Origin of the sequence: Kitasatospora sp. NPDC087861, assembly GCF_044742585.1 — a bacterium.
In the GTDB taxonomy this organism is placed as follows: Bacteria; Actinomycetota; Actinomycetes; order Streptomycetales; family Streptomycetaceae; genus Kitasatospora.
Genome location: NZ_JBIUUS010000015.1, coordinates 114,902 through 214,011 on the forward strand (window position 1 = coordinate 114,902; position 99,110 = coordinate 214,011).

Here is a 99,110-nt window from a genome sequence, read left to right on the forward strand (position 1 = left end):
CTGGTCGAAGCCGGCCACGACCACGACGGCGACCCGGTCCGCTACCGCTGCGAGCACACCGGCAACGTCGTGGACCTGGGCGCCTTCTCCCGCCGGCGCCCGGCCCGGGCCGGCTCCGCCCGCACGGTCATGGGCTGAACGTGCGCAGCTCCCGCACCAGGTCCGCGACCACCCCCACCACGAACCCGGGCGCCTCGGTCGGGAAGTCATGGCCGGTGCCCGCCGGCGTGTACACCACCCGGGACGCGGTCGACGCCGCGAGGTAGCGGGTCCGGGCCCCGAGGTAGAAGCGGCCGACCCGCTCGGCCTCGGCCGCGTCCCCGGCGGCGGCCAGCACCGCCTCGCCACCCGTGAGGTCGCGGGGTATGACCAGCACCAGCGGCAGGTCACCGAGGTCCCCGTCGTAGACCACGGTCTTCCAGCCCACCCCCGCCAGCCCGCCGGGCGAGAGCTCCGCGAAGATCGACGCGGCCGCGCAGTACTGGCCGGTCCGGCCGCCCCGGCCCCGGTGCACACCGAACAGGTGCCGCACCGCCGTCAGCAGGAACTCCCCGCGCATGCCCGCGACCAGCCGGTTGGGCGGCGCGAACGCGATGACCTCCAGGGGTGTCGGATCCAGCAGCACGAGCCCGGCCACCAGGTCCGGCCGCCGCCTGGCGGCATTCGCGACCAGCAGCCCGCCGAAAGAATGGCCGACGAACACGTACGGAGCCCGCTCCCCCGCCGCCTCCAGCGCAGCCACCAGCTCCTCCGCCTCGGCCGCCGTCGTCCTCGGGAAGGGCCCGACATCACTCCAGCCCGAGCCGAACCGGTCGACCAGCACCGAGCGGGTCCGGGCCGCCATCATCGCGTGCAGCCGCCCGAACTCCGCGCCCGGCGCATGCCCACCCGGCATCCAGACCACCGTCGGCCCGCCCCCGGCACCCCCCTCGGCGAGGACGTGCATCCGGTGACCGCCCACGTCGACCAGCGTCCCCGGCACCGGTCGCGCCCCCGACTCGCGGGCCACCAGCACCATGTGCCGCACGGCCCCCGTCAACAGCACCGCACCGACAGCCACCAGGACACCACCGAGCGCCACAACCCACGACCCCGCGTCCAGACCGACGAGCCAGCCACCCGCGCCGACCACCGTCAACGCAACCGGCACGCCCAGCCAGTCCCGGCTCAGCAGGGCGAGCAGCGAGTTCACGACCCGTCCGTCCCAGCACATCGATCCTCCGGCGTAGCACTCGAAACCTGCCGCCATCCGAACCTTTCCCCCATCCGCGCCTTCGAACGCAGGCTCACGGGTCACAACTCGATGCGAACGCACCGCTCATGACCTGCTGCTCGGAGTCACGGCCGCGCATCTCGTAGTCCGCTCTCGCCCGGGCCTTACCCCTGCCGAAAACCTCATCCAGGGCAGCGTCGGTGGGTGGTGTAGTCCCACTTCGCGGCGATGAACCTGCGGTGCCAGGCGAGTAGGGTGCTGGGGGTGACCGGGAAGACCTCGTGCCAGCACCGCCGGGGTATCAGCGCGGACAGGGCGGCGAACCAGAACCGGTCGGCTGGCTCGTAGCGGACCCCGGGCCGGCCAGCTGCCTGCGCAGCACCGCATTCTCGTGCCTCCGCACGAGCAGCTCCGCGCCCTTCGCCGCCCCCCGCCCCCCCGAAGCAAGACCGACGAGACGGACAGCAGCCTCCGGGCCACCTCGTACAGCAGGCACACGATCACGCGGACATGATCCCAGTGAACCATCGACGCCTCGCCCAGCTGCGACGATGACTTTTCGAGCGGCACAGCCGCATCGATGTCGGCGTCGGCGTTCTCCCCTTATGGCGGAGTTGTGCGGCCCGGGGCCCCGCGTTGTCGCCGGGCCCCGGGCTGCATCGTGGTCAGTTCTTCGGTGAGCTGCTCGGCTGGGCGCTCGTGGGCGTGTTTCCGATCTCGCGGGTGACGATTGGCCACTCGTGGTTGTAGATCGGGAAGGGTAGGTCCTTCTCGAGGAGCGGGGTGCCGAGGATGGCGATGCGGGCCATCACGGCGCCGTTCACGTCCAAGCCTCCGTAGAGGCCGACCTTGCCGTCGACGGTCGGCTTGGCGCCGCTGCTGTCCACGCTGACGGAGCCCTCCACCGCGGCGCGCAGGTACGGCTCGATGGTCGCCTTCACGCCCAGGGTGTCGTAGAGGGCGACCGAGCCGTCGGCGACCAGGCCGGCGCGGACGCTGGCCTGGCCGGAGAACGTGGCCTTGACTGGGGAGACGGTGGTGGTGCCGGGGTCGGTGGCGGGGGTCCAGCCGCCGGCCTTGGTGTAGTCGGCGTGGACGCCCCAATTTCCGTCGTAGGACTGGGTGGTGTCGACGGTGACGGTGCCGTCGGCGGAAACCTCGGCGTAGACGCTGAGGTCGAGGACAATCACGACGGGCACCTGGCCGACCATGATCACGGGCATGGCGGTGAGCTTGGCGATCGGAATCTTCACCGGACCGGTGGAAGCGGTGACGCCGGCGGTGAGGTGCCAGTTGGCGTGCGCGCCGAGGTCGAAGCCGACCCTGGCCTGCTGGGGGCTGAGAATGCCGCCCTGGTAGGTGAAGTCGACGCTCGGGTCGAGTTCGAGCGAGCCGGAGAGCACGGCCGAGGCACCGCCTGGCAGGGTGACGCTGTTCTTCACGTCCAGTTCGAGCGCGGCCGAGGCGCCGCCGCTGCCGCCGTGGGGGTTCGGGACGTAGGAGGCCTTGAGGTCCTTGACCTGTGGCGTGATCTGGATGTTGTGCGGGTCGAGCGCGCTCTTGATCTTGGCCCAGGTCTGGCCGAGCAGTTCGGAGATGGTGGCCGGGCGGGTGCTGACCGCCACCTTCCCGTCCGCGGCGGGCTGGACATCGGTGATCGCCAGCAGCGCGCCACGCGGCGCGACGGCCGACGGCGGGCTGTCGATCACCTGACCGGTGCGGACGGCGGCGGTGGCCGCGGCCGTGGCTGCCGGGCTGGGGGTGCCGGCGGCGGTGTCGGCGGCGGCGAGGACGGCTTTGCCGGTCTGCTGGTCGTAGGCGGCCAGCTTGAGGTCCGGGGCGGCGGCCACGACGGGCTGACCCGACGGGGACGGGCTGGTCGAGGACGGGCTGGCAGGGGCAGCCTTCGGCGCGCCGGAGGCGGTCGGGCCGGTCTTCGGGCTCCCGGGGGGCGGGGTGACCAGCGTCACCTTCGGACTCCCCGTGGGAGCCGGCGCACCCGGCACACCCGCGGTGGCCGGGGCGACCAAGGTCACCGTCGGGCTTCCTGTGGGAGCCGGCGTGCCCGGCAGGCTCGTGGCGGTCGGGGTGGGCGCGGCCAGGGCGGCCGCAGCGGTGGGATTCGCTGGCTGGGTTGCCGGCGTCGTCGGGTCGCAGGCGCTGAGCGTGAGCACGACGGATGCGGCGAGCGCGGGCAGCGCGAGGGTGCGTATGGACAAGTTGTATGGCCACCTTCAGCGTGAGGGTCGGGGAAGGCAGGGCAGGATCGGACCTGCGGCGGCATGCTACTGACAAATGGTCAACAAGGACTAACGGCAGCTCAAGTAATGCTCAAGGCGCAAACACGCCGCAGCATCGTGCGTGCACACGTCACCGCCCGCCGGGCATCCCGGCGCGAGCGCCACCGCAACGCGACGCGCGAGTCGATGGCAGCGGTCGGCACCTCGGCGTTGCGGTCGCCTCCGGGCCGACGGCCAGGAGCACCTGCTGCACGGGTCGTGAATTCGGCCGGCCTTCGCGCGTGCGAGGCAGGGCGGAGGGCCGCGGTGGAGACGGCCAGGATGAAGGTACGCAGGCATGCTGCTGCCTTGACCGCCCTGGAAGCCGACGGGCGCCACGTCGGCCTGACGCTCAGTCATGCGATCTGGGCTCCCCGCCGTTGCCGTGTGCCTTGCTCGCCGGCATGTACTGCGAGCCTGCCCCCGGCCCTGCGCGGTCCGTTGCCGAGCTTGCGCTCTCCGCCTGCACTACCGGGCAGCTGGAGAGACCAACCGGGTGGCGCTTGGAGTCGCTCGGTGGTTCGCGTGCGGATCACGGATGGGCTCGCAAGATTGCTCTGGGGAACGCCGGACACTTCGCCCGCCTTCCGGCGTTGCCCCGGTCCTGTGCCGTCCATCAGCAGCGAAGCCCCCGTGCGCCAGGCGGGGGCGGGCTCCCGGCCGTCCAGTGCACCCGACACGGAAGAAGCGCCATGCCAACCCTGACCACGCGTGACGGCGTCGAGATCTACTACAAGGACTGGGGCAGCGGACGCCCGGTCGTCTTCATCCACGGCTGGCCGCTGAACGCGGACGCCTGGGAGGACCAGATGAAGCTGGTCGCCGACCACGGCTTCCGCGGCATCGCCCACGACCGCCGGGGCCACGGCCGCTCCAGCCAGCCCTGGGACGGCTACGACTTCGACACCTTCGCCGACGACCTGAACGACCTGATCACCAAGCTCGACCTGCGCGACGTCACCCTGGTCGCCCACTCCATGGGCGGCGGCGAGCTCGCCCGCTACATCGGCCGCCACGGCACCAGCCGGATCAGCAAGGCGCTCCTGCTCTCGGCGATCCCGCCCCTGATGCTCAAGACCGCCGGCAACCCCGAGGGCGTGCCGGCCGAGGTGTTCGAGACCATCAAGGGCGGCATGCTCAAGGAACGCTCGCAGTTCTGGAAGGACTTCGCGCCGGCGTTCTTCGGCGCCAACCGCGAGGGCAACCAGGTCACCCAGGGCAACCTCGACGCGTACTGGCTCCTGGCCATGCACCAGAGCCTCAAAGCGGGCGTGGACTGCGTGACGGCATTCGCGGAGACGGAATTCACCGACGACCTGAAGAAGTTCGACATCCCGACCCTGATCGTGCACGGCGACGCCGACCAGATCGTGCCGATCGACGCAACCGGCCGTAAGGCCGCGAAGATCATCCCGAACGCCGTCCTCAAGGTCTACGAGGGCGCCTCCCACGGCATCGCCGTCGTCCCCGGCGAGAAGGAGAAGTTCAACCAGGACCTCCTGGACTTCCTCCAGAGCTGATCCCGCCGCCCCCGGTGATCAAAGGGCCCGCCCACCGAGACACGGTCATCGACCTCCGGTGAAATTCCACCCCAGGCCGGGACCGTGGACCGCCGACGAGATGCTGGGTTCCGAAGGCGGTCCACCTCACCTGTCCGAGACGGACCGTGTGTCCTGCCCGTTCATCAGGCCGAGCTGTGCCGCGGCCCGGATCGCGAGCCAGACCTCGGCGAACGCCCCGGTGGAGGACAGGTCGCGTCCGGTGATCTCGGCGAACCTGCGCAACCTGTAGGCGAGGGTGTTGGGGTGGACGTGGAGGGCGGCTGCCGCGTCGTCGGTGCGCCGGTCCCGTTCCATCCAGGTGCGGACCGAGGGCAGCATCTGTGAGTTGTGGGCGGTGTCGTACCGAAGGGCGGCGCCGAGCACGTGCTCGACGAGCGCTGTCAGCACCACGGGGTCATCGGGGAGCCAGCGGCCCGCAGTGTCGTCGCCGTACCTGACCAGTGGCCGGCCCGACTCGGCGGCGTTGGAGGCCGCCCAGAGGGCTTCGCGCTGGGCGACCCGCAAGGGCTCGCCCGGAGGGAAAGGACGGCTCATGCCGGCCGCGACGCCGGGCATGGCCGCGACCGCCTGGCCGAGCTCCGGCGAGCCGAGCACGTACCGGTCCTCCCCGCGGCCGAGCAGCAGGTGCGGCTGCCCGTCCAGACTGCGCAGCAGGGCGTCCTCGCTGACGCCGCGTACCACCAGCAGGGCCGTCTCCCCTTCGATGGAGTGCCGCAGGAGCCGGCGGCGTGCCGTCGCCGGGTCGAGGACGTCCTGCAGTAGCTCGGCGAGGATCTCCGCGCCTTCACGGCGCAGAGTCTCGCGTTCGGTGCGGACCATGGCGAGTTGGAGCGCGGCCACGGTGGCGATGTGCTGGACGACGGCGAGCCCGGCCGGGCGGGCGCCCTCGCGTGCGAACGCGATCAGGAATCCGGCGGGGCCGCCGGGCGCGAGCACCGGCAGGGCGAACCCGCCCGGGATGGTGGGTGGGGCGTCGGTCGAGGCCGGGATCACGGCGGGGTCGGGCGCGGGAACCCCTGGCAGCAGCGGGCGCCCCTGCGGAGTGCACAGGTACACGTCGTACCCGGACAGTCGTTCCAGTCGCTGGAAGAGGGTGGCTGTGTCGAGGTTCTCGGAGGCCAGCCAGCGCAGGGCGCCGAAGACCTGGAGCTGGGCGCCGAGCCGCTGCCGGGCGTCCTCCTGCACGGCAGCCGCGACCTCCTGGGCGACCGCGATGAACGGCACGGCCAGCGGGACCTGCAGCACGGGCATGCCCCGCTCCTCCGCCGCCGCGAAGAACGCCTTGTGCAGCGGTGGTACGTGCAGCTGCGCGGAGAGCGCCAGCGCCGCGACTCCGGCGTCGTCGAGCCGCTCCAGGTAGGCCCGCTGGCGGGCGGCCGCGCGGGGGATCGCGAGTCCGGTCGTCATGATCATCTCCGCGCCCAGGAGCCAGGGCGTGGGATCGTCCAGCTCGCTCACGTGCGCCCACGACACCGCCCGTCCAAGCCCGCCCTCGCCGGCCAGGAGCCGGAGCTGGAGGGCCGGGAACGACAGCAGGTCCTCCACAGTCAGTTTGTTCCTGTCCACAAGAAGCACGGTACATCTTCGGGAATGAACCAATTGCTGTCGCGGTGGACAGCACCCCAGACTGGGCGAAGTCCGGCTGCCGCATCCCCCCCCGACCGGCAGCCGGCAATCTCACCGCCCCGCAGGCCTGAAACGCTGATGAGCCGCTTGCGAGAGGGCTGTGCCGCTCAGAGAGGAACCACCCCCCATGACCGAACCCCGAGGCCCCGTCGACTCCTCCCGGATCCCGCGGTTCGCAGGCCCGGCCACGTTCGCACGGCTGCCACGTCTGGACGAGGTAGGGCGGTGCGACGTCGCGGTGGTGGGCGTGCCGTTCGACAGTGGGGTGTCCTACCGGCCGGGTGCCAGGTTCGGCCCGGCGGCGGTCCGCGAGGCCAGCCGGCTGCTGCGGCCGTACCACCCGGGCCTGGACGTCTCACCGTTCGCGCAGATGCAGGTGGCCGACGCCGGGGACATCGCCTGCAACCCCTTCGACATCAACGAGGCCGTCGAAACGATCGAGCACGCCGCGGGCGAACTCATCGCCGGCGGCGCGAGGCCGGTCACCATCGGCGGCGACCACACCATCGCACTGCCGCTGCTGCGCGCCCTGTCCAAGCGGCACGGCCCGATCGCGGTCCTGCACTTCGACGCCCACCTGGACACCTGGGACACCTACTTCGGCGCCGAGTACACCCACGGCACGCCGTTCCGCCGCGCGGTGGAGGAGGGGATCCTCGACACCGAGGCGCTCAGCCACGTCGGCACCCGCGGCCCCCTGTACGGAAAGAAGGACCTGGAGGAGGACCGCCGGCTCGGCTTCGGCATCGTCACCGCCGGCGACGTCCTGCGCAGAGGCGTGAGCGAGGTGGCGGACGCGCTGCGGCAACGGATCGGCGACCGCCCGCTCTACGTATCCGTCGACATCGACGTGCTGGACCCGGCGCACGCGCCCGGCACCGGTACCCCCGAGGCCGGCGGTCTGACCAGCCGCGAGCTGCTGGAGATCCTGCGCGGCCTGGCCGGCGCCAACCTGGTCGGCGCCGACGTGGTCGAGGTCGCCCCCGCCTACGACCACGCAGAGATCACCTCGGTGGCCGCCTCGCACGTCGCCTACGACCTGATCAGCCTGCTCGCCCTCACCAAGAGACCCTGACCCCGCCCCCCACACCGCGCCACCCGGAGTCCCCCATGTCTCAAACCTCAGCCCCCGCCAAGACCGGGACCACCGCCGAGACCACTCGGGCCAAGGTCACCGAGGTGGAGCCGCACGGCGTCGCCCCCATCCCGCCCGAGGAGCAGACCTCCCGGCCGCTGGACCTGTTCCGGCTGGTCTTCGGCGGGACCAACACCTTCGCGACGATCATCCTGGGCACCCTGCCCATCGCCTACGGCCTCGGTTTCTGGGCCTCGGCCTCGGCTGTCGTCGTAGGTGTGGTCGCCGGCGCGCTGATCCTGATGCCGATGGCGTTGTTCGGCCCCCGCAACCGGACCAACAACGCCGTGTCCTCCGGGGCGCATTTCGGTGTGGTCGGCCGCTGCGTGGGATCGTTCCTGTCGCTGCTCACCGCGATCGCGTTCTTCTCCATCTCCGTGTGGGTCAGCGGCGATGCGATCGTGGGCGCTGCCGGCAGGCTGTTCGGCATCGACGGCGGGGACGCACTGCGCGCCACGGCGTACGGCGTGATCGCCATCGCCGTCCTGATCGTGTGCATCTACGGCTACCAGTTCATGCTCCTGATCAACAAGATCGCGGTCGTCGCCGGCAGCGCGATCATGCTGCTGGGCGTCGTCGCTTTCGGCGGCTCCTTCCACGCCTCCTTCGCGGGTAGCGGCCATTACGCCCTGGGCAGCTTCTGGCCCACCTGGGTTCTCGCCGCGCTCACCGCGCTGGCCAACCCCGTCTCCTTCGGGGCCTTCCTCGGAGACTGGTCCCGCTACATCCCCGACCGCTACAGCCCCTCCCGGCTGATGGCCGCCCCCTTCCTCGCCCAGGTCGCCAGCCTGCTGCCCTTCCTCTTCGGCGTCGCCACCGCCACCCTGGTCGCCGACCCGAACAACTACGTGGCCGGCCTGGCCGCCGTCTCCCCACTCTGGTACGCCGTACCGCTCATCGCGATCGCCCTGATCGGCGGCCTGTCCACCGGCACCACCGCGCTCTACGGCACGGGGCTGGACTTCTCCTCGATCTTCCCGCGCCTGAGCCGGGTCCAGGCCACCGCGCTGATCGGCACCCTGTCGGTCGCCTTCATCTTCATCGGGAACTTCGTCCTCGACATGGTCGCCAGCATCAACGCCTTCGCGACCCTGATCGTGCTGTGCACCTCACCCTGGATGGCCGTCATGATGATCGGATACTTCGTCCGCCGCGGCTTCTACCTCACCGACGACATCCAGGTTTTCAACCGCGGCCAGAAGGGCGGCGCCTACTGGTTCACCAACGGCGTGAACTGGCGCGGCATGGCCGCCTGGATCCCCGCCACCACCGTGGGCCTCCTGATGGCCAACACCCCACTGATCGCCGGCCCCTGGCGAAACATCGCCGGCGGCATCGACCTGAGCCTGATCGCCACCCTCGCCGTCGCCGCCGTGCTGTACACCGCGCTGCTCATCGTCTTCCCCGAGCCCCGCGCCGTCTTCGGCCCGGCCGGCCCCCGCCTGGTCCCCGCCAAGGACACTCCGCTGGCCCCGGTCACCGCCGAATGACCACCACCGCACGATCCGCTCCCTGGAGTTCACGATGAACAACACCGGACCCGCCGCAGAGGTGCGGGCCGCCGCGGCCGCCCTGGTCGCCGCCTTCGCCGACGGCCGCCTCGACGACTACTTCGCCGCCTTCGCCGCGGACGCGACCTTCCTCTTCCACACCACCCCACAGCGCCTCACGTCCGTCGAGGAGTACCGCCGACTGTGGCAGAGCTGGGAAGCGGAGGACGGCCTACGGATACTCGGCTGCAGCTCCACCCAGCCCCTGGTCCAGGTCCTCGGCGACACCGCCGTCTTCAGCCACCACGTCGAGACACAGGTCGCCACACGGGCGGGCGAGGAGACCCTCCGCGAGCGCGAGACGATCGTCTTCAGCCGCCGGGGCACCGACCACTGGCTCGCCGTGCACGAGCACCTGTCCGCAGCCGCCGATGACTGACCACACGGCCGCACACGGCACAGACACACCGGCATCAGTGAACGACGAGGAATGACAGATGAGCACGTTTCGCAACTACGTCAACGGTGAGTTCGTCGATGCGGCGGACGGCCGCACCCTGCAGATCGTCGACCCCACCACCGGCCAGGCGTACGCGACCTCCCCGCTGTCGGGCGCGGCCGACGTGGACGCGGCGATGGCCTCGGCCGCCGGCGCCTTCGAGACCTGGCGGGACGCCACGCCGTCGACCCGGCAGAAGCTGCTGCTGAAGATCGCTGACGCGGTCGAGGCTCGGGCCGACGAACTGGTGGATGCCGAGTGTCGCAACACCGGCAAGCCGCGCGGCCTGACCAAGTCCGAGGAGATCGGCCCGATGGTCGACCAGATCCGGTTCTTCGCGGGTGCCGCCCGGCCGCTTGAGGGCAAGGCCGCTGGTGAGTACATGGACGGAATGACCTCGATCATCCGCCGCGAGCCGGTCGGCGTCTGCGCCCAGGTCGCGCCGTGGAACTACCCGATGATGATGGCCGTCTGGAAGTTCGCCCCGGCCATCGCCGCCGGCAATGCCGTGGTCCTCAAGCCCTCCGACACCACCCCGGCCTCCACCGTGCTGCTGGCCGAGATCGTCGGCGCCGCGATCGCCGAGCTGGAGCTGCCGGCCGGCATCTTCAACGTCATCTGCGGCGACCGTGAGACCGGTCGGCTGATGGTCGAGCACCACACGCCCGCGATGGCCTCGATCACCGGCTCGGTCCGGGCCGGCATCCAGGTCGCCGAGTCCGCCGCCAAGGACGTCAAGCGCGTCCACCTGGAGCTCGGCGGCAAGGCCCCGGTCGTGGTCTTCGAGGACGCCGACATCGCCGAGGCCGTCGAGGGCATCTCGGTGGCCGGCTTCTTCAACGCCGGCCAGGACTGCACCGCCGCCACCCGCGTGCTGGTGCACGAGTCGATCCACGACGCCTTCGTCGAGGCGCTGGCCAAGGCCGCGGCCGAGACCAAGACCGGCGGCATCGACGACGAGGACGTGCTCTACGGCCCGCTGAACAACGCCAACCAGCTCGCCCAGGTCTCCGGCTTCATCGAGCGGCTGCCCGCCCACGCCAAGGTGGAGGCGGGCGGTCACCGGGTCGGCGAGGTCGGCTACTTCTACGCCCCGACCGTGGTCTCCGGCCTGCAGCAGGACGACGAGATCATCCAGAACGAGGTCTTCGGCCCGGTCATCACCGTGCAGAAGTTCACCGGCGAGGACCAGGTCGTCGCGTACGCCAACGGCGTCGACTACGCGCTGGCCTCCTCCGTCTGGACGAAGGACCACGCCCGCGCCATGCGGATGTCCCGTCACCTGGACTTCGGCTGCGTCTGGATCAACACCCACATGCAGCTGGCCGCCGAGATGCCGCACGGCGGCTTCAAGAAGTCCGGCTACGGCAAAGACCTCTCCTCGTACGGCTTCGAGGACTACACCCGGATCAAGCACGTCATGACCGCCATCTAACGTCTAACTTGGGCATCACAGCGTCGCGGGTTCAAATCCTGTCGCCCGACAGCAAGTCTCTCGCAGGCCAGAGGCCGTTTCCACAGAAGCTGCGGGAACGGCCCTTCTGCGCGTGACCCGGGCCGGTGGTCGCAGGGGTGGTCGCGCCTCCGTAGGCCGGCGGGACCGCCGAACAAGTGGTCATGTCCGTCAACTTTCCATCATAGGCAGACAGTTGTCGCAACCTTCCGCCTTCCGCCGCTTCCTTGCGAGCCGGGCGGAGTTGGCCTTCGAGAGCAGGTGAGCCCGAGTCGGTTCGACCTCGACATCACCGGGCTGATAAGCGTCATCGCCGCGTTCACCCCGCAGTTGGTCAACACTGCCGACGAGCGTGGCGTGGCCGACTCGATCACCCTCCTCGGCGGGCCGCTGCTCCCGTATCGTCGGTCGTATGACGCGTCCGCTGCTGCACCAGCGTTGGCCCGAACTGGCCCAGTCGCTGCCGCACCTCCCGCTGGGCGACGCGCCGACGCCGGTGCGGCCTCTGGCCGAGCTCGGCTGCCGGTCTCCGCTCTGGCTGAAGGACGAGAGCGGCTACGGGCACGGCGGATGGGGCGGAAACAAAGTCCGCAAGCTGGAATGGCTGCTACCCGAAGCCCACCGGCGCGGCGCCCGGACACTCCTCACCGTCGGCGGTCTCGGCACCAACTGGGGCCTGGCAGCGGCACTCTACGCCCCCGAGCAGGGCCTCACCGTCGCCCTCGCCCTGATCGACCACCCGGTCGACGATCACACCCGGGCCCAACTCCGGCGCCTTCGCGCATCCGGCGCCACCTTGCACTTCCTGCACACCAAGACCCGCCTGATCCTCGCCGCCCCCTGGCTCTTCGCACGCCATTCCTCGATGCGACATCCCACCTTCCCGTACTTCCTCCCGGCCGGCGGATCCTCGCCGCTCGGCACGCTCGGGTACGTCGAGACCGCACTGGAGCTGGCCGCGCAGGTGTCGAACGGGCTGTTGCCCGAGCCCGGTTGGGTCGTGACCGCGGTCGGCTCGGGAGGCACCGCCGCCGGCCTGGCCCTGGGGCTGCGGTTGGCCGGCCTGCGCACCCGTGTCCTCGGGATCGTCGTCAACGACACCCTGCGCCTGGACAGCACAGCGCTCAACGCGCTGGCCCGCAAGTCCGAGGCGCTGCTCCGCAGTCGAGGCGCCGCCCTGCCACCAGTCGGCCTCAGCTCGGACGACATCCGCCTCGACCGCGGCTGGCTCGGTCCCGGCTATGCCCACCCCACCGCCGAAGCCAACGCGGCACTCAACCGCGCCGCCTCCGACGCGGGGCTGGCACTCGAACACACCTACACCGCCAAGGCCCTCGCGGCGCTCCTCGACCTCGACGCCTCCGGGCGCTTCGGCGACGAGCCGGTGCTCTTCCTCAACACCTTCGGCCCCAGATAGAGGGCACCGGACCGGCCAAAGCCCGCGAGTACGGGGCCCCGGCCGATCCGGCGCTTCCCGGATGCACGCCAACTGCGAACGGGGGATCGCCGATGGGTGCAGTTCGGGACGTGTGCGACGGGCTGTGGCTGGGGGCGGAGGCGAGGTTCACCGAGGCCATGCGTTCCAAGCTCAAACGCCCGGTGGTGGACGGGGTGCTGGTCGAGGTGGAACCAGGGCTGTTCACCCGCGCCAGGACGGAGACGGCCGCGTGAATGCGGGACGGAGGGCGGACGCGGCCGATAGCCAGGGCGCGTCGGCCTCGGCAGCCGGACCCCTGTGGCCGGCGCAGCCTGCCGGGTCGGTGTGTCTTGCTCAGGCCGTCACAGCCGGTCGGGTGGGTGGCTTCGGACTCAACGGGTGGGGCGGCGGGCTTCGGCGATCACGTAGCCGAGTTTTTCCGTGTAGATGGACAGTCCGGCTGGTAGGAGCTGGTCCATCTGGGCTGCGAAGTCCGGCCCATAGTGGTCGGCCAGGCGCTCCCTGTCCGCGCTGTATCGGGATTGGAGCCAGCTCATGCTCGGCCTGGTCTGCTCGGTGACGTCGTGGGCCTGGATCACTTCGAGTCCGGACTGGGAGAGCGCGTCGCCGTGGTTCCCGGGGTGCAGGAGGGACGAGAACGCGAATCCCTTTGTGAGGAGGTCCCGTTCCTCGCCCGTCAGCTGCTCTCGTTCGACGAATTCTGCGAGGACAACCCGGCCCCCCGGTTTGAGCGTGCGGTGGATCTCCCGCAGGACCTGGAGGCGGTCGGGCACGTGGAACAGCATCTCCACGGCACACGCGGCGTCGAACGTCTCGGATTCGCACGGCAGGTTCATGGCGTCGACATGGATGAACTCCAACTGCGCCGACAGGCCGGCGTCGCGGGACTTCGCGATGGCGCTCTGCACCTGCGAGGAGCTGATGCTCACTCCGAGCACCCGGGCTTGCGCGCGTTCGGCGAGTCTCATTGCGGGACGACCCGTCCCGCAGCCCACATCGAGCAGGTACTGGCCGCTCTGGAGCCGCAGAAGGTCGGTCAGGCGATCGGTCAGGCGGGTCTGGGCTGCGAACATCGACGACCCGTCGCCAGTGTCCCAGATACCGACATGGATGTTCTCTCCGAAGATCGAGGCGAAGAGCACCCCCCATGTGGTCGTAGAAGCTCCCGACCGCTTCACTCGACGCGTGGAACTCTCTCCTGTGGTCGCCTTCCAAAGCAGTTCCCTTCGAGTAGGTGAATGCTCGGTTGGAAGCCCGCCGTCCGGTATGAGATGTCGGCGGGTACCCGTCCAAGCCCTGATGAGAGCCGTTCCACCTCACCACCGCCCCGGCGTGGCCGCGGGGCCCCCGTTGCGCAGGCAGGGCCGTTCTCGGTTGCGGACGAGAGCCGAATCACGGGTGGCACACCGGGGGCTCCCTCACCCCTGATGACTACTCAACTCCCTGGTCCCCTCCGGCTCGGCGGGGGCGACGGTGTCGAAGAGGGCGCGTCCGTAGTGCCCGGCGAGGACAGGCTCGGAGGTGTTGAGAGCAAGGGTGAGCAGGCCGCACAGGTGCATCAGGCGGGTGGCCGGACGGAGTTGGGCGGGGTCGGTGCCGGTGGCGGCGAGGTGATGGAGAACGACCAGGAGGCCGACGACGGACAGGTCGACCATCGGGGCGATCAGCGGGGCGACGCCGCGTTGGCGGTGAGCCAGGTGTCCTCGTCGCAGATGAACGGCACTCCGCTGTCGGCGCGTTGGTGGCGGAGAGCGGTGCGAATCCCCTCGACGGTCAGCTGATCGTGATCGGGCAGCGGGGCCAGGGCGTGCAGGACGCAGAGGTGGATGAGGAGGTTTCCCTCCCACACCTCCCCGGGGTGCTGGGTGGAGCGCAGCAGGTCGAGGTCCTGGTCGTCGATCAGGTTCGGTCGTCCGTGGGCGTGGGCGAGGACGGCCTTGACCGCGGTGACCTGGACCCGCGCCCATGAGTGCAGACCGCGCTGGGAGAACGCTTCGGGCGGGGGGAGTTCGGCAGTAGGGATCGCGCCGAGCAGCAGGAGGATCGCGTGCAGGAGGGCGCGTCTGCGGGGGGCGGTGAAGTCCGGGGCCTGGGCGAGGAACTGGTCGACGTCCGGTAAATCGGCCTCGGCCGGTCGTTCGTGAAGGGCGGCCCTGGCCAGCAGACGGTCCAGCGGTCTCGGGGAGTCGCGGTGCGCGCCGAGGTAGTGGGCCAGGCGAAGACGGGCGGACGACTCCAGACGGGTGCGGTCCAGCAGGGCCAGCAGCAACGCGGACTCCAGGACCCGGCTGCGGCAAGGGTCGCGGACCGTCCCGTCCGGCTCGACCCGGGCCAGGAGATGAGCGCGAAGGCGGGCGGTGGCAGGCGCGAGGGTCGTGGGAAATGCTGTACGGGGCCAGCAGGGCAGGCGCGCGGATATCGGGACGGGCCTCATGGCGTTCCGTTCTCTATCGTCGATCGCGGGTCGCGCGCGGAGCTGGCGGTCAGGGCTGCGGCACTGCCAGGTGGTGCGGGCTCGGGGGTGAAGCGCCCGGTGACGGCCAGCCAGTGCAGGGTGGCGGTCATGAACGTCTCCACCAGGTCCACGTAGCGGCGGAGCCCCACGACCTCGTGCTCGGCCAGGTCGGGTGTCGCGCGCAGGGTCGCCGCCGTGGCCGCGAAGTTCGCACGGCGCTCGTCAAGCATCGCAGCAACGCGCCTGCAGGCCAAGGCTGTTGAGATTCCATCCCGGCGGGCGACGAGCGTCACAAGGTTGTCCTGGCCGGCGGCCGCGTCGTCGGACTGCGAGGCCAGGTCGTTCGCCCAGTCGGCGACATCGGCCACCGCCCAGCGTAGGTCCCACAGCCGGCTGTCCACCCGGGGATCCTCCACCAGGTCGGCATGGCCGGTGCGTTCCAGAATGTCCAGCATGGGGAGCAGGGTGATCGTGCGGCGTCGCAGCCGGTTGTGGTCCGCCAGTGGAAGCCTTACCCCGGCCCGGCGCACGGCCACCCCCTCCTCGCAGGTGCTCAGGAAGTCGGTGCAGTCCGCCGCGAGGCGCTCCCGCCAGCGAGCCGGCATGCCAGCGGCCGTGCGCTCCCACAGCCATGCCAGCACCACCGCGCGCCCGTTCGCTGCGGTGGCCCCCTCTCCGTCGCGTGCGAGCACGTGGCGCAGAGGTGCGGTGAACCGCTCCAACTCACCGGGTACCGATCCCAGGTCCCGCCGGCCGATCTGGTCGTCCAGCCAGCAGATGAACGCCGCCCACTGGGCCGCCAGCGCCACGTCCTGCGCGTCACCCCGCGGCAGGGCGCTGGCAGCCAGGACCTCCAGTCGCATCGCGGCAAGACGCCGCTCCTCGCGGGCATCGGCTACCAGGCCAGCCTGCCGCGCCCACGGCAGTAGCGTCGCGGCCGCGGTGGACAGCCAGCCTGACGAGGCATCATTCACCGCATGATCATGCCAGATTGCCTCCGGCCCGGAGAGTGCATCCGACGATCCACATGAATCAGCCGAGGGCGGCTTCGGCAGGCCATAGCCATCCCCTCGGCTCTATGGGAACTGTGCCGCTGCCGCTGAATCATCCGGCCAGGGCATGAGCTTGATCGTCGGCCAGAGGCGGCCAACGGCGGTCGCTCCGCTCGCTTCGGCGATCTCCGCTCTGACCTGACTGACGCAGGAGCAGCCTGCCCCAGCCGCCGGGCAGGCGCTGTTGGCGCGGTCTGGCTGCGCAAGGGTCGTCAGCGGTAGCCCGGCGACGATGGCCATGGTGGTGTTGAAGAGGCGGGCGAGGTTCGCGGACGGGGTTCGCCTGCGCCGAGCGTCTCGCCGTCGTAGGTGAGGTCGGGGCTGGAGAAGCAGGGGATGCGCTTGCAGCTCACTGCTATGGGTGAACCCCAGGCTGCTCTCGGCCGTTCTGCGCGGCACCAACAGGGCCAGAAGCCCGGGCCGTCCCGGCCTACCCGGGCACTGACGGCCGTATTCCCCGCCAGTACAGGGAGGTTGTGGCGAGGAGGCGGGTGGCCGGTATCCGGTCACCCGACCGCCGTGCCCTACCAACCCGGGCGGGTCCAGGGAATCATAAGAACCTCCCAATGCTCCTGTCGGGCAACGGGGTTCGACAGGAGTTCAGCCGCGTGCGGATCTGTGGATCGCACCAAGTTCCTGAGGAGTCGGCATGCCGACAACCGCCTTGAAGAAGTACGCCAAGCAGACGGATGCTCAGACCGACCTGAAGCTGTACATCGATATCGGGCGCCACACCGCGCTGGGCCAGGCGCTCAATGACGCGTACGACGGAAAGGGCAAGGACAGCGGGAACCACGTGGTCGACGGCGAGAAGGTGAACGTCCGCCACTCCAGCGCCGGGGTGGCCGGGAAGGCGACCGTCACGCTCTTCCACTTCTTCAAGAACAACGAGTTCCACCTGGTAGCCCTTGGCGAGCACGTCTCCAGTACCGCGTACAGGATCGACGACGTACTCGGACAGGAGACCGCCCCCTTCCAGAAGAAGAAGACCGTCGGAGCGACCGGCTGACCGGAGCGAGGCACGTCCACACGCATCCACCGAGTGCCCAGACACGCCTGGTCACCGCACAGGCTGCGAAGGCAGGTGCGGACGACGACTGCCAGTAGCCCTCGTGTGCGAGCGGATTGACGCTGCCTCGACAGCTCGACCTTGCTCTGGAATCCCGTGGCCGGGTCGGTGACGTTCATGCGAGCGTAGGTGGGCACCTGCTGCGCGATCTCGACCGTGTACCCGGCGGCCTCGTACGCCGCGGCAGCCCGCGCGACAGCGGCCGGCATCTCCTTCGCCGCCCGGTCTATCGGCGCGAACAGGTCGACATCGTCGCTCAGCCGGTCCACGATGCGGTGCGCCTGGACGGCGTAACCGCCCGCGAGGGCGTAGCCGTAATCCTCGGCGAGGGCATCCAGCCCGATCCTGATCAGGCGCCGGTGCAGGTCGTCCACTACGCGGCAGCCCGTAGATCTGCGGCCTTCCCCTCACGCTCACGATCTGCCATCCGAGGTAGACCGGGTTCCTGAGGATCTTGCCGACGGTGCTGACTCGCACGGGGCCCCCACGTGCGCCCGTCCATCCGTCAGCTGTCAGTCCCAGCGTGATCTTCCGCTGTGATTTCCCCTGCGCCGCCTCGTCGTAGATTCGCTCGATCATGGGCCAGCGCTTGCTGCCCTTCAGCTTGCCTTCTTCGTGACCTTCAGCCCATCCGGCGGTGTGCCGAGCCACTTTCCCGCGTCCCGATCAACCGCCTTGGCCTGCACCGCCTCGTCGAACTCCGGACGCTTGACCCCGGCCTTGTAGGCGGACAGGTTCTCGCGGAAGACGCGGCGGATCGTGTAACCGTTCCGCTTGCCCCAGGCCCGCCCCTGACTCTCCTGGGACTTCAAGGACAAGATGTCGCGCGCGGCGGTTCCCCGAACCACTTGGGACTTCCGAAGGAGAAGATCCAGGTACTTCACCTCGCTCGCCATGGCTCCACACTCCGATCAGCGGAGCGCATCCGCCTCCAGAGGTGGACACCTGACTACGCGCTCTGGGGCGGCTACTGCGCCACCATCGCCCAGGCCCTACGTGGCCACTACGGCCTCCCCGACCAGGCCTGCGCGTTCTTCGACTTCTTCGCCCAGCCCGCCACCGCGCTCGAACAGCAAGCCGCCGACGCCCTCGGGCCGGACCCGCTGGACGGACCGACCCTGGCCGCGGCCCGCGCGTACGGTCTGCTGCTCCAGGCGCACGAGCACCTGTTCTGGGACACCCTCGACCGACCGAACTGACCGTCGCGGCCCGGACCACCCGTCACCTGGCCGCCCCGGACCACCCGGCTGCCCGGGCCCTCGGCCGCAGCCCGACGGGTGCGGGGGCCGGACCCCCGGCCCCCGCACCCGCCCAGGTCCGCTGCCCGCCCGCTCAGGCCTGCCAGTGCGGCTTGCCGCTCACCATCCGGCAGTAGATCATCCGCCCGTTGGCATCATGGGTGCTCCTGCCGAGGTCGGCGTTGCGGCAGAACTGCCCGGCCGCGTAGCAGTTCCCCGCGTTCGAGCGGATCTCGCACTCCGCACCGCCGCCGGCCGCCGCGGTCTGCTGCGGCTCCGGGTCGGTCGACGGCTGGGCGGTGGTGATCTTCGGCTGCGGCGTCTTGGGGGCGGGCGACTGCGCGTGGCTGCTGGGTGCGGCCGGCGCCGGGGCGGCCGGCGTGCTCGGCGCGGAGCCGGGTGCGGCCGGCGGCGTGCTGACCGGGGGCGCGGCCGGCGAGCTCGCCGGCGCGGCGGGCGGTGCCGCCGGCGGGGTCACCTGGGCGGTGGCCGTGGCGGCCGCCGAGGGCGACGCCTTGGCGCCGCCGTCGGCGGCCGACGGGTCGCAACCGGTCAGCGCCAGACCGACGGTGAGGACGAGTCCGGCGAATCCGGCCAGGCCGGCACGCCGGTGCCCGCGTATCCGTGAAGGCATGGGTGAAGAACGCTCCGTTCCGTTTGGGTGAGGTGCGTGATTCAAGCAGAGCCGACACGCGATCCGCACAAGCATCGCCCGCTCGTTGGCGGATCGAGATCTTCTGACTACCGAGCGTCGCCGTTCGCCGGGCGGTCGTCACGCTGCGCCCAACCACCGGCCGTCCCGACAGGGGGACAACACCGGAGCGCGGCAACCCGCAGCTACGGGGCGTCCGGGCGATCCGCGTGCAAACTGTCACGTGGAAGGAGCCGTCCGGCTACCGTTGGTTACATCGGCAGCGCGCGGTCGACCTCGGCCCACGCCGGCGCACGCCGGGTGCATTCCGGCCGCCGGGCCGGCCGTGGACCGGAGTGCCCGGGCTGTCACCCACTACGGAAGGGCGGTGCCATGGACGCTGACTCCCGGACCAGGACGGCGATCGAGGAGCATTGGCGGGCCTCGGAACGCGGGGACACCGAAGCCGAGCACGCCATCTACGCCCCGGACGCGATCCTGGACTACCCGCAGTCAGGTGAGCGGTTCCGGGGCCGCGCGACGATTGCGGCGCAACGCGGCGGACATCCGGCCGACCGGCACTTCAGCGTGCAACGGATCACCGGACAGGCACATCTATGGGTGAGCGAATGCATCATCACCTACGACGGTGTGCCCTCGTACTCGGTGAGCATCATGGAGTTCGCCGACCAGCACGTGGTCCACGAGACGCAGTACTTCGCCGACTCCTTCGACGCACCCGCCCGGCGGGCCGCGCTCGCGGAGCCCATGCCGGGCCGGAGCATCGCCGGAACCTGATCGCACCCGCCGGGAGCCGCCGTTCCAAGGCACAAGCGGGTCGTTCTGCCGGGAGCCCTACGGCAGTCCCGCCGTCCGGCGCTCGAAGACCTCGGGGCGCGCGGTCTCCAGGGCCGTGGCGACCGCACCGAGGAGCACCGCCTCCTCCCCCAGCAGGCTCGGCGCGAGCGTCGGGCGCATCGGGGTGATCCGGTGCAGGGCCTGCTCCAGCGGTTCCAGGAGCAGGTCCGCACTGCTGCCGATGCCGCCGCCGAGGACCACCAGGTCCGGGTCCAGTACAGCGGACAACACGGCGACGGCGTAGGCGAGTTGTCCGGCCTCGTGGTCGACCGCCCGGACGGCCGCCGGATCACCGGCCCGGGCCCGCTCGAACACCTGCTTCGCCGTGGGCGCGCCGCCCATCCCGAGGTCCTGGGCGGTGCGCACCACGGCGTCCGCGGCGGCCTCGCGTTCGATGGTCGCCACGGGCTCGCCGGGGCGGGCGGGCAGCGGGACCAGGCCGATCTCGCCCAGCGCGCCGTGTGCACCGAGCAGCAGTTCGCCGTCCTTGACCACGCCCACGCCCAAGCCGGTACCGACGAGCAGGTAGGCGAACATCCGGCTGCCCCGGCCGGCGCCGAGGGTGTACTCGCCGAGCGCGGCCAGGTTGGCGTCGTTGGCGACGGTGACGGCCGTCCCCAGGCCCTCCCCGATCCGGTCGAACAGGCCGGGCCGGCCCCAGCCGGGCAGGCTGGTGGCGTAGCGGACGCCGCGCCGCTCCTCGTCCCACACGCCCGGGGTGCCGATCACCGCGTGCCCGATGTCGGCGGCGGCCAGGCCCGCCTCGGCGATGGCCTCATGGGCGGCGGCGACCACGGCGTCGGCGACGGCGTTCGCCGAGCGGCCCCGGTTGGCCACGTCCCGGCGGGCGACGACCGTCCCGGCGAGGTCCGCGACGGCGACCCGCAACCGGGCCCGGCCGATGTCCACCCCGAGCACGTGCCCGGCCGTCGGGTCAACCTCGTACAGCACGGCGGTGCGGCCGCGCTCGGGGGCGAACCGGCCGGCCTCGCGGACCAGCCCGGCCTGCTCCAGCGCGGCCAGGGCGGCGGAGACGGTGGGCTTGGACAGACCGGTGTCCCGGGCGAGTTGGGCCCGCGAGGAGCCGCCACCGGTGCGCAGCAGTTCGAGCAACAGCCACTCGTTGTTGCTGCGCAGCCGCTGCCGGTTCCACGGCACTGCCGGGGCCCCGGCCGCCGGGCGGTGGGTCGACAGGTGGCGGCTCATCGGTTCCTCCGGTGTGGGCGGGACGGCTGGCGAAGCGGGCGGGCAGGGCGTGACGCAGGCAAGGCAGGGCAGGGCGGGCCTGGCACGGCCCGCGGCGTCCGGTGTCGGGCGCCGCCGCCCAAGTATGACCGGTGATCATTCCGTTCCCGCCCCGACTGCCGAACCCGCGCTACCCAAGGCCGTGCCTGGCCGACCCACCGACCCACCGACCCACCGAATCCCGCCACCCGGCCAAGCCCGCCAGCCCGTCACCCAGCCAAGCCCGCCACTCGACCCCATCGCCCGTCAGACCACCCAGGTGCCCGTCATCCCCCGCACCGCCGAGCCGTCCAGGTCGGCCAGCTTGGTACCGGCGAAGGCCCGAGCCGTCTCGGAGGTCTGCACCCGCAGCGGCGGCCGCTCGGCGGTGAGCGCCGCGACGATCGGCTCCGCCGCCGCCTCCGGGGTCTGGGCCTGGCCGAAGGCCTTCAGCGTCCGGTCGATGTAGGCCTCCAGGGCGGGGGCGTACGGTCCGGCCGCAGCGGTCAGCGCGGGCAGGTCGAGGGCCTGGTTGCCGACGAACTCGCTGGCGACGGCGCCCGGTTCGACGACGGTGACGTGCACGCCGACGGTGGCGGCGACCGGGGCCAGCGACTCCATGAAGCCCTCGACGGCGAACTTGGCCGCACAGTACGCCTCGTTGAAGGGCTGTCCGACCACGCCGCCGACGCTGGTCACGGTGATCACCCGGCCGCCGGTGGCCCGCAGGTGCGGCAGCGCGGCCCGGGTGACCTCGACCACGCCGAAGTAGTTCACCTCCATGGCGGCCCGCACCGGCGCCATCCCGTCCTGCTCGATGGTGCCCACGAATCCGGCGCCCGCGTTGTTGACCACGGCGTCGAGCCGGCCGTGCCGGGCGAGGACGGTGTCCAGGCAGGCGGCGACGGACTCCGGGTCGGTGACGTCCAGCCGCTCGACCTCGATCCGCCCGTCGACGCCCGCCTCGGTGGCGGCGCGGTGCAAGGCCCCGGCCCGTCCGGTGTCGCGCATGGTGGCGACGACGCCGTACCCGGCGCGGGCGGCGGCGACGGCGGCGGCCAGACCGATCCCGGAGGAGGTGCCGGTGATGAGGACGATCGGGGTGGCGGCGGTGTCCATGGTGGTCTCTCCTCGGGCTCTCCGGGGCGTCCCCGGGGCTTGATGTGTGCGTGTGCACGCACCATACATTTATGTGCACGCACACGCAAATGGCTCCGGCCACGACTACAACACGGCCTCCGGCCGGTCAAGGTTTCACCCACTTGTGGGCGTGCCGCGCCCGGGCGCGTGATCATGGGCCTATGCAGTTCCGGCACGGCAACCGCGCAGAAGACGCCCCGCCCGCGACACCGGCGCCCCGGCCCCTCGCGGCGGCGGCTGCCCACGCCGCGAGCCTCGGCTCGTTGCCCGAGGACAAGAGCGACACCGACCGCGACGGCAACAGCCCGGACCTGCTCCGCGACCTGCTCGCCACCGCCCCGGTCGGCGTCGCCCTGCTCGACGACCAGTTGCGCTGGCAGTACCTGAACACCGCCTTCGCCGCCGCCACCGGGCTGCGCCGCGCCGACCTGCTCGGCCGCCCCGCCGAGGCCACCCCCTTCGCCGGCGCCGCACCCACCCTGCGCCGCGTCCTCGCCGACGGACACGACCGCGAACACGCCACCGGCGGGCCCGAGGGCCCCGGCTCCCCCGTCCCACCCGGCCTGCGGGTGCGCTACCGACCGCTCGAACACGCCGGGCGGACCACCGGCGTGATCGTCGTCGTCCTCGACGACCTGGCCCCGGCCCGCGGCCGGCTCCACGAGCTCGAACAGGCCCGCGCCCGGCTCGCCCTGCTCGACGCCGCCGCCGAGCGGATCGGTACCACCCTCGACCTCTCCACCACCTGCGCCGAACTCACCGCCTTCACCGTGCCCGGCTTCGCCGACCTCGCCACCATCGACGTCCTGCCACCCGACGCCGACCCGGCCCGGCCCGGACACGGCGCGCCCCTGCGCCTGCAGCGCGCGGCCGTCGACGCCGTCCCCGCCCTGCGCGCCGCCCTCGGCGAGTCGATCCGGCCCGGCGAGTCCGTCCGCCACGGGGAGGGCTCGGCCGCCGCCCGCAGCCTCGCCGGTGGCGGTGCGGTCCTCACCGAACCCGGCCCCGAGGACGCGAGCCCGGTCGGGATCACCTCCCTCCTCGTCCTACCGCTCGCCACCCACGACCGGCTCGTCGGCCTGCTCACCCTCGGCCGCAGCGCCGCCGCCCCCGCGTTCACCCCGGACGAGGCCGCGCTCCTCGGCGCCCTCGCCGCCCGCGCCGCCACCGCCATCGACCACGCCCGCCGCTACACCCGCTCCCAGGGCATCGCCCTGGAACTCCAGCGGGCCCTGCTCACCGAACCCGGCAACCCGCACCAGAACCTCCTCCTCGCCTCCCGCTACCTGCCCTCCGGCACCAGCTCGGTGGTCGGCGGCGACTGGTACGAGACGGTCCGGCTACCGTTCGGCCGCACCCTGCTCGCGATGGGCGACGTCATGGGACACGGCGTCGAGGCCGCCGTCGACATGAGCCACTACCGCTCGACCCTGCGCGACGTCGCCGGCATGGACCTGCCGCCCCACCGGATCCTGCGCCAACTCGACAACGTCATCTCCGCCAACGACACCGCCCGGCCCGCGACGTGTCTGCTGGTCCTCGCCGACCCCGGCCGCGGCCGCTGGACGCTCTCCAGCGCGGGCCACCTGCCGCCCGCCCTCATCACCCCCGACCACGCCACCGAACTCCTGCAGGTGCCCACCGGCCCACCCCTCGGCACCGGCCTCGGCGGCTACGAGCAGACCACCCACCCACTCACCCCCGACCAGACCCTCCTGCTCTACACCGACGGCCTGGTCGAACGCCGCGACGAGGACATCGACGCCTCCCTCGCCCGCCTCGCCGCCCTCCGCCTCCCCGCCACCGGCGACCTCGACGACCTCCTCGACGCCGTCCTCCACGCCCTCGCCCCACCCGGCCCCACCACCCACGGCACCACCACCGACGACGACATCGCCCTCCTCGCCGCCCGCCCCAAACCCCGCTGACCCCGTACCTCGGATCCGGACACCACTGAGGGTGAGGGCGGCGGGTGGACGTGATCGTTGCGATGGATCCGTTCGGTGCCGCAATCGCGAATTCGGTGAAGTCGCGGCCGGCGGGGACGCCGACGGTGCCCTCACCGTGTTGCGCTCGCGGCTCCGGTCACCCGGTCGGCGCCCGTCACCGGCTCGTGGATGACGACGTCCGCGCCGTACTCGACGGGCCGGCAGAGCAGCGGCGTCGCGAAGGTGTTGTCGGCGAGCATGGCGAAGGTACCGCCGTACAGGCTCTGTTGGGCGATCACCTGGTCGCCGGAGCGCAGCAGGGCGAGCAGGACGGTGTTGATCGCGCCCATGCCCGAAGCGGTGGCGATGGCGTCCGCGCCGCCTTCGAGGTCGGCCACCGCGGTCTCCAGCGAGCGTACGGTCGGGTTGCCGTAGCGGTTGTAGCAGGACGTTCCGTCCGGCCCCCCGAAAGCCTGCGAGAGTCCTCAGCCCGTCGAACAGGCTGTCACTACAGTGAGGCCTTAACTGCGAGTCACCAACTTTCCGCAAGCCGGGCAGCTGGCAAGGGAGTTACGAGATTCGATCGCCCGCCTACTTCGTGAACCGCTCCCGATGGACGGCGATCAGGTCTCGGTACCAGGCATACGAGGCCTTCGGCGTGCGGCGCTGCGTCTCGAAGTCAACGTGGACCAGACCGAAGCGCTGACTGAACCCCTCCGCCCACTCCAGGTTGTCCACCAGCGACCACGCGTAGTAGCCACGGACATCGACGCCCTCGGCGACGGCCTGGGCGAGGGCGTCGAGGTGGGCGGCCAGGAAGTCGATGCGGGGCTGGTCGGGGGTGGTGGACTCGGTGACGGAGCAGCCGTTCTCGGTGATGGTGATGGGCGGGAGGGCGGCGCCGTACAACTCCTTCAAGTCGACGAGGAGTTGGCGGAGGGCGTCGGGAACGACGGGCCAGCCGAAGGCGGTGTGGGGGACGTCGGGGATGTCGACCAGGTCGAAGGGCAGGCCCGGCTCGGTGGGCGCGGCGACGCGGGTGGGGTTGTAGAAGTTGAGGCCGAGGCCGTCGAGGCCGGGGGTGTGGATGAGGTCCACGTCACCCGGGTGGACGGCACCGAAGATGTCGTCGGGGACGCCGAGGGCGGAGAGGTCGGGGTAGCGGCCGAGGAGGACGGGGTCGGTGAACAGGCGGTTGTGGAGGGTGTCGTAGGCCTCGGCGGCGGCCACGTCTGCGGGGTCAGGGGAGGCCGGCTCGACGGGGGTGAGGTTGTTGGAGAGCATCACCTCCAGGCCGCGCTCGTGGAGGATCGAGGCTGCCAGGCTGTGGGCAAGGAGCTGGTGGTGAGCGGTCGGGAGCGCCTCGAACATCAGGGTGCGGCCGGGGGCGTGGGTGCCCAGGGCGTAGCCGAAGACGGTGTGGACGAAGGGCTCGTTGAGGGTGATCCAGGCCGGGACGCGGTCGCCGAGGCGGTCCGCCGCCACCGACGCGTACTCGGCGAAGCGGTACGCGGTGTCGCGATTGAGCCAGCCGCCGTCATCCTCCAGCGCCTGCGGGAGATCCCAGTGGAAGAGGGTGGGCAGCGGGGTGATGCCCACCTCCAACAGGGCGTCCACCAGCCGGTCATAGAAGGCGAGACCGGCGGGATTGACCGCGCCCGCGCCGGTGGGCAGCACCCGGGGCCAGGCGATCGAGAACCGGTAGCCGTCCAACCCGAGACCCTTCATCAGGGCGATGTCCTCGGGGTAGCGGTGGTAGTGGTCGCAGGCCACCGCCCCCGTGTGCCCGTCCCGGACAGCGCCGGGCCGGGCACAGAAGACGTCCCAGACGGACGGCCCGCGGCCGTCCTCGTCCACCGCCCCCTCGATCTGGTAGGCGGCGGTGGCGGCACCCCAGCGGAATCCCGCCGGCAGGTCGAAGCGATCCGGCATAACGTCCTCCTGACACAAACATGAGTGGAACTCATGTTAGTCCCGTGCCCCGGAAACACCAGAGGCAACCGGCCGTCATCACAACGGCGTTGTTCCGCGCCTCAGGAGCCACATCCGGCAACGGAGGCGGCGAGAGGTCCTGCTACCGCCGTTGCGTGAAACGGGGCACACGGGGCCTCACAGTCCCGTCGACTGCTCCGTCCGAATGCTGTGCGCGCAGCCACTCCCCAGGTTGCCCGTCTACCGATCAGTACGAGTGTGCAATGACCGTGCCACGTACGTCCGCTGTCGCTGCGTCGTACGTCGCGCACCCCTCCGTCCGCAGCCCCCTGGAGCCCACCCATGCGTTCGCTCAGGCTCATCGTCCTGCCGCTGGCCGCTGCCCTTCCGTTCACCGTGATGGCCTCGGCCGGCACCGCCGTCGCCGCCGCGCCGGACCGGTCAGCGGCCCACCGCACCCCTCTGCCGTCCGACTGTCCGGACCTGCTCCCGCCGGAGGACCCGACCGTCTACTACTGCGGCCGGTCCGAGCTGGGCCCGGCCGAACTGCCGACGACCGGACCGGTGGCGACGCTGCTGAACCACTACAAGCACTTCGGGGGCCTGCAGCCGACCCAGTTCCTCGACTGGTACCGCGACGGCACCCAGTGGAAGTACCCGGGCAACCGAGGCTTCGCCGAAACCAACGGCACCCTCGACATGCACGAGCAGGCGATGGACGTGGGTCAGGCCCTCGACCGCTTCGGGGCCGAGACCGGCGGCTTCCTGGCGACCGGCGGAACTCCCTACGCCAAGCGCGCCCTGCCGCCGGACTCGCTCAACGGCCCCGGGAACGGCTACCACTGCTACGAGGTGAACCGCTCCTTCCGCGTGCAGGCGGGCCGGATCGCGGCCGGCTTCAACCAGCCGGGGTTCGGCTACCAGCAGTGGCTCGACCCTCAGCTCAAGCCGTCCGATTTCGCGGACGCCGAGCGCTACAGCGTCGCCAACCTCCTCAAGCACGAGTACCTGAAGGTCGCCGAGCCCGAGCGCTGCGTCGGCACGGGCCACGGCTCCTGAACCACGGCCGGCTGGACGGGGCATCACCATGCCGTGCGGTGCCGGAGTTCAGCCTCGAGCCAGCCGGCCAGGTCCGGCGAGGGGCTCTTGGTCGGTGGTTCGTGATGGTACGCGGGCACGAGCCGGATCCTCGGAGGACCGCGAGTGGGCGGAAGCCCGTCGAATGACAGTACGTTCGACGGGCTTTCGCCCACTCGTAGTTGTCGAGCAGCGACCAGGTGTAGTAGCCGCGAATGTCGACGCCTTCGGCGACGGCCTGGGCGAGGGCGTCGAGGCGGCCCGGGCGGGCCGCCGCTTCCGCGTCGACGGCGCCTGTCTTGCCACGGCGTCGGCGTGCTGCCTTGTCGGGCTGGTTGACCTCGGTCACGTCGATGCCCTCGGCGCGCAGGTGGCGGGCGAGGTCGCCGGTCTCCCGATCGCCTCGCAACCGGTGGCCGTCGCCGGGCCGGGGAGGTCAGGACTGTGACGGTGCCTGTCGCGAGGGCCCCTGATCGGGGCACGTCCCCTGCCCGGCGGCAGTAGATGCCGCTCCGCGCGGTGGCCGACAGATCAACAGGAAGGCACCAAAGCCGGTCTTTCCGCGGGTCAGGCCACCGCTCGAAGCGGCACCAGGTCATCCGCACGGTCTTTCCGGATGTGATTGCGGCGATTCCGCTGGTCGGGCATGGGCGCGGTGGTTCCGTGGGAGTTGTGGCCTGTCGGGTCGTCGCTCCCCGGGAGGTTGTGAATGCTGTCGGTCGTGGGACTACTGGAGCAGCACGAGCGTGCTGCCCGTGGAAGCGCTGCGCTCGAAGGCGAAGCGCCTGGTGGCCTGCGGCTGGCCGGCCGAGCCCGCGCCGGGACGATTCACGCTCGCGAAGGGACTGGCCGGGCCAGGCGACGGCAGTGCGGGGGTGCGGCCGGCAGGGCCGCTGGGGCCGCCGGGGCATTGGGACGGCCCCAGCGGCGACGGTGCCTCGCAGGCCGTCGGGGCCAGCACGACCGGTGAAGCCGCAAGGCGACGGGGCAGGCGGCCCGTCTGCGGCCCCGAGATGCACCGGGCGGGCAAGCGCCGCACCCTGGAGCAGAGACACGCGAGTCAGGACGGGCCGCCGATCGCGAAGGCCTCGCACGAGTGGTCACGCGGCGGGTTGTACGCCTGCACGAGGGGGCAGCAGGCCCTCCCCAGGAAGGATCACCACAGTGTCAGTGAACTCCGAGTCTCCCAGCCCGTACCGTCGTGTCACAGTCGTCGGATCAGGTGTCATCGGGACATCCTGGGCCGGGCTGTTCCTCGCCCGGGGCCTGGAGGTCACCGTCAACGACCCCGCCCCGGACGCGGAGGAACGGGTCCGCGTCGGTCTGGAGGAGATTCTTCCCGCCTTGGAGGGTCTGGGCCTGCCTACCGCGGGTCTCACCGACAGGCTGCGCTTCGAGACCGAACTGGCCGCGGCCGTCGCCGACGCCGACGTCGTCCAGGAGAACGGTCCCGAGCGGCTGGACCTCAAGCAGCAGATCTGGACGACCATCGAGCAGTCCGCTCCCGACCACTGCCTGCTCGCGACGTCCACCTCCGGTATCCCGGCCACTGACATCGCCCAGGCCATGCGCCACCCCGAGCGCCTGGTGGTCGGCCACCCCTTCAACCCGCCGCACCTTCTGCCTCTGGTGGAGGTCGTGCCGGGCGAGCAGACCTCTGCCGAGACCCTCCAGCGCGCCCGCGACTTCTATACCGCCATGGGCAAGAAGCCGCAGGTGCTCCGCAAGGAGGTGCCCGGGTTCGTCGCCAACCGCCTTCAAGCGGCGCTGTTCCGTGAGTGCGTGCACCTGGTCGTCGAGGGGGTCGTCACCGAGAGTGAGCTGGACGAGATCGTCACCTCCTCCATCGGCCTGCGATGGGCGGTGGGCGGCCCGTTCCGAACCTTCCACCTCGGCGGGGGCCCGGGCGGACTGCCCCAGTTCCTCCAGCATCTGGGCCCCACCCTGGAAGGGCTATGGCAGCAGCTGGGCAGCCCCTCACTCGACGCACCGACCGTCGAACTGCTTGTCCGCCAGGCCCAGGAAGCCTTCGGAGACCGCTCGGTCGACGCCCTCGCCGCCGAGCGCGACCGCGCCCAGATCGCTGTGCTGAAGGCCCTCGGCGAGTCCCCCACGGCAGGCGCCTGACAGGAACGTGCTGCCCAGGAACGTGCTGCCGCTGACCGTGCCGACCCCGCCGAGGAAGGTGAGCAGGCCGGGGCGGCGCGTAGGGCACGGGCGGTGTGCGCTGTGCTCATCGCGTCTTCGGGGAAGCGCCCCCCGACCTTCTACGGTGAGGCCTCCGGCGGAATCACTCGTGCAGGGCGTCGAGCGCGCTGCGGAGGCGGGCCGCCGCCTCGTCCGTGACGGGCGTCAGCGCGCTCTGGTCACTGATCTGCACCATGAGCTCGGGGTCCATGGCCTCCACCACCGTCCCGCCGGCGGCGGATCGCACCACCACGTTGCACGGCAGCAACAGTCCGATCCGACGGTCGACGCCCAGGGCGCGGTGCGCGAGCTGGGGGTTGCAGGCGCCGAGGATCAGATAGTCCTCGATCTCCTCGCCGAGCTTGGCCCTCAGCGTCGCCCGTACGTCGATCTCGGACAGGATGCCGAATCCCTCCTCGGCCAGTGCGGCGCGCACGCGTTGGACCGCGTCGGCGAAGGGGAGATCGAGCCAGACGCTGATTCCGTAGTCCATGGTCGCCTCCGATGCTGGTGGACGCCTCTTCATCGTGAGCCCGCGACGGCCGGCTGTCGTGGTGGGCCGTCCCTCGCCCGGGGACCGAACGGCCCTGGGGCGAGACGTCGATCTTCTTGTCCTCGCGCACCCGCACGCAGACCCGCTCGCCTCGAACACCCGGGCGGAGAAGGTGACGCCGTGGCCGGGGAGCTGTGATGGTGACCGTCGACAGGGCCTGCGCGTCGCCGACGCGGGCTGCTGCTTCGGCCTGCGGGTCGTCATGCTCCTTCACGAAGGGCTCGCACGAAGGAGGGAGGAGCCGAGGTACTGACAGGCGAGCAGCGCGACCTCCAAGTCGGCGCGGCGTTCGTGGACCGGCCGCCCCATGGCTTCCTCGGCTTTCCGGATGCGGTACTGGACGGTGTTCTTGTGCAGAATCTGGCGGCTGGCGGTGGCGGTGTGACTGCAACCGGTGGCAAGGAAGATCTGCAGGGTCTCCCGGAGGCGTGCGCAGTGCTCGTCGTCGATCGCCAAGGAGCCGAGGACGCTCCATACCCAGGCACGTATGTCGTCGATGTCCGTACACATCAATGCGACGGGACCGACGTGAGCGTATGCCGTGACGCGAGCGCCCGGACTCGCGACCATGGCCAGATCCTGCGCACGCAGCGCCTGGCGATGCGTGCGACGGAAGCCTTCGACACCGGGTTCCACGTCCCCCACGGCCGCCCGAGCAGTACGGTCGCCGTCCTCGACCGTACTCGACAGCAGATCCCAGGGGACCTCGCTGCGCGATCCGAAGGGCAGCCAGGACCAGGACAAGGTCTCGTCCCGGGCGACGAACAGCGGCTTCGTACAACACCTGAGTTCTTCGGCGATCCCGCTTGTGAGTCGGTCGAGCCGGGCGAGTCCTTCCCCGCTATGAGTCCGCTCGGGCAGCCAGAGCACCATCCCGACGTGATGCTGGCGCAGCCGGTAGCCGAGGGCTGATTCCGCCCGGTCGGCGTCCACCTGCCTTTCGGCGAGGATCTCTTGTACGCGTCCGGCGCGTACGGCGGTCTGGTTCAGCAGCCAACGGTCCCGTTCGAGCTGGTAGACCTCGATGACTCGTTCGCTGACACGGTCGATGTAGCCGAAGCTCGCCTCCAGCATGCGCCGGGTGGTCGCGGCGAAGACGTCCTCATCGGCGCATTGGCGGTGGAGCTCGTCAAGGCACCACTGCAGGAAACGGCAGTGCCCGATCCGGTAGGCCCTGATGAGCGCGCTGATGGGAACATTGCGCTGTGCCAGTCGTCGTGCATAATCCAGTGCCGACGCCGGTCCCTCAACATTATCCAGCGGCATGTCGTTCTCAAAGAGATGCAGCATTGTGGCGATGTTTTCCTCGACACTCGATTTCAGAATGTTGAGGATTGTCTCGTCGCCTCTTAGCTGTGGGATTTCGGCAATCAGCAGCTCCCACACATCTCGGCTGACTTCCGAGATGTGCGCCGCCACGTGCGTCGCCACGATCGACAGGTACTTCGTGGCAACGAGGCTGCCCCCAGCCATGTCATCACCCTACAGCGGTGGCGCGGACCGCTGCCATCCGGCGCTCCCGGGCCGGATCCTCAACAGTCCTTCCCGGCGCAGGCGTGCGCCGGAGCGGAACTGCGCATGGCAGTGCGGCCTTCCCATCCCGCACGCTTTTCTGTGCCGGGGTGGTCACCGCGAGTGTATTGGGTCGTGGGCACAAGTTCCTTCGGAAACTTCGTGTTCTGCGTCCGATGGCTTCCCTCGGGATCGTCCCTAGCGTCGTGCTCAGGGGGCGGGATCGGATCCAGGTCCAGCAAGAAAGGAGCGTCGAGAAATGAACACGACACGGCCGAATTCCGCCGATACGGCGCAAGGCACCACCACTGCTGGCGCCCGGGGCACGGACGGGAGGCCGGTGGTGGAGCCGCCGGTACTGGGTGGTCCCGAGCAGACGGACTACTACCTGCTGAACGAGCTGCTGACAGACGAGCAGCAGGCACTGCGTCGCCGGGTGCGTGACTTCATGGACCAGGAAGTCATCCCGATCATCAACCCCTACTGGGAGCGCGCGGAGTTCCCCCACGAACTGGTCCCCAAGCTGGCGCAGCTGGGTATTTCGGGGTTCCAGATCCCGGGCTACGGGTGTCCGGGGATGAGCAATGTGACGGCCGGGATCGTGATCCTCGAACTCGCCCGCGGTGACCTGAGCATCTCCACCTTCGCCGGTGTGCACTCGGCGCTGGCCATGACGTCGATCGCGCTGCTGGGGTCGGAGGAGCAGAAGCAACGTTTCCTGCCGCCGATGGCGCGCCTGGAGAAGATCGGCGCCTTCGGCCTGACCGAACCCGCTCACGGAACGGACGTGGTCAAGCTGGAGACGACCGCGCACCGGGACGGCGACTCCTACGTGCTCAACGGCCACAAGCGGTGGATCGGCAACGCCACGTTCGCGGACTACGTGATCATCTGGGCGCGCGGTGATGACGGGCACGTCGGCGGGTACGTGGTTGAGAAGGGCACACCGGGGTTCGACGCCCAGTTCATCGCGGGCAAGACGGCCCTTCGCTGTGTGCAGAACGCGCAGATCTCCCTGAAGGACGTCCGGGTACCCGCCGAGAACCGGCTGGCCGAGGGCCACACCTTCCGCGACACCGAGAAGGTCCTGCTGGCCTCACGGTTCTGTGTGGCCTGGGAGTCCGTCGGCGCCGCGATCGCCGGCTACGAGACCGCCCTGGCCTACGCGAAGCAGCGGCACCAGTTCGGCCTGCCGCTGGCCGCCTTCCAGCTCATCCAGTACCGGCTGGCGCGGATGCTGGCGGACATCACCGACATGGTGTGCATGCAGTACCGGCTCAGCCAGCTGATGGACGAGGGCAAGTTCTCGATGCCGCAGGTCGCGCTGGCCAAGATGCACTACACGGAACGCGCGCGGGCCATCCTCGCCGACGCCCGGGACATGCTCGGCGGCAACGGCATCCTGCTCGACTACCACGTGGCACGGCATCTGTGCGACATCGAGGCCATCGACACCTACGAGGGCACCGACACCGTGCAGGCACTGATCGTCGGCCGCGACATCACCGGACTCAACGCCTTCGTGCCCACGCTCCCCGGCCACTAGGGCAGCGCCGCAGCCGAGGACGCCGACACCCAGCCGGGACACCCGGGACACCCGGCGGAAGAGGAACCAGCCATGGAGAACACGCCCTTGCTGGAGGGACTGCACGTCGTCGATCTCGCCAGCTTCATCGCCGGACCAGCCGCAGCCACGGTGCTCGGTGACTTCGGCGCCGACGTCGTCAAGGTCGAACCACCACACACCGGTGACAGCTACCGTGCCCTCAGCCGAGTCCCCCCCAACCCCCACGTCGAAGGGGTCAACTACCCCTGGCAACTGGACAACCGCAACAAGCGCAGCATCGAGCTCAACCTGAAATCGCCCGGCGCCCGGCCCGTACTCGAGCGGCTGGTGCGGTGGGCCGACGTCCTGATCACCAACTTCCCGCCCCGCACCCGGGCCAAGTTCGGCCTGGAATACGACGATCTGGCCTCCCTCAATCCCCGGCTGATCTACGCCGACGTCACCGGCTTCGGCGAGCAAGGCCCCGACGCACACCTGCCCGGCTTCGACGTCACCGCATTCTGGGCACGCAGCGGCCTGATGGACCTCACCCGCCAACGCGGCGCACCCCCGACCATGAACGCGTTCGGCTCCGGCGACCACCCCACCGCCATCAGTCTGTTCGCCGGAATCATGACCGCCCTGTACCGGCGCGAGAAGACCGGCCAGGGCGCACGGGTCACCGCGTCCCTGATCGCCGAAGGCGCCTGGGCGGCCGGCATGTGGCTGCAGGCCGTCCTGCTCGGCGCGAAAAACCCCCGCCCCGTCGACCGCTGCGACCCACCCAACGCCCTGGCCAACACCTACCGCACCGCGGACGACCGCTGGATCCTGCTCGCCTTCGCCAACGAGGACAAACAAGTCCCCCTCTTCCTCCAGGCCATCGGCCACCCCGAGGCCGCCGAGGATCCTCGCTTCCACGACACCCCCAGCCGCCGTACCCACACCGCCGTGATCGTCGACCTGCTGGACAAGACGTTCGCCACCCGCCCCCTGGCCGAATGGCGCGAGGTACTCGACGCCGCCGGCCTCACCTACGGAGTCGTCCAGACACTCGAGGAGTGCGCCCACGACCCCCAACTCCTGGCCAACCGGGTCCTCGTGCCGATCGACGACGGCAGCAGCGAACCACACCTGACCGTCAACAGCCCCGTGCACCTGGACCAGGAACAGAAGGTCACCCCACGCCCGGCCCCCGACCTGGGGGAACACACCGAAGCGGTCCTCACCGAACTCGGCTTCGACGCCAACGACATCGAAACCCTGCGAACCGCCGAAGCGATCCCGCGCTAGCAGTGAACCGAGACCGACAGCACCCGCCACCACGCGACGAGCACCTCGGCACCGCGGACGAGGCGCCCTTCGCCGTCAGCGGTCAACGTCCCATCCCGCACGAGGAAGACAAGGAACCACCACCATGACACCCACACCCACCTCCGATGCCCCCACGGTGCGTACCGAAGAACACGACGGCGTCCTCGTGATCACCATCGACCGGCCGAAGGTGCGCAATGCCGTCGACGGCGCCACCGCGCGGGCGTTGGCCGACGCGTTCGACCGACTGGACGCCCGCGGCGACCTGGTGGTCGGCGTGCTCACCGGCGCCGGCGGCATCTTCAGCGCGGGGATGGACCTCAAGGCGTACGCAGCCGGAGACACTCCCGTCATACCCGGGCGGGGCTTCGCGGGACTGACCCGCTCCCAGCCCCACACCCCGCTCATCGCGGCTGTCGAGGGCTGGGCCCTGGGCGGCGGCACCGAGATGGCACTCGCCTGCGACCTGATCGTGGCCGCCCAGAACGCCACCTTCGGCCTCACCGAGGTCACCTTCGGCCTCGTCCCCCCTGAAGGGGGCATCGTGCGCCTACCCGAACGCATCCCCCGCAACATCGCCCTGGAAATCCTCCTCACCGGTGACCCCCTGTCCGCCGCACGAGCCGAACAGCTCGGCCTCGTCAACCACCTCACCCTGCCCGGCGAGGCACTGGACAAGGCCCTGGAACTGGCCCACCGCATCGCGCGCAACGCTCCGCTGTCCATCGCCGCCGTCAAACGCGCGGTCAACGAGCGGACCGCGTACGGCGACCAGGACGCCTTCCGTCAACAGGACCAGCTCGTCGCACCGGTCCTCGCCTCCCACGACGCACAGGAAGGAGCGCACGCCTTCGCCGAGAAGCGCCCGCCCCACTGGGAAGGCCGCTGACCGCGGCCCCACGACAGGCCCTCGTGGCGCGCCCACCGCAACTCGCCCAGCCGGTCCGCCCCCACAACCGGTCCGCCCCACGGCCAGGCAGCACCACGGCCAGGCAGCACCACCGATTCGCACACCACGCAGAACCCAGGTCCGACCATGCGTATCCAAGACGTGCGACAACAGCTCACCACCCCGCTGAACGCCCCAGCCTTCCCTCCCGGCCCCTACCGCTTCACCGACCGGGAGTACTTCACCATCACCTACCGCACCGATCCCCAGACACTGGACCGCCTGGTCCCCGAACCCCTTCACGTCGACGAACCGACCGTGCGCTTCGAGGTCATGCGGATGCCCGACACCACCGGGCTGGGCGACTACACCGAGGCCGGACAGGTGCTCTCCGTCGACTACGAAGGCGAGCGCGGCGAGTACAACCTCGCAATGTACGTGGACAACTTCCCCGCCATCGCAAGCGGCCGCGAGATCAGCGCCTTCCCCAAGAAACTCGGCACCCCGAGACTCACCGTCGACTCCGACACCCTGGTCGGCACCCTCGACTACGGCTCACTGCGGGTGGCCACCGCCACCATGGGCTACAAACACGCCACGCAGGACACGAACCAAGCACGCAAGGAGCTCTGCGCCCCGACCTTCATGCTGAAACTCCTGCCTGGATACGACGGCAGACCACGCATCTGCGAACTCGTCCGCACCCAGATCACCGACATCACCGTCAAAGGCGCCTGGACCGGCCCCGCCCGACTCCAACTCTTCCAACACGCCCTGGCCCCCCTGGCCGACCTGCCCGTCCTGGAAATCCTCTCCGCCCACCACGTGCTGACCGACCTCACCCTCGCACCCGCCGAGGTCGTTCACGACTACCTCAGCGACTGAGCCATCCCCGCCACACCGGGGACGACCTCGGCAAGGGAGGGAATCGCGCGGTGAACGACGGCGACGGGGGCGCGGGGCGGACGACCAAGCCCAAGCGGGCGGACGCCCGGCGGGTCAGGGTACGAGGCCCGCCGGGGAGCATGTCCGCAGGCTGCTCGTGCGTCGGTGCGGTGCGCAGCTCAGTTCCCCGTCGGCATGGTCGAGCGGGCGTACTCGGTGGGCGTCCGGCCGTAGTGCTTCTTGAAGGCTCGGATGAAGTGGCTGCTGTCCGCGAACTGCCAGTGGGCGGCGAGTTCCGAGACGCTCAACCGACCAGAAGGTGCGGTGAGAGCGAGTCGGGCTTCCTCCAGCCGCCGCTGGCGGATGTAAGCGGTCACCGACTCTCCCACTGCGGCGAACGCCCGCTGCAGGTTGCGGACGGAGACGTTGAGTTCACGGGCCAGCATCGTCCCGGAGAGCTCGGGGTCGGCAAGGTGGCTGTCCACCAGGTCCTTCGCGGCCTGTGCGAGCGCGGGAGCCAGCTGGGGTTCCGCGTCGTCGACCCGGCGCCTCGCCACCGCCTTCGCCAGTTCGATGAGCGTGCGGTGGGCCGCTTGCACTCCCGCCGGCCCGAGGTCGGCGACCGTTGCGTAGATCATGTTCGAGTGGGCCACCAACAGGCGCACCTCGGCGGAGTCCGCCGGCCCGCTGACGCTCTGCCGTTCCCCGAGCAGTGGTTTGAGCAGGGCGGCGGGCAGGACGACTACTTTCGCCGTCGTGTCCGGCGCCGTCTCGAAGTGCAGCGGTCGTCCGATGTGGCGGATGAGGAACTGCCCGGCCGGTACGGTCTGTTCGCTGCGGGCCAGCGGGGCGCCCAGCGTCCAGGAGCCGCGTTTCACGACGTACAGCCGTACCTGGTCCTCGACGCCGTTGAGGGGGCCCTCGGTCCGGATGGCGGACGCGCCGTGGAGATCGGTGATGGCCACCTCGCCCACCTTGGTGGCGCGGCTCTTGACCCGGAAGTCACGCATCGTCGCCGGGCTGAAGGTCGGCAGCGGGAAGCCGTCGCCGATCTCCTTCTCCCAGCCGCTTCGGAAGGTGTCGAATCCCCGTGGCGCGGGATCCGCGTGTGCGGATTCCCCGGAGGTGGCCCTGCCTGACCCGTCGGCTTCCGCTCCGGCGTTGTTCATCGACGGTCGTCCTCCGCCTTCGTCGCTCCGGCGCTGTCCGCGCCCTCTGGCGCAGATGTTCTGCCGGGATGGCGCTGTGGTTCAAGCCTGCGCTGCGCTGATTTTCCTAGGCTCAAGTGGCAGGGGCAACCCCTCGCTCCGACCCCGGTGCACACGCAAGAGGAGAATCTCATGAGCCAACAGAATTCCACCCCCGTGGCCGTCATCACGGGTGCCGGTACCGGCATCGGAGCCGCGACAGCGGCCCGGTTCGCCGCCGACGGGTACACCGTGGTGCTCGTGGGCCGCACGGAGGCGACCCTGCAGCGGACCGCCCAGGAGAGCCCGACGGGTGTGGAGATGCATCCCTGGGTTGCGGACGTCTCGGACCTGGCTGCCGTCGCTGCGGCCATGGACGGGGTGGCCGAGCGGTTCGGACGCCTGGACGTGCTGGTCAACAACGCGGGGGTCGCGATTCCGGGCACCGTCGACCAGCTGGATGTGGACAGCTACCGGACCATGGTGAGTACCAACATCGATGGCGTCTTCTTCGCCTCGCGCGCCGCTCTGCCCCACCTGCGGGCGGCGCATGGATGCATCGTCAACGTCGGGTCCGTGGCCGCACTCCGCGGTGAATGGAACCAGGCCGCCTACAACATGACCAAGGGCGCACTGGTCAACCTGACCAACTCGATGGCACTGGACCACGGCCACCAGATCCGGGTCAATGCCGTCCACCCCGGCGTAACGCTCAGCAAGCAGGTCCTGCGCGATGCGCTCGCCGAGGGAACCTCGCTGTACAAGCGCTTCGTGGAGCGCGTGCCCATGGGCCGGCCGGCCGAGCCTGCCGAGGTCGCCGCCGTCATCGCGTTCCTCGCCGGTCGCGACGCCGGGTATCTCAACGGAGTGCACATACCCGTGGACGGCGGTCTGACCGCCTCGGACGGGCAGGCCGACCTGTACAGAATCAGTGCCTGACGGCGACGACCGAGAGGGGGTGCGCGCGACCACGGCGGCCCTGCACGAGGCCTTCTCCGAGCTGCGGGTCGAGGTCCTGCACTGCCTCCGGGACGGAGATCTCGTGGCCACCCACAAGCTGTTCCGCGGCAGGCACACCGGCGCATGGTTCGGGATCCCGCCGTCGGGCAATCGGGTCGAGTTCAGGGTGATGGACCTGGCCTACTACCGGGACGGACAGCCGTTCGAGCACTGGGCCGTCGCCGACGGCGTGAGCCTGCTACGCCAGACCGGCGCCCTGCCATAGCCCCTTTGCCGCCGCCCACTCCCCGGGCGAATCGGCTCGTCCCGCTTCCCGCCACCCTCCGGGGCCGTGCAGTTCGGCACGCGGGATTCCGAGGCAACACCCAAATGTGGCACAGGAGTTGAGGCAAGGAAGGATGCAGGCCGCGGTCTCCCGCCTGCGGCTCACGCCCCCACTCCGAAGCGGTCAAGGAAAGTCAGCCCTCTTCGCGAGAGCCCACTTGCATAAAGCGAGAGGGTCGCCTACATTCATGAGAGTCAACCCTCATAAAGATTGCAGTCTCCCTTCCTTGGAGGTTCAGATGGCAGACGTCTCAGTAGTCGGCCCGGACGCCGGTGAGTCGATCCAGCTCGGCCCGACCCGGATGCGGATCCTGGAGGACGGCAGCACGACCGGGCACCGCCTGGGCGTCGGGGAGATCACTCTCGCCCCGCACACCGACGGGCCGCCGCAGCACCGGCACGCCCGGCACGACGAGGGCTTCTACGTGGTGTCCGGCGCGGCCCGGTTCACCGTCGGCGAAACCGTGTACGACGCGCCGGCCGGAACGCTGGTCATGATCCCGCCCGGCGCCCCGCACACCTTCGCCAATCCGACCGACGGCATCACGGTCCTGCTCAACACGTTCACCCCGGACCTGTACGTCAACTACTTCCGGGATCTGCGCGACATGATCGCCGACGGCCGGCCGCTCACCCCCGAGTCGACGATCGAGGTGATGGGCCGGTACGCCACCGAACCGGCCACCGACTTCTCCTGAGGCGCGCGCACCTCCAACCCGCCGCGTCACCTCCAACCCGCCGCGTCACGTCCACGCCTGCCGTCCGGCATCCGGGACCAGCAATGATCACGGAGAAAGCCGTGGGCACCACCACGCAGTACACCGTCACCCTCGACGGAATCGGCCCGGTCGAGGTGCCCGTCGCCGACTACGGGTCCGGGCAGCCGTTCCTGCTCCTACACGGCGGGGCGGGACCGCACAGGGCGAGGGAGGCCGAGCTGGCCCAGGCCCGGACGGGAAGCGTCCAGGACCGCCGCGAACCCGGCTGCCTCACCTTCACCGCCTACGAGGCGCGCGATGTCGCCCGACGCTTCTACCGCTACGAGGTCTACACCGACGCCACCGCGTACGACACCCACCTCCAGGATCCGGCCCGCACAACACGGCCCGCCGACGCGGGATTCACAGCCACGCCACGATCCGCTCCGTACCCGAGTACCCGAGGGAACCCATCACCATGACCATCTCCACTTCCACCAGCACAACCCGCACCATCGACCTTCCGGGCGGCCTCGCCGTCACCATCCAGGAGTTCGGTCAGAACACCGAGGGCACCGGCGTGCTCGTGCTGCACGGCGGCGCCGGACCGCGCTCGATGGCCGGGTTCGCCACCGACATGTCGCAGCACGCCTACGTGGTCGTGCCGACCCACCCCGGTTTCGACGGCACGCCCCGCCCGGAATCCACCGACACCGTCGCTGACCTGGCCACCGCCTACCTCGACCTGCTCGACGCGCTCGACCTGCGCGGCATCATGGTGGCCGGAAGCTCGGTCGGCGGCTGGATCGCCGCCGAGATGGCGCTGCGCGACAACGCCGCCCGGATCTCCTGTCTGACCCTGCTCGCCTCCACCGGTATCGCCCCCGAGCCGCCGCTGCAGCTGGCCAACCCCGCCGAGCTCGGCCCGGTCAGGACCGGCGAACTGGCCTTCCACAACCCGCAGCTGCGCCCGGACCCGGCCATGCTCGGCCCGGAGCAGCTGGCCGTGCTGGCCGCCAACCAGCGCACTCTGGCCGTGTACGCGGGCGACCCGTTCTGCTGCGACCCGAAGCTGCGCGGGCGCCTGCACCGGGTCACCGTCCCGGTGCTGGTGATCGCAGGTGAGCAGGACGGCATCGCCCCGCTGGAGTACGAGCGCGCCCTGGCCGACTCCTTCCCCCACGCCACCTTCCGCGCCGTCCCCGAGGCCGGGCACTTCCCGCACATCGAGCAGCCCGCAGCGGTCTTCGAGGCGATCGGCGACTTCGTCGACACCAAGGTCAATCCCGACGGCCGGTAACGGCCACCAGCACGAAACCGCGCCCGCCGTGCCGCACCCTTCGCGGACCGGCGGGCGCGCCAGGTATCAGGACCGCCCCGCCACTCACCGAGGAGGACGGACATGACAACACCTCATCCCCTGACCGACGGCGGGCGCCGGCGGGGGCAGCTGGTTCTGGCGGTGTGCTGCCTGAGCCTGCTGATCACCGCCTTGGACACCACCGCCGTGAACGTCGCCCTGCCTGCCGTCGGCCACGATCTGCACGCCTCGGTCAGCGGCCTGCAGTGGACCGTCGACGGCTACACCCTGGCGGTCGCCGCCTTCATGATGCTCGCCGGATCCACCGCCGACCGGATCGGCCGGCGCCGGGTGTTCCAGGCCGGACTGGCCCTGTTCACCGCCGGCTCGCTGGCCTGCTCCCTTGCCCCGACCCTGGGGTGGCTGATCGCCTTCCGTGTCGTCCAGGGCCTGGGCGCCAGCATGCTCAACCCGGTTGCCCTGTCGATCATCACCCACGCCTTCCCCGATCCGCGCGAGCGTACCCGCGCGATCGGGCTCTGGGGAACCACGGTCGGTCTGTCCCTGGCCGCCGGCCCGGTGGTCGGCGGCCTGCTGGTCGCCTCGACCGGGTGGCGATCGATCTTCTGGATCAACATCCCGATCGGTGTGGCCGCCCTGGTGCTCGCCGCGGTGTTCGTGCCCGAATCCAAGGCCGCCACCACACGACGGCCGGACCCGGTCGGCCAGCTGCTCGTCGTCACCATCCTGACCTCGCTGATCTTCGCGATCATCGAAGGCTCACGCCGGGGCTACGGCAGCACCCCCATCATCGGCCTGTTCGCCCTGTCCGCGGTCGCGGTCGCAGCGCTGCCCGGCTACGAACGCCGCCGCGAGCAGCCGCTGGTCGACCCGGTGTTCTTCCGCTCGGTCCCGTTCACCGGCTCCTTCGTCATCGCCGTCACCGCGTTCCTCGTCCTGTCCGGCTTCCTCTTCCTCAACACCCTGTACCTCCAGGAGGTGCGCGGCTTCAGCGCGCTGCACGCCGGCCTGCTGACCGTGCCCATGGCCGCCGGCATCGCGCTCGCCTCACCGCTGTCAGGGCGCCTGACCGCCGCGCGCGGCCCGCGCCCCCCGCTGGTCGCCGCCGGCCTGCTGATCGCCGCCGCGGCGCTGATGCTGACCACGCTCGCCCCGACCACGCCCTGGGCGGTCCTGCTCGCCGCCTACGTGCTGCTGGGCACCGGCTTCGGCCTCGTCAACACCCCGATCACCAGCACCGCCGTGGCCGGCATGCCGCGCGCCCAGGCCGGGGTGTCCGCCGCGATCACCACCACCGGCCGCCAGGTCGGCAACAACCTCGGCGTCGCAGTCCTCGGATCGATCGTCGCCGCGCACACCCGTGCTCCGGACCATGCCGGAATCGCCGCCGCCAGCCACCCGGGATGGTGGGTCCTGGCCGCAGGCGGACTGGTGATCGCGGCGATGGGCCTGGCGATCATCACACGCCGCGCCGCCGCCGCCACCGCCACCGCCACCGCCACCGCCACACGGGTCGCCACACGCGTCCCGACCGATCCCTCGACCGCCTTCAGCAGCGCGCCCAGGATGCGCGGAGGCGCGCAGGCATGATCCGTCGTCAGCGCCGTGCGGCGCGGCGGCCGTTCGCAGGTGCGGCGCTGTCCAGCGCGGCCCGGGTGAGGGTGGTCGCGGTGTGCACGACGCTGGCGATCGCCTCCTCCGGGTCCAGCCGCGACAGGTCGGTCAGCGCGAACAGGGCCTCGGCGCTGACGACGACGGCGAGGTCGTTCTTGAGCTGCCTCACCGCGGCCGGGTCCGTGGCCCCGAGAGTGCCGTCAAGCGGGGCGAGCGCGTGGTCGATCAGGCCGAAGCGCATGGCCGGCCGAGCTTCGGCCGCCTCGGGGCGGGTGATCGTGGCCGCGATCATCGCGCGGGTCGCTCCCTGGTAGGTCAGCACCGTCCGCAGCAGGTGCTCGGTCGCGACGGCGACGCGTTCCACCGGGTCACGGGAGTCCGCGACCGACGCGAGCGCCTCGGCCGGGGTGGGCATCTGCCCGGCCAAGGCCTCCTGGAGCAGGCTCGCCAGGTCGGGGAAGTGCCGGTAGGCCGTGGCCTCGGACACCAGAGCCGACTTGGCGATCCCAAGCATCGTCACATCGCGGCCAGTGCGCATCAGTTCGACTGCCGCCTGCACGATCGCCCTGCGCGTGCGCAGCTTCTGGTTCACGCGGCCCGCCGTGGCCTGCGGTGTCGTCGGTTCGCCAGTGTGCATGGATCAAGAATAGCAAGTCGACCCTGATGATGAGAGTTGGCTCGCATCATGGGGCGCCGGGGTCGCGAACGGTCGCGCACGGGACGGGCCACCCTCCAGATTGCCGGTCATCGCAAGCGTCACAGTCTGCTCGAAAGGGAGAACCACGTCGGGGGGCGAATGTCCACCCGCGAGGTGCGAGCCGGAGGCTCTCTCTACCGTGTCGACCGTGGCGCGAGTTGGCTCTCACACAACTACGCCCCGATGATCAAACTCTTGGAGGACGCCGGGCTCACCGGGCGGATGCTGCCCTGCTCGGACGAGCTGGGTGTGTTGCGCGACGGTCGCGTCCACCGCCTGTCCCTGGTCCGGAGCTCGGGCCTGCTGCGGACCGGACTGCTCGGGTGGCGCGCCAAGCTCAGGGCCGTCAACCTGCTGCGCGACCTCGCCGCGGCCCGCCGCCGACTGCGCTGGGAGGACCTGTCCCGAGCTGCGGAGCTGGACCGGGAGAACGCCGGGGAGTACGCGCTCCGCCGACTCGACCGCGAACTCCTGGACTACCTGGTGGAGCCGTTGTGCGGCAGCCAGTTCCTCGCGTCGGCCGAGGAGGTCGCCGCCGTCGGGGCCTTCTGCATCATGTGGGGCACGTTCGGAGCGGCGAGCTTCACCTTCGACGGTGGCACGGGGCGCCTCCCCGAATACCTCCTCGACACCCCCGTCATGGGCTCCCCCGGTACCCGGGTCGAACTGGGCGCGCAGGTCACCGAGATCCGCCGGGTGTTTTTACCGGGGTGAAATGGTTCAGGCACGGATTCCGTGAAGGGATCACGAGTCAGTGACGGTCTGTGTTGACTGGGATCTTGCTCCGAAGAGTCCGCCGGACGACCCGCTGTGAGAGATGATGCTCGGCATGACGACTTGAAGAGCACCGGCCGGACGGCAGCATTGGCGGAAGGTCGGGGGCTGGGAGGCGGTGTCCGACGGCGATCGGCGAAAGTGTGCCGGCTGTGGAACGCCGGTCCGCTCGTACCAGTACCGTTTCCACCCGCCCGAGTCCTCCATGTTCGAGCGCTGCATCGGATTCTCCTGGTGTTCCGGCTGCAGGATCTACTCCGGCAACATGGTGCACATCCCTCGGAAGCGAGTGCTGGTCGACGCGCTCGCTTCTCTTCCCCAGGAGCAACGGGAACGGCTTCTTCGTTCGGAAACGCGACTGGTCGAGTTCCTGGACCGTCTGGTCCGAGACGGCAGCGGTTAGGACTTGTCCGGTCGATCATGTGACTATCGCCCGCCTTGGTCGTTGGATCGGACATGGGGCGGGGAGATCTCACGGATGCCGAGTGGGAACGGCTTCGGCCGTTCCTGCCGGTCAGCAACAGGCGTTGTGGCCGGTGGCGGGACCACCGGCAGGTGATCGACGGGATTCTGCACCGGGTGCGGACCGGAGTGCACTGGCGTTCACGGCCTGCCTGATGGCCTCCCAGGGCGGCGCGGCGCGCGGGCTCTACTCGCTCGCCCGCGACGACGTCTTCCCCTTCTCCCGGCAGGTGCGCAAGGTCAACCGGCACAAAGGCCCCGATCGGCGGCCTGGTCGCGGCGACCGTGGTCAGCTGCGCGGCACTGCCGCTCGGACTGAGCACCTCGGCCATGGGCAGCCTGATCACCTTCGGGAGCGCGGCGACCTTCGTCCCGTTCTTCCTGCTCTGCGCGGTCGCCTTGGTCGCCCGGCTGCGCCGCAGCTGGACGCCCTCCGGCGCGGTCCGCTACGGCCGTCTCGGGACGCCGCTCAACGCGCTGGCGTTGCTGTGGACAGGGCTCGAGGTGGTCAACATCTGCTGGCCCCGCAGCATCCTGTCGCCGGCCGGTGCCCCCTGGTACCAGATCTGGGCAGCGTTGCTGGGCGTCGGCACCGTGACCCTGGCCGGCCTCGGCTACCTCCTGGTCCGCCGACCGCACCTGCGGATGAGGACCGCGGACCAGGACCGTCCGATCGGCGACGAGCTCGCGCCTGCCGTCATCTGACGGAGTGCCGCCACCGGCCCGGCCTGCGCACCCTGACGTCGAGCGCCGCCCCGGCGCCACCCCGACGCCCCTTGCCGGGGCTTCGCTTCACGCTGGCACGCTGACTGGCAATTCAGCCAGCCCCGGCCCGACCGTCCGCCTCGCCACCGAGCTCGCCACCGGTCCTACCGCGTGGTCCGCCGTAGGCGTCCACCCGGGTGCGGTTGAGGCGGAACACGTGGCCGGTGCCGGCGAACGGCATCGGGGCGCGTCGTCATGCCTGGCCGGTCGGCCGCAGTTCGCGTTCGAGAGCGGTCAGGGCGAACGTGTGCGCGGAGGCGTGCTGCCAACGCGGCCGCCCGAACATCACGTCTCCGGAGAGCCCGTTGAGCATGGCCACAGCCCTGATGACGAACGCGGACGGGTCCACATCGGCGAACTGTCCCAGGGCTTGCCCCTCGAGCAGGATGGATTCCAGGCGCTCCTCCCAGGCCTCGGACAGCGCGGTGAGGAGTTGGCGGTCGGCGTCGTCGTGGCGCCGGGCCAGCACCTGCGTCCACAGCGCGTAGCGTTCGTCGCCCGGGTGGCCGGGCAGGTAGAAACGGACGAACAGTGCCAGCTTCTCGGCAGGGGACGCGGCCTCCTCCGCGGCCTGCTGGAACCGGGTCCCGAGGTCCGCTTCGCTCCATGCGAGGACCTCGAGCAGCAGGCGGTCCTTCTTTCCGAAGTGGTACAGGATGTGCCCGGTGCTCATGCCCGCCCGCGCGGCGATGTCCGACATCCGCACGGCTGCGACGCCCTTCTCGGCGATGGCGCTGATGGCGGCCCGCATCGCCCGTCCACGCGCCTCGTCGCCGCTGGGCTGACGCTTCCTTCCGGCCGAGGCAGGAGCGGGCAGGGGGGTGGTCCGCGGCTCGGCGCCCGTCGCGGGCCCGATCGAGCCTTCCGCTGGGAGGAGGCGCTTCAGCCGCGCGGGCCCGGTCTCTGGCGTCGACATGGCCTCATCTCGATTCCTGGGAGCTAGATCCATAGTCTAGACTGAAAATCTAGTCAGTGCGACTGCGGGAGTGACGGCCACGCGTGCGCGATCAGCCCGACGCCCAGCGGTTCGTCTGTCCGACCCAACCACTCAGGAGGCACCCGCATGACGCGCGGATTCGACGTTGTGGAGACCGGTATCGCTGCCCTGCGCGCGGCGCTGGAGAAGGGCGAGACCACCGCGGTCGAGCTACTCGACGCCTACCTCGCGCGGATCGACGCGTACGACCGGCCCAGCACCGCCACGGCCCTCAACGCGATGGTCGTGATGAACCCGGACGCCCGCGCCGACGCTGAGGCCTCCGACGCACGCCGCGCGCGCGGCGAGACACTCGGCCCCCTCGACGGCATCCCCTACACCGCCAAGGACAGCTACCTCGCCAAGGGGCTGACCGCCGCCGCCGGCTCGCCCGCCTTCGAACACCTCGTCGCCCAGCGCGACGCCTTCGCCATCGAGCGGCTGCGCGCCACCGGGGCCGTGCTCATCGGCCTGACCAACATGCCCCCGATGGCGAACGGCGGCATGCAGCGCGGCGTCTACGGCCGCGCCGAAAGCCCGTACAGCGCCGACTGGCTCACCAGCGCCTACGGCTCCGGCTCGTCCAACGGCTCGGGCACCGCCACGGCGGCCTCGTTCGGCGCGTTCGGCCTCGGCGAGGAGACCTGGTCCTCGGGCCGGGCACCCGCCTCCAACAACGCGCTGTGCGCCTACACCCCCAGCCGCGGCGTGATCTCGGTGCGCGGCAACTGGCCGCTCGTCCCGACCATGGACGTCGTCGTCCCTCACACCCGCACCATGGCCGACCTCCTCGAACTGCTCGACGTCATCGTGGCCGACGACCCGGACGCCCGCGGCGACCTGTGGCGCTCCCAGCCCTGGATCGCACTCCCCGCACCGTCGCAGGTGCGCCCCACCTCGTACCCGTCGCTGGCCCCCACGAACGCGGCAGCGGCGCGCGCCACGCTCGCCGGCAAGCGCGTCGGCGTCCCCAGGATGTACATCAACGCCGACCCCGGCTCCGGGACCAACCCCGACGGCGGCATCGGCGGCCAGACCGGCCAGCGGATCGAGACCCGCCCCTCGGTGATCGCCCGGTGGGAAGCGGCCCGCCGCGACCTGGAGGCCGCCGGCGCCGAGGTGGTCGAGGTCGACTTCCCCGTCGTGTCGAACTACGAGTCCGACCGCCCCGGCACTCCCTCGCTGACCACCCGCGGCCTGGTCGGCGCCGACTTCCTCAAGGTCGAGATCGAGGACCTGTCCGCCTGGGCGTGGGACGACTTCCTGCGGGCCAACGGCGACCCCGCGCTCGCCACCCTCGCCGAGGTCGACGGCGCCCGTATCTGGCCCAAGCAGGAGGGTGAACTCCCGGACCGGTACGCCGGTTTCGACGACACGATCACCGACTACCCGCGTTTCGTGCGCGAGCGCCCGTACGCCTCGTTCACCGACATGCCGCACCTCGAACAGGGGCTGCGCGGGCTCGAGGAGACCCGCCGGGTCGACCTGGAGCTGTGGATGGACGAACTGCGCCTGGACGCGGTGGTGTTCCCCACGGTCGCCGACGTGGGCCCCGCGGACATGGACGTGTCCGAGGCCTCCGCCGACCTCGGCTGGCGCAACGGCGTCTGGGTCGCGAACGGCAACCTGGTGCCCCGTCACCTCGGCATCCCGACCGTGACCGTGCCCATGGGCACCATGACGGACACCGGCATGCCCGTCGGGCTGACCTTCGCGGGGCGCGCCTACGACGACAACGCCCTGCTGGCCCTCGCCGCGGCCTTCGAGGCCACCGGCAACCGGCGCACGGAGCCGCCCCGCACACCGCGACTGTCAGCGCAGTGATGCGACGATGCCGCGCCACGTCGGGCGCGTGAGCCGTTTCACCGGTTGGACCGCCCGGCAGAGCCTCGGCGGCCAACTACTCCTCGGAGGTGCCACAGCGGCTCGAACTCACCGACACTGGGCGCGAGTTGTGCGTACGATCGCACCACTGCCGAGACCGCTGCCATCGCCGCCCGCCCGTGCGCCGGCATCCCGGCCGAGGACCTCGCCGCCGCCGACCGCGTGCGGGCCCTGATCATCCAGCGCCCCAGCGCTGAACTGTCCGGGGCCGGGCCCGGCGGGTCCCGGCCCCGGGCCGCCTTCCGGGCCGCCTCCGGAAGGCGGCCCGGGCATCGTCCGTGCGCCACCGGGGCGATCGGATCCGCAGTTGCGCGGTCGGCGGTTGTGTTGGATCCGCTTCGGAAGGGATTTCCCCTAGGGTCGCGCTATGTCGACTCCGGTTTCCTCCCCACGTGGCCTGGTGCTGACGGTGTCGGCACTCGTGGTGTGTGCAGGAACGGATCTGCTGAGCAGATCATCGCTTTCTGCGACCACGCCGATCATCGCGTCCGTTGTGGCGTCTTCGGCACTGTGGGCCGTACCGTGGGCGGGGATTGCGCTGCGGATGGCGTCGATCGCCGCGCAGCCGGCGATCGAGCCGCGCCGGGACTTCACCGCCGGCCACGCGTGCTTGATCGCGAGTATCGCGGTCAGCTCCATGGCGATCGCCGCGTTCCTCAGCTACGTCGCGCGGTTGCGGATGACGCGGGACCGGGCGCTGGAGCGTCGGGGGGTGCTTGAGCCGCCTGGCCGGATGGGGGACCTGGCGATCGCGGTGCGGTACGCATCGGCGGCCGGAGCCGGGCGGGACCGGGGGGTTCTGTACGAGGTGATGGAGACCCCGTTCGGGGCCCGGGTGGTGATGGGGGATGTGCACGCTGGAGGACGGCCCACGGTGATGCAGGTGACTGCCCGAGTGCTCGGGGAGATCCGGGAGGCCTCGCAGTACGAGCCGTCCTTGGAAGGGATGGCGGCGAGGGCGGAGGCGTGCGTCTCCCGCTCCGTGGCGGCCGGTGTGTTCATGACGGCGGTGTTCGCCGAGTTCTCCGGGGCGGCGGAGGTGGTGCTGTTGTCGTGCGGACATGCGCTGGTGCCGCTGGTCGCGTCCGACGACGGCGTGCGGACGGCGGCGTACGGGGCGCGTCCGCCGGTGGGTCTGGCCGAACTCGCCGCGGACGCACCGCTCTTGCGCCAGGAGCTGTTCGCCGCGGGGCAGACCCTGGTGCTGTGCTCCGACGGTGTCGCCGAGGCCCGGGGGCCCGGGGGTGCGTGCTACCCGCTGGAGGAGCGCTTGGCGTGGCTCGCCGTGACCGCTGGATGGCGGATGGGTGGTGTGCAGGAGCGTGCCGAATTGCTGCGTTCGGACCTGCTCGCCTTCGCGGGGGACGGTCTGGGCGATGACACGGTGTTTCTCCTGGTGGAGCGGGTACCGTCGGCCCGCTCCGCACCCGTGGTGCTCACGTGACGCGCATCGCCCCCGGATCCGTCCAGCCCCCCACGGCCTCCGGTCCGGGCCGGTCGGGGGTGGGGGGCGGAACTCCTGGCGAGGAGACGGCCTGATGCCGGCGGAACTGCGGCTCACGCCCCCTGAAGACGGACCGCCGTGCTGCGGATGGCGGGGAGCTCGGAGTAGAGGGCGTCACCGGGGCATTCGGTGGCGAAGCCGTCGCGGTGGCCGGAGACGGCGTTGAAATCGACGACCGTGCCCTTCGGGTAGAGGCTGCCGTCGGAGCCGGAGGTGAGCTGGGCCTTGCCGCCGGCCGACCGGCCGGTGAGGCCGAGCTTCCACGCGGAGATCTTCGCAAGGCCGTCCTGCAGCTCCTGAGGCGGGGCGTCCGAGCTGTAAGTGCCAATGGCTGCGATGCCGGAGGAGTTGGTGTTGAAGCCGAGTGTGTGGGCGCCAAGGACGGGCTGGTCAACGCCGCCGGCGCGACCCTCGTAGATGGTGCCGCAGCGGTCGACCAGGAAGTTGTAGCCGATGTCCCGCCAGCCGTTGCTCTGAACGTGGTACTGGTAGACCGACCTGATCACCCGGGGGGCGTCGCTGCAGGCGTAGTCGGTGGCGGTCGCCGTGTGGTGGACGAAGGCCACCCGGACCGCGCCGGTGTAGACGAAGCCCGGTTCACGGATCGACTCGTCCGCACCCCAGCCTGCCCGGGTGACGACGCCGGGGCGCGGAGCCGCCGCGGCGTCGGGTCCGGCCGGGCGTTCGGGCAGTGTCTGGGCCTCGGTGGAGACGGCTCCCTGGCCGGGGTCGACCAGTTCGACCCGCAGTCCGCGCGGCAGGCCGGCCGGACCGGGGTGCACCTCGACCGCGACGCCGTCGCTGCGGCCGGTCCACAGCGGAGCGGTGGCACCGTGCGGCGCGGCGTCGGGGCTGTCCGCGGCATCGGTTTCCAGCTGGTGCCAGTCGCCCCAGCGGCCGGTGGCCGCGTCCCGGGTGCGGACCCGGACGGTACCGCCGGCCATCGCCGCCGGCGGTCCGTCCCAGCCGACGCCGAGCAGTTCGAACGGTCGGGTGGCCCGGGGCGCGACGGCACCGCCGGCGGTGAGGGCGACCGAGGTGACCGAGCCACCTCCGGCGGAGGTACGCGGTGCCGGGGCAGGGGCAGGGGCAGGGGCACCCGAGCCGTCCACAGCGGTGGCCGTGGGCTGGAGGAGCAGGGCGGTGGTGCAGCCGGCAAGGACGGCTGCCGGAATTGAGATCCTCATGAAACGGATGCTCGCCACGATTCGTCACCCCTGCATGTCGCCGACGGTCGGCGGATCGTCACGGAAGGCCGTCGGGACGCGGGGACGGGGGTTCAGGAAACCCTTGGCCGGGTTCGACCGGTCAGGCGATCGGCACCGGCATCCGCGTGACTTTCGGGGGATCCGTCGTGCGGAGAAGTTCATCCGGCGCCGACGGCACGGTCCCGGTTCCGTCGCGGGCGCGACGGCGCAGGGGCAGCGCGGAGCGTGCGGGCGGCGTTCCCCCGGGCACCGTAATTCACTGGGCCGAAGTGGTTAATCCGCGGCGACGCGCGCCACGGCCGGGTGGTAGAGGGGCGTATTCAGAAGATCCGTTTTGCGGATCATCCAGGAGCGTCATGCGAACTCGAATCACCACTCTGGTCCTGTCTGGACTGACATCGGCGGCCCTCGTGTGGGGCGCCGGCGGCACGGCCTTCGCCTCGTCCGTCACCGACTACAGCGCGGCCTCCGACTCGACGGAGGCCCAGGGCGAATGGGTCGACAGCCTTCTGCACCTGGCCGAAGGGAGCAGCACCCCGGCGGAGAACGCCTGGACCTTCACCAGCCTCAGCGATCTCCGGTCGGCACAGACCATCCGCCCCGCCCACCGGGCCGACGGTGACACGGAGCCCGAGGCGGCCCCGGACGACGGCCAGGAACCGGGCTCCGCGCAGCCGGGTGACGCGGTGCAGCCCGGCGAGCAGGGTGCCGAGCGGCAGCGGCCGGCGGAGCAGGCGCCGTCGACGCTTCCCGGGCCCCTGGGGAACCGTGGCAGCGAGAACTTCGGCGGGGCCGGGCACGAGAACCACGGCCACATCGGCGGCTACGGCCCCGGCGAGTGCATCTGCCTGCCCGGCCTGCCCGGCCTCCCCGGCGGACACGGGGAGCACGGCGAGCACGGGCAGCACGGGCAGCACGGCGAACACGGGCAGCACGGCGAACACTGCGAGCACGGCGAGCACGGCGAACACGGCGAACACGGCGAACACGGCGAGCACGGGCAGCACGGCGAGCACGGGCAGCACGGCGAACACGGCGAGCACGGCGAGCACGGGCAGCACGGCGAACACGGCGAGCACGGCGAGCACGGGCAGCACGGCGAGCACGGCGAGCACGGGCAGCACGGGGGCCAGGAGAAGGGCCAAGGCCAGCACGGCGCGCAGAACCAGGGCCAGGACCAGCACGTCGACGTGGCTGTCATCGTGCAGAACACCGTGGCCAACAACCTCAACAACAGCGCCAACAACAGCGCCACCAGCAACTCGACCAACTCCGCGCAAAACCTGAACAAGATCAAGCTCGTCGCGGAGGAGGCGGCAGCACGGCCGCCACACAAGCCGACCCACCACGGCGGGCACGAGGTGACGCCCGGCCACCACGGTGCGGACGAGGAGCACCACGGCGGGCACGAGGTGACGCCCGGCCACCACGGTGCGGACGAGGAGCACCACGGCGGGCATGAGGTGACGCCCGGCCACCACGGTGCGGACGAGGAGCACCACGGCGGACACCACCACGGCGAGCTGGCCCAGACAGGCGCTCCGAAGACACCCGTCCTGGTCGGCCTCTCGGCCGCGTTCCTCGCCGCGGGCGCCGCGGCCATGCGGCTCAGCCGACGCCGCGCCTGACCGGTCCCGACGGCAGGTGAGCGGGTAGCGCTCGAAAGCACTCTCGACAGTGGCCTCCACCAGGCAGTCGTCCTGGTGGAGGCCACTGTCGTGACAAGTCCAGGCCGGGCGGGGCGCTCAACCACAGTGGTTCGCCCAGCAGTTCGCACCGGGCGGCACGGCGTCCTCACCGACGGCAGCCCGCTCGGCATCACCGCCGCCGACGTCTTCACCGTCCGAGACGGCCAGATCGTGCGCATGCGTGCCTACACCGACCCCGCCGAGGTTCAGTCGGGGTCGCCCTACCCCCTTTCACCTGCAGCGGTTCGCGTGGTGTCGACAGCCGAGACCTCAAGGACTCGGCCTCGCCGTTCCTCAACTATCCTGAAGTGAAAGTTAGTTGGATCTAGCCGACGGGAGCGACGCCGCAGTGTGCTGACGGTTCGCCAGTGTTCGCTTCGCACACAAGCGCCCGTTCTAGCCCATCGGCGCTCATGGGCGCTCATCGGGCCTGGTCCACTTGATCACCGACGCCGCGGGTGTTCCTCTCGCCGCCACCTCGACCGGCGGCAACCGCGATGACGTCACCCAGCCGATCCCACTGCTGGAGGCGACCGCCCGTGCGGGGCAGGCGCGGGCGACCTCGGCGTCGCCCGGACGTCGTCCTCGGCGACCGCGGCTACGGCGGCTACGGCGGCTACGGCGGCTACGGCGGCTACGGCCACGACAAGTACCGCTGATCGCCGTCGGTGTCAGGCACATGCGCCATGGTGGGGCGGTGTCCGAAGTCTGGCCGGGCCGGGGGTGAGGGCGTTGACGCGGATGCCGCGGCCGGTGAGTTCGGCGGCTCAGGTGCGGGCGAGGCTGCGGATCGCGGCCTTGGTGGCGGCGTAGACGCCCAGGCCCGGGACGCCGCGCAGGGCCGCGCTGGAGGAGAGCAGGATCACCCAGGCGCCGGCCGACAGCAGCGGGAGCGCCTTGGGGATGGGTGGCAGTCAGTCTCCTGGCGGAGCCCAGGCGCAGGCCAGCGAGCCGCCGATGAGGCCGGGCAGCAGGCCCAGGAAGAAGCCGCCGAAGTTGGCGAGCGGCACGGAGACCAGTGAGAGCAGGATCGCCGCGACCCCGGCGAAGATCCGCACCTGCGGCTGGAGCCAGAGCGTGACACCCACCGTGATCAGCAGGCTCCCGATGAGGAGTGAGCCCGCGCCCGCGGCGGTGGAGAGCGCCAGGCCGACACCGCCCAAGCTGAGGTGGGTGTAGGGGAAGGGGAAATAGAGGATCGGCAGGCCGGCGCCGAGCGTCAGCAAGCCGGCCCAGAACGGGCGGGTGCCGCGCCAGACCCGGAACTCCCACCGGGCCGCGGCGATCGCCTCGCGCGGCCCGGACCGCGGGGCCGTGGTTCCGTTCCACACGTGGCAACTCCCTGCGTTGTCTTTCCTTGGGACTGAGGCGGGCCATCGGGCCATCGGGCCATCGGGATATCGGGTCAGCGGGTCAGAAGCACTCGGCCCGGCCTCGCACCAGCGACACGTCCAGTCCCGGAACGTCGAAGCTGCCGGCCGCCACCGCGACCGCGGTAATCCGCACGTCCGTCAGGTTGATTGAACTTGCCTGCTGTGCTGGGCTGTTGGGGTTGAAGAAGCGCGAGTCCCGGTCGCCCCGGCTGACTTCGCCAGTAGTGAGCGATCCGGCGGCGACCCCGATGTCGAGGCGTTGGCTGCTCGCCTCGCCGGCCGCCAGGTGCTTCGCGTCGATGAAGAATCCCTTCACGGTGGCCGGTCGCCGGCCACCGGTGAGCCGCAGCGTGAAGGGGCCGAGCACCGGAATCGGGAAGACGGCGGACTGGCAGAGCCCGTGGATCGTGGCGGACTCGAACCCCGTCACCGCGACCGGCACCTGGACGTGCTCGCGGGTGACGTCCACCGTGCCGTACAGGCTGAAGCCGTCACCATGGACCTCGTCGGCGGAGAGCTTGAACTCCTCCCCGGAGATGAGGAACGACGCGGCGAGCGCGTTCTCGGCCACGCCGGCGGCGAGGACCGCGGTGGCCGCGAGACACGGCAGCAGGATGACGGCGAAGCGCTTCCAGCGGGTCCTGCCGAAGCGTTGCGACATGCCGTCTCTCCCTGGCGTGGACCGTGGCTCCCGGGCGCCCGTGCGACCGGCCGGGAGTGGACGCAAGGGACACCGCACCGGCTGCTCGGGATCGAAAGACTGAACATGGCCGATCATGCGGTGTAGGACATGGCTCCGCAAACCATTCGCGACCACATTGCCGCCCATGTTGCCGCACATCACTCCGGCGGCCCATCGGCCACGGCATGGGGGCTCGGTGAACAGCGCGTCGGTGCGGTCAATGGGATCATCCGAAGGGCAGCGCAGTGACCGACTGTCCCGGGACCCCGGCGGCCGGGGATGCTGCTGCCGGCCGACCACGGCTTTCCCGGCGTGGCGCTGCGAAAGAAGGCCCAGGCCACCGGCGCCGACCTGCCGTGGCGGGTCCAGGCCGGCTGGAAACCACCACCCGAACAGGTCCTGGCGTGCGGCTCCCGAGAAAGCCGCACACGCCCGCCCCGGCATCATCCACGCCACTGCCTCGCTCAACGGCCGACAGGGCCCCTGGGCCGGGCGCGTGGGCTTCGACCAGAGCGCCGGAAGCCTGACCGGCGCACCACCAGCGGCGACACCCTCACACAGACTCCGCGCAGCTGGGTCGACGAGGACTTCCGGATCGACGCCACAAGGCCGTCACGCTTTCGGGACCGCCCGACCTCATCGGTGCGCCGCTCCGCGCCCCGGACGGTGCCGGGTCAGCTGTAGGGGCGGGTGATGAGCTCCATGACGTGGCCGACCGGATCCAGGAAGTACACGCCGCGGCCGCCGTCGTTGTGGTTGATCTCGCCGGGGCGCTCGCGGTGGGGGTCGGCCCAGAAGCTGAGCCCGCGCTGTTGGATTCGCCCGAACGCGGCGTCGAACTCCTCCTCGGAGATCAGGAAGGCGTAGTGCTGCGCGCTGATCGAATCGGGGTCGCTGGTCGCGAAGTCCAGCGTGACCCCGTTGCCGGTGGAGACGGGGACGAATGGTCCCCAGTCGGGGCCGGCCTCAAGGCCAAGGATGGCGGCCAGGAATTCGGCGGACTCCCGCTTGTCCCGGGCGTGGACGATGGTGTGGTTCAGTTCGACTGCCATGGCGGAGCGCCTCCCGTAGGGCCTCTCTCACGGACACCTCCATGTCTCACCCCGTCGGTGACCGACACGCGATGCCGCCTGTTCGTCGTCAACGGATCTCCGCACGGTTTTCATCCGCCCGACGGGGATCCGTTCAGGGTGCGGCCGGGCCGCGCAGCCCCGCCGGCCCGGCCGTGAGGAGGCCCGCCCTTGCCGAGGGTCTCGTCCGCTCTGGTGGGAGGAACCGTGTGAGGGTGCACAAGTGCCGACCTCGTCGCTCGGGTCGGCGCTCCGGCAGAGCCGACAAGCTCCCCGGCATGATGACCGGCCGCACTGCCGCGAGGTCCGCCGACCCAGGTGCTGCGTCGGACGCGGTTGCCGGTACGACCCGACACCGTGCCGCGTCGGCACCGCGACCTGGTCGCCCGCCGTCACGCCGCCCGGTCTCGGCCGAAGCACGGAGAGCGACCGCGCGCCGTACGCTCCGTCCGCGCCCTCGTCCTGCGCCCGGCCACCACCGAGTCGGCTTGCCCTCGCCATGGGAATCATTGCCGATTCCCGACGGCGAGCGCCGCCACGAGCCCCTCTTCATCGGCGCGGACCTGGACCGGGACCGCCTCCGGGCGCCGCTGGACGCGGCCCTGCTCGACGACGGCGAACTCGCGCTCGGCCCCGAGGCCTGGCGGCGCCTCCCCCGCCCCCCTGCCCCCTGCCAGGCAGCCCCGGCCGAAGGCCGAACGCCCCGGGTCTCCACCGGCCGGCGGGTGCGCGCGGTCGACAGGCGGCGGTGAACTCGCCTCATCCACTGGACAATTGATGGGCAACGCCAGGTAAAGGCTGCGAACGACGCCTTGAGGGCGCCGACGACCCGTCAGTAACGTCGAAGGCCACACCCCGACGGCAGTCGCCGTCCGCGGTGCGGCCTTTGACGCGCGGTCTCATGTCATGGCCCTGCCACTCCAGGTGTGATGGGGGGATGCTCCCGCTTCCCCGCCTTCCGTACAGCGCAAGCACCAAGCCGGCCCACGGCCACCAGCCGGGGCCGGCCAGCACATGCCGCGATCCGTCAGCACGGGCCCGAGCCCGTCCCGGCGAGCACCCCAGTTGCCGGCACCGGCCGCGCCCTCACCCCCACGGAGGGTCGACTCTTGCGCTTCCACTCCCCCAGCAGCCCGCGCCCGCCCCGGGCGCGCAGGCTGCTCGCCACCCTGCCCGCCCTGGCCATGGCCGCCACCGGGCTGCTCGCGACCACCGCCCCGACGGCCACCGCGGCCACCGCCGCCGCGCCGCACTCCACCGTCAGCACCAAGCGCCTGTGCGCGGCCCCGAGCCACCCCGGCCAGATGGCCTGCCTGGCTCTCGCCCGCACCGACCTCCCCCAACAACCCACCCTGGCACCGGACATCACCCCCTCCGGCTACGGGCCGAGCGACCTGGCCTCCGCCTACAACCTCCCCGCCTCGGCCGGCGCCGGCGCCACCGTCGCCATCGTCGACGCCCAGGACGACCCCAACGCCGAGTCCGACCTGGCCGCCTACCGCTCCCAGTACGGGCTGCCCGCCTGCACCACGGCCAACGGCTGCTTCAAGAAGGTCGACCAGCGCGGCGGCACCAGCTACCCGACCGCCGACAGCGGCTGGGCCGGCGAGATCTCGCTGGACGTCGACATGGTCAGCGCGGTCTGCCCCAACTGCCACATCCTGCTCGTCGAGTCCGACGACGCCAACATGTCCAACCTGGGCGCCGCCGTCAACACCGCCGTCTCGCTCGGCGCCAAGTACGTGTCCAACAGCTACGGCGGCGGTGAGGACTCCACCGACCCGAGCTCCGACGCCAGCTACTTCAACCACCCCGGCGTCGCCATCACCGTCTCCTCCGGCGACTCCGGCTACGGCGTCGAGTACCCGGCCGCCTCCCAGTACGTCACCGCGGTCGGCGGCACCAGCCTCAACCACGCCTCCAACACCCGTGGTTGGAACGAGTCGGTGTGGGGCAGCAGCGCGGGCGGCAACGGCGCCGGCTCCGGCTGCTCCGCCTACGACCCCAAGCCGAGCTGGCAGCAGGACACCGGCTGCGCCAAGCGCACCGTCGCCGACGTCTCCGCCGTCGCCGACCCGGCCACCGGCGTCGCCGTCTACCAGACCTACGGCGGCTCCGGCTGGAACGTCTACGGCGGCACCAGCGCCTCCTCCCCCATCATCGCCGCCGTGTACGCGCTCGCCGGCACCCCCGCCGCCGGCACCACCCCGGCCTCCTACCCGTACGCGCACACCGGCTCGCTGTACGACGTGACCAGCGGCGCCAACGGCAGCTGCTCACCCTCCTACCTGTGCACCGCCGCCACCGGCTACGACGGCCCGACCGGCCTCGGCACCCCCAACGGCACCGCCGCCTTCACCTCCGGCAGCACCGGCGGCAACACCGTCACCGTCACCAACCCGGGCAGCCAGTCCACGGCGCAGGGCTCCTCGGTCAGCCTGCAGATCCACGCCACCGACTCGGCCCCCGGCCAGACCCTCACCTACGGCGCCAGCGGCCTGCCCACCGGACTGTCCATCAACACCACCACCGGCCTGATCACCGGCACCGCGACCACCGCCGGCAACTCCACCACCACCGTGACCGCCACCGACGGCACCGGCGCCGGCGGCACCACCACCTTCGGCTGGACCGTCACCGGCACCGGCGGCGGCTGCACCGCCGCCCAGCTGCTCGGCAACCCCGGCTTCGAGACCGGCAGCGCCACCCCCTGGACGGCGAGCTCCGGCGTCATCGACAACTCCACCGGCGAGCCCGCCCACGGCGGCAGCTGGAAGGCCTGGCTCGACGGCTACGGCTCCAGCCACACCGACACCCTCGCCCAGACGGTGACCGTCCCCACCGGCTGCAAGGCCACCCTCAGCTTCTACCTGCACATCGACACCGCCGAATCCGGGTCGACCGCCTACGACACGCTCACCGTCCAGGCCGGCACCACCACCCTGGCCACCTTCAGCAACGTCAACGCCGCCGCCGGCTACACCCTGCACAGCTACGACCTCAGCGCCTTCGCCGGCCAGAGCGTGACCGTCAAGTTCACCGGCACCGAGGACTCCTCCCTCCAGACCAGCTTCGTCATCGACGACACCGCCCTCACCACCTCCTGACACCCTGCCGGGGGGGGGGGGGGGGCCCCCCCCCCCCCCCCCCCCCCCCCGCGCGGAGCTCACCGCGACCACCGAGCAGCACACCGGGGCCGGCGGTCGGCATGATGTCGCACGGAGTGCGACAGCGGCCCGCGCATCTGTGCCGGGTCGGTCCGGGACGCCGCGTCAACTCGGCGGCCAATGCTGCTTTTTGGCATAGACACCGCAAAATCTTCACCTCCGCGCTGTCCGACGCATGGACGTCCACCGCTCCCGGATGCTGGGGTGATTCCCGCCCCCCACACCCTCGTTCGGGAGGAACCAGATGCGCGTGTCCCCCATCAGGGCGATCGCCCACGCCACCGCCACCCTGGCCCTGGCGGCCCTCGCCACCACCTCGCTCACCACCGGCGCCGAGGCGCACGGAACCACCCACCGCGGCGTCAAGCCGCTGACGCACGCGGGTCAGCTGCAGCCCGCCGCCCGGAGCACCAACACCCTCTCGGTCGGCTCCAGCGCCAGCCAGGGCGTCGTCTCGCCCACCCCGAAGGTCTACCTGGTCTTCTGGGGCTCCCAGTGGTCCTCCGACCCCGCCGGGGTGGCCCCCGACATGCAGAACATGTTCAAGGGCCTCTACGGCAGCAAGGACACCTGGGGCACCATCCTCAACCAGTACTGCGAGGGCGTCCCGAAGGGCACCACCGCCTGCGGCACCAACGGCATCCACGTCAGCCACCCGGCCACCTCCCCGCTGGCCGGCGCATGGTTCGACAACGCCGCCGCCGCTCCGGGCAGCGCCACCGCCGCCCAGCTCGCGGCCGAGGCCGCCAAGGCCGCCGCGCACTTCGGCAACACCACCCAGGCGCCCAACCTCAACGCCCAGTACGTGATCGTCTCCCCCGCCGGCACCCACCCGGACGGGTTCCCCAACAGCGGATTCTGCGCCTGGCACGACAAGACCAGCTCCTCGTACGGCACCCTCGCCTACACCAACCTGCCGTACATCCCGGACAGCGGCGCGGGTGCCTGCACCACCCTCACCGACGGGCGACTGCTCTCCGGCATCGAGTCCACCGAGACCCACGAGTACGCAGAGACCGTCACCGACTTCTGGCCCAGCATCGGCTGGAACGGCGGCGGCGGCGAGATCGGCGACGCCTGCGTCCAGCTCGACGCCTACCTCACCCTGAGCACCGGCACCTTCGACGTCCAGGGCCTCTGGTCGAACAGCACCAACAAGTGCGTCACGCACGGTTGATGACGTAAGCGCGGGCCCGGCCGGTGAGCCGGCCGGGCCCGCGTCCCCGGTTCAGCGCTCCGCCCTGAGCCTTCCGGGTCCATGGCGAGGTTGCGACCGAGTTGGACCACCCAGTCCGCCGCGGGGTGTGCGGTGACGCCGAGGATCAGGAAGTTGGCTGCGCAGAAAGCGAGTTGGGACATCTTCCTGCTTCCCTGCCGCATGAACCGATCCCGGTGTGCGGCTATGTCGAGGTCCGGCGCCCGCCGGCCGCTCAGCTCTGCAGCAGGCGGTTGAAGAAGGTGCGGTACTGCTGCAGCGCGACCCGCAGTTCCTCCGTCTCGACCGTGTCGCCCCGGTTCCACTGGCTCTCGAGGTTGCGCCTGCGGTCCGCGAAGGACTCGGCCAGCCGCTGCATGAGGTCGGCAACGAGGGCGTCCGCAGTGTGGACGGCCGCCCGGGGGTCGTCGACGAAGTCCGTCTGCACCTGCTGCCAGCGCACCCGCAGCTCCTGGGCCTCCGCCGCGGGCAGCAGTGGTTCACGATCATCCCGGCCGTCGTCCTCCCGGTCCGGGTTCCCGTCCTCGTCAGCCCGGCCGTCGTGGCCGCTCTTGTCGCTCGTCCCGGTGCCAGTGCCCGCGTTCGTCGAGCCGGCGCCCTCGTCCGTCCGCCCAGTGCCCTGCTGCGGCTGCGGGCCGCCCGAGGCGGGAACGTCCTCCGGGCCCTCGCCGGACGGACGGCCGGTGGCCTCGCCCGGGAAGACGGCCCGCTGCTCCCCGCGCTCCTGTTCGTCCGTGCCGAACGTCGCGCCGGCCTGCTCCGCCGACCCGGTCTTCTCCTGTCCCTTCTCCTTGGCGGCGGCGATGTCCTCTGTGGTCATCCGTCCTTTGTCGTCGTAGTGCATCTGCGACATCCCTGTCATCCTCCTTCGGTCGCCGCGCCCCGCCCCCGCGGCTCGTTGCCGTCGAGGAGCTCCGAGAACAGCGCGCGGTAGTGCACCATCGCGCCCCGGAGTTCCTCGGTGGTGGCGTTGTCCCGTCGAGCCTCGGCGTTGATCGCGTGGGCGACGCGATAGTGCTCCAGGGTCTGCCCGTGTTCGACGGAAAGATCGCGGAGCCGTTGTTCGTAGTCCTCGGTGGGGTAGCCGCGGTCGTGCATCAGCAGGGTGACCAGCCGATCGGCGTGCTGCACCGCCTCGCCGGGCCGGTCGACGAACTCCTGCTGGACACGCGTCCAGTCCTCGGCGTACTGCTGTCTGGTGTCCGGCGGCAGCGGCTTGATCCTCAGCTGTTCGTGGCGCTGCTCACGCTCCCGCAGCTCCCGCTCGGCGGACAGCCGGTTGCCGGAACGGCGGACGGCCCTGTCGTACTCCGGGCCGAACTGTTGCCGCAGCCGGCGACGGCGGCTCAGGTACCACAGCACCGCGGCGGCCAGGATCAGCACGACTGCGACGGGGACAATGACCGCGATGAGGGTCCCAGTTGACATCAGGTCCTCCCTCGTTCTTCGATGCCGAGCCGCTGCCCGGAATCGGCGGGTCGAAACGTGCTCCCGCCGCCGAACGTCCGTCGGAGACAGGGGAGGTCCGGTGCCCGAAGCCGAACGGCAACGCGAGGGCCACCTCGGGCCTGCCACTGCTGGTAGCCGCAGCGGTCGGGCAGTTTGGTGCGGTAACCGGCGGCGTCGCGGGCCACCGCCTCCACCTCGGCAAGCACCGCCTCGGGCAGCACGACGTTCTTCGCACCCGTCCCGCTCGGCGCACCGCCCCGCCGACCCGGATCGCCCCGCCGCGACCCGCTCGACCCACGTGGGCGGTCAGCCGCAAGCACGCGGTGGGGCACCTCTGCCCGCTCCGGTTCGGTGCTCGCGGACCAGGTGGGCCGCGAGGCTGCCGCGTTCAGCCCGAATCGGCCAGTTGGCGCAGTCGGTGGGCCAGGGTCCGCCGGTAGTGCGACCAGGACGGTCGGTACTGCGGGTGAGGTGAGTCAGCGGGCGGGACGGATCGATCCCGTTCGTGGCTGTCCGTCCCGGTCGCCCTCGCCGGTGAGGCCGGCCCTCAGCTCATCGAGGCAGTGGGCCAGCAGGCGGGACACGTGCATCTGCGAGACCCCGAGTCGGTGCCCGATCTGAGCCTGGGTGAGGCCCTCGCAGAACCGCAGGGAAAGCAGCCGCCGCTCGCGCTCCGGCAGTGCGGCGATCAGCGGCTTGAGTGACTGCATGTCCTCCACCATGGCGAGCGCCGGGTCGTAGCAACCCAGCCGGCCCTCCAGAGCGGTGTCCGCGCCGCCGTCCTCGATCGGCGCGTCCAGCGACATCGTGGTCCGTGCCCGGGAAGCGACCTTGGCCTCGAGCACCTCGCACTGTGTCAGTACGACGTGGTCGGCCAGTTCCGCCAGGCTGGGTACCCGGCCCAGTTGCTGCTCCAGTTCGTCGGATCCCTTGACGACCGCGATCCGTGCCTCCTGAAGTCGGCGTGGCACGTGGACGCTCCAGGTGGTGTCGCGGAAGAACCGCCGGATCTCACCGACGATGGTCGGCAGGGCGAAGCTGGAAAACTCCACACCCCGCTCGGGGTCGAAGCGGTCGATGGCCTTGATCAGGCCCACCACCCCGGCCTGCACGATGTCGTCCATCGACTCGTGGCTGCCCCGGAACCGACGAGCCGCGAACTTGACCAGTGACACGTTCAGTTCGATGAGCGTGCCACGCACGTAGGAGTAACGCGCGCTGCCCTGCTCCGACTCCCGCAGACGCAGCAGCAGCACCCTGGACAACTCACGTGCCTCGCAGGCGCCGACGGCCAGCGGATCGTCGATCACCGGCAGGTCGTCCAGGTCGGTGGCCGGGGCCGGATCCGCAGTCGTGTCAGCCCTCGCAGTCATCTCACACTCCCTGCTCTCCAGGCTCCTGTCGACGGCGGCCGCGCCCGGCCCGCAGCGGCTCACCGCTGCAGTGCGAACCGGCCGCCCTCGTCCTCGCCGGCCGCTCCGGCCGACGAATCAAGTTGCTCCGGGTCGGCCTCCTCGCTGAGCAGCGCGAGGAGGGCGCCGATGGTGTGTCGTGCCTCGACGGGGTGGCGCAGCCTGGCCTCGGGGGCGATCCGGTAGCGGTTGCGCCGCCCTTCGCGGGAGCGGGTCAGATAGCCCTCGGCCTCAAGGTCCGCGACGATGCCCTGGACCGCACGCTCGGTCAGCCCGCAGGCCGCTGCGACGTCGCGCAGCCGGACGCCCGGGTCCCGAGCGAGGAGGGACAGCACGCGCGCGTGGTTGGTGAGGAACGTCCACCTCGTGCGGCCCTCGTTCGTGCTGGTGTCAGACGTCGTTTCCATGCCCCCATCATACGAATGGCAGTTCGCGCTTCGCAACTAGCGCAATACATTTCACGTATCTATTGACATGTCTCGCGCCCGGGGCGGAGGATCTGGTTGACAGCACCCGTGCCAGCGGGAGGAGCAAGGTCATGTTGTATCGCCGCGCCCCACGGATACGCAGGCCTGCCGACGCTGCGCCGTCGGGTACGGCGTACGCCGCAGCCACGGGCCAAGGCGAGAACCTCGCCATCAGCTCACGGCGCGATCCGGCCGGGACTGTCATCGTGATGGTGGCCGGCGAACTTGACCACGACAATGCGCACCACCTCCGTCGCGCGCTCACCGCCGCGCTCGCCGGCCTTCCCACCCTCGTCGAGGTGGACCTCGGCGCAGTGACCTTCTGCGACTGCGGCGGCCTGAACGCGCTGCTTCAGGGACGTCGACAAGCACTCGCCTTCAACCGTGCGATGCGGGTGCGAGCAGCGAGCCCGCAGGTCTCACGGCTGTTGCTGCTGACCGACACCGCCGGCCTGCTCGACGGGGCGGCCGACGGCGAAATCCCGCGGTAGCGGCACGGCCCCCCAGACGTCGGGCAGCTGCCGAGGCGGCGGTGTCCCCTGGGGGACGTCCCCTCGGCACAGTTTCGGTCCGGGAGGTGGTGCGCGCTCGCGTTCCTGGTCCGCGATCAGCGCGAACCCGGTGTCGTCGATCCAGTCCGCGCCGGCCAGGTGGTCGCGCAGCTCGCCAGGTCGAAGGTGTCGAGGGCGTGGCCGCAACCCCCCACACCTCCGTATGTGGATGAAAGGGTTCCGCCCCGGGCCGGTCCGTGACCGTGCCGACTGCAGTGGTCCGCGCAGGTGTTCACGATCTTCGACCGGGACCCGGCGCTCGGCCCGATGACCCTCCGCGAACTCTCCCGGCACGTCCTTCCCGATGACATCTCCGCAACGGGCGCGGCGATGCGCCGGCTGCTGGGTGAAGGCCGGCCGATCGACGTGCCGCTGCGAATCCGCACCCGGCACGGCACCAAGCACCTGCGGATCGTCGCCGAGGCCGTCACCGACGCCGACGGCGCGCCCGTCGAGGTCCACGGCTTCTTCCAGGACCTGACCGAGCAGGCCCTCGCCCAACAGGCCCTGGGCGGGGCCCAACGGGCGGTCAGCGCCCAGCAGCGGACCCTGCACACCGAACACCTCCTGGCCGCACGCCTTCAGGAGGCGCTGCTCCCCGTCCCGACCCAGCCGCTCGACATCGCCGGGCTTCGCTGCGAGGTCTCCTACCTCTCCGCCGAGGCCGGCACCCCGGTGGGCGGCGACTGGTTCACCGTTCTCGAGATGCCGGACGGATCCGCGCTGCTCACCTGGGCGCAGGCCGGCCACCCGCCCCTGCTCCGGCTGCGCGACGGCGCGGCCGACGCCCTGTCCCGCCCCGCCGGTCGCATTCTGGGGGCCGACCCGGGCAGCGAGTACGAGCTCGCGCAGAGCGAACTGCGGCCTGGTGACCGGCTCTTCCTCTTCACCGACGGTCTGGTCGAACGCCACGGCGAAGACCTGCGCATCGGCCTCGACCGCCTCGCCAAGACCATCGAAGACCTCGCGGCGGCGAACCCCTGTGCGGCCATCGCCCGTGAACTCACGGACGCGGTCGGGCCCGCAGATCCACGCGACGACACCTGCCTGCTATGCGTCCTCGTCCGCTGAGCGGCTCCTTCGCCCGGGGGCGGCAGACTCCTGGACAGCGCGCGCCCCGGCGGTGGCGGCACTTCGCGGGTCGGGTATCCGCGCAGGTCATCGGACCACCCGGACGGGGCCTGCACCCGGCTCCGGAGCCGTTCGGCCAGCGGAGGCGCTGTCGGCGCAGAGCTGCCGGGCGACCCCGCCGGTCCCCCGATCGCGGGCTGCGGACACGCAGTTGTCGTCGGCGTCGTCCCCGCTTTGCTACGTCTATTCTCGAAGACACTCGCCGGGTCTCGCGGTCGGCGCTCACCGATCGGTGCCTGTTCGACCGGCCACCGGCTGTGTGGAACCGTGTGCCACGGGCAGCCGCCGGAGACGGAATTCGGGCCACCGCCTGGCCGGCCTCAGATGACGAGGTGGACCTGATGACTGACAGCACGGACCCGGGGACCGGCGCCGCCGGACGCCCGGCCGGCGGCCACCTGCTGTCTGGACCTCACGGGCGCGGCGCACCCGGTGGCCCAGGCGCGTAGCTTCGCCACGGAAACCCTGGCGGCATCGGCGACCGGCTCAGCCGAAGATCGCGTCGGCGGCCTTCCTGAGCGCGCTCGGCTGTTTGGGACGCCTCGGCGCGGTGGCCCGGACCTCGATCATGCGAGCGCCGATCCCTTGGAGTTCCTTGCGGCCCAGTGTCTCCCGCACCTGGGGGAACCAGTCGTGCTCCTCCTCCTCGATGTGGCGGCTGACCGCCTCGATGAGCACCGTCGTCTTGGCGTCGAACCGCTCGTCGTCGGGGCCCATCGTGTCCAGTTCGGCGCACAGGACATCAGCGACGTGGTGTTCCTCGAAGGACTCCAGGATGTTCCGCTCCAGCTCCGGGACGAGCTCGCGCACCATGGGGTACATGACCTCGTTCTCGATGTAGGTGTGGACGGTGAGGGCTTCGACGATCTTGTCGACCAGGTTGTGCTTGGTGGCTTTGGCGTCCTCGTCGGCGGCTTCGAAGGCCCGGAACAGCCGGCGGATTTCCTTGTGATCCTCCTTCAGGAGGACGATGGCGTCAGTGGACATGGAAAGCTCCTCTCCAGACTGGGTCGCGTGGGACCAGGACCGTCCCTCCGCGGTGCGGAGACCCGCGCGGATATCGCCAGACGCATCCCCCCGCCCAGGCGGGCGGGGACGCAGATGCCGTGTGGCGTCGGAGTGATGTCGGGGTCGGGAGGCACCGGAACCGTACCCGTGGTCACCCACTCCTATCGACCGAGGGCGCGTTCGAGTTGCTTCTTGTTCATCTTCGAACGGCCGTGGATGTTGCGCTGCCTGGCCTCGTTGTACAGCTGGTCGTACGTGGGGCCCTGGGCGCCGCTGTGCGAGCGCAGCCCGCCGCGCCGGGAGGAGGACATGTCCTTCACCGAGCTGCGGCTGGCGGTCTTCGACTCCCCGTGCCGGGCCCGCTCCTTGTTGACCGTGCGGGCCGCGATCTCCTCGGCGCGCTTCTGACTTTCACCGCGGTCCAAGGCGCTGTCCTTGATGTGCTCGTACTGCCGCTCCCTCTTCGGACTCGATCCGCGAGGCATGGTCACACCCTCCTGTCCTTGGACTGCCGCGTGTACCCCGCATCCGGGAAACGAACCCGGCACCCGGGCCGGGCAGGCCCGCTCGTCGAACCGACCGTGCGGGCCCTCGCGCTAGTCCCGTGCACCGGGGACGGAGAACTCGGCCCAGACAGCCTTCCCTGCCCGTCCGACGTCGGCGCCCCACCGAGTGGACAGTTCCTCGACGACGAACAGGCCGTAACCGCCCGGTCGCCCAGGGCTCGTCGGGCGCTGCACCGGCCGGACGGGGCTGCCGTCGGTGACCTCGATCCGCACGCTGCCGCCGCGCGCCGTCAGGCTGACCCGGCGTGGACCACGGGTGTGCAGGCGGGCGTTGGCGACCAACTCGCTGACCACCAACACGATGTCCTCCCGCACCGCGCCGCCAACGCCCCACGAAGCCAGCACCTCCTCAGCGAAGTGCCGGGCCACGGCGACGGGGTGCTGCACAGCGGACAAGTCAAGGCAGCGACCCCGCCCGCCGAGGCAGCCGTGGCGTGCTGGCCTGTCCATCGGGTTCACCCCCAAGTCGGCAGGTCCCGTGCTACTGGCGCGTGCCCGGCGACCGCCCCTTTCACACCCGCAGAGCGTGAGCCGCCGATCGCGTGCTCCCGGGGCGGATCGCCGAGTGCCTCCGAAGGAAGCCGGTGAGCAGCGAGCGGCTGCTACGACCCCCGACGGGCCCGGACGACGGCGCGCCCGGCCAACGCGCCGCCGTAGACGGCGCAGCCGACGCCGATCAGCCAGGACTGGACGATCAGCACCGTACCGACGGTCCCGATTCACCGGGAGCCGAGGTCCCCGCGCCACACCCGGCCGTCGTTCCCGGGCGAGCGGCGTCGGGCGGACGTAGGTTGCGGACATGACCAGTGACGAGATGATCCCGGCCGTGGGAGTGCGCCCGATGGACGAGGTGTTCGCCGCGATCGACACGGCCAACCGACGCCCCCGGCCCTGGACCGGCTTCGAGCACGGCGTACTGGGCGCCTACCGCTGGGCCGTCGGCGCCCAGATCGCGGCGCCCGTCACCGCCACCGCCGTGCCCGGCACCGCCGGACCGTGCCGCGCCCAGTTACTGGCCGAGTGCCAGGCCGCCGGCGTCGGCCTCCGGCAGGCCCTGACACGAGGGGCGGACCACGTGTACGTCCTCGGCGCCCACCAGGCACTGGCCTGGATCTGCGGGATCCACGAGGACCGCCCCTGACCCGGCCCCGGCCCGTCCGGGATTCCCGGAACCGGCTGCCCGTTCTCGGGCCGTGATCCGACGACCGCACCCGCGACCTGCGAAAAACGGCACAGCGGCCCTCAGCGCGCCGTACTCGGATGAGAATCCGACGTCGCTGAAGGCCGTCTCTCCGGTGGCCGTCGCAGGTTTCCTTGCCCGTCGCTGCAGGGAACTCGCCGTGCGCCCCGAGGCCGCCGACGCTTCACGTGCCCGTCCCGCGCCGATGCGGCGCAGCCGGGCGGTTCAGTAGTAGTGGCGGCGTCCGCCGATGGCATGCCCGAGGGAACCGGCGATCCACAGGACCAGGCCGATGACGAGCAGCACGATGCCGATGGTCCACAGGATCGAGATGCCGGTGACGAAGCCGATGATGAGCAGGATGACGCCGAGGGCGATCACGGAGGCCTCCCGGGTTGATGAGGGAACGGTACGGGTGTCGGGACGGCCCGCACGGCGGTTCACCGGTCAGGGCCTGTCCACAACCCCCGCGTCTACCACCGCACCGGCCGGGCAAACCGGTCTGCCGGCCGCTGTTCGTGCCCGCCCTGCGGATCCGCCGCAACCCCTACCCACGGTGGCGACCGCCCCGCCGGCTGTCCGGCGGGGCGGCGCGCGGCGCGGACAGGAGGAGCCGGGCCAGCTCCCGGCCGAGGTTCACCCCGATGGCGAGGGCCATCGCCGTGGCGACAGTTGGGGGCCTACTCGCAGCTTCAGTGAGTACCCACGAGGGGCTGTTGCTCTGCCAGCAGTCTGCGAGCCTGTTCCAGGGCCTGCGCCGGATCGCGCAGGCCGATGTAGACGCAGATCGTGTAGTACACGTCGGCGAGCCGCCGCTCGGCCTCGGTCGTCGGGACTCGCGGGTCCCGGGTGAGCACGTCTGCCTCCGCCACCAGCCTGCGCAGAGCGGAAAAGTCGATCAATGACATCCAGACCCTGCCTTCCCGTACCCGCCCCGGCGCCGGCGCGCTCCTCCTGCCATGGTTCCCGCCGGCCGGGCCCGGCGCCACCGGGACCCCGACGTGGATGCGTCGGGCACCGGATGAGCAGCAGCGCCGCAAGGGCGGCGAGGCCGGCTTCGGCGCTGGAGAGATCGCCCTGGCTGACCGTCGTGCCGACCGTTCCTGCGCTCGGCCGCCCAGCGCTTCGACGAGGCGGTCGGCGGCGAACGCACGGCTGACCAGGGGCAGGGTGGAGTCGAGAACGTCCGGTTGGTCGCGGCGCGCGGTGGTCCGGCCACCGTCGGGCGCGTTCATGGAGTGAGGACGGCGACCCCGGTGACGCGGTCGGCGGCCAGATCGGCGAGTGCGTCCGGCGCTCGGTCCAGGGCGTAGCGCTGGACGTGGACGGTGGGGTGGTGCCGGGAGGTTTCGGCGAGGTAGGCGAGGCCGTCGGCGCGGGTGTTGGCGGTGACGCTGCGCAGGGTGCGCTCCTGGAAGAGGTGGCGTTGGTAGTTGAGGGAGGGGATGTCGGTCAGGTGGATCCCGGCCACGGCCAGGGTGCCGCCGCGGTCGAGTGCCGCGAGGGCGACGGGGACGAGGTCGCCGACGGGGGCGAAGAGGATCGCGGCGTCGAGCGGTTCGGGTGGAGCGTCGTAGGCGTCCGCGGCCGAGGCGGCGCCCAGGTCGAGGGCGAGCCGTCGGGCTTCGTCGGAGCGGGTGAGGACGTGGACCACGGCGCCCCGGGCGAGGGCGAGTTGGGCGGTGAGGTGGGCGGAGGCGCCGAAGCCGTAGAGGCCGAGGCGGCCGCCTGGGGGTAGTTCGGCGCGTTCCAGGGCGCGGTAGCCGATGATGCCGGCGCACAGTAGTGGCGCCAGTTCCTCGGCCGGTGGCCCTTCGGGCAGGTGGTAGGCGAAGCGGGCGTCGACCACCGCGTACCGGGCGTATCCGCCGTGGAGGTCCCAGCCGGTGTAGCGCGAGCGGGGGCAGAGGTTCTCCCGTCCGGCCCGGCAGTACCGGCACTGCCCGCAGGTGCCCGCGAGCCAGGCGGCACCGGCTCTGGCGCCGGGTGTGAAGTCCGTGACGTCGGGGCCGGTGCGCAGGACTCGGCCGACGATCTCGTGGCCGGGCGTGCAGCGCGGGACGCGTGGCTCCAGGTCCCCCTCGGCCAGGTGCAGGTCGGTGCGGCAGACTCCGCAGGCCTCCACTTCGAGGAGCAGTCCGTTCGGGCCGGTGTCGTCCAGCGGCCGTTCGACCAGACGAAGTGGGTTGTCGCCGATCGGAGAGGTGTGGTCCACGACCCATGCCGTGGTCGAGGTGGGCCAGCTGGGTGATGCGGTGGACATCGTCATCCCTTCGTCGGCGGCCGACCGTACGGTGGCAGGTCCGCCGGCGCCGGAGAACAGGGTGGTGCGGGTCGGCTCCTGCCACGCCCCTTCACTTCCAGCGTCAGGCCGAAGACGGGGCCGCGCCACGGGTCGGACGGCACGGTGCGACCGCCCCGGAGCCTGTTCCGTTCTCCCCGCCCCGGTGCGCGCCGAGGTCGTCGACATCCTCGCTGCGCCACCCGCACCGGCGAGGCCGGGGTCAGCGGCCCGCCGCCGTCGCCTCGTGTCCCGTACCGCCAGTGGTCGATCTTTGCCCGGACGTCCGCCAACCCGTGCCGTCCGCGACCTTGCGCTCCGCTCAGCCGGTGTCGATCCGACGGCCGGTGACCTTGTCCGGGCGGATCCGTACCCACAGCGGGCGGGAGCCGCCGGCCCAGGGTGTGGCGCCGGGCAGCGCCGCCAGCCGCTCCTGCTCGGCCGGGTCTCCGACGTGCTGCGCCTCGCCGAGGAGGAGCACGCTCCACCCCCGGCTCAGGTGGTCGTCGATGTGGTCCACCTGGAACGAGACCGGTGTGCCGTTCCCTGCTGCGGCGGCATCGTGAGCGGCCGTGCGGTAGACGATCGTTCCGGCGTCCACCGCGTAGTTGACCGGGAGGACGGCCGGTGCGGACCCGCCGGGCAGGCCGATCCGGCCGACACCGTGGGTGCCGATCAGCTCCCAGCACTGTGGTTCGGTGAGGTGGAGCAGCAGGGGGCGCGGGCCGGGGTCCGGCTGCCCCGGGGGAGCATCGGCGCGCCCCTCCAGCAGCTCGGACCAGGTCATCCGCAGTGCGGCGGCGATCCGGGCGAACCCGCCCGGATCGAAGGCCGGGCCGGCATCCAGCAGATGCCTCAGGTAGCGGGGCGCCATGGCCGCCTGATAGGCCAACATCTTTTCATCCAGGCCGAGTTGGTCGCGGCGTTCGACGATCCGGCGGGCCACCTCGGCAGGAACGGCTCGCCTGACGGCGTCGATATCGGGGCTGGTGTCCACGGTGTGCCTCCTCGGCTTGCCGGTGCCCGCGGGTCAGGTCCGGAAGAGCGCGACCTTGAGTGCTCCGGTGGCGGCCGCGTCGGCGAAGACGTCGTAGGCGTCCTGCATCTCGTCGAGGCCGAAGCGGTGGGTGACCAGCCCGGCGACGTCCAGTCGGCCGGCCGCCAGCAGGCCCAGTAGCAACGGGGTGCTGTTCGTGTCGACCAGACCGGTGGTGATGGTGATGTTCCGGGCCCAGAGGTCCTCCAGGTGGAGCACCGCCGACCTGCCGTGCACGCCCACGTTGGCGACCCGGCCGCCGGGGCGCACCAGGCGGGTGCACAGTTCGAAGGTCTCGGGCACGCCGACCGCCTCGATCGCGACGTCCACGCCGAGGCCGTCCGTGCTCAGCGACCGCGCGGATTCCGGGGTGACCTCGGCGGCGGTGAGCACGGCGTCGGCGCCGAAGCGCTTGGCGGCGTCGATTCGGCTCCGGGCGAGGTCGACGGCGAGGACGCGGGACGGGCTGTAGAGGCGGGCGGTGAGGATCGCGGCGAGCCCGATCGGCCCGGCGCCGACGATCACCACGGTGTCGCCCGGGCCGACCCTGCCGTTGCGGACGCCGACCTCGTACGAGGTGGGCAGGATGTCGGCGAGCAGCAAGGCGTCCTCGTCGCCGACGCCCTCGGGCAGCCTGTACAGGGAGGTGTCCGCGAAGGGGGTGCGGACGTACTCGGCCTGGCAGCCGTCGATCAGGTGGCCGAGGATCCAGCCGCCACCGCCCGTGCACTGGCCGTAGCTCGCGCCGCGGCAGTAGGCGCAGCGGCCGCAGGCGGAGATGCAGGAGACCAGGACGCGGTCGCCGGCCGTGACCGTGCGTACGCCCGGTCCGGTCTCGGTGACGGTGCCGACGGCCTCGTGGCCGAGGATCCGGCCCTGGGTGACCTCGGGGACGTCGCCCTTGAGGATGTGCAGGTCGGTGCCGCAGATGGTGACCGCGTCCACCCGGACAACGGCGTCCTCCGGGTCGCGGACCACCGGGTTCGGGACATCGCCCCAGGTACGGCGGCCGGGTCCGTGGTAGGTGAGCGCTTTCATGCCGCGATCACTCCTCGGGGAGTGGCGGAGCCGGGACGGTTCCGCTCGCCCTTCCAGCCTTGTGCGCGGCCACGCCCGGCGCCAGGGGGCCGGCGGGGTCCTCCGGCTGGGCCGATGGGCCCTCTTGCACCCGGCGCACCGGACCGTACGCACCTAGGCTGGTCAGTGGCGTCGGGCGAGCCGTGGAGGATCCCTTGGTCAGCGCATCGGAGAGTTCCGCCCCCGTGCCGAAGCTGCGGCTGGACGAACTCCTGGAGGAGCTGCAGGCCCGGCTGGACGCGGCCCGGGGCACCCGCGACCGGGTGCACAGCCTGTTGGAGGCGGTGCTGGCGGTCGGGCGCGACCTGGAGCTGGCTCAGGCCCTGCAGCACATCGTGGAGGCCGCGGTCACGCTGGTGGACGCGGAGTACGGCGCCCTGGGTGTGATCGGCGAGGACCAGCGGCTGTCCCGGTTCATCCCGGTCGGCGGCCTGCCCCGGCGTGTTGCGGCTGACCCCGAAGAACCGCATCCGGCGGCTCTCCTCGGACAACCCGTCGTTGTGCAGGTCCAGGACGGCCTGCCGGTCGTCCGGGCCGATCGGCCGGATCCCGACCGTCGTGCCGTCGGCCAGCAGGGCCTCGGCGGTGGTCTGCGGCGTGTGGACGGTGGGCATGGCGCAACTCCTCGGCCGTCGCGTTCTACCTCTCCAGCCTCCTCCCCCGCCCGGGGCCCGAGGCAGGGCCGACCGGCCCCTGCCCCGACCGGCCTTCGGTGGTCCCATGGAGGTACGGAAGACCGGGCACGGCCCGGCGCCCCCGCACCGCCCCAGGGAGGACGGCATGAAAGCCGCCGTCGGAGACCGCATCATCGTCCAGGGCACCCGACCGGGCGCGGCCCGGAGAGACGGCGAGATCGTCGGCCTGCACCACCCGGACGGCAGCCCGCCGTACGACGTGCACTGGTCGGACGACGACCGGGTGACCGAGTACTTCCCGGGCCCCGACGCCCGGATCCACCACTTCCAGCACGAGCACGGGAACGCGCCCGTGGCCGCACCGCCCCACCCGCACCTCTTCACCGACTGACAGCGGCGGGCTGGACGAATACGGGATCGACCGGTTGGTGCGGTCGGGGGCACCGATCGACGTCCTCGCGGTGGGACCGCCGGGCTCGGGGCCATGGGCCGGTCGGCCCGCGTGGCGAGTGCCGGGCCTGCCTAGCGTGGAGCAAGGGCCGGTCGCCGTCCCCGAGGAGGAGCCATGACGTCCGCGAGTTCCGAAGACCTGCGCCGTTCCGTCGTTCTCGGCCCGGTCGCCATCGTCCCGTAGGACTGATCCGGCCCACCCGGCGACCCGATCCGGGCCGAACGGCCCGCGCCCGGACGGTGTCCGCGGAGCGAACCTGAGGGGTGACGAAAGGTGCGGACCATGCACACCGTGATCGTGTACGAGAGCATGTACGGCAACACCCGCGAGATCGCCCGGGCGATCGCCGAGGGCGTCCACCAGGCCGACCCGGAGGCGGCCGTCGATTGCCTCCCGGTGGCCGAGGCCGGGCCCGACCAGACCCGGTCCGCGGACCTGCTGGTGGTGGGCGGCCCGACCCACCTGCACGGCATGTCCTCCGGGCTCAGCCGCCGGATGGCAGCCGCTGCCGAGGACCACCGGGAGGGCCGCGAGGAAGCCGCCGCCGAGGCCCACCGGGCCGCCCGGGGGCCGGGCCTGCGGTCCTGGTTCCACGACCTGCCCGAGACCGAATCCGGCACCTACGCCGCCGCGTTCGACACCCGCGTCGACACGCCCCGGGCGGGCGGCGCCGCCGAGGGCATCGCCCACCGGCTCTCCGGCCACCACTACGACGTGGTCGCCGAGCCCGAGGGCTTCCTCGTCGAGGGCGCCGACGGCCCGCTGCGCGCCGGCGAGCTCGACCGTGCCCGTGCCTGGGGCGCGGGCCTGGTCTGACCACGGCGGAACGACCACGCGGCACCGCACCGTCTGCGAGGTGACGGCCGCCCCGGTGCCCGTCCGCCTCGGCTCCTCGGGGCCGATCGGCCCCACCGCCGCGCACCACCGCGGGGCCAGGCCACGGCTGCCGTTGCCGTGAGCGTCCTGGCCGAGGCGGCCCCGCGACGACGGGGCGACACTGGTCGAGGGGGCTGGAGGACGGGAGTGCACGGGATGTCCGGCGGCGCAGACGGCGCGTACCGCGCCCTGATCGGCGAGTTGGCCGCTCTGGTACGGCTCGCGCACACCGCGCTGCGCGGCGCGACGGCCGTACTGGCCGATCCGGCGGGCGGCGGCAACGGGATTCCGGCCGCGGAGAAGGCCCTGGCCGAGCTGCGGTCCCGGATCGAGGAGGACGCCGCCGGAGCGCTCGGGGGGCGGGCCGGGGTCGTCGTCGGGGTCCACGTCGGCTGCGAGGTGGAGGCCCTCGGGCAATTGGTGCAGCGGCTGCTGGAGGCGGCCTGGGCGCGCCAGGGGCGGGAGCTGTTCGGTGAGCGCCCGCTGGCCTCGCTGCACGGCATCGCCGACGCTGCGCTGGGCCTGGTCGCACGGGCGGCCGACGCCCTGGAGTCCGGCGCGCCCAAGGGCGTGGCGGACGTGTTGAGCGAGCTGCACGAGGTCGGCCAACGGCAGCGGCTGCTGTACGAGCTGCTCCTCCGCGAAGCGGACGCGGACGCGGACCCGGTCGACACCGCCGATCTCGTCCTGCTGTCCTGCTGCTACCAGCAGTGCGCCGAGCACGGGGCCTCGATCGCCCGCCACGCGGTGCTGTTCTCCCCTGCGGCGTCCTGAACCTACGGCAGGCCCGCCACGGCGGTCGCCTCCAGCAACAGCCGCCTGGTGGGTTCGTGCCGCACCGTGCCCCGATCGGTCACCAGCATCGGCCCCAGAACGGGGTCGGCCGTGGGTGCTCCGCCCCGCAGCAGGCGGCCGAGCAGTGCGAGCACGTTGTGGGCGTACGCGCGCGACGCGGTCACGGGCACCTGGGCGGCGAGTTCCCCGGCACCGATCACGGTCACCCCGTCGCCGACCAGTGTCGTGGTGTCCGGGAGAATGCCCTCGATGTTGCCGCCCTCCGGGCCGACCGCCAGGTCCACCAGCACCGAGCCGGGCCGCATCCCTGCCACCACCGCCCTGTGCAGCAGTACCGGAGGTATCCGGTCGGGCAGTCCGAGGGTCGTCACCACGACGTCGTGGCATGCGGCGGCCCCGGCGAGCCCCGCCACCCACGCCGGGTGTTCCTGGTCGAGGGTCTCCCACAGCTCCCGGTCGTCCGCCACCGGGTGGAGGCCGGGAAGATCCAGCAGCCCTGTTCCCAGGGCGGTGACCGCCCCGCGCTCGCGGTGGCGCAGTTCGACCACGCTGACCTGCGCGCCCAGGCGGCGGGCGGTGTCGATCGCCTGCAGGCCCGGGTGGCCGGCACCGACCACCAGCACCCGGACCGGGTCGAACAGGCCGTCCGCCGCGCCCCAGGGCGGCAGGCAGCGGTCCAACCGAGTGGCGGCGAGCAGCACCGCCCGGTAACCGGCCACCCTGCTCTGGGAGGCCTCGGCGTCCAGCGGGTAGGCGGCGGGCAGGTCGGGTGCCAGGTCGAGTCCGATCGCCGTCACCCCGCGGTCGGCCCACTGCCGGACCAGGTACGGGATCCGGTGCGGGCGCAGCATCGCGGCCAGGACCTGTCCGGGGCGCAGCTCGCGTGCCGGGTCCACGGACGGCGGGTGGAGGCCGAGCAGCACGTCCGCGTGGTTCAGCAGTTCGGCGCGCCCGGCCACGGCGGCGCCCGCGGCGCGGTAGTCGGCGTCGTGGTGGCCGGCCGGGGCGCCGGCGCCGGGTTCGATCAGGACCGTCGCCCCGAGGCGTCCGACGGCCGGTACCAGCTCGGGCACGAGCGCCACCCGGCGCTCTCCCGGCACGGTCTCGCGGAGCACTCCCACCGTCGTGGTCGTCATCGCTGCCTCCGAAGTCGGCCCGAACGACCAGTATGTCCCGTTTGCCCGCCGACTTCGCTCGGTCGGATACTCGTGCGCGGGGCCACTCACGCGCGGGGCGCCGCACGGCACGGCGGAGGGAGCCGGTCATGACGTCCAGGGGCTGGCAGTTCTGGGTGGACCGGGGCGGAACCTTCACCGATGTGGCCGCGCTGGCCCCCGACGGCCGTCTGCTGACCCACAAGCTGCTCTCGCACGACCCGGCCCGCTACCGCGACCCCGCCGTGGCGGGGATCCGGGCGCTGCTGCCGCCCGGAGCGCGCATCGAGGCGGTCCGGATGGGCACCACGGTGGCCACCAACGCCCTGTTGGAACGCACCGGCGAGCCGACCGCACTGGTGATCACGCGAGGCTTCGCGGACGCGCTGCGGATCGGCTACCAGGACCGGCCGCAGATCTTCGCCCGCGAGATCGTCCTGCCCGAGCCGCTGTACGCCCGGGTGGTCGAGGTGGACGAGCGGGTCACCGCCGACGGCACGGTGCTGCGCCCGCCCGACCTCGACCGGCTCGCCGAGGACCTGCGCGGCTGCCTGCGCGACGGCATCCGGTCCGTCGCCGTGGTCTGCCTGCACAGCTACCTGCACCCCGCGCACGAGCAGGCGATCGGCCGCTTGGCCGCGCAACTCGGCTTCGCCCAGGTGTCGTTGTCCAGTGAGGCCAGCCCGCTGATGAAGCTGGTGCCGCGCGGGGACACCGCCGTGGTGGACGCCTACCTCTCCCCCGGCCTGCGGCGCTACGTCCGGCAGGTGGCCGAAGAACTGGCCGATGTCCGCCTGATGTTCATGCAGTCCAACGGCGGCCTGGCCGAGGCCGGGCACTTCCGGGGCAAGGACGCCATCCTCTCCGGCCCGGCCGGCGGCATCGTCGGCATGGTGCGGATGTCCCGACTGGCGGGCTACGAAAGGGTGATCGGATTCGACATGGGCGGCACGTCGACGGACGTCTCGCACTTCGCGGGCGAGTACGAGCGAGTGGTGACCACCCAGGTCGCCGGGGTGCGACTGCGGGCGCCGATGCTCGCCATCCACACCGTCGCGGCGGGCGGCGGATCGGTGCTGCGCTTCGACGGCGGGCGCCTCCAGGTCGGACCGGACTCGGCCGGGGCCGATCCCGGGCCCGCCTGCTACCGGCGCGGCGGGCCGCTCACCGTCACCGACGCCAACCTGCTGCTCGGCCGGATCCAGGCCGAGCACTTCCCACGCGTCTTCGGCCCGAACGGCGACCAGCCCCTCGACGTCGAACCGGCCGGACGTCAGTTCTCGGAACTGGCCGAGGGCATCGGGGGATTGTCACGGGAGGAGGTCGCCGAGGGCTTCCTGCGGATCGCGGTCGGCAACATCGCCAACGCCATCAAACGGATCTCCGTCCAGCAGGGCCACGACGTCACCCGTTACGCGCTGACCACCTTCGGCGGCGCGGGCGGCCAGCACGCCTGCGCGGTGGCGGAGGCGCTGGGCATCCGCACCGTGCTGGTCCCGCCGATGGCCGGGGTGCTCTCCGCCCTCGGGATCGGCCTGGCCGATACCACCGTCCTGCGTGAGCACGCCGTGGAACGGCCCTTGGCCGCCGAGGAGATGACCGCCCTCCGGGCACGCGCCGACGAGCTTGCGGCGGCCGCCACCGCCGAGCTGCTCGACCAGGGCACCCCGCCGGATCGGATCCGGCTGACATACCGGGCCCGGCTGCGCTACCAGGGCACCGACACCACCCTCACCATCCAGCTGGGCGAAGTCTCCGCGATGGCCGCCGAGTTCGAGGACCGACACCGGGCCACCTACTCCTTCCTCATGGACCGCCCGATCGTCGTCGAGGCCGTCGCCGTCGAAGGCACCGGCCTCTCCGAGCAGCCCGAACTCGACGCCCTCTCCCCCGTGCCCACGTCCACGGCCAAGCCCGTCGCCGTCCGCCTCTACGCCGGCGGGAGGTGGCGCCGCGTCCCGCTGTTGGAGCGCGAGTCGATGCGGCCGGAGTCCGTCGTGACCGGCCCGGCCGTGATCGCCGAGGTCAACGCCACTACCGTGGTGGACGACGGCTGGCGGGCGACCGTGGCGCCGGCCGGGCACCTGCTGGTCGAGCTGGTCGGGGGCCACACCGAGGAGACCCTGCCGACCGCCGCCGACCCCGTCCTGCTGGAGGTCTTCAACAACCTCTTCATGGCCATCGCCCAACAGATGGGCGCCCGACTGGAGTCCACCGCCCAGTCGGTCAACATCAAGGAGCGGCTGGACTTCTCCTGCGCCCTCTTCGACCCGGACGGCAACCTGGTCGCCAACGCCCCGCACATCCCGGTCCACCTCGGTTCGATGGGCACCACCGTCAAGGAGGTGATCCGTCGTCGGGGCCCGCGGCTGCGCCCCGGCGACACCTACGCCGTCAACGATCCGTACCACGGCGGCACCCATCTGCCCGACATCACCGTGGTGACCCCGGTCTTCGACCCGTCCGGCCGCGAGCCGCTGTTCTACGTCGCCTCCCGGGGCCACCATGCCGAGATCGGTGGCATCACCCCGGGCTCGATGCCCGCCACCAGCCGCGAGATCCACGAGGAGGGCGTGCTGTTCGACACCTGGCCGCTGGTGGTGGAAGGGCGGCTGCGCGAGGCGGAGACCGTACGGCTGCTCACCGAGGCGCCCCACCCGTCCCGCGACCCGGACACCAACCTCGCCGACCTGCGGGCTCAGATCGCCGCCAACCGCAAGGGCGTGGAGGAGGTGAACGCGATGATCGACCACTTCGGCCTCGACGTCGTCCAGGCCTACATGCGGCACGTCCAGGACAACGCCGAGCAGGCCGTGCGCCGAGCCATCGACGGCCTGACCGACGGCGCCTACCGCTACGAGACCGACTCCGGCGCCGTGATCGCCGTCTCGGTGCGCGTGGACCGCCAGGCCCGCAGCGCGACCATCGACTTCACCGGCACCTCGCCCCAGCTCGACAGCAACCTCAACGCACCGTCCGCCGTGGTCACCGCCGCCGTGCTGTACGTCTTCCGCACCTTGGTCGCCGAGGACATCCCGCTCAACGACGGCTGCCTGCGCCCGCTGCGGATCGTCGTGCCGCCCGGCTCGATGCTCGCCCCTGCCTACCCCGCCGCCGTCGCCGCCGGCAACGTCGAAACCTCCCAGGCCATCACGGGTGCCCTCTACGCCGCGCTCGGCGTCCAGGCCGAAGGGTCCGGCACGATGAACAACCTCAGCTTCGGCAACGCGCACCACCAGTACTACGAGACCATCGCCTCCGGCTCCGGCGCCGGCCCGGGCTTCCACGGCGCCGATGTCGTCCAGACCCACATGACCAACTCCCGCCTCACCGACCCCGAAGTCCTGGAGTGGCGCCTGCCCGTCCTCGTCGAGGAGTTCGCCGTCCGCCCCGGTAGCGGCGGAAAGGGCCGCTGGCACGGCGGCAACGGAGCAGTGCGCCGATTGCGCTTCCGCGAGCCCATGACGGTCAGTATCCTCTCCTGCCACCGCCGTGTGCCCCCGTACGGGCTGGCAGGCGGCTCCCCGGGTTCTCTCGGGGTCAACCGGATCCTGCACGCCGACGGCAGCACCGAGGTCCTGCCCGGCTGCGGCGTCGCCGACCTGACGGCCGGCGACGCGCTGGAGATCCGCACGCCCGGTGGGGGTGGATACGGCAGCTGACGGCCGCAGTGCCCGGTGGCCGGGCGCGGGTTCCTTCCCACCTCGCCGCCGTTATACGTTTAACCTCGCCAGTTGGCTCACCCCTGAGGAGTTACGTCATGGCCGATGACATCCGCACCCACCTGCTCGAGGCCATCGGGCTCGCGGCCGGCGCGCGCGAGCACGGCAACCACCCCTTCGGCGCGCTGCTGACCGGCCCGGACGGCAGCGTCCTGCTCACGGCCGAGAACACCGTGCTGACGGACCACGACGTCACCGGCCACGCGGAGATCAATCTGGTACGACTGGCCTCGCGCACCCTGGCCCCGGCCCAACTCGCCGGAGCCACCCTGTACACCAGCACCGAGCCGTGCGCGATGTGCGCCGGGGCGATCTACTGGAGCGGCATCCGGCGGGTCGTCTACGCCCTCGCCGCCACCGAACTGAACGACCTCGCGGGCGCGGACCCGGACGAGCCGCTGCTCGACCTGCCGTGCCGCCAGGTCTTCGCGGCCGGCGGCGGCACCGTCGAGGTGTCGGGCCCGCACCTGTACGACGAGGCAGCCGCCGTGCACGCGGGGTACTGGGAAATCACCGGCTGAAACCGTACGACGGCCTGTGGTCTGGGCGTTCACGGCGCGGACGGGCAGACGGTGCGGGCATCGCGACTATGCGAAGGTGCCCCGGCGCACCGCGTAGGCGACGGCGCCGACCGCCAGGACGGCCCGGTGCGGCACCTGGAACCGGGGGTGAATGGCCGCCGGCGCGTGCGGCAGGTGGCGGTCGCGGGCCATCGCGAGCGTCGTCCGGGAGACGCCGAGGATCAAGGCCACGAACTCGCTCGCGTACTGGACTGCGTGACAAGGCGGCTGGCCATCTACGCGGTCGAAGGAGCCGACACCGCCCGGTGCTCCTGAGGACACCTCAGGCACCGGCTCCTGGTCCGAAAGCGGGTCTTTCGCATGTCCGGGCACCGTCCAGGAAGCGGACAGCTCTCGTGCCGGAGCAGACGGCAAAGCGCCCCGCACGTGGATCCGTGCAGGGCGCCCGCTCGTTCACTGAAGGTCAGGCGGGGCGGATGTGCTCCGCCTGCGGGCCCTTCTGACCCTGCACGACATCGAAGGTCACCTTCTGACCCTCCTGGAGTTCACGGAAGCCCTGGGCGTCGATGTTCGAGTAGTGGGCGAACACGTCGGCCCCGCCGCCATCCTGCTCGATGAAGCCGAAGCCCTTCTCGGCGTTGAACCACTTCACAGTTCCGGTAGCCATGCGTTTCTCCTTCAAGGGAAACTGATCGGTCCCACAAGTGCGGGCCCGGAGGTGATCGCCCTGGTCCGGAGAGGCGCTGAACAGCAAGAGCGCCCACGGCATGTCACCGCGGGCGAGAACTTCGGAACCACGACTGCTTGATAAGAACGTTACTCCGCAGGGATTCACACGGCCAGCGAAACCGAGAAGGACACGCAGCGGACAAAAACCTGCAAGGTGGGCTCCCTTCGCCGGCATTGTCCGGATCAGGTGTTGGAGGTCGCCTTCCGGTCCCACAGACCTTCCGGCCTCTCAGCCCGACCGTCGACAAACAGCCTCGCGCGGAGCCTCCGCCCATCACCCGAGGCCCATCCGGTCGAACTCCCTCGCTCGCCCTGCAGGCCACTACCCACCATACTCCCGTCACTCCCGTCCCTGCCCGACACCAGGGCCGACCTGATCAGGGCCCATCATCGGCGGCGGTGTGGGCCCATCGGACCACGCCAGGACGACTCCGCACGACCGAGGATGAAAGCACCCCGGCCGACTTCCCGAGCACGACGAGGAGGCGGAGAGCATGCGCACACACTCAGGCTGCGGCAATCCGGTACGCCGGACCTCCGATCGCGTCCAGTGGTGGCTTTCCCACATCCTGCTCGCCATCATGGTCGTCGGCCTCCCTGCCGCCGTCGTCAGCACCGGCCTGTTGACCTACCACGCCCAGCTGAACACCGCGCAGGCGCAACACGCGCCCCGACACCCCGTGACCGCACCCACGGACGACCTCGTCGAAGTCCTGGACCGCGCGACCGCCGAGCCGCCGATCCTCGTGCTGGACGACAGCCGGCTGGTCGGCCTGGTCACCGCCGAGGAGCTCACCAGGATCGCCCGCACCCGACTTCCCCCCGCCACGCACGGAGCGTGAACCTTCGCCTCGTCCCGAACGATGGCAGGCCCTGCGGCCGCCCTCCCGGGACGCCGATAACCGACACCGAGACCCTCAACTCGCGGATCAAGGAGATCCTCGACGGCCTCACCCAGCGCTGGGGCGTCTTCGTCCTGGTGGTCGAGCTGAAGGACATCGAGCTACCTCAGAGCATGCAGCGCGCGATGGCCCGGCAGGCGGAGGCCGAACGCGAGAGGCGCGCCGAGATCATCGCCGCCGAGGGCGAGGCGCTGAGCGCCGGGCGCCTCGCCTTGGCCAGCGCTCGGACGACGGGGGTGCCGATGCCGTCGCGGACCGCGGGTCCGCTGATGCCCAGGGTTCGCGGCGGTACGGGCGTGCCACGGCGACCGGGCCGGAGGATCCTGAATAACAGCGGGCCGACCGGCAGCCATGCCTCCCTGGTACCCGCCGGGCCCGCCGCACCGAGCAACCCGCTCACAGGCCGTACGAGGCGGAGGTCCCCATGAACACCAGTCCCGCACAAGGTTCTCCTGGGCCGATCGTGGTCGGCGCGGACGGCTCGGAACCCGCACGCCGAGCCGTGCTCTTCGCCCTGCGCGAGGCACAGCTGCGCGGCGTCGGCGTGCGGGCCGTCTGCGTCTACGGCGGTGGCCGCGCCGGTTCGTCGGGCATGGAGCGGACCACCTGGCCCCGCACGAGCGGCGCGCTGCCACCGCACCTGCACGACATCGTCGCCCGCGAGGTCACGGACTCCGTCGAGGAACTGCGACAGCAGGTCGGCGAGCCATTCGTCGAGGTCGAGGTCCGATGCGAGCGCGGCCGTCCCGCCCAGGTCCTGCTGGACGCGAGTCAGGACGCGAGCATGCTCGTGGTCGGCACCCGCGGCGCCGGCGTCTGGGGCCGCCTCGCGCTCGGCTCCACCAGCACCGAGGTCGTCCACCACGCCCGCCTCCCCGTCGTCGTCGTACCACCCGCACCCAAGGACGCGCCTGCGTGATCGGCGCGCGACCCTGCGGACCGTCTGGAGGAGACCAGGCCATGCAGCACCGGACCGTCCAGGACGTGATGACTCAGAGGGTCGTCGTCGCCCACCGCGAGACCACGTTCAAGGAGATCGCCGGACTCTTCCACCGCAACGACATCACCGGCGGGCCAGTCGTCGACGACCGCAACCACCCGGTCGGCATCGTGTCCGAGGCCGACCTGATCCGCAAGGAAGCGGGCCTGCTGGAGGAGGGCCACCCGGTCACCCGCCGGCTCCACCCGCACGAGCGCTATCGCGCCGAGGCGGAGATCGCCGTGCCGGCGCCCGCTCAGGATGCGGATGTTCCATGACAGGCAGGAGGCTGGAATAGACGGCTCGTCCAGAGGACTGCGGGCTCGTCCGGGCGGACCGGCACATTCGGCGGTATTCAGTGCTGATCCGCCAGAACCGACCCGACGCCTTTCGAGTCCGTAGTCCACGCCACGAAGGAGGAAAGGGTCATGAGTAACGCACGGGACATCATGCACGCCGGAGTGACCTGCGTGCAGGAGAACGAAACGCTGGAGGCGGCGGCACGGCGGATGCGCGAGCTGGACGTCGGCGCCCTGCCGATCTGCGGCCCCGACAACCGGCTCCACGGAATCATCACCGACCGCGACATCGTGGTGAAGTGTCTCGCCGAGGGCAGGGACCCCAGGACCACGACGGCGGGCCAGCTCGCACAGGGCAAGCCGATCACGGTCGACGCCAATGCCGACGAGGCCGAGGTACTGCGCCTCATGGAGCAGCATCGGATCCGGCGTCTACCGGTCATCGAGGAGCACCGGCTGGTCGGCATGATCAGCGAAGCCGACATCGCGCGGCGCCTGACCAGGCAGGAGGTCGGCGACCTCGTCGAGGCGGTCTGCGCCCCAGCCTGACCCCGGGCCATCGCCAAGCGCCGCACAGTCACGCAGGGCAACCTGCGTCGCCTTCCGCCGGTGCGGCCGCCACTCAATGAGCGGTGTGCATCGTGAAGTTGCAGGTCACGGGCCTGGTGTGCGCCGGTTTCAGCGTGCTCACGCTGGTCGGCGGCTGGTGTCCACGGTGAAGATCGTCTGACTGGGCGGTCGGTGCGGTTCTCGGATTCTGCTGCGCCTGCCGCGAGGGTCCGCCGACGATCCGTCGCCGTGCGGATACGCCGCCGGGTCGCGGGGAGGGTGTGGGGATGTCGGAGCTGGAGCGGATCACGGTGCGCCGGAGCGAGCTGGACGCGCTCGCCGGGGAGTTGGGCAAGCAGCTTCAGGAGGTCCAGGCGGAGTGGGAGGAGTTGGTGATCGCCGAGCGGGTCCTGCAGCGATTGGCCGAGCAGGATCGGGCCGAGGCGGAGGCCGCCGTAGCGGAGGCGCCGGTGAAGGTGCAGGTGGCGGGGCATGCGGCGCTCCCGTGCCTGCTCGGCCCGGTCGATGATCCAGCGGCGGTCGTTCGGGTCGGAGCCGTAGAGCCGCGCCCAGGGCCGATCGCGCCCGGGTGGCCCGCCCCGGCGCCCGCTGCGACGCCGGGCCGGGGCGGACACGGGGGGCGGGCCACATCGTCCTACTTGCGGCGGCCGAAGATCCGCTTCGCGGCGTAGATGATGCCGACGATCAGCAGGACGAAGAACAGAATGATCAGGATGATCACGACGATCAGGAACTTGCCGAGCTTGGCGAAGAAGCCCGACTTCTTCTTCTGTTCCTTGGCCGCGAGGTGGGCCGGCTCGGCCTGATCGCTCCGGGTGCTGGCGGAGACGGCCGGGCCCGCCGCGAGGTCGGCCGGGCCGGAGGCGGTGGCGGCCAGGCCGGTGGTGGCCAGGCCGGTGGCGGCGGCCGCGACGGGCCGGGGTGCGGCCACCGCCGTCGCGCTCGACGCCGCGGCGCTGAGGCCGACGGCGGCCAGCAGTGCCACCAGGGCGCCGGCTATCGAACGTGCGATCCGGTGAGTCATCGTGCTCCTCGTACGGGTTCTGAGCAGCACAGAAGAGCCTGACCGACCGGATCCGTTGGTCTGACCAGGTGGTTTTCTCATCTGCGCCTAGTATGCTCCACTGAAGTTCTACAGCGGTGTAGAAGTTTACCGACGGGCCTGCCCGGATCGGCTCCGGCCCCGGTCACGCGCGCCCGCCGGTCCGACGGGGGTTTCGTGGCAACTGTGGAGGATGACGACGTGTCGGGTCGCAGGGGTTCCCCCAAAGCCGGAAATTCGCCACGCCGGGCGGACGGCCGACAGCCGGGCCAGGCCGACGGCCGAGCAGCGGGCCAGGCCGACGGCCGCCACACCGGCCAGGCCGACGGCCGTCACACCGGCCGGGCGAAGCCCAAGCCCAAGCGCAGCACCAAGGAGAAGGTGCTCTGGGTGACGGCCGGCTGCACCGCCCTCCTCGTCCTCGGCGGCTGCGCCGTCTACTACCGCCTGAACAGCAACCTCACCACCTTCGACGGCGACGCCCTCAGCAAGGACCGCCCGGCCGCCGCGGCCCCGGACGCCCAGGGCCGCACCCCGGTCAACGTCCTGCTGATCGGCTCCGACAGCCGCGGCAACGGCAACAGCGACCTGGGCGGCGGCGGGGACGGCGGCGCCCGCTCGGACACCGCGATCCTGCTGCACGTCTACGCCGACCACAAGCACGCGATAGGCATATCCATCCCCCGCGACTCCCTGGTCACCATCCCGCCGTGCAAGCTCCCGAACGGCACGTGGACCAAGCAGCAGAACAACGTGATGTTCAACAGCGCCTTCTCGGTGGGCGACACCGACCAGGGCAACCCGGCCTGCACCCAGAACGCCGTCGAGAAGCTGACCAACCTGCGGGTCGACCACACCATCGTGGTGGACTTCAACGGCTTCGCCTCGATGACCAAGGCGGTCGGCGGCGTCGAGGTCTGCCTGCCGAACAACATCTACGAGGGCGATCTCAACCCGAACCTGGGCAAGAAGGGCAAACTGATCTTCCCCAAGGGCAAGCAGAAGGTGGAGGGCCAGTCCGCGCTCGACTTCGTCCGGGTCCGGCACGGCATCGGCGACGGCTCCGACATCGGCCGCACCAAGCGTCAGCAGGCCTTCCTCTCCTCGCTCATCAAGGAGGTCAAGTCCCGCGGCATGGACCCGACCACCCTGCTTCCGCTCGCCGACGCGGCGACCAAGTCGCTCACCGTCGACCCCGACCTCGGCTCGGCGGCCAAGCTGCTCTCCTTCGCCACCTCGCTCAAGGACGTCGACCTGCACGACGTCAAGTTCGTGACGGCGCCGTGGCGCTACGAGGGCCCGCGGGTCGCCCTGGTCCACCCCGACGTGGACCAGCTCTGGGCCGCGCTCAAGGCCGACCGCACCCTGGACGGCCAGGACGCGAGCGCCACCGCCCCGGCCGCCCCGGGCTCCGCCGCGCCGGGCACCCCCGCCGCCGAGGCCACCCCGTCTCCCACCGCCACCCCCGCACCGGACGCCAAGGCGGGCGACGTCAAGCCCGCCGACGTGAAGGTCGCCGTGCTCAACGGCACCGGCGCGAACGGGCTCGGCGGCAAGGCCGCCGAGGCCGTCAAGGGCGCCGGCTACACCGTGACCACCGTCGGCAACGCGACCGGCAAACCGCGCGCCACCACGGTCGTCGAGTACGGGACGGGCGAGCGCGCCGCCGCCGACGCGGTCGCGAAGCTGTTCCCGGGCGCCACCGTGCAGCCCGGCAGCAAGGGCGTCAGCGTGGTGCTCGGCCATGACTTCGCCGCCGCCAACCCGGCCGGTGCCGCCACCGGCGCGCCGACCGACGGGGCCCCGGCCGCTCCGGCCCCGGTGCCCAGCAGCGTCGCCGCCGCCGCCCGCTCGGCCGACGACGACCCGTGCGCCAACGTCTCGTACGGCTGATCCGGACCGGACCCCACGACGACGGCGGGGCGCCTCCGGACCTGGTCCGGGGGCGCCCCGCCGTCGTGACGCTCGTGGGCTCAGCGCCTGGTGCCGCAGGACGGGCAGAACGCGGCGCCCTCCGGGATGTCCTGGTGGCACTGCCCGCACTGGGTCGGCTGGGCGAGCCGGAAGCCACAACCCGGGCAGAACGGCGTGCCGTGGGTCTCCGCCGAGCACTGCGGGCAGACCAGTTGACGCGGCGTCCGCACGTCGAACTCCGCGCCCGACTGCTGGCCCTGCTGGTAGGAGCGGTCGGACACCATGTCGTTGAGGCCGCGGCGCTGCGCCGCCATCGCCTCCGCCGCGGTGTCCGGGGCGCAGTTGTGGCACAGGCCCTGGCCCGGGTCGAAGCAGCGGCCGCAGACGTAGTGGGTGCAGCGCGCGCAGCGGTTGAAGTGCGTCTGGGCGTTGGTGATCGCCCGCTGGAAGGCGGCGTCGCGCGCGTTGCCCCAGGTGTGGCCGGCCAGGCCGTCGGCGGCGTTGCTGATGGTGTTGGCGTTGCCACCGATGAGGTTCCAGGCGGCGCTGACGCCCTTTCCGATCCAGCCCGCCACCTGACCGGTGGTGAACGCCTCGAACGACGAGCGCCAGGTGTCGGAGCAGCGGTAGCAGGAGAACTCGAACTGGAAGCCCGCGCCGGTGCCGTGCTGCTCGCACATGTCGCGGTAGTTGCTGCTGAAGTAGATCTCGGAACTCACGTCGTCCCCGGTCGGTGAAGTGGCATGTCGGCGGTCCCCGGCCCCCCAAGGTGCCGACACGGATGGGGCGGGTCACGGGGCGCTGCACAGAATCGCACATGCCGTCATATCTTGTGAATCTCTCGTGGACAACGCCGCGTGATCGCCGTCCCAGGGGACGTCCGGACCCACCGACCCGGTTCCGATCACCTCGGTTCAGCCGAGCCGGTTCCGGCTGACGCCTCAGAGCCCCGCGACCGGTAGCAGCAGGATCCGCGCCGGGTCGAACCGCTCCCAGCCGGCCGGTCGCCCGCTGCGGCTCACCCGCAGCCGGCACCACCGCTGCCCGGCGGCGTCCTGCCACCAGCCGCTGATCCGCCCGGACGCCCAGGTGCCGTCACCGAGGTCCACCTCGACCGGCTGGTACACCCACTGGACGTCCGGGCCCGCCGGTTCCCCGACGCCCGCCGGACTGCGCCGACTCTCCACCACGGCTCCCGCCTCCCGACCCGGCCCCGGCGCGCGGCCTCCCCGGGTCGGGCGGCCACGCGACCAGGCGTGCAGCTCACCCCGGAAACTCTACAGGCGTGTAGAGCGCGGCGGGAGGAGTTCCACCGAAGCCCGGCCCGCCTCAGCGGCGCCCCCGGAGCGCACTCCAGCGGCCGCCCCGGGACGGCCCGGCCCCGCGGGCGCTCCGGCGCCGGCCCCACAGGGCGAACGGCACGACGGCCGCCAGCCCGACCGCGTCCGGCACCGACGGCGTCTCCACCGGGGCGGCCGCGCCCGCCGGCACCTTGTCGAAGGTGTCCGGGACGGGCAGGGTGGACCAGTCCGTGAGCGGCCAGGCCACCACGAAGGCCCGGCCCACCACGTTCCCGACCGGCACGAAGCCGTCGCCGGTCTCGTTGTGGTGCGGGCGGGAGTCCCGCGAGTTGTTGCGGTGGTCCCCCATCACCCAGAGCTTGTCCTTGGGGACGGTGACGATGCCGACCGGATCGTTGTCGCAGGGCGTCGAACCGGGGAACAGGTACGGCTCGTCCAGCGCTACGCCGTTCACCTTCACCGGGCCGCCCGCCTTGCACTCGACGGTGTCCCCGCCGACCGCGATCACCCGCTTGATCAGGTCCTTCTCGTCCGCCGAGGGCATCAGGCCGACGGTGCTCAGCGCCTTCTGGACCGAGCTCATCACCGAGTTGTCCGAGTGCGTCGGCGCGCCCTCCAGCCAGCCGCCCGGATCGCGGAAGACCACCACCTCCCCGCGCTCGGGCTTCGCGCCGAACCAGGGCGTCAGCTTGTCGACCAGCACCCGGTCGCCGATCTCCAGGGTCTGCTGCATCGAACCGGAGGGGATCGAGAAGGCCTGGACGAAGAAGGTCTTGATGCCGAGCGACAGCAGCAGGGCGATCACCAGCAGAATCGGGAGTTCCTGCCAGAACGGACGCTTCTTCCGCCCGGCTTTCGCCCCCGGTTCCGCACCGCCCGAGCCGTCGGCTCCCCCGCCCGGACCGGTCCCGCCGTCGCCACCACCGCCGGCCCGGCCACCATCGCCGCCGGCCACCTCGAAGGACCCTGCCCCGCCCGGGACTTCGGGCGCGCCGGCCGTGCCGCGCTCCCCGCTTCCACCGCTCTCGCCGGACTCCGTGCTCTGCTGGACACTCATCTTCTCGGCCCCTCCCGACGGCCTGGCGGGAGTCCGGATCGGAAACCCCCGCTGTCAGGGAACGAACCTACCGAACAGAGGTTCCCGGGCGCGCCCTGACGTGGATCCGCTCACCCTGCGGACCGAACAGGCTGAGGAACTCCACCGGTTGCGATCCGGCGTTGCCGAAGGCGTGCGGGGTGCGGGTGTCGAACTCGGCGGCCTCACCGGTCGTCAGCACCAGATCGTGCGAGCCGAGCACCAGCCGCAGCCGGCCGTTCAGGACGTACAGCCACTCGTAGCCCTCGTGCACCTTCAGGTCCAGCTCGGGCTCGGTGCCCCGCCCGGGCGGCATGATGTGCTTGTAGGCGTGCAGGCCACCGAGGTGCCGGGTGAGCGGGAGGATGGTCTGACCGTTCCTGGTCACCGGGCGGGCGTGGATCCGGGGGTCGCCGGTGGCCGGCGCCCCGACCAACTCGTCCAGCGGCACCCGGTACTCCCGGGCCAGTGGCAGCAGCAGCTCCAGGGTCGGCTTGCGCTGCCCGGACTCCAGCCGGGACAGGGTACTGAGCGAGATCCCGGTGGCGGCGGCCAGCTTGGCGAGGGTGGTGCCACGCTCCCGCCGCAGGGCGCGCAGCCGGGGGCCCACCGTGGTGAGGACGTTCTCGAAGTCTTCGTCGGCCATGCCTGCCATGTGCCAGGACGGCAAGGGCGTTTGTCAAACCGGCACACCGGCAGGCCCGCGTACCCACCCACCGTCCCGGCGATCACGGACAAGCCCGCCCGCCAGGCCGACGTCACCGCCCCGCCCGCAGGCCCTTCCGGCACCCCTGCCCACGCGCGGCGGGGCCCGGTGGCGGTGTTCCTCGCCACCGGGCCCCGCCGCGCGGCGGTGCTACCGGTACTCGCGCAGGCGCGGCCGCACGCCCAGCGCGGTGAGGGCGAGCGCCGCCGCCAGCGCCCCCGCCGCCAGGGCCTCCGTGGTGGCGTCGAGGTCGCCGTCGGTCGCGGCGAGCGCCGAGTCCATCGCCGTGGCGTTGACCGCGATGGTGTCCCCGATGGCCGTGCTCAGCTGGTCGAAGTCGTAGTTCGACTGCCCCTGGGACAGGCCGGTGTTGAGCGTCACCGCCTCCTTGAGCCGACCGGCGTCGCGCAGCTCGCGGATCTTCCGGTCGTCCTGCTGGTACTGCTGGAAGGCGGTCAGCACCCGATCGGCGGCGTCCTGCTCGCCGGGGAAGGTGATGTTGCGCAGCTCGGTGCCGAGGTAGCCGCCGAAGGGGACGGCCGCGTGGTCGGCGCGGTGCCTTGCCGCAGCGGCCACCAGCTGGGCGTTGTAGCCGGCGAGGGTGGCGCCGTCGAGGTGGGCGATCGCCTGGGTCTTGTCGAGGAAGCTCTGCTCGTAGGCGACCGCGCGGGACGGGTCCGTGAGGTAGCGGCTCTCGTCGGCGTTCATGTCGAAGGCGACGGCGCGGGCGCGGCTGAGCGCGATCACCGAGTCGTAGGCGTTGCTCTTGGCGGTCACCAGGTGGTCGTCGGCACGGCTCACCAGGTGCAGGCCGATCGCCAGGGCGACGCCGGTGAGCAAGGTGACACCGGCCAGCGCCGGGTTGACGACCCGGCGGTAGCGCACCGCCAGCGCGCGCTGGAGCCCGAGCAGGGCGGCGAGCGCGACCAGACCGACCGCGAGCAGCCACCACCAGCCGCTGCCGAGGGCGTCGCGGTGCTCGGTGTAGACCTGCTCGACGGTGGCCTCGTTGGCGGCCGTGACCTGGTCGGCGGCCGGCAGCAGCTGCTGGCGCAGCAGATCGGTGGCCTGGCGGTAGGCGTCCAGGGCGGCGGGCGAGGGCTGGCCGGCCGGGGCCTTGGCCTGCTCCTCCAGCAGCTGGGCGCGGGCGACCAGGGCCTCGTAGCTGCCGAGCCGGCCGAGCACCTGCTGCACGGCGCGCTGGCCGGCCGGGTCGGCGGCCGCGGCTTGGGCGGCCTGCTGGAGGTCGTTGTCGGCCTGGGCCCGGCGCTGCTCATAGGTGTCGAGGGTCTGCTTGCGCAGCGTCGTGTAGTCGGGGTCGGCGCCGACCAGCAGCAGGTTGGCGGCCTGGGCGTCCATGTCGCTGAGCGCGAAGTAGAGGTCGGCGGCGCGGGTGGCCTGTGGGGCGGCCTGGTGGCCGATGGTGTCGGTGCCGTCGCGGGCCCCGCCGAGCACGGTGGTGGCGGTCGCGCCGAGGCCGAGCAGGGTGGCCAGGCTGAGCGCGGTGAGGCCGCGGACCAGGCGCGGGGTGGTCCAGTAGGCGCGGCTGCCGACCGCCCGGGCGCCCTGCCCGAGCCGGGCCAGGGCGCCCGGGGGGATGCGGTGGGGGGCGCGCGGCGGCCCGGCCGGGGCCGGGCGCGCTGCTGGGCCCGGCTCTTCCGCCGAGCCCGATTCCGCCGGGGCTGATTCCGCCGGGGCCGTCTCCCCCGTGGTGGCCGCTCTGCCCGCTGCCGAGGTGGTCATGACCGCACGTCCCTTTCCCCCGTTGCACGGTCTGCTGGGTTTCCTGCTGAAACCGGAGCAGAACCGTTTCTCTCCGCCGGGTGACGCTAGTGCCGTGCCACCTGCGGTGAGCCGCTCCCTGACGGCTCCTTGACACCGCCGGGCACCCTTCTTGACGCTTCCTTAGCGTCCGGCCGGGCACTTCCCCGGCATCCGGCCCCGGCCCCGGCCGCTCCGGCCACCGCCTCCCCCCTGCATCGGGCTGCATCGGGCTGCATCGGGGGGAGGCGGTCGAGGCCTCAGCCCTGACCGAACCGTCGGCCGTGGTTCGCCTTCTTCTTCCGCCGGGCCCTCTTCTTGCGGGCGCGCTTGGACACCGTCTGCTCCCCTGTCGTCGACGTGTGGTCGGAATGCGGTCGGAATGCGGTCGGGGGCCGGAGTTCAGGCGGCCTGGCCGACCAGCTGGTCGGCGAGCTTGGCCAGGCGCTTCAGCGAGCGCTCCTCCTGGGCCGCCGGCGCCACGGGCGCGACCGAACCACCGTCGTAGTAGGCGCCGTTGGTGACCGCGACCTCCGGCAGACAGAGCCGGACGACGGCCGCCGCCCCCTCCGCCGCCGGCGCGCCGACCCGCCCGTACAGCGGCAGCAGCGCCGTGTCGCACAGGCCCGGGTTGAGGCTGACGGCGGTGAGGCCGGAGCCGGCCGGAGCCATGTCGGCGGTCGCCATCGTGAGCGCGAGCTGCGACTGCGCGTACGCGGCGACCCGCGAGTACTTCTTCACCCGGTGCGGGTCCGACCAGTTCATCGACGCCGTCCGGTGCAGCGAGGACGAGACGTTGACGATCCGGGCGTCGCCGGCCGCCGAGAGCGGTGCGCGCAGCAGCTTGGCCAGGAGGTGCGCGGCCAGGAAGTTGACCTGCAGCGAGACCTCGTTGCCGTCGTCGGTCAGTGTGCAGCGCTCGGGCGCCACCGCGGCGGCGTTGTTGACCAGTAGGTCCAGCGCCGGGTAGTGCTTGACGACCGTGCCGGCCAGCACCGCGACCTCCGAGAGGTGGGTGAAGTCGGCGGCGAGCTCGACGAGTTGGTCCCGTCGGGCGCCGGCGTCGACCAGCCGGGCGACAGCCGCCTCGGCCTCGGCGGTGGTCCGGGCGTGCACCAGCACGGTGGCACCCAGCCCGGCGAGCAGCCGGGCGGTCTCCCAGCCGATGCCCGAGGAGGCGCCGGTGACGAGGGCAGTACGGGCGGACAGGACGGATTCGGACATGACCGTTCCCAGGGTGCGGGGCACCGCCGGCCCTGCTCGGGCCGGGGTGCGGACTCAAAAGACCTGACGAGATGCGGAGTTCGCGCGCCCGCCCCACCCCGCGCCGACCGGCGGCGGGGTGGGGCGCGGCACGTGCCGTGCCCTCCGGCGGGGAGGCGCGGTTCAGCGCACGGCGATGGCGGCCACGGCGACGCGGACCGGCGGCCGCGGATGCGGCGGGCGGTCGTGATGGCGTACCGGGCGGTTCATGCTCCTCATCCAACCCGCGGGCCCTGGCCGGGGCAAGCGCCACGCCGACGCCCTGACGAATCCCTGACGCCCGGCGAACAACCGTACGGGCGGCGGCGGTTGCGGCGGCGGCCGCCGACGCGCAGGTGCCGCGCCGCCGACCGTGGCACCGGCCCCAGCCCCGCCACCGGCCGCGCTACCGGCGCCGCGTCAGAGCCAGTTACGGCGCTTGAAGATCAGGTACAGCCCGGTGCAGACCAACGCCATCAGCCCGATCGCGAACGGGTAGCCGAACGCCCACTTGAGCTCCGGCATGATCTCGAAGTTCATCCCGTAGACGGTTCCGATCAGCGTCGGCGCGAAGAGGATCGCCGCCCAGGAGGAGATCTTCTTGATCTCGTCGTTCTGCACGTGCCCGGCCTCGGCGAGCTGCTTCATCTCCTCGTTCTGCCGCTGCGAGACCAGCGTGGCGTTCACGGTCAGGATGTTCTGCAGCATCTGCCGGAAGCCGTCCACCCGCTCGGCGGCGTAGGTGGCGTGGTCGGCGACGTCGCGCAGGTAGCGCTGCAGCTCGTCGTCGGTGCCGTACTTGCCGAAGCCCGCCTCCAGGCTCTTCATGATCTCCAGCAGCGGCCGGGTGGCCCGCTGGAGCTCGATCACCTCGCGGGACAGCTCGTAGATGCGCCGGGAGACCTGCGGGTCGCCGCCGAACACCTCGGTCTCGATCTCGTCGATGTCGTGCTGGAGCCCGGCGATCACCGGCGCGTAGCCGTCGACCACGGCGTCCAGCACCGCGTACAGCACCGCCTCCGGGCCGAGCGCGAGCAGCTCCGGGTCCGCCTCCAGGCGGCGGCGCACCGCGGACAGGTCCGGCGCCTGGGAGTGGCGGACGGTCAGCACGAAGTCGGGGCCCACGAAGAGGTGGATCTCGCCGAAGTCGACCTCCTCCGCCTCGTCCAGGTAGCGCGCGCCGCGCAGCACCACGAACAGCGTGTCGCCGTAGCGCTCCAGCTTCGGCCGCTGGTGGGCGACGATGGCGTCCTCGACGGCCAGCTCGTGCAGGTTGAACCGGTCCGCGGCCTCCAGCAGCTGCGCCTCGGCGGGGCGGTACAGGCCGATCCAGGCCATCGCGCCGGGCCGGTCGGGCAGTTCGCGGTAGATGTCGGCGAGGCTGGCCGGTGTGTCGATCCGGCGCCCGTCCCGGTAGACCGCCGCGTCCACGACGGAACGTTCCAGCGCGACCGGTTCGGCGGGCTGGTCGGGCCGCGGATCCATCGAGTGCTCGGGCGCCGGCTGCGTGTCGGCGGGACCGGGGCCTGCGGCGGGGCGGGAGAACGGACGCTTGCTCGCGCGCACGGCGCGCACTCGCCAGTCGGACATGGCGGGGTACCTCCACGGTGGGTGCCCGGCCGCCGCTCGGAAACAGCGGGCCGGAGGCGCCCGGCCGGCCTCCACGCGCACGGCGCGACCGGCGGCACCTCGCCGAGGACGAGGTCAGCGCCGCGCGGGAGCCGTACGGGAGGAGGAACGCCGGGTGCCGCGAGTGGTGCGGGACAACCGGGGGCGGGGCCGACTTCGACCCGGACTACTGCACTCCACGGCTCTCACCTCCTCGTCTCCGCGCGCTCGCGCACCGGAAGAGGCGCCTGCACAACCCCGCCGAGTCTAGTACCCGCTCCCGCGTGACTCCCACCACGCGCCCCGGGGTCCCGCGCGGAGGCGTTCGGGCGCGGTCATGCGCCCGGCGCGCTCGGGCGTCAACGACCTCCCACGGCGGCCGCTTCGGTCCTGTCGATACGATTACCGGACGGCGACCGTCCAACTACGCTACGTGTCATGACTTCTTCGGAGACGACCCCCGGGCGGGGCACGGCGGTGGTGATCGGCGGCGGGCTGGCCGGCGCGATGGCGGCCTGGGCGCTGCGCGGCTTCGCCGAGCGCATCGTGGTGGTGGAGCGGGACCGCTACCCGGCGGAGCCCGCGTTCCGGGCGGGGGTGCCGCAGGGCCGGCACGCCCACCTGGTACTGGAGGCCGGGCACCGGGCGCTGGAGGAGATGATGCCCGGCATCAAACAGGAGCTCCTGGACGCCGGCGCGACCCTGGTCGCCGCTTCGGGTGATCTGAAGTGGCTCAGTTCGGCGGGGTGGATGGCACTGTACCCGGCGCAGCTCGCCTTCCTCTCCTGCACCCGGCCGGTGCTGGACAAGGCGGTGCTGGACCGGGTCCGCACCGAGCCGTCGATCGAGTTCCTGGAGGGCACGGACGTGGTCGGCCTGCTCGGGTCGGCACCCGCGGTGACCGGGGTGAAGGTCCGCGAGCGCGGTACCGAACACGGTGAAGTCAGGGAGATACCGGCCGAATTGGTGGTGGACGCGGCCGGCCGCTCGACGGCGGTGCCGGACTGGCTGGCGGAGCTGGGACACCCGCCGGTGACCGAGGAGCGGGTGGACGCAGGCGTCGCGTACTCCTCCCGGCTGTTCCACCGCCCGGCCGGCGTCGACCTCGGCTGCAAGGCGATCTACCTGCAGACCAAGGCCCCCGACGCGCCCCGGATGGGCGTGCTGCTGCCGGTCGAGGGGGACCGCTGGATCGTCAGCGTCGCCGGCATGCGCGGCGCCGAACCCGAGCCCGGCGAGGCCGGGTTCGCCAAGCACGTGGCCCTGCTGCGCGACCCGGGCATCCGCGAGGCACTGCAGGAGGCCGAGCCGGCCGGCGAGGTGCGCGGCTTCGTCCCCGGCCCCGGCGTGCGGCGGCACTACGAACGCGGCGCCCCGGAGGGCCTGGTGGTGGTCGGCGACGCCGCGAGCACCTTCAACCCGGTGTACGGGCAGGGCGTCACCGTCGCCCTGCTCTGCGCCCGGTCGCTGCGGCGCACCGTACTGCGCCACGGCGGCATCGGCCACGCCACGGCCCGGGACGCCCGGCGCGAGATCACGGCGGTCTCCAAGAACGCGTGGGTGATGTCCTGCACCGAGGACGTCCGCTTCGCCGCCACCACCGGCGGCCCCTCCGGCGCCCTGCTCAAGTTCCAGCACCGCTTCCTCGACAAGGTGCTGGCCGGCGCCGCCCACGACCCGGCGGTCACCGCCGCCTTCCACGAGGTGATGTCCCTGGTCGCCCCGCCGACGCTGCTCTTCCGGCCGGCCCTCCTCGGCGCCATCCTGCGGAGCTGACCCCCACCCGGGCGCGGCGCCGGAGCAACGGGTGCCCACCTGCCCCGATGCGCGGCCGGGTCCGGCACGGGGTCCGGCGCGCGCCTACCAGCCCAGGTGTGCGACCACGTACGGCACGGCGACCTGCTCCAGGGCGCCGTGGCCGAACGCCGGGTGGACGTTCACCTCGAAGACCACGCCGCCGCTCTCGGCGGCGAGGTCGACGCCGGCCAGGGGCAGCTTGAGGGAGGCGGCGGCACGGATCGCCAAGTCCGCCAGGCCGTCCGGCAGTTCGGCGTCCGCCAACAGGGTGGAGACGGCGCCCCGGCTCTCGTTGCAGGGGGCGTCCGGGTCCGCCTGCACGTGCTCGACGACCCGGACCACGCGACCGTCGAGCACCACCACCCGGTACTGGTGACGACGGCCGTCCGGGGTGAAGTTGCGGGCGTCCCGGGCGATCAGCCAGTCCGCCCCCTCCTGCTCGTAGTGCCGCGTAGCGGCGGCGAGTTGGGCGTGGTCGGTGACGTGGAAGACGTCGTCGCCGCCCATCCCGACACAGGGCCGGGCCCAGACGTCGCCGCCGAGCCGGTCGAAGGCCTCGGCGGCGGCCCGCGGACTCGGCCGGGAGAGTGCGACGGTCGGCATGTGCGCGACGCGGTCGCGGGTGAAGCAGGCCACCGTGATGTCCTTCTCGGTGGCCGCCCGCCAGGACTGCGGGTCGGTGCCCAGCGAACGGGCGCCGCACGCACGCAGCAGCCGCTGGCAGGACGCGAAGTCGCGGCGCCGGTGCGGCGGGATCTCGTAGACCACGACGGTGTCGGCGGCCACGCTGCGTCCCGCCGCCTCCAGGCACAGCCCGCCCGCGCCGTCCGCGCCGATCCGGCCGCCCCCGCCGGTCATGAAGTGCCGGGCATCGAGCAGCACGGGCGCCCGGCCGGTGACCGTCCGGACGGCGGTGACGAGGGTGTCCCGGCTGCCTTCGGTCGAACTGTGATCAGTCAGGAGAACGAGCTCACGTCGACCCATGCGGGCCATGGAAGCGGGGTGCCCCCGGCCCCGGCAAGACGGCGCCGCGCGCCAACTCCGGGTCCGCTGGCCGAAACCGCGCGGGTGGGCAGAGCCGGGCCGGGGGTGCGTCGCGCGGATGGGCAGAGCCGCGCGGGTGTACGGGGCCGCGTGGGCGTACGGGGCCGCGTGGGCGTACGGGGCCGCGCAGGTGCACGAGGCCGCACAGGGGTGCGGCGGGCGCCGGTAATTCGGATGCGGACGCTCCGCCCGCCCCGCTAGCCTGGACCGCATGTCCACGCCCCGAATTTCCTAGCCAACGGACCCGCCTCCACGCCACCCGTGTGTCCGTTCGCTGTTTCGGAGCGTTATCCCATGATCACCACCCGCGGTGTCGACCTGCGCGTCGGCGCCCGCCTCCTGCTGTCCGACGTCACCCTGCACATCGCCCCCGGCGACCGGATCGGCCTGGTCGGCCGCAACGGCGCCGGCAAGACCACCCTGCTGGCCACCCTCGCCGGGCAGCTTCCGCCCGCCGCCGGCACGGTCACCCGCACCGGCCCCGTCGGCTACCTCCCGCAGGACTCCCGCGCCGCCGACCCGTCCGCCACCGTCACCGACCGCATTCTGTCCGCCCGCGGCCTGGACACCGCCGTCCGCGCGCTGCGCGCCGCCGGGGAGGCGATGGCACAAGCCTGCGACCCGGGCGCCGAACGCCGGGCGATGGACGCCTACGCCCGGGCCGAGGCCGAGTTCCAGTCCCGGGGCGGCTACGCGGCCGAGGCCGAGGCCGCCCGGGTCGCGGCCGGGCTCGGACTTCCCGCCCGGGTCATGGACGCCCCGGTCGGCACCCTCTCCGGCGGCCAGCGCCGCCGGGTCGAGCTGGCCCGGATCCTGTTCGCCGACCACGGCACCCTGCTGCTCGACGAGCCCACCAACCACCTGGACGCCGACTCCGTCACCTGGCTGCGCGGCTTCCTCGCGGCCCACCAGGGCGGGCTGGTCCTGATCAGCCACGACCTCGGCCTGCTCGCCGACACCGTCAACCGGGTCTTCCACCTGGACCCGCAGCGCGCCGCGATCGACGTCCACAACACCGGCTGGCGGGCCTACCTCGCCCAACGCGCGGCCGACGAGCGCCGCCGGACCCGGGAGCGCGCCAACGCCGAACGCAAGGCCGCCGCGCTGCACGCCCAGGCCGACCGGATGCGGGCCAACGTGGCCACCGCCACCACCGCCCGCAGCATGGCCCGCCGCGCCGACCGGCTGCTCTCCGAGCTCGAACCCGTCCGGCAGGCCGAGCGGACGGCCCGGATCCGGCTGCCCGAACCCGCGCCCTGCGGCCGGATGCCGCTCGGCGCGATCAGCCTCGCCAAGGCCTACGCCGACCGCCCGGTGCTCACCGGCCTCGACCTGGCCGTCGACCGGGGCAGCCGACTGGTCGTCCTCGGTCTGAACGGCGCCGGCAAGACCACCCTGCTGCGCATCCTCGCCGGCCACGAGAGCCCCGACTCCGGCCGGGTCGTCCCCGGTCCGGGCCTGCGGCTCGGCTACTTCGCGCAGGAGCACGACACCCTCGACCCGGCGCGCAGCGTCCGCGACAACCTCGCCCAGGCCGCCCCCGGCCTCACCGACGGCGAACTGCGGCACGTCCTCGGCGCGTTCCTGTTCCGCGGCGACGACGTCGACAAGCCGGCCGGGGTGCTCTCGGGCGGCGAGAAGACCCGGCTGGCGCTGGCCGGTCTGGTCCACTCCGGCGCCAACGTGCTGCTGCTCGACGAGCCCACCAACAACCTCGACCCGGCCTCCCGTGCCGAGGTCCTGGCGGCGGTCGGCACCTACCCGGGCGCGATCGTGATGGTCACCCACGATCCGGGCGCCATCGAGGCCCTGCGCCCCGACCGCGTCCTGCTCCTCCCGGACGGCGACGAGGACCTCTGGCACGACTCCTACCTGGAGCTGGTCACCCTGGCGTGAGCGGGGCCGCCTGACACCGCCGCGCCCCGAAGGAGTAGCCCCGGGACGGGCGAAGCGGGGGGGGGGGGGGCCCCCCCCCCCCCCCGCCGGGGGGGGGGGGGGGGGCCCCGGCCCCCCCCCCGGGGGGGCCCCCGGGGCGCGGGGGGGCCGGCCCCCCCGGGGGCGGGGGGCCCGCCCC

94 protein-coding genes, 8 pseudogenes and 1 riboswitch (1 of these 103 cut by a window edge) are annotated in these 99,110 nt (G+C 71.8%); of the genes and pseudogenes, 52 read left to right on the forward strand and 50 right to left on the reverse strand.

Annotated features, from left to right (window positions below; genetic code table 11):
• Positions 1-138: the 3' end of an NAD(P)/FAD-dependent oxidoreductase gene (locus ACIOJE_RS21825; RefSeq protein ID WP_400777997.1), read on the forward strand. It extends 1,173 nt beyond the left edge of the window; 138 of the gene's 1,311 nt are visible here — the last part of the coding sequence; its start codon lies beyond the left edge, outside the window; its stop codon occupies positions 136-138.
• On the opposite strand, the gene ACIOJE_RS21830 is transcribed toward ACIOJE_RS21825, so the two are convergent.
• Positions 128-1,249 (reverse strand): alpha/beta hydrolase, encoded by a 1,122-nt coding sequence (locus tag ACIOJE_RS21830; protein ID WP_400777999.1) that lies wholly within the window; start codon positions 1,247-1,249, stop codon positions 128-130. The two genes, ACIOJE_RS21825 and ACIOJE_RS21830, sit on opposite strands and share 11 nt — an antisense overlap.
• 629 nt (positions 1,250-1,878) lie before the next feature.
• Positions 1,879-3,432 (reverse strand): hypothetical protein, encoded by a 1,554-nt coding sequence (locus ACIOJE_RS21835; RefSeq protein WP_400778001.1) that lies wholly within the window; start codon positions 3,430-3,432, stop codon positions 1,879-1,881.
• 752 nt (positions 3,433-4,184) lie between these two features.
• On the opposite strand from ACIOJE_RS21835, the gene ACIOJE_RS21840 reads away from it, so the two are divergent.
• Positions 4,185-5,012, forward strand: coding sequence for an alpha/beta fold hydrolase (locus ACIOJE_RS21840; RefSeq protein ID WP_400778003.1), 828 nt, complete (start codon positions 4,185-4,187; stop codon positions 5,010-5,012).
• Positions 5,013-5,138: 126 nt separating this feature from the next.
• Here ACIOJE_RS21840 and ACIOJE_RS21845 read toward each other — a convergent pair whose 3' ends face one another.
• Positions 5,139-6,620 carry a PucR family transcriptional regulator gene (locus ACIOJE_RS21845; RefSeq protein ID WP_400778005.1) on the reverse strand — a complete coding sequence of 494 codons (1,482 nt, stop codon included), beginning with the start codon at positions 6,618-6,620 and terminating at the stop codon, positions 5,139-5,141.
• A 187-nt stretch (positions 6,621-6,807) separates the two neighbouring features.
• Between ACIOJE_RS21845 and speB the strand changes: the two genes are divergently transcribed.
• The 6 genes from speB to ACIOJE_RS21875 all read left to right on the forward strand — a co-directional run bounded on the left by speB (position 6,808) and on the right by ACIOJE_RS21875 (position 12,928).
• Positions 6,808-7,755 (forward strand): agmatinase, encoded by a 948-nt coding sequence (gene speB, locus ACIOJE_RS21850; protein WP_280679013.1) that lies wholly within the window; start codon positions 6,808-6,810, stop codon positions 7,753-7,755.
• 35 nt (positions 7,756-7,790) lie between these two features.
• Positions 7,791-9,305 (forward strand): cytosine permease, encoded by a 1,515-nt coding sequence (locus ACIOJE_RS21855; protein WP_280679015.1) that lies wholly within the window; start codon positions 7,791-7,793, stop codon positions 9,303-9,305.
• A 34-nt stretch (positions 9,306-9,339) separates the two neighbouring features.
• Entirely contained in the window at positions 9,340-9,744 is a 405-nt protein-coding gene (locus ACIOJE_RS21860) for a nuclear transport factor 2 family protein (RefSeq protein ID WP_280679018.1), read from the forward strand.
• 58 nt (positions 9,745-9,802) lie between these two features.
• Positions 9,803-11,239, forward strand: a complete 1,437-nt coding sequence (locus ACIOJE_RS21865) for a gamma-aminobutyraldehyde dehydrogenase (RefSeq protein ID WP_400778010.1) — start codon at positions 9,803-9,805, stop codon at positions 11,237-11,239.
• Positions 11,240-11,669: 430 nt separating this feature from the next.
• Positions 11,670-12,674 carry a 1-aminocyclopropane-1-carboxylate deaminase/D-cysteine desulfhydrase gene (locus tag ACIOJE_RS21870; RefSeq protein ID WP_280679022.1) on the forward strand — a complete coding sequence of 335 codons (1,005 nt, stop codon included), beginning with the start codon at positions 11,670-11,672 and terminating at the stop codon, positions 12,672-12,674.
• Between the two features lie 92 nt (positions 12,675-12,766).
• Positions 12,767-12,928, forward strand: a complete 162-nt coding sequence (locus ACIOJE_RS21875; protein ID WP_280679024.1) for a hypothetical protein — start codon at positions 12,767-12,769, stop codon at positions 12,926-12,928.
• Between the two features lie 138 nt (positions 12,929-13,066).
• Here the strand turns inward: ACIOJE_RS21875 and ACIOJE_RS21880 are convergent, their stop codons facing one another.
• The 4 genes from ACIOJE_RS21880 to ACIOJE_RS21895 all read right to left on the reverse strand — a co-directional run bounded on the left by ACIOJE_RS21880 (position 13,067) and on the right by ACIOJE_RS21895 (position 16,124).
• Positions 13,067-13,837, reverse strand: coding sequence for an SAM-dependent methyltransferase (locus ACIOJE_RS21880; RefSeq protein ID WP_400778013.1), 771 nt, complete (start codon positions 13,835-13,837; stop codon positions 13,067-13,069).
• A gap of 276 nt (positions 13,838-14,113) precedes the next feature.
• Positions 14,114-14,350: a hypothetical protein gene (locus tag ACIOJE_RS21885; RefSeq protein ID WP_348534105.1), complete on the reverse strand. Its 237-nt coding sequence runs from the start codon at positions 14,348-14,350 to the stop codon at positions 14,114-14,116.
• A gap of 8 nt (positions 14,351-14,358) precedes the next feature.
• The gene (locus tag ACIOJE_RS21890) at positions 14,359-15,129 is read right to left on the reverse strand and encodes a hypothetical protein (protein ID WP_400778016.1); all 771 of its coding nucleotides are present in this window, start codon (positions 15,127-15,129) and stop codon (positions 14,359-14,361) included.
• Entirely contained in the window at positions 15,126-16,124 is a 999-nt protein-coding gene (locus tag ACIOJE_RS21895; protein ID WP_400778018.1) for a terpene synthase family protein, read from the reverse strand. The genes ACIOJE_RS21890 and ACIOJE_RS21895 overlap by 4 nt, the downstream gene beginning before the upstream one ends.
• Before the next feature lie 727 nt (positions 16,125-16,851).
• On the opposite strand from ACIOJE_RS21895, the gene ACIOJE_RS21900 reads away from it, so the two are divergent.
• A complete protein-coding gene (locus ACIOJE_RS21900) occupies positions 16,852-17,211 on the forward strand; it encodes a hypothetical protein (protein ID WP_280679034.1) in 360 nt (119 codons plus the stop codon).
• Between the two features lie 51 nt (positions 17,212-17,262).
• Here ACIOJE_RS21900 and ACIOJE_RS21905 read toward each other — a convergent pair whose 3' ends face one another.
• Together ACIOJE_RS21905 and ACIOJE_RS21910 are read right to left on the reverse strand one after the other, a co-directional pair.
• Positions 17,263-17,850, reverse strand: coding sequence for a recombinase family protein (locus tag ACIOJE_RS21905; RefSeq protein WP_400778023.1), 588 nt, complete (start codon positions 17,848-17,850; stop codon positions 17,263-17,265).
• 20 nt (positions 17,851-17,870) lie between these two features.
• Entirely contained in the window at positions 17,871-18,083 is a 213-nt protein-coding gene (locus ACIOJE_RS21910) for a hypothetical protein (protein ID WP_400778026.1), read from the reverse strand.
• A gap of 36 nt (positions 18,084-18,119) precedes the next feature.
• Here ACIOJE_RS21910 and ACIOJE_RS21915 point away from each other — a divergent pair, with 36 nt between their 5' ends.
• The gene (locus ACIOJE_RS21915; RefSeq protein ID WP_400778029.1) at positions 18,120-18,470 is read left to right on the forward strand and encodes a hypothetical protein; all 351 of its coding nucleotides are present in this window, start codon (positions 18,120-18,122) and stop codon (positions 18,468-18,470) included.
• A 133-nt stretch (positions 18,471-18,603) separates the two neighbouring features.
• On the opposite strand, the gene ACIOJE_RS21920 is transcribed toward ACIOJE_RS21915, so the two are convergent.
• Positions 18,604-19,143 carry a hypothetical protein gene (locus tag ACIOJE_RS21920; protein WP_400778031.1) on the reverse strand — a complete coding sequence of 180 codons (540 nt, stop codon included), beginning with the start codon at positions 19,141-19,143 and terminating at the stop codon, positions 18,604-18,606.
• Between the two features lie 390 nt (positions 19,144-19,533).
• Here ACIOJE_RS21920 and ACIOJE_RS21925 point away from each other — a divergent pair, with 390 nt between their 5' ends.
• A complete protein-coding gene (locus tag ACIOJE_RS21925; RefSeq protein WP_400778034.1) occupies positions 19,534-19,938 on the forward strand; it encodes a nuclear transport factor 2 family protein in 405 nt (134 codons plus the stop codon).
• A 57-nt stretch (positions 19,939-19,995) separates the two neighbouring features.
• Here ACIOJE_RS21925 and ACIOJE_RS21930 read toward each other — a convergent pair whose 3' ends face one another.
• Both ACIOJE_RS21930 and ACIOJE_RS21935 read right to left on the reverse strand, forming a co-directional pair.
• Entirely contained in the window at positions 19,996-21,204 is a 1,209-nt protein-coding gene (locus ACIOJE_RS21930; RefSeq protein WP_280679041.1) for an ROK family transcriptional regulator, read from the reverse strand.
• Positions 21,205-21,489: 285 nt separating this feature from the next.
• On the reverse strand, positions 21,490-22,341 hold the full coding sequence (locus tag ACIOJE_RS21935) for an SDR family oxidoreductase (protein WP_400778037.1): 852 nt from the start codon (positions 22,339-22,341) through the stop codon (positions 21,490-21,492).
• Positions 22,342-22,523: 182 nt separating this feature from the next.
• Here ACIOJE_RS21935 and ACIOJE_RS21940 point away from each other — a divergent pair, with 182 nt between their 5' ends.
• Entirely contained in the window at positions 22,524-24,290 is a 1,767-nt protein-coding gene (locus ACIOJE_RS21940) for a SpoIIE family protein phosphatase (protein WP_400778039.1), read from the forward strand.
• A 131-nt stretch (positions 24,291-24,421) separates the two neighbouring features.
• Here ACIOJE_RS21940 and ACIOJE_RS21945 read toward each other — a convergent pair.
• Together ACIOJE_RS21945 and ACIOJE_RS21950 are read right to left on the reverse strand one after the other, a co-directional pair.
• A pseudogene (locus ACIOJE_RS21945) lies at positions 24,422-24,736 on the reverse strand (PLP-dependent transferase); the annotation flags it as partial.
• Between the two features lie 145 nt (positions 24,737-24,881).
• Positions 24,882-26,222: a GH1 family beta-glucosidase gene (locus ACIOJE_RS21950; protein WP_400778041.1), complete on the reverse strand. Its 1,341-nt coding sequence runs from the start codon at positions 26,220-26,222 to the stop codon at positions 24,882-24,884.
• A gap of 342 nt (positions 26,223-26,564) precedes the next feature.
• Here ACIOJE_RS21950 and ACIOJE_RS21955 point away from each other — a divergent pair, with 342 nt between their 5' ends.
• Complete coding sequence (locus ACIOJE_RS21955; protein ID WP_400778043.1) at positions 26,565-27,281, forward strand: TNT domain-containing protein; 717 nt, start codon at positions 26,565-26,567, stop codon at positions 27,279-27,281.
• A 187-nt stretch (positions 27,282-27,468) separates the two neighbouring features.
• Here ACIOJE_RS21955 and ACIOJE_RS21960 read toward each other — a convergent pair.
• Positions 27,469-27,561 (reverse strand): annotated as a pseudogene (locus tag ACIOJE_RS21960) (family 1 glycosylhydrolase); the annotation flags it as partial.
• Positions 27,562-28,463: 902 nt separating this feature from the next.
• Between ACIOJE_RS21960 and ACIOJE_RS21965 the strand changes: the two are divergent.
• Positions 28,464-29,426: a 3-hydroxyacyl-CoA dehydrogenase NAD-binding domain-containing protein gene (locus tag ACIOJE_RS21965; protein ID WP_400778046.1), complete on the forward strand. Its 963-nt coding sequence runs from the start codon at positions 28,464-28,466 to the stop codon at positions 29,424-29,426.
• Positions 29,427-29,589: 163 nt separating this feature from the next.
• Here ACIOJE_RS21965 and ACIOJE_RS21970 read toward each other — a convergent pair whose 3' ends face one another.
• Together ACIOJE_RS21970 and ACIOJE_RS21975 are read right to left on the reverse strand one after the other, a co-directional pair.
• A complete protein-coding gene (locus ACIOJE_RS21970) occupies positions 29,590-29,979 on the reverse strand; it encodes a DUF302 domain-containing protein (RefSeq protein WP_280679095.1) in 390 nt (129 codons plus the stop codon).
• A gap of 270 nt (positions 29,980-30,249) precedes the next feature.
• Entirely contained in the window at positions 30,250-31,512 is a 1,263-nt protein-coding gene (locus ACIOJE_RS21975; protein ID WP_400778049.1) for a PucR family transcriptional regulator, read from the reverse strand.
• 298 nt (positions 31,513-31,810) lie between these two features.
• Here ACIOJE_RS21975 and ACIOJE_RS21980 point away from each other — a divergent pair, with 298 nt between their 5' ends.
• From ACIOJE_RS21980 to ACIOJE_RS21995, 4 genes are all read left to right on the forward strand, one after another.
• Positions 31,811-33,097 carry an acyl-CoA dehydrogenase family protein gene (locus ACIOJE_RS21980; RefSeq protein ID WP_280679099.1) on the forward strand — a complete coding sequence of 429 codons (1,287 nt, stop codon included), beginning with the start codon at positions 31,811-31,813 and terminating at the stop codon, positions 33,095-33,097.
• 72 nt (positions 33,098-33,169) lie between these two features.
• Positions 33,170-34,390 carry a CaiB/BaiF CoA transferase family protein gene (locus ACIOJE_RS21985; protein ID WP_400778053.1) on the forward strand — a complete coding sequence of 407 codons (1,221 nt, stop codon included), beginning with the start codon at positions 33,170-33,172 and terminating at the stop codon, positions 34,388-34,390.
• Positions 34,391-34,514: 124 nt separating this feature from the next.
• Positions 34,515-35,300, forward strand: a complete 786-nt coding sequence (locus ACIOJE_RS21990; RefSeq protein ID WP_280679107.1) for a crotonase/enoyl-CoA hydratase family protein — start codon at positions 34,515-34,517, stop codon at positions 35,298-35,300.
• A 147-nt stretch (positions 35,301-35,447) separates the two neighbouring features.
• Positions 35,448-36,185, forward strand: coding sequence for an acetoacetate decarboxylase (locus ACIOJE_RS21995; protein ID WP_280679109.1), 738 nt, complete (start codon positions 35,448-35,450; stop codon positions 36,183-36,185).
• A gap of 179 nt (positions 36,186-36,364) precedes the next feature.
• On the opposite strand, the gene ACIOJE_RS22000 is transcribed toward ACIOJE_RS21995, so the two are convergent.
• Complete coding sequence (locus ACIOJE_RS22000; RefSeq protein ID WP_400778057.1) at positions 36,365-37,354, reverse strand: helix-turn-helix domain-containing protein; 990 nt, start codon at positions 37,352-37,354, stop codon at positions 36,365-36,367.
• 195 nt (positions 37,355-37,549) lie between these two features.
• Between ACIOJE_RS22000 and ACIOJE_RS22005 the strand changes: the two genes are divergently transcribed.
• The 6 genes from ACIOJE_RS22005 to ACIOJE_RS22030 all read left to right on the forward strand — a co-directional run bounded on the left by ACIOJE_RS22005 (position 37,550) and on the right by ACIOJE_RS22030 (position 42,265).
• On the forward strand, positions 37,550-38,311 hold the full coding sequence (locus ACIOJE_RS22005) for an SDR family oxidoreductase (RefSeq protein WP_280679113.1): 762 nt from the start codon (positions 37,550-37,552) through the stop codon (positions 38,309-38,311).
• On the forward strand, positions 38,304-38,597 hold the full coding sequence (locus tag ACIOJE_RS22010) for an ester cyclase (protein ID WP_280679115.1): 294 nt from the start codon (positions 38,304-38,306) through the stop codon (positions 38,595-38,597). The genes ACIOJE_RS22005 and ACIOJE_RS22010 overlap by 8 nt, the downstream gene beginning before the upstream one ends.
• 298 nt (positions 38,598-38,895) lie before the next feature.
• Positions 38,896-39,354 carry a cupin domain-containing protein gene (locus ACIOJE_RS22015; RefSeq protein ID WP_280679117.1) on the forward strand — a complete coding sequence of 153 codons (459 nt, stop codon included), beginning with the start codon at positions 38,896-38,898 and terminating at the stop codon, positions 39,352-39,354.
• A 101-nt stretch (positions 39,355-39,455) separates the two neighbouring features.
• Complete coding sequence (locus ACIOJE_RS22020) at positions 39,456-39,836, forward strand: putative quinol monooxygenase (protein ID WP_400778060.1); 381 nt, start codon at positions 39,456-39,458, stop codon at positions 39,834-39,836.
• Entirely contained in the window at positions 39,833-40,654 is an 822-nt protein-coding gene (locus ACIOJE_RS22025) for an alpha/beta fold hydrolase (RefSeq protein ID WP_400778063.1), read from the forward strand. Before ACIOJE_RS22020 ends, ACIOJE_RS22025 begins: the two co-directional genes overlap by 4 nt.
• Positions 40,655-40,756: 102 nt before the next feature.
• Complete coding sequence (locus ACIOJE_RS22030) at positions 40,757-42,265, forward strand: MFS transporter (RefSeq protein WP_400778066.1); 1,509 nt, start codon at positions 40,757-40,759, stop codon at positions 42,263-42,265.
• A gap of 7 nt (positions 42,266-42,272) precedes the next feature.
• Here ACIOJE_RS22030 and ACIOJE_RS22035 read toward each other — a convergent pair whose 3' ends face one another.
• Positions 42,273-42,926, reverse strand: a complete 654-nt coding sequence (locus ACIOJE_RS22035) for a TetR/AcrR family transcriptional regulator (RefSeq protein ID WP_400778069.1) — start codon at positions 42,924-42,926, stop codon at positions 42,273-42,275.
• A 48-nt stretch (positions 42,927-42,974) separates the two neighbouring features.
• On the opposite strand from ACIOJE_RS22035, the gene ACIOJE_RS22040 reads away from it, so the two are divergent.
• The 3 genes and pseudogenes from ACIOJE_RS22040 to ACIOJE_RS22050 all read left to right on the forward strand — a co-directional run bounded on the left by ACIOJE_RS22040 (position 42,975) and on the right by ACIOJE_RS22050 (position 44,927).
• Positions 42,975-43,700 carry an FAD-dependent oxidoreductase gene (locus tag ACIOJE_RS22040; RefSeq protein WP_400778072.1) on the forward strand — a complete coding sequence of 242 codons (726 nt, stop codon included), beginning with the start codon at positions 42,975-42,977 and terminating at the stop codon, positions 43,698-43,700.
• 516 nt (positions 43,701-44,216) lie between these two features.
• Positions 44,217-44,372, forward strand: a pseudogene (locus ACIOJE_RS22045) (transposase); the annotation flags it as partial.
• A 135-nt stretch (positions 44,373-44,507) separates the two neighbouring features.
• Positions 44,508-44,927 (forward strand): hypothetical protein, encoded by a 420-nt coding sequence (locus ACIOJE_RS22050; protein ID WP_400778074.1) that lies wholly within the window; start codon positions 44,508-44,510, stop codon positions 44,925-44,927.
• A 253-nt stretch (positions 44,928-45,180) separates the two neighbouring features.
• Here ACIOJE_RS22050 and ACIOJE_RS22055 read toward each other — a convergent pair whose 3' ends face one another.
• Entirely contained in the window at positions 45,181-45,738 is a 558-nt protein-coding gene (locus ACIOJE_RS22055; protein WP_400778076.1) for a TetR/AcrR family transcriptional regulator, read from the reverse strand.
• 312 nt (positions 45,739-46,050) lie between these two features.
• On the opposite strand from ACIOJE_RS22055, the gene ACIOJE_RS22060 reads away from it, so the two are divergent.
• Entirely contained in the window at positions 46,051-47,787 is a 1,737-nt protein-coding gene (locus tag ACIOJE_RS22060) for an amidase (RefSeq protein WP_400778078.1), read from the forward strand.
• Positions 47,788-48,214: 427 nt separating this feature from the next.
• Positions 48,215-49,291, forward strand: a complete 1,077-nt coding sequence (locus ACIOJE_RS22065; protein WP_400778081.1) for a PP2C family protein-serine/threonine phosphatase — start codon at positions 48,215-48,217, stop codon at positions 49,289-49,291.
• A gap of 113 nt (positions 49,292-49,404) precedes the next feature.
• Here the strand turns inward: ACIOJE_RS22065 and ACIOJE_RS22070 are convergent, their stop codons facing one another.
• The gene (locus ACIOJE_RS22070) at positions 49,405-50,538 is read right to left on the reverse strand and encodes a peptidoglycan recognition protein (protein WP_400778083.1); all 1,134 of its coding nucleotides are present in this window, start codon (positions 50,536-50,538) and stop codon (positions 49,405-49,407) included.
• A 377-nt stretch (positions 50,539-50,915) separates the two neighbouring features.
• Between ACIOJE_RS22070 and ACIOJE_RS22075 the strand changes: the two genes are divergently transcribed.
• Together ACIOJE_RS22075 and ACIOJE_RS22080 are read left to right on the forward strand one after the other, a co-directional pair.
• Positions 50,916-52,187: a hypothetical protein gene (locus tag ACIOJE_RS22075; protein ID WP_400778086.1), complete on the forward strand. Its 1,272-nt coding sequence runs from the start codon at positions 50,916-50,918 to the stop codon at positions 52,185-52,187.
• A gap of 475 nt (positions 52,188-52,662) precedes the next feature.
• Positions 52,663-52,849 (forward strand): annotated as a pseudogene (locus ACIOJE_RS22080) (IS5/IS1182 family transposase); the annotation flags it as partial.
• A 168-nt stretch (positions 52,850-53,017) separates the two neighbouring features.
• Here ACIOJE_RS22080 and ACIOJE_RS22085 read toward each other — a convergent pair.
• From ACIOJE_RS22085 to ACIOJE_RS22100, 4 genes and pseudogenes are all read right to left on the reverse strand, one after another.
• A pseudogene (locus ACIOJE_RS22085) lies at positions 53,018-53,152 on the reverse strand (SDR family oxidoreductase); the annotation flags it as partial.
• A gap of 21 nt (positions 53,153-53,173) precedes the next feature.
• Positions 53,174-53,533 (reverse strand): annotated as a pseudogene (locus ACIOJE_RS22090) (DUF6114 domain-containing protein); the annotation flags it as partial.
• 127 nt (positions 53,534-53,660) lie between these two features.
• Complete coding sequence (locus ACIOJE_RS22095) at positions 53,661-54,398, reverse strand: DUF6230 family protein (protein WP_400778089.1); 738 nt, start codon at positions 54,396-54,398, stop codon at positions 53,661-53,663.
• Positions 54,399-54,976: 578 nt separating this feature from the next.
• Positions 54,977-55,354, reverse strand: coding sequence for a VOC family protein (locus ACIOJE_RS22100; protein WP_280679142.1), 378 nt, complete (start codon positions 55,352-55,354; stop codon positions 54,977-54,979).
• A gap of 527 nt (positions 55,355-55,881) precedes the next feature.
• On the opposite strand from ACIOJE_RS22100, the gene ACIOJE_RS22105 reads away from it, so the two are divergent.
• The 3 genes from ACIOJE_RS22105 to ACIOJE_RS22115 all read left to right on the forward strand — a co-directional run bounded on the left by ACIOJE_RS22105 (position 55,882) and on the right by ACIOJE_RS22115 (position 59,716).
• A complete protein-coding gene (locus ACIOJE_RS22105; protein ID WP_400778092.1) occupies positions 55,882-56,124 on the forward strand; it encodes a hypothetical protein in 243 nt (80 codons plus the stop codon).
• Between the two features lie 432 nt (positions 56,125-56,556).
• Positions 56,557-58,479: a putative Ig domain-containing protein gene (locus ACIOJE_RS22110; RefSeq protein ID WP_280679304.1), complete on the forward strand. Its 1,923-nt coding sequence runs from the start codon at positions 56,557-56,559 to the stop codon at positions 58,477-58,479.
• A 304-nt stretch (positions 58,480-58,783) separates the two neighbouring features.
• Positions 58,784-59,716: a hypothetical protein gene (locus tag ACIOJE_RS22115; protein ID WP_400778095.1), complete on the forward strand. Its 933-nt coding sequence runs from the start codon at positions 58,784-58,786 to the stop codon at positions 59,714-59,716.
• A gap of 253 nt (positions 59,717-59,969) precedes the next feature.
• Here the strand turns inward: ACIOJE_RS22115 and ACIOJE_RS22120 are convergent, their stop codons facing one another.
• The 4 genes from ACIOJE_RS22120 to ACIOJE_RS22135 form a co-directional block, all read right to left on the reverse strand.
• Complete coding sequence (locus ACIOJE_RS22120; RefSeq protein ID WP_400778098.1) at positions 59,970-60,608, reverse strand: hypothetical protein; 639 nt, start codon at positions 60,606-60,608, stop codon at positions 59,970-59,972.
• Between the two features lie 5 nt (positions 60,609-60,613).
• Positions 60,614-61,183, reverse strand: a complete 570-nt coding sequence (locus ACIOJE_RS22125; RefSeq protein WP_400778101.1) for a hypothetical protein — start codon at positions 61,181-61,183, stop codon at positions 60,614-60,616.
• 497 nt (positions 61,184-61,680) lie between these two features.
• Positions 61,681-62,577, reverse strand: a complete 897-nt coding sequence (locus tag ACIOJE_RS22130; protein ID WP_280679153.1) for a SigB/SigF/SigG family RNA polymerase sigma factor — start codon at positions 62,575-62,577, stop codon at positions 61,681-61,683.
• A 59-nt stretch (positions 62,578-62,636) separates the two neighbouring features.
• A complete protein-coding gene (locus ACIOJE_RS22135; RefSeq protein WP_280679154.1) occupies positions 62,637-63,023 on the reverse strand; it encodes a winged helix-turn-helix domain-containing protein in 387 nt (128 codons plus the stop codon).
• A 131-nt stretch (positions 63,024-63,154) separates the two neighbouring features.
• Between ACIOJE_RS22135 and ACIOJE_RS22140 the strand changes: the two genes are divergently transcribed.
• Positions 63,155-63,574, forward strand: a complete 420-nt coding sequence (locus ACIOJE_RS22140; protein WP_280679156.1) for an STAS domain-containing protein — start codon at positions 63,155-63,157, stop codon at positions 63,572-63,574.
• A 270-nt stretch (positions 63,575-63,844) separates the two neighbouring features.
• Entirely contained in the window at positions 63,845-64,705 is an 861-nt protein-coding gene (locus ACIOJE_RS22145; protein WP_400778160.1) for a PP2C family protein-serine/threonine phosphatase, read from the forward strand.
• A gap of 546 nt (positions 64,706-65,251) precedes the next feature.
• Here ACIOJE_RS22145 and ACIOJE_RS22150 read toward each other — a convergent pair.
• From ACIOJE_RS22150 to ACIOJE_RS22160, 3 genes are all read right to left on the reverse strand, one after another.
• Positions 65,252-65,752 (reverse strand): hemerythrin domain-containing protein, encoded by a 501-nt coding sequence (locus ACIOJE_RS22150; protein ID WP_280679158.1) that lies wholly within the window; start codon positions 65,750-65,752, stop codon positions 65,252-65,254.
• 182 nt (positions 65,753-65,934) lie between these two features.
• Entirely contained in the window at positions 65,935-66,258 is a 324-nt protein-coding gene (locus tag ACIOJE_RS22155) for a plasmid stabilization protein (RefSeq protein ID WP_280679308.1), read from the reverse strand.
• 111 nt (positions 66,259-66,369) lie between these two features.
• Complete coding sequence (locus ACIOJE_RS22160) at positions 66,370-66,726, reverse strand: ATP-binding protein (RefSeq protein WP_280679160.1); 357 nt, start codon at positions 66,724-66,726, stop codon at positions 66,370-66,372.
• Between the two features lie 412 nt (positions 66,727-67,138).
• Between ACIOJE_RS22160 and ACIOJE_RS22165 the strand changes: the two genes are divergently transcribed.
• Positions 67,139-67,480 carry a hypothetical protein gene (locus ACIOJE_RS22165; protein ID WP_280679162.1) on the forward strand — a complete coding sequence of 114 codons (342 nt, stop codon included), beginning with the start codon at positions 67,139-67,141 and terminating at the stop codon, positions 67,478-67,480.
• A 264-nt stretch (positions 67,481-67,744) separates the two neighbouring features.
• Here ACIOJE_RS22165 and ACIOJE_RS22170 read toward each other — a convergent pair whose 3' ends face one another.
• From ACIOJE_RS22170 to ACIOJE_RS22190, 5 genes are all read right to left on the reverse strand, one after another.
• On the reverse strand, positions 67,745-67,900 hold the full coding sequence (locus ACIOJE_RS22170) for a DUF6131 family protein (RefSeq protein WP_280679164.1): 156 nt from the start codon (positions 67,898-67,900) through the stop codon (positions 67,745-67,747).
• Positions 67,901-68,211: 311 nt separating this feature from the next.
• Positions 68,212-68,754 carry a DUF5133 domain-containing protein gene (locus ACIOJE_RS22175; RefSeq protein ID WP_280679166.1) on the reverse strand — a complete coding sequence of 181 codons (543 nt, stop codon included), beginning with the start codon at positions 68,752-68,754 and terminating at the stop codon, positions 68,212-68,214.
• Positions 68,751-69,782, reverse strand: a complete 1,032-nt coding sequence (locus tag ACIOJE_RS22180; RefSeq protein ID WP_280679168.1) for a zinc-binding alcohol dehydrogenase family protein — start codon at positions 69,780-69,782, stop codon at positions 68,751-68,753. Before ACIOJE_RS22180 ends, ACIOJE_RS22175 begins: the two co-directional genes overlap by 4 nt.
• Positions 69,783-70,122: 340 nt before the next feature.
• The gene (locus ACIOJE_RS22185) at positions 70,123-70,797 is read right to left on the reverse strand and encodes a pyridoxamine 5'-phosphate oxidase family protein (protein ID WP_280679169.1); all 675 of its coding nucleotides are present in this window, start codon (positions 70,795-70,797) and stop codon (positions 70,123-70,125) included.
• Positions 70,798-70,830: 33 nt separating this feature from the next.
• Positions 70,831-71,874 carry an alcohol dehydrogenase catalytic domain-containing protein gene (locus ACIOJE_RS22190; protein ID WP_400778109.1) on the reverse strand — a complete coding sequence of 348 codons (1,044 nt, stop codon included), beginning with the start codon at positions 71,872-71,874 and terminating at the stop codon, positions 70,831-70,833.
• A gap of 182 nt (positions 71,875-72,056) precedes the next feature.
• Between ACIOJE_RS22190 and ACIOJE_RS22195 the strand changes: the two are divergent.
• From ACIOJE_RS22195 to ACIOJE_RS22210, 4 genes and pseudogenes are all read left to right on the forward strand, one after another.
• Positions 72,057-72,342 (forward strand): annotated as a pseudogene (locus ACIOJE_RS22195) (histidine kinase); the annotation flags it as partial.
• A gap of 351 nt (positions 72,343-72,693) precedes the next feature.
• The gene (locus ACIOJE_RS22200) at positions 72,694-72,939 is read left to right on the forward strand and encodes a DUF1918 domain-containing protein (protein WP_280679183.1); all 246 of its coding nucleotides are present in this window, start codon (positions 72,694-72,696) and stop codon (positions 72,937-72,939) included.
• Between the two features lie 342 nt (positions 72,940-73,281).
• Positions 73,282-73,815: a flavodoxin family protein gene (locus ACIOJE_RS22205; protein ID WP_400778114.1), complete on the forward strand. Its 534-nt coding sequence runs from the start codon at positions 73,282-73,284 to the stop codon at positions 73,813-73,815.
• 216 nt (positions 73,816-74,031) lie between these two features.
• Positions 74,032-74,649, forward strand: coding sequence for a hypothetical protein (locus tag ACIOJE_RS22210; RefSeq protein ID WP_400778117.1), 618 nt, complete (start codon positions 74,032-74,034; stop codon positions 74,647-74,649).
• 2 nt (positions 74,650-74,651) lie between these two features.
• Here the strand turns inward: ACIOJE_RS22210 and ACIOJE_RS22215 are convergent, their stop codons facing one another.
• Positions 74,652-75,806 (reverse strand): NAD(P) transhydrogenase subunit alpha, encoded by a 1,155-nt coding sequence (locus tag ACIOJE_RS22215; RefSeq protein WP_280679187.1) that lies wholly within the window; start codon positions 75,804-75,806, stop codon positions 74,652-74,654.
• A gap of 128 nt (positions 75,807-75,934) precedes the next feature.
• On the opposite strand from ACIOJE_RS22215, the gene ACIOJE_RS22220 reads away from it, so the two are divergent.
• Both ACIOJE_RS22220 and ACIOJE_RS22225 read left to right on the forward strand, forming a co-directional pair.
• On the forward strand, positions 75,935-79,486 hold the full coding sequence (locus ACIOJE_RS22220) for a hydantoinase B/oxoprolinase family protein (protein WP_400778120.1): 3,552 nt from the start codon (positions 75,935-75,937) through the stop codon (positions 79,484-79,486).
• Positions 79,487-79,584: 98 nt separating this feature from the next.
• The gene (locus ACIOJE_RS22225) at positions 79,585-80,067 is read left to right on the forward strand and encodes a nucleoside deaminase (RefSeq protein ID WP_400778123.1); all 483 of its coding nucleotides are present in this window, start codon (positions 79,585-79,587) and stop codon (positions 80,065-80,067) included.
• Between the two features lie 99 nt (positions 80,068-80,166).
• On the opposite strand, the pseudogene ACIOJE_RS22230 reads toward ACIOJE_RS22225, so the two are convergent.
• Both ACIOJE_RS22230 and ACIOJE_RS22235 read right to left on the reverse strand, forming a co-directional pair.
• Positions 80,167-80,298, reverse strand: a pseudogene (locus tag ACIOJE_RS22230) (amino acid permease); the annotation flags it as partial.
• A 232-nt stretch (positions 80,299-80,530) separates the two neighbouring features.
• Positions 80,531-80,734 (reverse strand): cold-shock protein, encoded by a 204-nt coding sequence (locus tag ACIOJE_RS22235; RefSeq protein WP_280679190.1) that lies wholly within the window; start codon positions 80,732-80,734, stop codon positions 80,531-80,533.
• A 205-nt stretch (positions 80,735-80,939) separates the two neighbouring features.
• Positions 80,940-81,062: riboswitch (TPP riboswitch) on the reverse strand.
• A 228-nt stretch (positions 81,063-81,290) separates the two neighbouring features.
• On the opposite strand from ACIOJE_RS22235, the gene ACIOJE_RS22240 reads away from it, so the two are divergent.
• The 6 genes from ACIOJE_RS22240 to ACIOJE_RS22265 all read left to right on the forward strand — a co-directional run bounded on the left by ACIOJE_RS22240 (position 81,291) and on the right by ACIOJE_RS22265 (position 84,217).
• The gene (locus tag ACIOJE_RS22240) at positions 81,291-81,638 is read left to right on the forward strand and encodes a hypothetical protein (RefSeq protein WP_400778126.1); all 348 of its coding nucleotides are present in this window, start codon (positions 81,291-81,293) and stop codon (positions 81,636-81,638) included.
• Positions 81,635-82,126, forward strand: a complete 492-nt coding sequence (locus ACIOJE_RS22245) for an SPFH domain-containing protein (protein WP_400778128.1) — start codon at positions 81,635-81,637, stop codon at positions 82,124-82,126. The genes ACIOJE_RS22240 and ACIOJE_RS22245 overlap by 4 nt, the downstream gene beginning before the upstream one ends.
• Positions 82,123-82,617, forward strand: a complete 495-nt coding sequence (locus ACIOJE_RS22250) for a universal stress protein (protein ID WP_280679193.1) — start codon at positions 82,123-82,125, stop codon at positions 82,615-82,617. The genes ACIOJE_RS22245 and ACIOJE_RS22250 overlap by 4 nt, the downstream gene beginning before the upstream one ends.
• 41 nt (positions 82,618-82,658) lie before the next feature.
• Entirely contained in the window at positions 82,659-82,955 is a 297-nt protein-coding gene (locus ACIOJE_RS22255) for a CBS domain-containing protein (RefSeq protein WP_400778132.1), read from the forward strand.
• Between the two features lie 150 nt (positions 82,956-83,105).
• On the forward strand, positions 83,106-83,525 hold the full coding sequence (locus ACIOJE_RS22260; protein ID WP_280679195.1) for a CBS domain-containing protein: 420 nt from the start codon (positions 83,106-83,108) through the stop codon (positions 83,523-83,525).
• A gap of 287 nt (positions 83,526-83,812) precedes the next feature.
• Positions 83,813-84,217 carry a hypothetical protein gene (locus ACIOJE_RS22265; RefSeq protein ID WP_400778136.1) on the forward strand — a complete coding sequence of 135 codons (405 nt, stop codon included), beginning with the start codon at positions 83,813-83,815 and terminating at the stop codon, positions 84,215-84,217.
• Here the strand turns inward: ACIOJE_RS22265 and ACIOJE_RS22270 are convergent.
• The gene (locus ACIOJE_RS22270; RefSeq protein ID WP_400778139.1) at positions 84,181-84,570 is read right to left on the reverse strand and encodes a hypothetical protein; all 390 of its coding nucleotides are present in this window, start codon (positions 84,568-84,570) and stop codon (positions 84,181-84,183) included. The two genes, ACIOJE_RS22265 and ACIOJE_RS22270, sit on opposite strands and share 37 nt — an antisense overlap.
• Before the next feature lie 219 nt (positions 84,571-84,789).
• Between ACIOJE_RS22270 and ACIOJE_RS22275 the strand changes: the two genes are divergently transcribed.
• Positions 84,790-86,481, forward strand: coding sequence for an LCP family protein (locus tag ACIOJE_RS22275; RefSeq protein WP_400778141.1), 1,692 nt, complete (start codon positions 84,790-84,792; stop codon positions 86,479-86,481).
• An 80-nt stretch (positions 86,482-86,561) separates the two neighbouring features.
• On the opposite strand, the gene ACIOJE_RS22280 is transcribed toward ACIOJE_RS22275, so the two are convergent.
• The 8 genes from ACIOJE_RS22280 to ACIOJE_RS22315 all read right to left on the reverse strand — a co-directional run bounded on the left by ACIOJE_RS22280 (position 86,562) and on the right by ACIOJE_RS22315 (position 94,177).
• The gene (locus tag ACIOJE_RS22280) at positions 86,562-87,221 is read right to left on the reverse strand and encodes a double zinc ribbon domain-containing protein (RefSeq protein ID WP_280679199.1); all 660 of its coding nucleotides are present in this window, start codon (positions 87,219-87,221) and stop codon (positions 86,562-86,564) included.
• Between the two features lie 222 nt (positions 87,222-87,443).
• On the reverse strand, positions 87,444-87,692 hold the full coding sequence (locus ACIOJE_RS22285; RefSeq protein ID WP_280679200.1) for a hypothetical protein: 249 nt from the start codon (positions 87,690-87,692) through the stop codon (positions 87,444-87,446).
• Between the two features lie 139 nt (positions 87,693-87,831).
• A complete protein-coding gene (gene lepB / locus ACIOJE_RS22290; RefSeq protein ID WP_280679201.1) occupies positions 87,832-88,860 on the reverse strand; it encodes a signal peptidase I in 1,029 nt (342 codons plus the stop codon).
• Between the two features lie 67 nt (positions 88,861-88,927).
• Complete coding sequence (locus ACIOJE_RS22295) at positions 88,928-89,524, reverse strand: helix-turn-helix transcriptional regulator (RefSeq protein WP_280679202.1); 597 nt, start codon at positions 89,522-89,524, stop codon at positions 88,928-88,930.
• Between the two features lie 210 nt (positions 89,525-89,734).
• On the reverse strand, positions 89,735-91,327 hold the full coding sequence (locus tag ACIOJE_RS22300; protein WP_400778145.1) for a hypothetical protein: 1,593 nt from the start codon (positions 91,325-91,327) through the stop codon (positions 89,735-89,737).
• Positions 91,328-91,605: 278 nt separating this feature from the next.
• The gene (locus tag ACIOJE_RS22305; protein ID WP_400671760.1) at positions 91,606-91,683 is read right to left on the reverse strand and encodes a 50S ribosomal protein bL37; all 78 of its coding nucleotides are present in this window, start codon (positions 91,681-91,683) and stop codon (positions 91,606-91,608) included.
• Positions 91,684-91,747: 64 nt separating this feature from the next.
• On the reverse strand, positions 91,748-92,569 hold the full coding sequence (locus ACIOJE_RS22310; protein WP_280679204.1) for an SDR family NAD(P)-dependent oxidoreductase: 822 nt from the start codon (positions 92,567-92,569) through the stop codon (positions 91,748-91,750).
• Between the two features lie 438 nt (positions 92,570-93,007).
• A complete protein-coding gene (locus tag ACIOJE_RS22315) occupies positions 93,008-94,177 on the reverse strand; it encodes a magnesium and cobalt transport protein CorA (RefSeq protein WP_400778149.1) in 1,170 nt (389 codons plus the stop codon).
• A 456-nt stretch (positions 94,178-94,633) separates the two neighbouring features.
• Between ACIOJE_RS22315 and ACIOJE_RS22320 the strand changes: the two genes are divergently transcribed.
• Positions 94,634-95,971 carry an NAD(P)/FAD-dependent oxidoreductase gene (locus ACIOJE_RS22320; protein WP_280679206.1) on the forward strand — a complete coding sequence of 446 codons (1,338 nt, stop codon included), beginning with the start codon at positions 94,634-94,636 and terminating at the stop codon, positions 95,969-95,971.
• An 84-nt stretch (positions 95,972-96,055) separates the two neighbouring features.
• Here ACIOJE_RS22320 and ACIOJE_RS22325 read toward each other — a convergent pair whose 3' ends face one another.
• Positions 96,056-96,976, reverse strand: coding sequence for a RimK family alpha-L-glutamate ligase (locus ACIOJE_RS22325; protein WP_400778151.1), 921 nt, complete (start codon positions 96,974-96,976; stop codon positions 96,056-96,058).
• 354 nt (positions 96,977-97,330) lie between these two features.
• Between ACIOJE_RS22325 and ACIOJE_RS22330 the strand changes: the two genes are divergently transcribed.
• Positions 97,331-98,932, forward strand: coding sequence for an ABC-F family ATP-binding cassette domain-containing protein (locus ACIOJE_RS22330; protein ID WP_400778153.1), 1,602 nt, complete (start codon positions 97,331-97,333; stop codon positions 98,930-98,932).
• Positions 98,933-99,110: the final 178 nt, after the last annotated feature.

Bases quoted from the DNA above. Each gene is read 5' to 3' on its own strand.
- ACIOJE_RS21830 (WP_400777999.1), bottom strand. From the start codon at position 1,249: ATGGCGGCAGGTTTCGAGTGCTACGCCGGAGGATCGATGTGCTGGGAC.
- ACIOJE_RS21840 (WP_400778003.1), top strand. From the start codon at position 4,185: ATGCCAACCCTGACCACGCGTGACGGCGTCGAGATCTACTACAAGGAC.
- speB (WP_280679013.1), top strand. From the start codon at position 6,808: ATGACCGAACCCCGAGGCCCCGTCGACTCCTCCCGGATCCCGCGGTTC.
- ACIOJE_RS21855 (WP_280679015.1), top strand. From the start codon at position 7,791: ATGTCTCAAACCTCAGCCCCCGCCAAGACCGGGACCACCGCCGAGACC.
- ACIOJE_RS21860 (WP_280679018.1), top strand. From the start codon at position 9,340: ATGAACAACACCGGACCCGCCGCAGAGGTGCGGGCCGCCGCGGCCGCC.
- ACIOJE_RS21865 (WP_400778010.1), top strand. From the start codon at position 9,803: ATGAGCACGTTTCGCAACTACGTCAACGGTGAGTTCGTCGATGCGGCG.
- ACIOJE_RS21870 (WP_280679022.1), top strand. From the start codon at position 11,670: ATGACGCGTCCGCTGCTGCACCAGCGTTGGCCCGAACTGGCCCAGTCG.
- ACIOJE_RS21875 (WP_280679024.1), top strand. From the start codon at position 12,767: ATGGGTGCAGTTCGGGACGTGTGCGACGGGCTGTGGCTGGGGGCGGAG.
- ACIOJE_RS21885 (WP_348534105.1), bottom strand. From the start codon at position 14,350: ATGGTCGACCTGTCCGTCGTCGGCCTCCTGGTCGTTCTCCATCACCTC.
- ACIOJE_RS21890 (WP_400778016.1), bottom strand. From the start codon at position 15,129: ATGAGGCCCGTCCCGATATCCGCGCGCCTGCCCTGCTGGCCCCGTACA.
- ACIOJE_RS21900 (WP_280679034.1), top strand. From the start codon at position 16,852: ATGCCGACAACCGCCTTGAAGAAGTACGCCAAGCAGACGGATGCTCAG.
- ACIOJE_RS21905 (WP_400778023.1), bottom strand. From the start codon at position 17,850: ATGATCGAGCGAATCTACGACGAGGCGGCGCAGGGGAAATCACAGCGG.
- ACIOJE_RS21920 (WP_400778031.1), bottom strand. From the start codon at position 19,143: ATGCCTTCACGGATACGCGGGCACCGGCGTGCCGGCCTGGCCGGATTC.
- ACIOJE_RS21925 (WP_400778034.1), top strand. From the start codon at position 19,534: ATGGACGCTGACTCCCGGACCAGGACGGCGATCGAGGAGCATTGGCGG.
- ACIOJE_RS21930 (WP_280679041.1), bottom strand. From the start codon at position 21,204: ATGAGCCGCCACCTGTCGACCCACCGCCCGGCGGCCGGGGCCCCGGCA.
- ACIOJE_RS21935 (WP_400778037.1), bottom strand. From the start codon at position 22,341: ATGGACACCGCCGCCACCCCGATCGTCCTCATCACCGGCACCTCCTCC.
- ACIOJE_RS21940 (WP_400778039.1), top strand. From the start codon at position 22,524: ATGCAGTTCCGGCACGGCAACCGCGCAGAAGACGCCCCGCCCGCGACA.
- ACIOJE_RS21950 (WP_400778041.1), bottom strand. From the start codon at position 26,222: ATGCCGGATCGCTTCGACCTGCCGGCGGGATTCCGCTGGGGTGCCGCC.
- ACIOJE_RS21955 (WP_400778043.1), top strand. From the start codon at position 26,565: ATGCGTTCGCTCAGGCTCATCGTCCTGCCGCTGGCCGCTGCCCTTCCG.
- ACIOJE_RS21970 (WP_280679095.1), bottom strand. From the start codon at position 29,979: ATGGACTACGGAATCAGCGTCTGGCTCGATCTCCCCTTCGCCGACGCG.
- ACIOJE_RS21975 (WP_400778049.1), bottom strand. From the start codon at position 31,512: ATGGCTGGGGGCAGCCTCGTTGCCACGAAGTACCTGTCGATCGTGGCG.
- ACIOJE_RS21980 (WP_280679099.1), top strand. From the start codon at position 31,811: ATGAACACGACACGGCCGAATTCCGCCGATACGGCGCAAGGCACCACC.
- ACIOJE_RS21985 (WP_400778053.1), top strand. From the start codon at position 33,170: ATGGAGAACACGCCCTTGCTGGAGGGACTGCACGTCGTCGATCTCGCC.
- ACIOJE_RS21990 (WP_280679107.1), top strand. From the start codon at position 34,515: ATGACACCCACACCCACCTCCGATGCCCCCACGGTGCGTACCGAAGAA.
- ACIOJE_RS21995 (WP_280679109.1), top strand. From the start codon at position 35,448: ATGCGTATCCAAGACGTGCGACAACAGCTCACCACCCCGCTGAACGCC.
- ACIOJE_RS22000 (WP_400778057.1), bottom strand. From the start codon at position 37,354: ATGAACAACGCCGGAGCGGAAGCCGACGGGTCAGGCAGGGCCACCTCC.
- ACIOJE_RS22015 (WP_280679117.1), top strand. From the start codon at position 38,896: ATGGCAGACGTCTCAGTAGTCGGCCCGGACGCCGGTGAGTCGATCCAG.
- ACIOJE_RS22025 (WP_400778063.1), top strand. From the start codon at position 39,833: ATGACCATCTCCACTTCCACCAGCACAACCCGCACCATCGACCTTCCG.
- ACIOJE_RS22030 (WP_400778066.1), top strand. From the start codon at position 40,757: ATGACAACACCTCATCCCCTGACCGACGGCGGGCGCCGGCGGGGGCAG.
- ACIOJE_RS22035 (WP_400778069.1), bottom strand. From the start codon at position 42,926: ATGCACACTGGCGAACCGACGACACCGCAGGCCACGGCGGGCCGCGTG.
- ACIOJE_RS22040 (WP_400778072.1), top strand. From the start codon at position 42,975: ATGGGGCGCCGGGGTCGCGAACGGTCGCGCACGGGACGGGCCACCCTC.
- ACIOJE_RS22055 (WP_400778076.1), bottom strand. From the start codon at position 45,738: ATGCGGGCCGCCATCAGCGCCATCGCCGAGAAGGGCGTCGCAGCCGTG.
- ACIOJE_RS22060 (WP_400778078.1), top strand. From the start codon at position 46,051: ATGACGCGCGGATTCGACGTTGTGGAGACCGGTATCGCTGCCCTGCGC.
- ACIOJE_RS22065 (WP_400778081.1), top strand. From the start codon at position 48,215: ATGTCGACTCCGGTTTCCTCCCCACGTGGCCTGGTGCTGACGGTGTCG.
- ACIOJE_RS22070 (WP_400778083.1), bottom strand. From the start codon at position 50,538: ATGAGGATCTCAATTCCGGCAGCCGTCCTTGCCGGCTGCACCACCGCC.
- ACIOJE_RS22075 (WP_400778086.1), top strand. From the start codon at position 50,916: ATGCGAACTCGAATCACCACTCTGGTCCTGTCTGGACTGACATCGGCG.
- ACIOJE_RS22095 (WP_400778089.1), bottom strand. From the start codon at position 54,398: ATGATCGGCCATGTTCAGTCTTTCGATCCCGAGCAGCCGGTGCGGTGT.
- ACIOJE_RS22100 (WP_280679142.1), bottom strand. From the start codon at position 55,354: ATGGCAGTCGAACTGAACCACACCATCGTCCACGCCCGGGACAAGCGG.
- ACIOJE_RS22110 (WP_280679304.1), top strand. From the start codon at position 56,557: ATGGCCGCCACCGGGCTGCTCGCGACCACCGCCCCGACGGCCACCGCG.
- ACIOJE_RS22115 (WP_400778095.1), top strand. From the start codon at position 58,784: ATGCGCGTGTCCCCCATCAGGGCGATCGCCCACGCCACCGCCACCCTG.
- ACIOJE_RS22120 (WP_400778098.1), bottom strand. From the start codon at position 60,608: ATGTCGCAGATGCACTACGACGACAAAGGACGGATGACCACAGAGGAC.
- ACIOJE_RS22125 (WP_400778101.1), bottom strand. From the start codon at position 61,183: ATGTCAACTGGGACCCTCATCGCGGTCATTGTCCCCGTCGCAGTCGTG.
- ACIOJE_RS22130 (WP_280679153.1), bottom strand. From the start codon at position 62,577: ATGACTGCGAGGGCTGACACGACTGCGGATCCGGCCCCGGCCACCGAC.
- ACIOJE_RS22135 (WP_280679154.1), bottom strand. From the start codon at position 63,023: ATGGAAACGACGTCTGACACCAGCACGAACGAGGGCCGCACGAGGTGG.
- ACIOJE_RS22140 (WP_280679156.1), top strand. From the start codon at position 63,155: ATGTTGTATCGCCGCGCCCCACGGATACGCAGGCCTGCCGACGCTGCG.
- ACIOJE_RS22150 (WP_280679158.1), bottom strand. From the start codon at position 65,752: ATGTCCACTGACGCCATCGTCCTCCTGAAGGAGGATCACAAGGAAATC.
- ACIOJE_RS22155 (WP_280679308.1), bottom strand. From the start codon at position 66,258: ATGCCTCGCGGATCGAGTCCGAAGAGGGAGCGGCAGTACGAGCACATC.
- ACIOJE_RS22165 (WP_280679162.1), top strand. From the start codon at position 67,139: ATGACCAGTGACGAGATGATCCCGGCCGTGGGAGTGCGCCCGATGGAC.
- ACIOJE_RS22175 (WP_280679166.1), bottom strand. From the start codon at position 68,754: ATGAACGCGCCCGACGGTGGCCGGACCACCGCGCGCCGCGACCAACCG.
- ACIOJE_RS22180 (WP_280679168.1), bottom strand. From the start codon at position 69,782: ATGTCCACCGCATCACCCAGCTGGCCCACCTCGACCACGGCATGGGTC.
- ACIOJE_RS22190 (WP_400778109.1), bottom strand. From the start codon at position 71,874: ATGAAAGCGCTCACCTACCACGGACCCGGCCGCCGTACCTGGGGCGAT.
- ACIOJE_RS22200 (WP_280679183.1), top strand. From the start codon at position 72,694: ATGAAAGCCGCCGTCGGAGACCGCATCATCGTCCAGGGCACCCGACCG.
- ACIOJE_RS22205 (WP_400778114.1), top strand. From the start codon at position 73,282: ATGCACACCGTGATCGTGTACGAGAGCATGTACGGCAACACCCGCGAG.
- ACIOJE_RS22210 (WP_400778117.1), top strand. From the start codon at position 74,032: ATGTCCGGCGGCGCAGACGGCGCGTACCGCGCCCTGATCGGCGAGTTG.
- ACIOJE_RS22215 (WP_280679187.1), bottom strand. From the start codon at position 75,806: ATGACGACCACGACGGTGGGAGTGCTCCGCGAGACCGTGCCGGGAGAG.
- ACIOJE_RS22220 (WP_400778120.1), top strand. From the start codon at position 75,935: ATGACGTCCAGGGGCTGGCAGTTCTGGGTGGACCGGGGCGGAACCTTC.
- ACIOJE_RS22225 (WP_400778123.1), top strand. From the start codon at position 79,585: ATGGCCGATGACATCCGCACCCACCTGCTCGAGGCCATCGGGCTCGCG.
- ACIOJE_RS22235 (WP_280679190.1), bottom strand. From the start codon at position 80,734: ATGGCTACCGGAACTGTGAAGTGGTTCAACGCCGAGAAGGGCTTCGGC.
- ACIOJE_RS22240 (WP_400778126.1), top strand. From the start codon at position 81,291: ATGCGCACACACTCAGGCTGCGGCAATCCGGTACGCCGGACCTCCGAT.
- ACIOJE_RS22250 (WP_280679193.1), top strand. From the start codon at position 82,123: ATGAACACCAGTCCCGCACAAGGTTCTCCTGGGCCGATCGTGGTCGGC.
- ACIOJE_RS22255 (WP_400778132.1), top strand. From the start codon at position 82,659: ATGCAGCACCGGACCGTCCAGGACGTGATGACTCAGAGGGTCGTCGTC.
- ACIOJE_RS22260 (WP_280679195.1), top strand. From the start codon at position 83,106: ATGAGTAACGCACGGGACATCATGCACGCCGGAGTGACCTGCGTGCAG.
- ACIOJE_RS22265 (WP_400778136.1), top strand. From the start codon at position 83,813: ATGTCGGAGCTGGAGCGGATCACGGTGCGCCGGAGCGAGCTGGACGCG.
- ACIOJE_RS22270 (WP_400778139.1), bottom strand. From the start codon at position 84,570: ATGACTCACCGGATCGCACGTTCGATAGCCGGCGCCCTGGTGGCACTG.
- lepB (WP_280679201.1), bottom strand. From the start codon at position 88,860: ATGAGTGTCCAGCAGAGCACGGAGTCCGGCGAGAGCGGTGGAAGCGGG.
- ACIOJE_RS22295 (WP_280679202.1), bottom strand. From the start codon at position 89,524: ATGGCCGACGAAGACTTCGAGAACGTCCTCACCACGGTGGGCCCCCGG.
- ACIOJE_RS22300 (WP_400778145.1), bottom strand. From the start codon at position 91,327: ATGACCACCTCGGCAGCGGGCAGAGCGGCCACCACGGGGGAGACGGCC.
- ACIOJE_RS22310 (WP_280679204.1), bottom strand. From the start codon at position 92,569: ATGTCCGAATCCGTCCTGTCCGCCCGTACTGCCCTCGTCACCGGCGCC.
- ACIOJE_RS22315 (WP_400778149.1), bottom strand. From the start codon at position 94,177: ATGTCCGACTGGCGAGTGCGCGCCGTGCGCGCGAGCAAGCGTCCGTTC.
- ACIOJE_RS22320 (WP_280679206.1), top strand. From the start codon at position 94,634: ATGACTTCTTCGGAGACGACCCCCGGGCGGGGCACGGCGGTGGTGATC.
- ACIOJE_RS22325 (WP_400778151.1), bottom strand. From the start codon at position 96,976: ATGGGTCGACGTGAGCTCGTTCTCCTGACTGATCACAGTTCGACCGAA.
- ACIOJE_RS22330 (WP_400778153.1), top strand. From the start codon at position 97,331: ATGATCACCACCCGCGGTGTCGACCTGCGCGTCGGCGCCCGCCTCCTG.